The 112,235-nt window shown below is 68.8% G+C and carries 104 protein-coding genes, 1 tRNA gene and 2 riboswitches (2 of these 107 only partly in view); of the genes, 64 read left to right on the top strand and 41 right to left on the bottom strand.

Features of this window, described 5'->3' with window-relative positions; genetic code table 11:
* Positions 1 to 594, top strand: the 3' portion of a protein-coding gene (locus AC0IY1_RS03680) for a helix-turn-helix domain-containing protein (RefSeq protein ID WP_471767807.1). It extends 246 nt beyond the left edge of the window; only the last 594 of its 840 coding nucleotides appear in the window; its start codon lies off the left edge, out of view; its stop codon occupies positions 592 to 594.
* On the opposite strand, the gene AC0IY1_RS03675 is transcribed toward AC0IY1_RS03680, so the two are convergent.
* The 3 genes from AC0IY1_RS03675 to fumC are packed head-to-tail and all read right to left on the bottom strand — an operon-like array spanning position 544 to position 2,439.
* Positions 544 to 762 (bottom strand): ribbon-helix-helix domain-containing protein, encoded by a 219-nt coding sequence (locus tag AC0IY1_RS03675; protein ID WP_471767806.1) that lies wholly within the window; start codon positions 760 to 762, stop codon positions 544 to 546. The two genes, AC0IY1_RS03680 and AC0IY1_RS03675, sit on opposite strands and share 51 nt — an antisense overlap.
* A gap of 58 nt (positions 763 to 820) precedes the next feature.
* Entirely contained in the window at positions 821 to 1,012 is a 192-nt protein-coding gene (locus AC0IY1_RS03670; protein WP_103710419.1) for a DUF4169 family protein, read from the bottom strand.
* 14 nt (positions 1,013 to 1,026) lie between these two features.
* The gene (gene fumC / locus AC0IY1_RS03665) at positions 1,027 to 2,439 is read right to left on the bottom strand and encodes a class II fumarate hydratase (RefSeq protein ID WP_471767805.1); all 1,413 of its coding nucleotides are present in this window, start codon (positions 2,437 to 2,439) and stop codon (positions 1,027 to 1,029) included.
* 190 nt (positions 2,440 to 2,629) lie between these two features.
* Here fumC and AC0IY1_RS03660 point away from each other — a divergent pair, with 190 nt between their 5' ends.
* Positions 2,630 to 4,036 (top strand): cytochrome P450, encoded by a 1,407-nt coding sequence (locus AC0IY1_RS03660; RefSeq protein WP_471767968.1) that lies wholly within the window; start codon positions 2,630 to 2,632, stop codon positions 4,034 to 4,036.
* Between the two features lie 238 nt (positions 4,037 to 4,274).
* On the opposite strand, the gene AC0IY1_RS03655 is transcribed toward AC0IY1_RS03660, so the two are convergent.
* Positions 4,275 to 4,928: an SspB family protein gene (locus AC0IY1_RS03655; protein ID WP_471767803.1), complete on the bottom strand. Its 654-nt coding sequence runs from the start codon at positions 4,926 to 4,928 to the stop codon at positions 4,275 to 4,277.
* Between the two features lie 429 nt (positions 4,929 to 5,357).
* Here AC0IY1_RS03655 and AC0IY1_RS03650 point away from each other — a divergent pair, with 429 nt between their 5' ends.
* Both AC0IY1_RS03650 and AC0IY1_RS03645 read left to right on the top strand, forming a co-directional pair.
* On the top strand, positions 5,358 to 6,185 hold the full coding sequence (locus AC0IY1_RS03650) for a lysostaphin resistance A-like protein (RefSeq protein WP_471767801.1): 828 nt from the start codon (positions 5,358 to 5,360) through the stop codon (positions 6,183 to 6,185).
* Positions 6,186 to 6,293: 108 nt separating this feature from the next.
* Complete coding sequence (locus tag AC0IY1_RS03645; protein ID WP_471767965.1) at positions 6,294 to 7,088, top strand: thymidylate synthase; 795 nt, start codon at positions 6,294 to 6,296, stop codon at positions 7,086 to 7,088.
* Positions 7,089 to 7,097: 9 nt separating this feature from the next.
* Here AC0IY1_RS03645 and AC0IY1_RS03640 read toward each other — a convergent pair whose 3' ends face one another.
* A complete protein-coding gene (locus tag AC0IY1_RS03640; protein WP_471767800.1) occupies positions 7,098 to 7,790 on the bottom strand; it encodes a dihydrofolate reductase in 693 nt (230 codons plus the stop codon).
* A gap of 166 nt (positions 7,791 to 7,956) precedes the next feature.
* Here AC0IY1_RS03640 and AC0IY1_RS03635 point away from each other — a divergent pair, with 166 nt between their 5' ends.
* The 4 genes from AC0IY1_RS03635 (at position 7,957) to AC0IY1_RS03620 (ending at position 12,036) form a co-directional block, all read left to right on the top strand.
* Complete coding sequence (locus tag AC0IY1_RS03635; protein WP_471767799.1) at positions 7,957 to 8,193, top strand: hypothetical protein; 237 nt, start codon at positions 7,957 to 7,959, stop codon at positions 8,191 to 8,193.
* A gap of 75 nt (positions 8,194 to 8,268) precedes the next feature.
* Positions 8,269 to 9,441 (top strand): FtsH protease activity modulator HflK, encoded by a 1,173-nt coding sequence (gene hflK, locus AC0IY1_RS03630; RefSeq protein WP_055956462.1) that lies wholly within the window; start codon positions 8,269 to 8,271, stop codon positions 9,439 to 9,441.
* Entirely contained in the window at positions 9,438 to 10,391 is a 954-nt protein-coding gene (hflC, locus tag AC0IY1_RS03625) for a protease modulator HflC (protein ID WP_055956460.1), read from the top strand. The genes hflK and hflC overlap by 4 nt, the downstream gene beginning before the upstream one ends.
* A 106-nt stretch (positions 10,392 to 10,497) precedes the next feature.
* Positions 10,498 to 12,036 (top strand): DegQ family serine endoprotease, encoded by a 1,539-nt coding sequence (locus AC0IY1_RS03620; protein WP_471767796.1) that lies wholly within the window; start codon positions 10,498 to 10,500, stop codon positions 12,034 to 12,036.
* Positions 12,037 to 12,178: 142 nt separating this feature from the next.
* On the opposite strand, the gene serB is transcribed toward AC0IY1_RS03620, so the two are convergent.
* Entirely contained in the window at positions 12,179 to 13,075 is an 897-nt protein-coding gene (serB, locus tag AC0IY1_RS03615; RefSeq protein ID WP_103710462.1) for a phosphoserine phosphatase SerB, read from the bottom strand.
* Positions 13,076 to 13,094: 19 nt separating this feature from the next.
* Between serB and miaA the strand changes: the two genes are divergently transcribed.
* Positions 13,095 to 14,087: a tRNA (adenosine(37)-N6)-dimethylallyltransferase MiaA gene (miaA, locus tag AC0IY1_RS03610; protein ID WP_471767794.1), complete on the top strand. Its 993-nt coding sequence runs from the start codon at positions 13,095 to 13,097 to the stop codon at positions 14,085 to 14,087.
* Here the strand turns inward: miaA and AC0IY1_RS03605 are convergent.
* Entirely contained in the window at positions 14,065 to 14,931 is an 867-nt protein-coding gene (locus tag AC0IY1_RS03605; RefSeq protein ID WP_471767963.1) for an NAD(P)-dependent oxidoreductase, read from the bottom strand. The genes miaA and AC0IY1_RS03605 overlap by 23 nt on opposite strands.
* Before the next feature lie 76 nt (positions 14,932 to 15,007).
* Positions 15,008 to 16,045 carry a GTP 3',8-cyclase MoaA gene (moaA, locus tag AC0IY1_RS03600; protein ID WP_055956447.1) on the bottom strand — a complete coding sequence of 346 codons (1,038 nt, stop codon included), beginning with the start codon at positions 16,043 to 16,045 and terminating at the stop codon, positions 15,008 to 15,010.
* Positions 16,046 to 16,270: 225 nt separating this feature from the next.
* On the opposite strand from moaA, the gene AC0IY1_RS03595 reads away from it, so the two are divergent.
* From AC0IY1_RS03595 to AC0IY1_RS03560, 8 genes are all read left to right on the top strand, one after another.
* On the top strand, positions 16,271 to 16,744 hold the full coding sequence (locus AC0IY1_RS03595) for a gamma-butyrobetaine hydroxylase family protein (RefSeq protein WP_055956443.1): 474 nt from the start codon (positions 16,271 to 16,273) through the stop codon (positions 16,742 to 16,744).
* A 59-nt stretch (positions 16,745 to 16,803) separates the two neighbouring features.
* The gene (locus AC0IY1_RS03590; protein WP_471767792.1) at positions 16,804 to 18,177 is read left to right on the top strand and encodes an MATE family efflux transporter; all 1,374 of its coding nucleotides are present in this window, start codon (positions 16,804 to 16,806) and stop codon (positions 18,175 to 18,177) included.
* Between the two features lie 186 nt (positions 18,178 to 18,363).
* On the top strand, positions 18,364 to 18,927 hold the full coding sequence (locus tag AC0IY1_RS03585) for an iron transporter (RefSeq protein WP_055956604.1): 564 nt from the start codon (positions 18,364 to 18,366) through the stop codon (positions 18,925 to 18,927).
* Positions 18,928 to 18,932: 5 nt separating this feature from the next.
* Positions 18,933 to 19,274: a cupredoxin domain-containing protein gene (locus AC0IY1_RS03580; RefSeq protein ID WP_103710412.1), complete on the top strand. Its 342-nt coding sequence runs from the start codon at positions 18,933 to 18,935 to the stop codon at positions 19,272 to 19,274.
* 91 nt (positions 19,275 to 19,365) lie between these two features.
* Entirely contained in the window at positions 19,366 to 20,751 is a 1,386-nt protein-coding gene (locus AC0IY1_RS03575) for a 4Fe-4S binding protein (protein ID WP_471767961.1), read from the top strand.
* Between the two features lie 49 nt (positions 20,752 to 20,800).
* Positions 20,801 to 21,625 (top strand): FTR1 family iron permease, encoded by an 825-nt coding sequence (locus tag AC0IY1_RS03570; protein WP_055956433.1) that lies wholly within the window; start codon positions 20,801 to 20,803, stop codon positions 21,623 to 21,625.
* A gap of 6 nt (positions 21,626 to 21,631) precedes the next feature.
* Positions 21,632 to 22,003 (top strand): tRNA-binding protein, encoded by a 372-nt coding sequence (locus AC0IY1_RS03565; protein WP_055956431.1) that lies wholly within the window; start codon positions 21,632 to 21,634, stop codon positions 22,001 to 22,003.
* A 44-nt stretch (positions 22,004 to 22,047) separates the two neighbouring features.
* Entirely contained in the window at positions 22,048 to 22,386 is a 339-nt protein-coding gene (locus AC0IY1_RS03560) for a hypothetical protein (protein WP_471767789.1), read from the top strand.
* Positions 22,387 to 22,412: 26 nt separating this feature from the next.
* Here the strand turns inward: AC0IY1_RS03560 and AC0IY1_RS03555 are convergent, their stop codons facing one another.
* Positions 22,413 to 22,742: a DUF167 domain-containing protein gene (locus AC0IY1_RS03555; protein WP_471767788.1), complete on the bottom strand. Its 330-nt coding sequence runs from the start codon at positions 22,740 to 22,742 to the stop codon at positions 22,413 to 22,415.
* Between the two features lie 206 nt (positions 22,743 to 22,948).
* Between AC0IY1_RS03555 and AC0IY1_RS03550 the strand changes: the two genes are divergently transcribed.
* The 3 genes from AC0IY1_RS03550 to AC0IY1_RS03540 all read left to right on the top strand — a co-directional run bounded on the left by AC0IY1_RS03550 (position 22,949) and on the right by AC0IY1_RS03540 (position 25,769).
* Positions 22,949 to 23,833, top strand: a complete 885-nt coding sequence (locus tag AC0IY1_RS03550; protein ID WP_471767786.1) for an HpcH/HpaI aldolase/citrate lyase family protein — start codon at positions 22,949 to 22,951, stop codon at positions 23,831 to 23,833.
* An 85-nt stretch (positions 23,834 to 23,918) separates the two neighbouring features.
* A complete protein-coding gene (locus AC0IY1_RS03545; protein WP_471767783.1) occupies positions 23,919 to 24,509 on the top strand; it encodes a hypothetical protein in 591 nt (196 codons plus the stop codon).
* A gap of 153 nt (positions 24,510 to 24,662) precedes the next feature.
* Entirely contained in the window at positions 24,663 to 25,769 is a 1,107-nt protein-coding gene (locus AC0IY1_RS03540) for an alkene reductase (protein WP_055956416.1), read from the top strand.
* 343 nt (positions 25,770 to 26,112) lie between these two features.
* Here the strand turns inward: AC0IY1_RS03540 and AC0IY1_RS03535 are convergent, their stop codons facing one another.
* Positions 26,113 to 26,418, bottom strand: coding sequence for a hypothetical protein (locus AC0IY1_RS03535; RefSeq protein ID WP_471767780.1), 306 nt, complete (start codon positions 26,416 to 26,418; stop codon positions 26,113 to 26,115).
* Positions 26,415 to 28,712, bottom strand: coding sequence for an FdhF/YdeP family oxidoreductase (locus AC0IY1_RS03530; protein WP_471767778.1), 2,298 nt, complete (start codon positions 28,710 to 28,712; stop codon positions 26,415 to 26,417). Before AC0IY1_RS03530 ends, AC0IY1_RS03535 begins: the two co-directional genes overlap by 4 nt.
* A gap of 306 nt (positions 28,713 to 29,018) precedes the next feature.
* On the opposite strand from AC0IY1_RS03530, the gene AC0IY1_RS03525 reads away from it, so the two are divergent.
* Positions 29,019 to 29,318, top strand: a complete 300-nt coding sequence (locus AC0IY1_RS03525) for a hypothetical protein (protein WP_471767776.1) — start codon at positions 29,019 to 29,021, stop codon at positions 29,316 to 29,318.
* 88 nt (positions 29,319 to 29,406) lie between these two features.
* Positions 29,407 to 29,607, top strand: a riboswitch (cobalamin riboswitch).
* Between the two features lie 312 nt (positions 29,608 to 29,919).
* Complete coding sequence (locus AC0IY1_RS03520; RefSeq protein ID WP_471767958.1) at positions 29,920 to 31,938, top strand: TonB-dependent receptor; 2,019 nt, start codon at positions 29,920 to 29,922, stop codon at positions 31,936 to 31,938.
* A gap of 14 nt (positions 31,939 to 31,952) precedes the next feature.
* Here AC0IY1_RS03520 and AC0IY1_RS03515 read toward each other — a convergent pair whose 3' ends face one another.
* Positions 31,953 to 33,032 carry a quinone-dependent dihydroorotate dehydrogenase gene (locus AC0IY1_RS03515; RefSeq protein WP_471767774.1) on the bottom strand — a complete coding sequence of 360 codons (1,080 nt, stop codon included), beginning with the start codon at positions 33,030 to 33,032 and terminating at the stop codon, positions 31,953 to 31,955.
* On the bottom strand, positions 33,029 to 33,403 hold the full coding sequence (locus tag AC0IY1_RS03510) for a DUF952 domain-containing protein (RefSeq protein WP_055956405.1): 375 nt from the start codon (positions 33,401 to 33,403) through the stop codon (positions 33,029 to 33,031). The genes AC0IY1_RS03515 and AC0IY1_RS03510 overlap by 4 nt, the downstream gene beginning before the upstream one ends.
* 218 nt (positions 33,404 to 33,621) lie before the next feature.
* On the opposite strand from AC0IY1_RS03510, the gene AC0IY1_RS03505 reads away from it, so the two are divergent.
* From AC0IY1_RS03505 to AC0IY1_RS03495, 3 genes are all read left to right on the top strand, one after another.
* The gene (locus tag AC0IY1_RS03505) at positions 33,622 to 34,254 is read left to right on the top strand and encodes a S24 family peptidase (RefSeq protein ID WP_055956401.1); all 633 of its coding nucleotides are present in this window, start codon (positions 33,622 to 33,624) and stop codon (positions 34,252 to 34,254) included.
* Positions 34,255 to 34,341: 87 nt separating this feature from the next.
* Positions 34,342 to 35,457, top strand: coding sequence for an ATP-binding protein (locus AC0IY1_RS03500; RefSeq protein WP_471767770.1), 1,116 nt, complete (start codon positions 34,342 to 34,344; stop codon positions 35,455 to 35,457).
* Positions 35,458 to 35,572: 115 nt separating this feature from the next.
* Entirely contained in the window at positions 35,573 to 36,583 is a 1,011-nt protein-coding gene (locus tag AC0IY1_RS03495; protein WP_471767769.1) for a TIM44-like domain-containing protein, read from the top strand.
* 98 nt (positions 36,584 to 36,681) lie between these two features.
* Here AC0IY1_RS03495 and rsmA read toward each other — a convergent pair whose 3' ends face one another.
* The 5 genes from rsmA to lptF form a co-directional block, all read right to left on the bottom strand.
* Positions 36,682 to 37,542, bottom strand: coding sequence for a 16S rRNA (adenine(1518)-N(6)/adenine(1519)-N(6))-dimethyltransferase RsmA (rsmA, locus tag AC0IY1_RS03490; RefSeq protein ID WP_055956392.1), 861 nt, complete (start codon positions 37,540 to 37,542; stop codon positions 36,682 to 36,684).
* A complete protein-coding gene (pdxA, locus tag AC0IY1_RS03485; protein WP_471767955.1) occupies positions 37,539 to 38,489 on the bottom strand; it encodes a 4-hydroxythreonine-4-phosphate dehydrogenase PdxA in 951 nt (316 codons plus the stop codon). The genes rsmA and pdxA overlap by 4 nt, the downstream gene beginning before the upstream one ends.
* A 107-nt stretch (positions 38,490 to 38,596) precedes the next feature.
* Positions 38,597 to 41,278, bottom strand: coding sequence for an LPS-assembly protein LptD (locus AC0IY1_RS03480; RefSeq protein ID WP_471767767.1), 2,682 nt, complete (start codon positions 41,276 to 41,278; stop codon positions 38,597 to 38,599).
* Positions 41,278 to 42,366 (bottom strand): LPS export ABC transporter permease LptG, encoded by a 1,089-nt coding sequence (gene lptG / locus AC0IY1_RS03475; RefSeq protein WP_103710400.1) that lies wholly within the window; start codon positions 42,364 to 42,366, stop codon positions 41,278 to 41,280. The genes AC0IY1_RS03480 and lptG overlap by 1 nt, the downstream gene beginning before the upstream one ends.
* Positions 42,367 to 42,381: 15 nt before the next feature.
* The gene (gene lptF, locus AC0IY1_RS03470; protein ID WP_055956380.1) at positions 42,382 to 43,551 is read right to left on the bottom strand and encodes an LPS export ABC transporter permease LptF; all 1,170 of its coding nucleotides are present in this window, start codon (positions 43,549 to 43,551) and stop codon (positions 42,382 to 42,384) included.
* 282 nt (positions 43,552 to 43,833) lie between these two features.
* Between lptF and AC0IY1_RS03465 the strand changes: the two genes are divergently transcribed.
* The 4 genes from AC0IY1_RS03465 to msrP all read left to right on the top strand — a co-directional run bounded on the left by AC0IY1_RS03465 (position 43,834) and on the right by msrP (position 48,903).
* The gene (locus AC0IY1_RS03465) at positions 43,834 to 45,330 is read left to right on the top strand and encodes a leucyl aminopeptidase (RefSeq protein ID WP_471767766.1); all 1,497 of its coding nucleotides are present in this window, start codon (positions 43,834 to 43,836) and stop codon (positions 45,328 to 45,330) included.
* Positions 45,331 to 45,335: 5 nt separating this feature from the next.
* The gene (locus AC0IY1_RS03460) at positions 45,336 to 46,031 is read left to right on the top strand and encodes a hypothetical protein (protein ID WP_471767764.1); all 696 of its coding nucleotides are present in this window, start codon (positions 45,336 to 45,338) and stop codon (positions 46,029 to 46,031) included.
* Positions 46,032 to 46,116: 85 nt separating this feature from the next.
* Positions 46,117 to 47,811: an AMP-binding protein gene (locus AC0IY1_RS03455; RefSeq protein ID WP_471767763.1), complete on the top strand. Its 1,695-nt coding sequence runs from the start codon at positions 46,117 to 46,119 to the stop codon at positions 47,809 to 47,811.
* Positions 47,812 to 47,946: 135 nt separating this feature from the next.
* Positions 47,947 to 48,903 carry a protein-methionine-sulfoxide reductase catalytic subunit MsrP gene (msrP, locus tag AC0IY1_RS03450; RefSeq protein WP_471767761.1) on the top strand — a complete coding sequence of 319 codons (957 nt, stop codon included), beginning with the start codon at positions 47,947 to 47,949 and terminating at the stop codon, positions 48,901 to 48,903.
* Positions 48,904 to 48,961: 58 nt separating this feature from the next.
* On the opposite strand, the gene AC0IY1_RS03445 is transcribed toward msrP, so the two are convergent.
* The 8 genes from AC0IY1_RS03445 to carA form a co-directional block, all read right to left on the bottom strand.
* On the bottom strand, positions 48,962 to 49,852 hold the full coding sequence (locus AC0IY1_RS03445) for a LysR family transcriptional regulator (protein WP_055956592.1): 891 nt from the start codon (positions 49,850 to 49,852) through the stop codon (positions 48,962 to 48,964).
* 251 nt (positions 49,853 to 50,103) lie between these two features.
* Positions 50,104 to 51,078 carry a thioredoxin-disulfide reductase gene (trxB, locus tag AC0IY1_RS03440; protein WP_055956589.1) on the bottom strand — a complete coding sequence of 325 codons (975 nt, stop codon included), beginning with the start codon at positions 51,076 to 51,078 and terminating at the stop codon, positions 50,104 to 50,106.
* A 14-nt stretch (positions 51,079 to 51,092) separates the two neighbouring features.
* On the bottom strand, positions 51,093 to 52,118 hold the full coding sequence (locus AC0IY1_RS03435) for a mitochondrial fission ELM1 family protein (RefSeq protein WP_471767759.1): 1,026 nt from the start codon (positions 52,116 to 52,118) through the stop codon (positions 51,093 to 51,095).
* 50 nt (positions 52,119 to 52,168) lie between these two features.
* Entirely contained in the window at positions 52,169 to 52,717 is a 549-nt protein-coding gene (locus AC0IY1_RS03430; RefSeq protein WP_471767756.1) for a hypothetical protein, read from the bottom strand.
* A 7-nt stretch (positions 52,718 to 52,724) separates the two neighbouring features.
* Positions 52,725 to 53,201: a transcription elongation factor GreA gene (gene greA, locus AC0IY1_RS03425; protein ID WP_181017364.1), complete on the bottom strand. Its 477-nt coding sequence runs from the start codon at positions 53,199 to 53,201 to the stop codon at positions 52,725 to 52,727.
* Between the two features lie 126 nt (positions 53,202 to 53,327).
* Positions 53,328 to 56,813: a carbamoyl-phosphate synthase large subunit gene (carB, locus tag AC0IY1_RS03420; RefSeq protein WP_055956362.1), complete on the bottom strand. Its 3,486-nt coding sequence runs from the start codon at positions 56,811 to 56,813 to the stop codon at positions 53,328 to 53,330.
* Positions 56,814 to 56,976: 163 nt separating this feature from the next.
* Entirely contained in the window at positions 56,977 to 57,354 is a 378-nt protein-coding gene (locus AC0IY1_RS03415; protein WP_471767755.1) for a hypothetical protein, read from the bottom strand.
* A 227-nt stretch (positions 57,355 to 57,581) separates the two neighbouring features.
* A complete protein-coding gene (gene carA, locus AC0IY1_RS03410; RefSeq protein ID WP_471767753.1) occupies positions 57,582 to 58,823 on the bottom strand; it encodes a glutamine-hydrolyzing carbamoyl-phosphate synthase small subunit in 1,242 nt (413 codons plus the stop codon).
* Between the two features lie 225 nt (positions 58,824 to 59,048).
* On the opposite strand from carA, the gene AC0IY1_RS03405 reads away from it, so the two are divergent.
* The 9 genes from AC0IY1_RS03405 to AC0IY1_RS03365 all read left to right on the top strand — a co-directional run bounded on the left by AC0IY1_RS03405 (position 59,049) and on the right by AC0IY1_RS03365 (position 69,499).
* Positions 59,049 to 59,510 (top strand): GatB/YqeY domain-containing protein, encoded by a 462-nt coding sequence (locus AC0IY1_RS03405; protein ID WP_471767750.1) that lies wholly within the window; start codon positions 59,049 to 59,051, stop codon positions 59,508 to 59,510.
* 114 nt (positions 59,511 to 59,624) lie between these two features.
* On the top strand, positions 59,625 to 61,547 hold the full coding sequence (gene dnaG, locus AC0IY1_RS03400; RefSeq protein ID WP_471767749.1) for a DNA primase: 1,923 nt from the start codon (positions 59,625 to 59,627) through the stop codon (positions 61,545 to 61,547).
* A 200-nt stretch (positions 61,548 to 61,747) separates the two neighbouring features.
* Positions 61,748 to 63,742: an RNA polymerase sigma factor RpoD gene (gene rpoD, locus AC0IY1_RS03395; protein WP_055956346.1), complete on the top strand. Its 1,995-nt coding sequence runs from the start codon at positions 61,748 to 61,750 to the stop codon at positions 63,740 to 63,742.
* A gap of 198 nt (positions 63,743 to 63,940) precedes the next feature.
* Positions 63,941 to 65,188, top strand: coding sequence for an adenylate/guanylate cyclase domain-containing protein (locus AC0IY1_RS03390; RefSeq protein ID WP_471767747.1), 1,248 nt, complete (start codon positions 63,941 to 63,943; stop codon positions 65,186 to 65,188).
* A 45-nt stretch (positions 65,189 to 65,233) separates the two neighbouring features.
* Positions 65,234 to 65,362, top strand: a riboswitch (TPP riboswitch).
* Between the two features lie 101 nt (positions 65,363 to 65,463).
* A complete protein-coding gene (thiO, locus tag AC0IY1_RS03385; protein ID WP_471767953.1) occupies positions 65,464 to 66,645 on the top strand; it encodes a glycine oxidase ThiO in 1,182 nt (393 codons plus the stop codon).
* The gene (gene thiS / locus AC0IY1_RS03380; protein ID WP_055956337.1) at positions 66,642 to 66,854 is read left to right on the top strand and encodes a sulfur carrier protein ThiS; all 213 of its coding nucleotides are present in this window, start codon (positions 66,642 to 66,644) and stop codon (positions 66,852 to 66,854) included. Before thiO ends, thiS begins: the two co-directional genes overlap by 4 nt.
* Before the next feature lie 34 nt (positions 66,855 to 66,888).
* Complete coding sequence (thiG, locus tag AC0IY1_RS03375; RefSeq protein ID WP_471767744.1) at positions 66,889 to 67,674, top strand: thiazole synthase; 786 nt, start codon at positions 66,889 to 66,891, stop codon at positions 67,672 to 67,674.
* A 37-nt stretch (positions 67,675 to 67,711) separates the two neighbouring features.
* Positions 67,712 to 68,353, top strand: coding sequence for a thiamine phosphate synthase (locus AC0IY1_RS03370; RefSeq protein ID WP_471767742.1), 642 nt, complete (start codon positions 67,712 to 67,714; stop codon positions 68,351 to 68,353).
* A gap of 72 nt (positions 68,354 to 68,425) precedes the next feature.
* Entirely contained in the window at positions 68,426 to 69,499 is a 1,074-nt protein-coding gene (locus AC0IY1_RS03365; protein WP_471767741.1) for an NAD(P)H-dependent flavin oxidoreductase, read from the top strand.
* Here the strand turns inward: AC0IY1_RS03365 and AC0IY1_RS03360 are convergent, their stop codons facing one another.
* The 6 genes from AC0IY1_RS03360 to map form a co-directional block, all read right to left on the bottom strand.
* Positions 69,500 to 70,252, bottom strand: a complete 753-nt coding sequence (locus AC0IY1_RS03360; protein WP_056218845.1) for a proteasome-type protease — start codon at positions 70,250 to 70,252, stop codon at positions 69,500 to 69,502.
* 31 nt (positions 70,253 to 70,283) lie between these two features.
* Entirely contained in the window at positions 70,284 to 71,111 is an 828-nt protein-coding gene (locus tag AC0IY1_RS03355; RefSeq protein WP_055956319.1) for a transglutaminase family protein, read from the bottom strand.
* A 37-nt stretch (positions 71,112 to 71,148) separates the two neighbouring features.
* Positions 71,149 to 72,093, bottom strand: coding sequence for an alpha-E domain-containing protein (locus AC0IY1_RS03350; RefSeq protein ID WP_055956317.1), 945 nt, complete (start codon positions 72,091 to 72,093; stop codon positions 71,149 to 71,151).
* A 128-nt stretch (positions 72,094 to 72,221) separates the two neighbouring features.
* Positions 72,222 to 73,661 carry a circularly permuted type 2 ATP-grasp protein gene (locus AC0IY1_RS03345; RefSeq protein WP_103710383.1) on the bottom strand — a complete coding sequence of 480 codons (1,440 nt, stop codon included), beginning with the start codon at positions 73,659 to 73,661 and terminating at the stop codon, positions 72,222 to 72,224.
* A 102-nt stretch (positions 73,662 to 73,763) separates the two neighbouring features.
* Positions 73,764 to 74,477 carry a RadC family protein gene (radC, locus tag AC0IY1_RS03340; protein WP_471767737.1) on the bottom strand — a complete coding sequence of 238 codons (714 nt, stop codon included), beginning with the start codon at positions 74,475 to 74,477 and terminating at the stop codon, positions 73,764 to 73,766.
* 9 nt (positions 74,478 to 74,486) lie between these two features.
* Positions 74,487 to 75,317 carry a type I methionyl aminopeptidase gene (map, locus tag AC0IY1_RS03335; protein ID WP_055956307.1) on the bottom strand — a complete coding sequence of 277 codons (831 nt, stop codon included), beginning with the start codon at positions 75,315 to 75,317 and terminating at the stop codon, positions 74,487 to 74,489.
* A gap of 213 nt (positions 75,318 to 75,530) precedes the next feature.
* Between map and AC0IY1_RS03330 the strand changes: the two genes are divergently transcribed.
* The 3 genes from AC0IY1_RS03330 (at position 75,531) to AC0IY1_RS03320 (ending at position 77,110) form a co-directional block, all read left to right on the top strand.
* Positions 75,531 to 75,785 (top strand): zinc-finger domain-containing protein, encoded by a 255-nt coding sequence (locus AC0IY1_RS03330; protein ID WP_055956304.1) that lies wholly within the window; start codon positions 75,531 to 75,533, stop codon positions 75,783 to 75,785.
* A 17-nt stretch (positions 75,786 to 75,802) separates the two neighbouring features.
* Positions 75,803 to 76,987: an FAD-dependent monooxygenase gene (locus AC0IY1_RS03325; protein ID WP_471767734.1), complete on the top strand. Its 1,185-nt coding sequence runs from the start codon at positions 75,803 to 75,805 to the stop codon at positions 76,985 to 76,987.
* 37 nt (positions 76,988 to 77,024) lie between these two features.
* Positions 77,025 to 77,110, top strand: a tRNA-Leu gene (locus tag AC0IY1_RS03320).
* A gap of 44 nt (positions 77,111 to 77,154) precedes the next feature.
* Here the strand turns inward: AC0IY1_RS03320 and AC0IY1_RS03315 are convergent.
* Positions 77,155 to 78,102: a DUF4336 domain-containing protein gene (locus AC0IY1_RS03315; RefSeq protein ID WP_471767732.1), complete on the bottom strand. Its 948-nt coding sequence runs from the start codon at positions 78,100 to 78,102 to the stop codon at positions 77,155 to 77,157.
* Positions 78,103 to 78,682: 580 nt separating this feature from the next.
* Positions 78,683 to 79,285, bottom strand: coding sequence for a hypothetical protein (locus AC0IY1_RS03310; RefSeq protein ID WP_471767731.1), 603 nt, complete (start codon positions 79,283 to 79,285; stop codon positions 78,683 to 78,685).
* 122 nt (positions 79,286 to 79,407) lie between these two features.
* On the opposite strand from AC0IY1_RS03310, the gene AC0IY1_RS03305 reads away from it, so the two are divergent.
* Complete coding sequence (locus AC0IY1_RS03305; protein ID WP_471767729.1) at positions 79,408 to 79,845, top strand: globin family protein; 438 nt, start codon at positions 79,408 to 79,410, stop codon at positions 79,843 to 79,845.
* Between the two features lie 75 nt (positions 79,846 to 79,920).
* Complete coding sequence (locus AC0IY1_RS03300) at positions 79,921 to 80,547, top strand: L,D-transpeptidase (RefSeq protein ID WP_471767727.1); 627 nt, start codon at positions 79,921 to 79,923, stop codon at positions 80,545 to 80,547.
* Between the two features lie 41 nt (positions 80,548 to 80,588).
* On the opposite strand, the gene AC0IY1_RS03295 is transcribed toward AC0IY1_RS03300, so the two are convergent.
* The gene (locus AC0IY1_RS03295; RefSeq protein ID WP_471767725.1) at positions 80,589 to 81,839 is read right to left on the bottom strand and encodes a GGDEF domain-containing protein; all 1,251 of its coding nucleotides are present in this window, start codon (positions 81,837 to 81,839) and stop codon (positions 80,589 to 80,591) included.
* 339 nt (positions 81,840 to 82,178) lie between these two features.
* Here AC0IY1_RS03295 and AC0IY1_RS03290 point away from each other — a divergent pair, with 339 nt between their 5' ends.
* From AC0IY1_RS03290 to AC0IY1_RS03260, 7 genes are all read left to right on the top strand, one after another.
* Positions 82,179 to 83,657 carry a SulP family inorganic anion transporter gene (locus AC0IY1_RS03290; protein ID WP_471767724.1) on the top strand — a complete coding sequence of 493 codons (1,479 nt, stop codon included), beginning with the start codon at positions 82,179 to 82,181 and terminating at the stop codon, positions 83,655 to 83,657.
* Positions 83,658 to 83,858: 201 nt separating this feature from the next.
* Positions 83,859 to 85,682: a phosphogluconate dehydratase gene (gene edd / locus AC0IY1_RS03285; protein WP_471767722.1), complete on the top strand. Its 1,824-nt coding sequence runs from the start codon at positions 83,859 to 83,861 to the stop codon at positions 85,680 to 85,682.
* Positions 85,683 to 85,714: 32 nt separating this feature from the next.
* Positions 85,715 to 86,332 (top strand): bifunctional 4-hydroxy-2-oxoglutarate aldolase/2-dehydro-3-deoxy-phosphogluconate aldolase, encoded by a 618-nt coding sequence (gene eda, locus AC0IY1_RS03280; protein ID WP_471767721.1) that lies wholly within the window; start codon positions 85,715 to 85,717, stop codon positions 86,330 to 86,332.
* Between the two features lie 227 nt (positions 86,333 to 86,559).
* A complete protein-coding gene (locus tag AC0IY1_RS03275; protein WP_471767718.1) occupies positions 86,560 to 87,837 on the top strand; it encodes a dicarboxylate/amino acid:cation symporter in 1,278 nt (425 codons plus the stop codon).
* A gap of 69 nt (positions 87,838 to 87,906) precedes the next feature.
* A complete protein-coding gene (locus AC0IY1_RS03270) occupies positions 87,907 to 88,809 on the top strand; it encodes an amino acid ABC transporter substrate-binding protein (RefSeq protein ID WP_471767716.1) in 903 nt (300 codons plus the stop codon).
* A 577-nt stretch (positions 88,810 to 89,386) separates the two neighbouring features.
* Entirely contained in the window at positions 89,387 to 91,063 is a 1,677-nt protein-coding gene (locus tag AC0IY1_RS03265) for a porin (protein ID WP_471767714.1), read from the top strand.
* Between the two features lie 309 nt (positions 91,064 to 91,372).
* On the top strand, positions 91,373 to 92,302 hold the full coding sequence (locus tag AC0IY1_RS03260; RefSeq protein ID WP_055956274.1) for an amino acid ABC transporter substrate-binding protein: 930 nt from the start codon (positions 91,373 to 91,375) through the stop codon (positions 92,300 to 92,302).
* Positions 92,303 to 92,342: 40 nt separating this feature from the next.
* Here the strand turns inward: AC0IY1_RS03260 and AC0IY1_RS03255 are convergent, their stop codons facing one another.
* Together AC0IY1_RS03255 and AC0IY1_RS03250 are read right to left on the bottom strand one after the other, a co-directional pair.
* Entirely contained in the window at positions 92,343 to 94,616 is a 2,274-nt protein-coding gene (locus AC0IY1_RS03255; RefSeq protein WP_471767711.1) for an ATP-binding protein, read from the bottom strand.
* A complete protein-coding gene (locus tag AC0IY1_RS03250; protein WP_471767709.1) occupies positions 94,613 to 94,885 on the bottom strand; it encodes a hypothetical protein in 273 nt (90 codons plus the stop codon). The genes AC0IY1_RS03255 and AC0IY1_RS03250 overlap by 4 nt, the downstream gene beginning before the upstream one ends.
* 819 nt (positions 94,886 to 95,704) lie before the next feature.
* Here AC0IY1_RS03250 and petA point away from each other — a divergent pair.
* The 11 genes from petA (at position 95,705) to coaA (ending at position 104,409) form a co-directional block, all read left to right on the top strand.
* A complete protein-coding gene (gene petA, locus AC0IY1_RS03245) occupies positions 95,705 to 96,280 on the top strand; it encodes a ubiquinol-cytochrome c reductase iron-sulfur subunit (protein WP_103709775.1) in 576 nt (191 codons plus the stop codon).
* A 33-nt stretch (positions 96,281 to 96,313) separates the two neighbouring features.
* Positions 96,314 to 97,600: a cytochrome b gene (locus AC0IY1_RS03240; RefSeq protein ID WP_055956262.1), complete on the top strand. Its 1,287-nt coding sequence runs from the start codon at positions 96,314 to 96,316 to the stop codon at positions 97,598 to 97,600.
* Between the two features lie 22 nt (positions 97,601 to 97,622).
* A complete protein-coding gene (locus tag AC0IY1_RS03235) occupies positions 97,623 to 98,513 on the top strand; it encodes a cytochrome c1 (protein ID WP_103709776.1) in 891 nt (296 codons plus the stop codon).
* 102 nt (positions 98,514 to 98,615) lie between these two features.
* A complete protein-coding gene (locus AC0IY1_RS03230) occupies positions 98,616 to 99,491 on the top strand; it encodes an S-methyl-5'-thioadenosine phosphorylase (RefSeq protein WP_471767705.1) in 876 nt (291 codons plus the stop codon).
* Positions 99,492 to 99,588: 97 nt separating this feature from the next.
* Positions 99,589 to 100,191 (top strand): imidazoleglycerol-phosphate dehydratase HisB, encoded by a 603-nt coding sequence (gene hisB / locus AC0IY1_RS03225; protein WP_471767703.1) that lies wholly within the window; start codon positions 99,589 to 99,591, stop codon positions 100,189 to 100,191.
* A gap of 37 nt (positions 100,192 to 100,228) precedes the next feature.
* Positions 100,229 to 100,714, top strand: coding sequence for a DUF2628 domain-containing protein (locus AC0IY1_RS03220; RefSeq protein WP_055956250.1), 486 nt, complete (start codon positions 100,229 to 100,231; stop codon positions 100,712 to 100,714).
* Positions 100,711 to 101,373 carry an imidazole glycerol phosphate synthase subunit HisH gene (hisH, locus tag AC0IY1_RS03215; protein WP_471767702.1) on the top strand — a complete coding sequence of 221 codons (663 nt, stop codon included), beginning with the start codon at positions 100,711 to 100,713 and terminating at the stop codon, positions 101,371 to 101,373. Before AC0IY1_RS03220 ends, hisH begins: the two co-directional genes overlap by 4 nt.
* A gap of 48 nt (positions 101,374 to 101,421) precedes the next feature.
* On the top strand, positions 101,422 to 102,180 hold the full coding sequence (hisA, locus tag AC0IY1_RS03210; RefSeq protein ID WP_471767700.1) for a 1-(5-phosphoribosyl)-5-[(5-phosphoribosylamino)methylideneamino]imidazole-4-carboxamide isomerase: 759 nt from the start codon (positions 101,422 to 101,424) through the stop codon (positions 102,178 to 102,180).
* Positions 102,181 to 102,197: 17 nt separating this feature from the next.
* The gene (gene hisF / locus AC0IY1_RS03205) at positions 102,198 to 102,974 is read left to right on the top strand and encodes an imidazole glycerol phosphate synthase subunit HisF (protein WP_471767698.1); all 777 of its coding nucleotides are present in this window, start codon (positions 102,198 to 102,200) and stop codon (positions 102,972 to 102,974) included.
* A 92-nt stretch (positions 102,975 to 103,066) separates the two neighbouring features.
* Entirely contained in the window at positions 103,067 to 103,390 is a 324-nt protein-coding gene (locus AC0IY1_RS03200) for a phosphoribosyl-ATP diphosphatase (RefSeq protein WP_055956239.1), read from the top strand.
* A 20-nt stretch (positions 103,391 to 103,410) separates the two neighbouring features.
* Positions 103,411 to 104,409 carry a type I pantothenate kinase gene (gene coaA / locus AC0IY1_RS03195; protein WP_055956579.1) on the top strand — a complete coding sequence of 333 codons (999 nt, stop codon included), beginning with the start codon at positions 103,411 to 103,413 and terminating at the stop codon, positions 104,407 to 104,409.
* Positions 104,410 to 104,429: 20 nt separating this feature from the next.
* Here coaA and thpR read toward each other — a convergent pair whose 3' ends face one another.
* Together thpR and AC0IY1_RS03185 are read right to left on the bottom strand one after the other, a co-directional pair.
* Entirely contained in the window at positions 104,430 to 104,969 is a 540-nt protein-coding gene (thpR, locus tag AC0IY1_RS03190; protein ID WP_471767696.1) for an RNA 2',3'-cyclic phosphodiesterase, read from the bottom strand.
* A 4-nt stretch (positions 104,970 to 104,973) separates the two neighbouring features.
* Complete coding sequence (locus AC0IY1_RS03185; RefSeq protein ID WP_471767694.1) at positions 104,974 to 105,603, bottom strand: arylesterase; 630 nt, start codon at positions 105,601 to 105,603, stop codon at positions 104,974 to 104,976.
* A 161-nt stretch (positions 105,604 to 105,764) separates the two neighbouring features.
* Here AC0IY1_RS03185 and AC0IY1_RS03180 point away from each other — a divergent pair, with 161 nt between their 5' ends.
* Together AC0IY1_RS03180 and AC0IY1_RS03175 are read left to right on the top strand one after the other, a co-directional pair.
* Positions 105,765 to 106,478, top strand: coding sequence for an ABC transporter ATP-binding protein (locus AC0IY1_RS03180; protein ID WP_471767692.1), 714 nt, complete (start codon positions 105,765 to 105,767; stop codon positions 106,476 to 106,478).
* 4 nt (positions 106,479 to 106,482) lie between these two features.
* A complete protein-coding gene (locus AC0IY1_RS03175; RefSeq protein ID WP_471767690.1) occupies positions 106,483 to 109,059 on the top strand; it encodes an ABC transporter permease in 2,577 nt (858 codons plus the stop codon).
* Between the two features lie 9 nt (positions 109,060 to 109,068).
* On the opposite strand, the gene AC0IY1_RS03170 is transcribed toward AC0IY1_RS03175, so the two are convergent.
* Entirely contained in the window at positions 109,069 to 110,067 is a 999-nt protein-coding gene (locus AC0IY1_RS03170) for an aldo/keto reductase (RefSeq protein WP_471767688.1), read from the bottom strand.
* 100 nt (positions 110,068 to 110,167) lie between these two features.
* Here AC0IY1_RS03170 and AC0IY1_RS03165 point away from each other — a divergent pair, with 100 nt between their 5' ends.
* Positions 110,168 to 111,079 (top strand): LysR family transcriptional regulator, encoded by a 912-nt coding sequence (locus tag AC0IY1_RS03165; protein ID WP_471767687.1) that lies wholly within the window; start codon positions 110,168 to 110,170, stop codon positions 111,077 to 111,079.
* Here AC0IY1_RS03165 and AC0IY1_RS03160 read toward each other — a convergent pair.
* A protein-coding gene (locus tag AC0IY1_RS03160; protein ID WP_471767685.1) for a hypothetical protein crosses the window boundary here: on the bottom strand, positions 111,063 to 112,235 show its 3' portion. The gene runs 12 nt beyond the window's last position; 1,173 of the gene's 1,185 nt are visible here — the last part of the coding sequence; the start codon falls outside the window, past its right edge — the gene reads right to left on this strand; the stop codon is at positions 111,063 to 111,065. The two genes, AC0IY1_RS03165 and AC0IY1_RS03160, sit on opposite strands and share 17 nt — an antisense overlap.

Below are 112,235 nucleotides of genomic sequence, written 5' to 3'. Positions count from 1 at the left end.
GGCGTCCTCTATCGCGAGCCCGATGCCGGAGCCTGGGCCCTGACCGGCTTGATGGGTCCGGCCGAGACGGTCGGCACCGCCCTCGTGAGCATGAGCGGGGAGATCGGCGCCCTGCGTTCGCTGTTCGAGCACCGCGACGCCTGCGATTGGGCCGGCGCGGCCGTCGCCGACCTGTCCGGCTTCGCGGCCCGGCGGGTCGACCGACCGGTCGATCCCCGGATCGCGGACATCCTCGTCGACCTGCGGGCCCGGCCGGAGGCCCGGATGAGCGCGGGACGGCTGGCCATGGCGGCGTCCCTGTCCTCGTCGCGGATGCAGCACCTCTTCAGCGCGACCATGGGCGTCCCCTTCCGGCGCTATCGCGGCTGGCTGCGCATGCGCCGCGCCATCGAGGCCGTCGTGCGCGGTGCCAACTTCACCGGGGCCGCCCATGAGGCGGCGTTCGCCGACCAGGCGCATTTCGCCAACGCCTTCCGCCGGACCTTCGGCGTGCCGGCGTCCTACAGCCTGCAGGACATCCGCCGCCCGATCCCGTCGCGACGCTCAGGCGCGATCGCGCAGGCTGGTCAGGACGAACACCCGCAGGGCCGATGAGAGGTTCTGGCCCTCCCGGCCGGCATCGATGGCGCCGATCAGGGCCTGGACGGACTGGTCGCGACCCGCCGCGATCTCCCGCAGGACCTCCCAGAACGGGTCCTCCAGGGAGACGCTGGTCCGGTGGCCGGCAATCATGACCGAGCGCTTGGTGATGCCGGTGGTCATTCCGATGCCCGACCCTCTCCCGCAGGAGCGAGAGGGAGATGCGCAGCCGCCATCCCCATCACCCCTCGGAATCAGGCCCCACCAGCTTGTGGCCCTCGTGGCGGGCGAACGCGATCGCCTTCTTGGCCTCCGCCAGGGTCCTGGCCTTCTTCGGGCGGCCGAAGGCGATGCGGTTGTCCGCCGCCTGCGCCTCCTTGACGTCGCGGGCCTTGGCCTTGCGGGCCTGACGCAGGTTGATGATCTCCGCCATGCCGGTCGACTCCCTCACTCGGCGCTGGGCGCCAGCATCGTCTCCGGGCGGACCACCCGCTCGAACTCCTCGGCCGTGACGTAGCCGAGGCGCAGGGCCTCCTCCTTGAGGGTGGTGCCGTTCTTGTGCGCCGTCTTGGCGATCTCGGCGGCCTTGTCGTAGCCGATCGAGGGGGCGAGCGCGGTCACCAGCATGAGCGAACGGCTCATCAGGTCGGCGATCTTGTCCTCGTTGGCCTTGATGCCGACGACGCAGTTGTCGGTGAAGCTCACGGCCGCGTCGGCCAGGATGCGGATCGACTGCAGCACCGCGTTGGCGATCACCGGCTTGAACACGTTCAGCTCAAAATTGCCCTGGCTGCCGGCGAAGCTCACGGTGGTGCCGTTGCCGATCACCTGGGCGCAGACCATCGTCAGCGCCTCGCACTGGGTCGGGTTGACCTTGCCGGGCATGATCGACGAACCGGGCTCGTTCTCCGGCAGCGAGAGCTCGCCGAGGCCCGAGCGCGGGCCCGAGCCGAGGAAGCGGATGTCCTGGGCGATCTTGAACAGGCCGGAGGCGAGCGCCGTGAGTGCGCCTTGCGTGAAGACCAGGGCGTCATGGGTGGCCAGGGCCTCGAACTTGTTGGCGGCCGAGGTGAAGGGCAGGCCGGTCAGCTCCGCGACCTTGGCGGCGAACTTCTCCGCGAAGGCGGGATGGGCGTTGAGGCCGGTGCCCACCGCCGTGCCGCCCTGGGCCAGCGCCAGCACGCCCGGCAGGGTCGCCTTCACGCGCTCGGTGCCGAGGGCCACCTGCGCCACGTAGCCGGAGAACTCCTGGCCGAGGGAGACCGGGGTCGCATCCTGCAGGTGGGTGCGGCCGATCTTGACGATGCTGGCGAACGCCTCGGACTTGGCCTGAAGCGCGTCCTGCAGGTGCTGGAGAGCGGGCAGCAGCCGGTCGTTGATCTCGCGCGAGACCGCGATGTGCATCGCGGTCGGGAAGACGTCGTTCGAGGACTGGCCGCGATTGACGTGGTCGTTGGGATGGACCGGGGACTTGCCGCCGCGCTTGCCGCCGAGCAGTTCGTTGGCGAGGCTGGCGATCACCTCGTTGGCGTTCATGTTCGACTGGGTGCCGGAGCCCGTCTGCCAGACCGCCAGGGGAAATTCCTGGTCGTGCTCGCCCGAGACCACCTCGGCCGCGGAGGCCGCGACGGCCTGGGCCACCTTCGGGTCGAGGGCGCCGAGATCCTGGTTCACCAGGGCGGCGGCCTGCTTGACCATGCCGAGGGCGTGGACGAGGGGCGCCGGCATCTTCTCCGTGCCGATCTTGAAGTTCTGGATCGAGCGCTGCGTCTGCGCGCCCCAGTAGCGATGCGCCGGGACCTCGATCGGGCCGAAGGTGTCGGACTCGGTGCGGGTGGCGGGCGTCTCGGTGGGCGACATCGTGGCCTCTTCGTCTGGTTCAAGCGGACCCTACTTAAACCGCACGTGGTCGGAGCGCGATGGCGCAGGTCCAGCGGGCCGTGTGCCCGGCGCCGAATTGTCATGGTTTATCAGCCCGGAGCCCGGGCCCGGAGTGTCGTCGATGTCGAGTGCCGCCGCCCGCGTTGAAGCCCCGATCGACGAAACCCGGATGGGCGACGTCCAGACCGGCCACGCCGGGGTCGACCCGGCCGCGCCGGTCCGGTTCCGGCCCGCGGTCCCGAAGCCCCTGCGCGAGCAGCCGGGCCTGTTCGGCTTCCTCAAGGCGGCCCGCGCCAACCCGCTGACGACCTGGCTCGACGTGCATTTCGAGAAGCCGGTGGTGGCCGCCGACGGCGCCCTCGGGCGCGTCACCGTGGTGAGCGACCCGGCCCTGATCCGCTACCTCTACGTCGAGAACGCCGCCAATTATCGCAAGGACGACCTGCAGCGGCGGGTCCTGGCGCCCGGCCTCGGCAACGGCCTGCTCACCGCCGAGGGCGAGGAGTGGAAGCTGCAGCGCCGGACCCTGGCGCCGATCTTCTCGGCCCGGCACGTGCTCGGTTTCAACGGAGCCATGAACGCCGCCGGTGCCCGCATCGCGCGCCGGCTGGCCCGCCGCGACGGCACCCGCATCGACGTCGCCCTGGAGATGACCCGCGTCACCCTCGACGTGCTGGAGCGGACGATCTTCACCAACGGCCTCGCCAGCGACCCCGACGCCCTGGGCCGCGCGATCACCCGCTTCCTCGAATCGGTCGGTCCGATCGACCCCCTCGACGTGTTCGGGGTGCCGGGCTTCGTGCCGCGCATCGGCCGCCTGCGGGCGCGGCCTGCCCTCCGCTTCTTCGCCGAGGTGGTGGACGAACTGATCGAGCGCCGCCGCGCCCTGATCGCGCAGGGGACCGCGCCCGCCGACCTGCTGACGCTCCTCCTGAAGGCGCAGGACCCCGAAACCGGCAAGGGCCTCACCGACCTCGAGGTGAAGGCCAACATCGTCACCTTCATCGCCGCCGGCCACGAGACCACGGCCAACGCCCTGACCTGGGCGCTCTACTGCCTGTCGCAGGACCCCGCCGCCCAGGCGCGGATCGAGGCGGAGGTCGATGCCGTGCCGGCGGGCCAGGATTTCGACGCGGATGCGCTGCCCTACACCAAGGCCGTGATGGAGGAGACCATGCGGCTGTTCCCGCCGGTGCCCTTCCTGAGCCGGCAGGCCATCGCGGAGGACCGGATCGGCCGCATCAAGATCCCCAAGGGCTCCCTGGTGATGGTGGCGCCCTACGTGCTCCATCGCCACAAGACCCTGTGGCAGGAGCCCGGCGCCTTCATGCCCGAGCGCTTCCTGCCCGAGGCCCGGGCCGCGATCCCGCGCTTCGCCTACCTGCCGTTCGGGGCCGGCCCCCGCGTCTGCATCGGCCAGAGCTTCTCGCTGCAGGAGGCGGTGGTGGTGCTCGCCCACATCGCCCGCGCGGCGCGCTTCACCCTGGCCGACGACCACGCCCCGGTGGTCCCGCTCCACCGCGTCACGCTGCGGCCGGAGCACGGGCTGCACATGACGGTGCATCCGCGGGGGTGAGGGACGCGCTGTCCTGTCCGAAGGGCCGTCGCCTCGATCCAGGCGGTCTCGGGGGCAGTACCCGCGCGCGGCACCGCGTCAGCCCGGGGCCGCACGGCGGCGCCGGGGATCCAGACCCGCACGAGGTGCAGGACTTGAAGCCCTCGGCGGTTCGGGCTTGCATGTCCGGGCCCGCCTGCGGCGACCCGGACCGACGGCTCGGTTTTCCCGGTGAGCGTCCGCGTCGGCGCTGCTTCGGTCAGCTCTTCTTGCGGAAGGCGTCGAGGCTGACGACCTCGGCGCTGGTCTCGCCGCCGTCCTCGGCCTTCTTGGCCGCCGGCTTCGATTCGGACCCGTCCTCCGACTTCGCGGCCTGGGCGGCGGGGGCCGGTGCGGTGCCGGAGCCGATCTTGGGGACGGCGCTGCCGATGGTGGCGAGGCCCGTGCTCTTCGGCTTGATCTCGGTGGGCTCCGAGGCGGCGCCGCGGGGCGGGGTCTTGCCGGCCAGGGCCGGCGCCTCCTCCGAATCCTCCTCGGAGGCGGCCGTCTCCGTGCCCTCGCTGAGGTCGAACTTCAGGCCGAACTGGACGGAGGGGTCGAAGAAGCCCGTCAGGGCGTCGAAGGGCACCAGCAGGCGCTCGGGCACCCCGGAGAAGGACAGCCCGACCTCGAAGGTGTGCTCGTTGACGCCGAGGTCCCAGAACTGGTGCTGGAGCACGATCGTCATGTCCTGCGGGTACTTTTCGCGCAGGCGCTGCGACATGCGCACGCCCGGCGCCTCGGTGCGGAACGAGACGTAGAAGTGGTGCTCGCCCGCGAGCCCCTCGCGGGCCGCGTCGGTCAGCACCTTGCGCACCACGCCGCGCAGCGCGTCCTGCACCAGAAGATCGTAGCGGATCAGGTCGTCTGCCATCTGCGGTCGCTTATGCCCGGTCACTGCCCGCCGTCACACGCCGCGATGGCGCTCCGGGTCGGATGAAAATCGAATGGGAACGCCGATGCCCGGCCCTCCCAGAACCCTGCCTGAACAGCCGTCGCGGCCATCCGGGCTTCCGCCCCATCGGGGACGCCCGCCCCGAACGATCCGCGACGCGGCGGCTGCCCGGCGCGGCACTGACCGAGATCCCTGCAACGGACCGAGCTTCCGCCAAAACCCGGGGCCTGTCGAGCCTCGGACCCTTGCGTCCAAAAGCCCGTGGTCCGGAGAGGGGCTGCCGGGTTACCGTTCGGGTCTCGAAGCCGTTCCGGCACCGCCGGATCCCCGTCCTCGCCGAGCCTTTCGGCCAACGCCTTGATTATAGTGGGAGTGCCGCAGCATTTGAAGCCCGATGATGGGGCGCCGATGCCCGAGGTGCCGGCAGGCGGGTCCGCCCCCGCACGGCCGCGGCCGTCCCGGGTCCGCACCGGCCTCGGCGCCGCGGCGGCGCTGGTCGGGCTGGCCGTCGCGGCGTTCCTAGCGCTCGCGGTGGCGACCCTCCTCGCCCTGGTGATCGTGCGGGTGGGCGGCGACTGGATCGACGGCGTCGCCGTGCTGGGCGGGGACCGTCCGCGCCTGCATCCCCGCCAGCTCGCCCTGCGGGAACTCTCCGTGGACGTGGTGCGGCAGCTGGTCCTCGCCCTCCTGGTCGTGGGGGCGGTGCGCTGGCGCGACGGCGCGGCCTGGCGCCGGACCCTGGCCCTGGTCCCGCCGCTGCCGCCGCCCTGGGGGGCCGGCGCCCCGGGCCTGTCGGTGCGCCGCTTCGCCGTGATCCTGCTGGTCTGGCCCGTGCTCCACATCACCTGGGTGACCGGCAGCGCCGAGCTGTTCCGGATGCCGATCGGCCGGCACACTGCCCTGTCGCCCGGGCTGACCCCGGCCGCGGCGGCCCTGTGGTTCGCCTACGTGCTCGTCCTGGCCCCGGTGGCGGAGGAGCTGCTGATGCGCGGGGCCCTGTTCGCCCGGGCGCGGGAGGCCTTCACGGCGCGGGGGGCGATCCTGGCGACGGCCCTGCTCTTCGCCGGCGCGCACCTCACCCCCGCGGGCTTCGCCCGGCCGGTCTCGCTCATCCCCCTGGCGCTCATCCTCGGCTGGGTGCGCTGGCGCAGCGGCCGGCTCTGGCCGGGCATCCTGCTCCACGCCTGGAGCAACCTCGCGATGATCGCCTACGTGCTGGGGCCGGCCGTCGGCTGAGGCCGGCGCGGAGGCGGGGCGATGGCACGACCTGTTGACGCCCCGGCCCGCCACCTCGCCAGCCCCGGCGCTTCGGGGTATTCCGGGGACCCCCGCCTCGGAGCCGCGATGCACGCCTATCACCAGCTTCTCGAACGCATCCTGCAGGACGGGGTGCGCAAGGACGACCGGACCGGCACCGGCACCCTCTCGGTGTTCGGGCATCAGATGCGCTTCGACCTCGCGGAGGGCTTTCCCCTCGTCACCACGAAGCAGCTGCACCTGCGCTCGATCATCCACGAACTGCTGTGGTTCCTCACGGGCGACACCAACGTGCGCGCCCTCCAGGCCAACGGCGTCAGCATCTGGGACGAGTGGGCGGATGCGAACGGCGACCTCGGGCCGGTCTACGGCCACCAGTGGCGCTCCTGGGCCAAGCCCGACGGCGGCAGCGTCGACCAGATCGCCTGGGTGCTCGACGAGATCCGGCGCAACCCGGATTCCCGGCGCCTCATCGTCTCGGCCTGGAACCCGGCCGACCTCGACCGGATGGCGCTGGCGCCCTGCCACTGCCTGTTCCAGTTCTACGTCGCCGAGGGGCGGCTCTCGTGCCAGCTCTACCAGCGCTCGGCGGACGTCTTCCTCGGCGTGCCCTTCAACATCGCGAGCTACGCCCTCCTGACCGCGATGATCGCCCAGGTGACAGGCCTGAGGCCCGGCGACTTCATCCATACCCTGGGGGACGCCCACCTCTACGTGAACCACCTCGAACAGGCCCGGCTGCAGCTGACGCGGGCGCAGCGTCCGCTGCCGCGCCTCGTGCTCAATCCCGCCGTGACCTCGCTGTTCGACTTTCGGTTCGAGGACGTCGCGATCGAAGGCTACGCCCCCCATCCGGCGATCCGCGCCCCGGTGGCCGTCTGACAAACAATTTCAAGCGACCCTTTTTGCGAAGGGAAGTGAAATCTGTTCCTCTACGCCCAGAGTGTCGCTGCTAAGATTTTTCGTTAATTTCGGTAGATCTTTCTTAATTTGAGGAACTTCGTTATCTACGTAAAATTCAGAGATGTTTCTAACTCTAGTATACTTTCTTTTCTTATCCATGACCAAAATCTGAAAATCAAATTCGTCAAGCTCTGAAGCGGTGTGCTTCTGATTTTGAATAACGTCCCATTCTCGCAAGTCAAATTTTGTATTGAAGTATGCGTCACCATTCGGAAAATGGTGGAATACTTCTGTGAGATAGATTTTAGTGAAAAGTTGATCAAATACTTTATAGATCTGAGCTCCACCGATAACGAATATCTCAGATTTACCGGCAATAATAGAATAAAAGTCTGCAATATATAGTGCCATTTCACGGGTGTTGACCCATATTGTATTTTCGAAATGTGCACCTTTTTCTGTCGAAAGAACAATATTTGTGCGGTTTGGAAGTGGTCGACCGAGAGATTCAAATGTTTTGCGGCCCATGATAACGACATGGCCTTGCGTGACAGACCGGAAGAACTTCATGTCTGTCTTCAGCTTCCAGGGCAACTGATTTTCGCAGCCGATTACACCACCGGGACTGCTCCGAGCCACGATATATGAAATTGACGGCATCAGGCGTTCGATCGGTTTCATTACTCAATTTCGTTTTGAGGCCGAGGCGATTTGAGCTTGCCGGAATTTCGTCGACGATGAGCGCAAGCGGTTAAGTTTGCGTGGAGGTCTCATAGGAGAGGGGGCGGCACGCGGCCCTGACCAACAATCCTGCGGAAGCGCGCTGCGCCTCAGGGGCACGTCAACCATGATTCTGGTGCGTTTGCCAAACCAGGAAGAAAGCGTGTTTTATGATGCTGGCGGCTTTATCCTCCGGCCCGTGACCAAGGTTCAAGCGGAGCGCTATGTCGCTGTTGCGGAATGGCGCCGCGATGCCCAAGTGGCAATCTTGACAGGATCCCGTGCGCCCACGCAGGTGCCAGGGTCGGGTCACGACGAGATCAACACTCTTGTCCACGCGGGGGAGTTCCGGCCCGCCTCCTGAGGAGGCCGGGGCGGAGAGCGCGGGTGGGCTTCGTGCGCGGCGCAGACGCTGCTGGAACAGGAGAGATCGGCGAGCATGCCTTGGAGCAATCAGAGCGGCGGCGGTAGCGGCAACGGGGGAGGGCCCTGGGGCCGAGGCGGCGGCGGCAATGGCGGCGGGGGTGGCCCGTGGGGCGGTGGCGGCGGCGGTGGCGGCAAGACCCCGCCCGACCTCGAGGAACTCCTGCGACGCAGCCAGGACCGCCTGCGCGGCGTGCTCCCGGGCGGCTCCTTCGGCGGCGGCCGCGGCCTCCTGATCGCCGGCGGCATCGTGGTCGCCGTCTGGCTCGCGACCGGCTTCTACACCGTGGCGCCGCAGCAGGTCGGCATCGAGACCGTCTTCGGCCGCTACCTCAGCACCACCGGCCAGGGCCTGAACTACAACTTCCCGGCCCCCATCGGCGCCGTGACCAAGCCGAATGTCGGCCAGGTCAACAGCGTGCAGATCGGCTACCGCGCCGGGCTCGGCAACCAGAGCCGCACCGTCGACAAGCCCGAGGAGAGCCTGATGCTCACGGGCGACGAGAACATCGTCGACCTCGACTTCGAGGTGCAGTGGCGCATCAATCCCCTGAAGGCGTCCGACTTCGTCTTCAACCTCGAGAACCCCGAGGGCACGATCAAGGCCATCGCCGAGAGCGCGATGCGCGAGGTCGTCGGCCGTCGCAACATCCAGCCGATCCTCACCAACGAGCAGTCGAGCGTCGCCCAGGAGGTCCGCGAGATCACCCAGAAGGCCCTCGACGAGTACGGCGCCGGCGTGCGCATCGAGCTGGTCCAGCTCGTCAGCGTGCAGCCTCCGCCGGAGGTGCGGCCCGCCTTCTTCGACGTGAACGCGGCGCAGCAGGATGCCGAGCGCGCCAAGAACGACGCGCGCACCTACGAGAGCCAGAAGGTGCCGCTCGCCAAGGGTGAGGCCCAGAAGATCATTCAGGCGGCGGAAGCCTACAAGACGCAGTCGACGGCCGACGCGACCGGACAGGCCGCCCGCTTCAGCCAGGTCTACGAATCCTACAAGGTCGCCCCGGTCATCAGCCGCGAGCGCATCTTCCTCGAAACGATGGAGCGGGTCCTGGGCTCGGTCAACAAGGTGATCATCGATCAGAACGGAGCCGGTGCCGGCCCGGGCGCCAGCGCGGCCGGCGTGCTGCCGGTGCTGCCGCTGACCGAGTTCGGTCCCCGCAACGCTGCCGGTGGAGTGGCCCGATGAACAACCAAGCCCTCCGCACCGGCCTGATGATCGTGGCCGCCGCCGTGGTCGTCGGCCTCTACGCCTCGGTCTTCACCGTCGGCCAGATGCAGCAGGCCCTGGTGCTCCGCTTCGGCGGCGTCCGCGCCGTCCTGAACCAGACCGGCACCGACAAGCCCGGCCTCTACTTCAAGCTGCCGTTCTTCGAGAACGTCGTCCTGTTCGACAAGCGGGTGCTCGACCTCGACCTGCCGGTCCAGACCCTGCTGACCACCGACCGCCAGAACCTCGAGGTGGATGCCTTCGCGCGCTACCGGATCATCGATCCGCTGAAGTTCTACCAGTCGGCCAACAACATCGCCCGCGCCAACACCCTGCTGGCCAGCTTCACCAACTCGGCCCTGCGCAACCTGCTCGCCCGCTCCACCCGCGACGCCATCGTCCGGACCCAGCGCGCCGAGCTGATGAACCAGATCCAGGCGGACGTGAACCGGCAGGCCAAGGAGCTCGGCGTCGAGATCGTCGACCTGCGCATGACCCGCGTCGACCTGCCGGCCCAGAACAGCTCGGCGGTCTACAAGCGCATGACGACGGAGCGCCAGCGCGAGGCGGCCGACATCCGGGCCACCGGCGAGCAGGCCGCGGTCACGATCAAGGCCAAGGCCGACCGCGACGTCACCGTGCTGCTCTCGGAAGCCAACCAGACGGCCGAGACCCTGCGCGGCCAGGGCGACGCCGACAAGAACCGGATCCTGGCGGAAGCCTACGGCAAGGACGCGGACTTCTTCAGCTTCTACCGCTCCATGCAGGCCTACGAGACCGGGCTGAAGGGCTCCGACACGCGGCTCGTGATCAGCCCGTCCTCGGACTTCTTCCGCTACTTCAGCGATCCGCAGGGCCGGACTCCGGCGACGCCGGCCGCCCGCACCCGGGCTCCGGCCGAGCCCGGGACGACGGGCAGCACCCGCTGACGAGACCCGATGACACGCCGGCGGCGGACCCTGGTTCGCCGCCGGACTCTTGATCGGGGACCGGCGCGGACGATCTAAGACCGTCCAGACACACATGAGGTCGACCATGCTTCCCGTTGCGAGCGCCGTCCGGGCGCCCCGTTCCCGAGCGCTCCAGCGCAGCCTGCGCTCCGCCCTCGCCGCCGCGGCGCTGGCGACCTCCCTCGCGGTGGCGGGCGTCCCGGCTCCGGCCTTCGCCAAGGGCCCGGAATCCCTCGCCGACCTCGCCGATCAGGTCACCGATGCGGTGGTGAACATCTCGGCCTCGACCACCGTCGATGCCCGCCCGAACACGCGCTCCGGCCCGCAGCTGCCGCAGGGGACGCCCTTCGAGGACCTGTTCGAGGAATTCTTCAACAAGCGCGGCCAGCGCGGCGGGGGCGACCGCAGCGAAGCCGACCGGCCGAAGCCGCAGCAGCGCAAGTCGAACTCGCTCGGATCGGGCTTCATCATCGACGCCTCCGGCATCGTGGTGACGAACAACCACGTCATCGGCGACGCCAACGACATCCAGGTCATCCTGCACAACGGAACCAAGCTGAAGGCGGAGATCATCGGCAAGGATGCCAAGATCGATCTCGCGGTGCTGCGGGTGAAGCCCGAGGCGGGCAAGCCCCTGAAGGCCGTGCCGTTCGGCGATTCCGAGAAGATGCGCCCGGGCGACTGGGTCATCGCCATCGGCAACCCGTTCGGCCTCGGCGGCTCGGTCTCGGCCGGCATCGTCTCGGCGCGGGGCCGCAACATCGAGTCCGGTCCGTACGACAACTACATCCAGACCGACGCGGCCATCAACAAGGGCAATTCCGGCGGTCCGCTGTTCAACATGAACGGCGAGGTCATCGGCATCAACACCGCGATCCTGTCGCCCACCGGCGGCTCGGTCGGCATCGGCTTCGCGGTCCCGTCGAACAACGCCTCCCAGGTCATCGACCAGCTGCGCGAGTTCGGTGAGGTCCGCCGCGGCTGGCTCGGCGTGCGCATCCAGAACGTCGACGAGACCACCGCCGAGGCCCTCGACATGAAGGACGGGGTCAAGGGCGCGCTGGTGGCCGGCGTCGACGAGAAGGGCCCGGCCAAGGCCGCCGGCCTCGAGATCGGCGACGTCATCGTCAAGTTCAACGGCACGGCGGTGAAGTCGTCCAGCGACCTGCCCCGGATCGTCGCCTCGACGCCGGTCGGCAAGACGGTGGACGTGCTGGTGATCCGCAAGGGTGCCGAGACCACGAAATCGGTCACCCTCGGCCGCCTCGAGGACACCGAGAAGCCGACGCTCGCCAGCGTCAAGCAGCCGGAGCCCGAGAGCGCCGTGCGCCAGGTGCTCGGCCTCAACCTGTCGGGCATCACCGACGAGGCCCGCAAGCGCTACAGCCTCAAGGACGGCCTCAAGGGCGTCCTCGTCACCCGCGTCGATCCGAACTCCACGGCGGCCGACAAGCAGATCAAGCCGGGCGAGGTCATCGTCGAGGTCGGGCAGGAGGCGGTGAACGCCCCGGCCGATGTCAGCAAGCGCATCGACCAGCTCAAGAAGGACGGCCGCAAGTCGGTCCTGCTCCTCGTCGCCGGCGCCAGCGGCGACGTCCGCTTCGTGGCCCTCGGGATCGACTGATCCTGCCGAGCCGCGAGACGCTCTGAAGCCGCCGCCCGTGAGGGCGGCGGTTTCGTTTCGGCGGGTGGGACGCCGTCCCCCCGCACGCCTGCGCGGCGGGGCGATCCGGCGCGATTGGTCTTCGTGCGTGGCGAGGCGCCGCTCAGCCCACGAATTCGGCCGAGGCATAGCCTTGGAGGTAGAGCAGGGCGGTCAGGTCGCCGTGGTCGATCCGCACCTGTGCGGCCGCCGCCACCTTGGGCTTGGCCCGGAAGGCGACGCCGAGGCCGGCCTCCCCGAGCATGTCGAGGTCGTTGGCGCCGTCGCCCACCGCCAGGGTCTCCGGGGCCTCGAGCCCGAAGCGGCTGCGCAGGGCGATCAGGGTGGCGCGCTTCGTCGCCTTGTCGACGATCGGCTCGATGACCTCGCCGGTGAGGCGGCCGTCCCGGACTCCGAGGGTGGTGGCCTGGGCCTCGTCGAAGCCGATCCGGGCCGAGACCGGCCCGGTGAACAGGGTGAAGCCCCCCGAGATCAGGCAGGTATGGCTGCCGTGCGCCTTCATGGTCTGCACCAGGGTGCGGCCGCCCGGCGTCAGAGTGATCCGCTCGGCGATCAGCGCGTCGATCTTGTCCACCGGCACGTCGCGCAGGAGGGCGACGCGCTCGCGCAGGGCCGGGCCGAAGGCGATCTCGCCCCGCATGGCGCGCTCGGTGATCGCCGCGACGTGGTCCTTCAGGCCGATCGTGTCGGCGAGCTCGTCGATGCATTCCTGCTCGATCATGGTCGAATCCATGTCGGCCAGGAACAGGCGCTTGCGCCGGTGCGGCCCGGCGTCGAGGACGGCCACGTCGATCGGCTCGGAGGCCAGCGCCGCGCGCAGGCGGCGCGCCAGGGACGGCGCATCCGCCTCCGCGCCCGGGACCAGGACTTCGGCCGCGACCTCCCCGTGCAGGATGCGGGGCTGATGCTCGGTGCGCATCACCGCGCGGGTCTCGGCCAGGACCGCATCGGTGATGGCGGGGCGGCTCTCGTTTGCTATCAGGATCGCGACGAGGGTCATCCGGGAGCTTTCCACGCCAGTGCCGCCGGTCACGCAACGCACGCACGCGCCTCTTCTGCCGGCGGGCATCCTCATCGCAGGGCCGACCGCCTCGGGCAAGTCGGGCCTGGCCCTGGCGCTGGCCCGCGCCTTCGGCGGGGTGGTGATCAACACCGACTCGATGCAGGTCTATGCCGACCTGCGCCGGCTCTCCGCCCGGCCGAGCGCGGCCGAGGAGGGGCTCGCGCCCCACCGCCTCTACGGCCATGTCGACGGCGCGGTGAACTACTCCGCCGGGCACTTCGCCCGCGAGGCGGCGCCGCTGATCGCCGCGCTGCGCGACGCCGGCCGCCTGCCGATCTTCGTCGGCGGCACGGGCCTGTACTTCCGGGCCCTGGAGGAGGGGCTCTCCGAGCTGCCGCCGGTGCCGGACGACGTCCGGTCCGCCCTGCGCGCGCGGGCCGAGGGGCGGGCGACAGAGGACCTTCACGCCGACCTGGCCCGACGCGACCCCGCCGGGGCGGCGGCCCTGCGCCCGAGCGACCGGGCGCGGGTGATGCGCGCCCTCGAGGTGTTCGCGGCCACCGGCCGGCCGATCGCGGACTTCCACGGGGCGCGCACGCCCGGGCCTCTGTCCGGCCTGCCGCTCCTGAAGCTGTTCCTGGCGCCCGAGCGGGAGGCCCTGCGCCGGGCCATCGATGCCCGCTTCGAGGCGATGATCGCCGAAGGGGCGCTCGGCGAGGTCGAGACCCTGCGCGACCGGCGCCTCGACCCGCTGCTGCCGATCATGCGCGCCCACGGGGTTCCGGGCCTGATCGCCCATCTCGACGGGACGCTGTCCCGGGCGGAGGCGATCCGGCGCGGGCAGGGCGACACCCGGCGCTACGCCAAGCGCCAGTTCACCTGGTTCCGGCACCAGATGGGCACCGACTGGCTCTGGACGCCGCCCGAGGACGCCCTCGGGCGGGCGCGGGCGGCGCTGACGTCTCCGGGCCTGACGTCCCCGGGCCTTACTTCTCCAGGCGGGCGATGAGGGACGAGGTGTCCCAGCGCTTGCCGCCCATGCCCTGCACGTCGGCGTAGAACTGGTCGACCAGGGCGGTGACGGGGAGCTGGGCGCCGTTGCGCCGGGCCTCGGCGAGCAGGATGCCGAGGTCCTTGCGCATCCAGTCCACGGCGAAGCCGAAGTCGAACCTGCCCGCGTTCATGGTCTTGCCGCGGTTCTCCATCTGCCAGGAGCCGGCGGCCCCCTTGGAGATCACCTCCAGCACGGCCTCGACGTCGAGGTTCGCCCGCTTGGCGAAGTGCACCGCCTCGGACAGGCCCTGGACCAGGCCCGCGATGGCGATCTGGTTGACCATCTTGGTGAGCTGGCCGGAGCCGGCCGGGCCCATCAGGCGGCTGGCGCGGGCAAAGCACAGGATGGCGGGCTCGACGGCCGCGTAGGTCTCGGCCTCGCCGCCGCACATCACGGTGAGCGCCGCGTTCTCGGCGCCCGCCTGTCCGCCGGAGACGGGGGCGTCGATGAAGCCGAGGCCGGCGGTCTTGGCGGCATCGGCGAGTTCGCGGGCGACTTCGGCCGAGGCGGTGGTGTGGTCGACGAAGACCGCGCCCTTCTCCATGCCCGCGAAGGCGCCGTCCGCGCCGAGGGTGACGCTGCGCAGGTCGTCGTCGTTGCCGACGCAGGCGAAGACGATGGCCTGGCCCGTCGCGGCCTCGCGCGGGGTGGCCGCGAAGGCACCGCCATGGGCCGAGACCCAGGCCTCGGCCTTGGCGGTCGTGCGGTTGTAGACCGTGACCTCGTGACCCTTGGCGGCGAGGTGGCGGGCCATCGGGCCGCCCATCACGCCGAGGCCCAGAAACGCGACCTTCGCCATCATCATCTCCGCTCGTATCCTGAATACGAACGGGGTCTAGGAGCGATACTTCCGAGCGTCAAACCGATGCGGAGACTTATCCGCCGGTGACGCTCATGTGGCGCGGCACCGCGGCCGGGCGCGCCCGCTCGATGACGAAGTCGTGGCCCTTGGGCTTGCGCGCGATGGCGTCGATCACCGCCTGGGTCACCAGGGCGTCGTCCGGGGAGGCGCGCAGGGCCGCGCGCAGGTCGGCGGCGTCCTCCTGGCCGAGGCACATGTAGAGCTTGCCCGTGCAGGTCAGGCGCACCCGGTTGCAGCTCTCGCAGAAGTTGTGGGTGAGCGGCGTGATGAAGCCCAGGCGCCCGCCGGTCTCGGCGATGCGGACGTAGCGGGCCGGGCCGCCGGTGCGGTCGGGCAGGGGGGTCATGGTGTAGCGCTGCTCGAGCCGGGCGCGGGCCACCGACAGGGGCAGGAACTGGTCGGTCCGGTCACCCTCAATCTCGCCGAGCGGCATGACCTCGATGAGGGTCATGTCCATCCCGTCGCCGTGGGCCCAGGCGATCATGTCGGCGATCTCGTCCTCGTTGACGCCCTTCAGCGCCACGGCGTTGATCTTGACCTTGATGCCGGCCTTGCGCGCCGTCTCGATGCCGTCGAGCACGACCTTGAGGTCGCCCCGTCGGGTCACCGCGCGGAACTTGTCCGGGTCGAGGGTATCGAGCGAGACGTTGACGCGACGCACGCCGAGTTCGGCCAGCTCCGGTGCGAAGCGGCCGAGCTGGGTGCCGTTGGTGGTCATCGTCAGTTCTTCGAGGGCGCCCGTGTCGAGGTGACGGGACAGGCGCCGGAACAGGTGCATGATGTCGCGGCGGACCAGCGGCTCGCCGCCGGTGATGCGCAGCTTGCGCACGCCGCGCTGGATGAACACGGCGCAGAGCCGGTCCAGTTCTTCTAGGGAGAGCAGGTCGCGCTTGGGCAAGAACTGCATGTCGTCGGACATGCAGTAGACGCAACGCAGGTCGCAGCGATCGGTCACCGAGATGCGCAGATAGGTAATCGCCCGCTGGAACGGGTCGATCAGCGGCGCAGGTGCGACCGGGGCAGCGTCGTTGGTGGCGCGGGGACCCCACATGCGGGATTCTATGCTCTGTTGGGGTGAGGAAACGTTGGCGCGGTCGCGTGACGAACCTAGCATGGCACGTCATATGAGGTCTCGCACCCTCGCGGGCAAGTTTGCGTCGGTCGCAGGGGTCATGCAAGGCCGGTCTCCTGCAAGGTCAGTCTCCTGCAAGGCCGGTGTGCTGCAAGGCCGGTCTCCTGCGATCCACGCGGCCGACGCGGCCGGAAGGAAGCCACCATGACTCAACAGGCTGTCGATCCGCACGCGGCCCCGGCCGCATCCGAGCGCTGGCCCACCGAGATCCGTCTCGCGGGCGACAAGCGCACGCTCAACGTCGCCTTCGAGGATGGCGGCCGCTTCGCCCTGCCGGCGGAGTATCTCCGGGTCTCGAGCCCCTCGGCCGAGGTCCAGGGGCACTCGCCCTCCGAGCGCAAGGTCGTCGGCGGCAAGCGCGACGTGGCGATTCTCAAGGTCGAGCCGATCGGCAACTACGCCGTCAAGCTGACCTTCGACGACATGCACGATACCGGGCTGTTCGGCTGGGGCTACCTCTACGATCTCGGGCGCGAGTACCGGAACCGCTGGGCGACCTACCTGTCCGAACTCGAGGATCGGGGCTTGAGCCGCGATCCCGTCCGCCGCGCCGCGAAGCCGGCCCCCGCCCCGAGCGAGGGCGGCGGAAGCTGCGGCAGCGGCTGCGGCTGCCACTGAACCGATCGAGCGCCGCCCGGAAGGCCGCCGCAGGACCCCTTCGCAATGACGCCTTCGCCATGACGCCCTCGACCAGCCCGGCGACGAGCCGGCACGTCCTCGCGCTCGCGCTGCCGATGACGCTCGCCAACGTGACGACGCCGCTCCTCGGCTTCGTCGGCGCCACCGTGATCGGCCGGCTCGGCGATGCCGCGCTCCTCGGCGCGATGGCGCTGGGTGCGGTGATCTTCGACGCGATCTTCTGGTCGTTCGGCTCGCTGCGCATGGCCACCGCCGGGCTCACCGCGCAGGCGGTGGGCGCCGACGACCCGGCCGAGGTCGACCGGACCCTGGCTCGGGCCCTCGCGGCCGCCGTCGTGGTCGGGCTGGTGATCGTGGGGCTGCAGGGGCCGATCGGCCGGGCGGCCTTCTCCCTCAGCGGCGCGAGCCCCGCGGTGATCGCCGCCCTGGCGGCCTATTTCCACATCCGCATTTTCGCCGCCCCCTTCACCCTGGCGAACTACGCCATCCTCGGCTCGGTGCTGGGGCGCGGGCGCACCGATCTCGGGCTGATCCTGCAGGTCGCCATCAACCTCACCAACATCGTCCTGACCCTGGCCCTGGTCCTCGGGGCGGACATGAGCGTCGCCGGAGCCGGGCTCGCCACCCTGATCGCGGAGGCGGCCGGTGCGGGCCTCGGCCTGGTCCTGTTGGCGCGGCTGGGCTCGCGGCCCTTCGCGGTGCCGTTCCGGGTGGTGCGCGATCCCCTGGCCCTCGCCCGGATGCTCAGCGTCAATGCCGACGTGATGATCCGGACCCTGCTGCTGGTGGGCTGCATCACCCTGTTCTCTGCGCTCGGCGCCCGCTCCGGCGACGTGGTGCTGGCGGCCAACGCCGTCCTGTGGAATCTCTTCATGATCGGCGGGTTCTTCCTCGACGGCTTCGCCACCGCCGCCGAGACCCTGTGCGGTCAGGCGGTGGGGGCCCGGGACGAGGCCCGCTTCCGCCGCGCCGCGCGCCTCAGCCTGCTCTGGTGCCTCGCCTTCGGCGGCGCCATCGCGGGCGGGTTTCTCCTGGCCGGAAACGCCTTCATCGACGCCGTGACCACGAGCCCCGAGGTGCGGGCCATGGCCCGGCTCTACCTGCTGCCGGCGGCCCTGGCGCCCTTCATGGCGGCGCTGCCCTTCGCCTTCGACGGCATCTATATCGGCGCCACCTGGACCCGGGCGATGCGCAACCTGATGCTCGTGGCGAGCGCGGTCTACGGCGTGGCCCTCTTCGCCGCCCACGCGGCCGGCCTCGGCAATGGCGGTCTCTGGCTCTCGTTCCTGATTCTGCTGGCCGGGCGCGGGATCAGCCAGGCCCTGGCCTATCCCGGTCTGACGCGCCGGACCTTCCCGCGAACCGGCCAGATCCCTCTGGATAAGCGTGCGGGCGAATTCACGCCTGCGTGACGCGGCTCCGGCGCGATGCACGCCGGCATTTGGCTTTTCGGAGACGTTTAAGAGCAGCGGCCTGGACCGTGCGGCGGATTTACTTAAGAGGTCAGGTAGAAGCTTAGTTTGGAATTGTTCTGATTAAGGAACGTGACGAAAAAGCCTCTTTGCTTGTTTTATCGTCTGGTCTACGCGCTAGCGACGATGCGCAAGAATCTCCGCTCCTCCCTCGCCCTGGCCCTCCTGTTCGCCGGCGCCGTCTCCCTCGGGAGCGGGGCCCAGGCGAAAGAGACGCCCATCGGCCCGCACGTGACCCAGAACGGGATCGAGGTGGGGGCGGTCTACCTGCAGCCGATCGAGATGGATCCGCCGGACATGATGCGCGCCGCAGCGGCGTCCGACATCCATCTGGAGGCCGACATCCACGCCGCGAAGGACAACCGCAACGGCTTCGCCGAGGGCGACTGGGTGCCGTCCCTGACGGTCAGCTTCGAGATCACCAAGCTGGAGGGCGAGGCGGCCACCGGGCCGAAGGTCACCGGTTCCCTGATGCCGATGGTGGCCAATGACGGCCCGCATTACGGCGACAACGTCAAGCTGTCCGGTCCCGGCCGCTATCGTCTCAAGCTCACCGTCGCACCGCCCGGTCCGCACAGCCATTTCGGCCGCCACGTCGACAAGGAGACCGGCGTCGCCGAGTGGTTCAAGCCCTTCGACCTGATCCAGGACTTCACCTTTGCGGGTATCGGCAAGAAGGGAGCCTACTGAGCCCCATGGCCGTGCTCCGCCGAACCCTGACCGCCGCCCTCGCGGCCGGTCTCCTCGCCGCCACCGGTCCGGCGCGCGCCGAGGATCTGCCGGTCATCAAGGTCGAGATGAAGGACGGGACCATCACCCCGAACGTCATCGAGGTGCCGGCCAACACCCGGTTCAAGCTCGAGATCACCAACACGGGCACCAGCCCGGTGGAGTTCGAGAGCCTGGAACTGAAGCGCGAGAAGGCGCTTGCCGCGGGCGCGACCTCCTCCATCGTGTTCCGCACCGTCGATCCCGGCAGCTACGACGTGTTCGACGATTTCCACCCCAACTCCAAGGCCACCCTGGTGGCGAAGTGAAGCGGCACCCGTAACCCTGGCGAACCCAACCGGAATGGCAGCCTCGACGTCCCTCAAGCCGCACGACGTCCGCCCGCCGCGCGAAACCCGCATGCCGGGTGGCGCCCGGGACGCCTGGATCGACGCGAAGCTCGCGGATCTCGGGCAGTGGATGCAGCGCCATGGCGGTGCGATCCGCACCATCCAGTGGGGCGTGGTCGCCGTGTACCTGGTGCTGGTCGCCGTGCCGGCCTTCCTGCCGCTGCCCGACCGCAGTGCACACCTGTGGAACAACCTGACGGTCTTCGCCCAGTTCGCCTTCTGGGGCATCTGGTGGCCCTTCGTGCTGGTGAGCATGGTGGTGGTCGGCCGGGCCTGGTGCGGCATCCTCTGCCCCGAGGGGGCGCTGACCGAGTTTGCCAGCCGCTGGAGCCTGGGCCGCGCCGTGCCGCGCTGGATCACCTGGGGCGGCTGGCCCTTCGTGGCCTTCGCCGGGACCACGGTCTACGGCCAGATGGTCAGCGTCTACGGCTACCCCAAGCCTGTGCTGGCGGTGCTGGGCGGCTCCACCGTGGCGGCGATCATCGTCGGGCTGCTCTACGGCCGCAACAAGCGGGTCTGGTGCCGCTATCTCTGCCCCGTCAACGGCGTCTTCGCGGTGCTCGCCAAGCTCGCGCCGGTGAGCTTCCAGGTCGATCACGCCGCCTGGGCGACCTCGCCCAAGCCGCGCGGAGACGCCTTCAACTGCGCACCGCTGGTGCCGGTGAAGACCATGAACGGCGCCGGCGCCTGCCACATGTGCGGGCGCTGCTCCGGCTATCGGGGCTCGGTGCGCCTCGCCCGGCGCTCCCCCACCCACGAGATCGTCCACGTGGCCGGCACCGAGCCGAGCCTCGACCAGACCATGCTGATCCTGTTCGGCATGATGGGTCTGGCCGTCGGTGCCTTCCAGTGGTCGTCGAGCCCCTGGTTCATCGACGTCAAGCAGGCCCTGGCCACCTGGCTGATCGAGCGGGGCACGACCTGGCCCCTCGAGACCACGCTGCCCTGGTACATCCTGACGAACTACCCCGAGCACAACGACGTGCTCAGCGTGCTCGATGGCGGACTCCTGCTCGGTTACATCGCCGCCGCCGCGATCGTCCTCGGCCTCTCCCTCTCGGGCCTCGTGGCCCTGGCCACCCTGGCCCTCGGCTGGTCGCGTGGCCGCTTCCACCACCTGACCCAGACCCTGATCCCGGTGGCGGGCTGCGGCGTCTTCCTCGGCCTCTCGGCCCTCACCGTCACCTTCCTGCGCGGCGACGGCATCCTCATTCCCTACGTCTCGGAGATGCGCGCCGCGCTCCTCCTCGGCACCAGCCTGTGGAGCGTCTGGCTCGCCTGGTCGGTGGCCGGCCTCTCGGCGCGGGGCCTGCGCCGCATCGGCGCGACCCTCGGCATCGCCGCCGCCTGCGCCCTCTCGGTCTCCGGCTGGGTGCTGCTGTTCTGGATCTGGTAGGGCGGCTCCCAGGGCCGCGACCGCGAACCCACGAAAAGGAATCCTCCGCATGATCGGAGCCTTCGTCATCGCCTTCCGCGAAGTCATCGAGGCGGGCCTCATCATCGGCATCGTGCTCGCCGCCACCCGCGGCATCGCCGGGCGCGGCCGCTGGATCGCCCTCGGCGTCCTCGGCGGCCTTGCCGGCGCGGCCCTGGTGGCGCTCTTCGCGGAGCGCATCTCCGACGCCTTCGAGGGCGCGGGGCAGGAGATCCTCAACGCCGCCGTGCTCATCGTCGCGGTGCTGATGCTGATCTGGCACAACACCTGGATGGCCAAGCACGGGCGCGAACTCGCGGGCGAATTGCGGGCCGCCGGCGAGGCGGTGCGCACCGGCCAGAGCACGGCCGCCGGCCTCGCGCTGGTGGTCGGCGCCGCGATCCTGCGGGAGGGCGCGGAGCTGGTGCTGTTCCTCTACGGCCTCGTGGCCTCCGGCACGTCCGGGCCGGACATCCAGTTCGGTGCCCTGGCCGGCGTCGCCGTCGGCGCGGCGACCTCCTCGGTCAGCTATTTCGGCCTCGCCGCGATCCCGACCCGCTACGTCTTCTCGGTGACGAGCGGCCTCATCGTCCTGCTGGCGGCGGGCCTGGCGGCGCAGGCTGCTCAGTTCCTCACCAATGCGGGCCTGATCACCGTGCTCGACCGGCCCCTGTGGAACACCTCCGCCGTCCTGCGGGAGGACAGTCTCGTCGGCCGCGTGCTCCACGCCCTGGTGGGGTACACCGACCGCCCCAGCGCCATGCAGGTGCTGGTCTATCTCGGCACCATCCTGGTCATGGTCGCGCTGATGCAGGTCTCGTCGGCCGGCAAGCGCCGCCAGCTCCGCACGGCCTGAGCGCCCATGCACGTCACCCACGCCGCCGACGCGCCGGCCGCCCCGGCCATCACCTTCGACGACTTCCTGGCGGTGGACATCCGCGTCGGGACCGTCGTCTCGGCCGAGCCGTTCCCCGAGGCGCGCAAGCCGGCCCTGAAGCTGGTGATCGATTTCGGGCCGGCGATCGGCACCCGGCGCTCCAGCGCACAGATCACCGAGCATTACCGGGCCGAGGACCTGCCCGGCCGACAGGTCGCCGCCGTGGTGAACTTCCCGCCGCGCCAGATCGGCAAGTTCCTGTCGGAGGTGCTCACCCTGGGATTTGCCGATCCGCAGGGCGCCGTGGTGCTGTTCCGCCCGGATCAGGCCGTGCCGAACGGCAGCCGCCTGTTCTGAGGGGCGGGTTGCCGGACGGTCGGTTTTTCGCCATCCCTGTCCGCATGAGCGACCTCGGACACGACGAATCCGGCATCGAGTGGGACGACGGGTTCGCCGATCAGCTGATCGGCGCGACGCTCTTCGTCGGCATCACCTATCTCGACCATGACGGAACCCTGATCCGTCGCGAGCAGGTCTTCGGCCGGGTCGAGACGGTGGATGCCGATGCCGGGATCACGATCCGGCCGTTCGACGGCGCCGCGCCCTTCACCATGGTGCCGATCCTCGAGGCCATCGAGGCGGCCGATCCCGGATCGTATCAGCTCTCGCCCGACGACCCGGTTGTCGAGAACCCCGACTACACGGTGGTGTTCAGCCTCACCGCCCCGCTCCGCCACTAGGGGCGTCGGGCTCAGCGGCGTCCCGCTCAGCGGCGCAAGGGGGCATCCCGGGTCCAGTCGGCCAGTCGGGCGACCAGAGCCGGGCCGTCGCCGGACAGGGCGACGATCTTGAGGCGGGCGGTCTCGCCGGAGACGATCCGGATCTCGGACCGGCGGAGTTTCAGGGTCTTGGCGAGATAGGCGATCAGCGCCGCGTTGGCGGCGCCCTCGACGGGCGGCGCGGCCACCCGGACCTGCAGGGCGACCCGCCCCTCCGCATCCGCCACCAGACCGTCCAGCCCGTCACGGTTCGCCCGCGGTGTCAGCCGCAGGGCAAGGCGCACGCCGTCCGGGGTCACCTGGTAAGGCGCGCTCATCCGTTTCCCGTCCCCGCGGATCTGATCCGGGATCACGTCCGATCCTCCAGCCCCCAGCCCGAGATCCGCGTCGAGGAACCGGGGCGAGCCGCTTGCGCCGCGTGCGTTGCAACAAAATCACTGGAATGCCACGCCATTCCGACCGTATCGGGGTGTCCCGCCCAACGTGTTGCACTAAGCTTCAGTGAAAATCACGGGAACGCCAGATGTCCGACCTCCGCTTGCGCCGCAGCGTGCTCTATATGCCCGGTTCGAACCAGAGGGCGCTCGACAAAGCCAAGACCCTGGCGGCCGACTCGCTGATCCTCGACCTCGAGGATGCCGTGGCGCCCGACGCCAAGGATGTCGCCCGCGAGCAGGTCTGTGCCGCGGTGAAGGGCGGCGGCTACGGCGAGCGCGAGATCATCATCCGCGTCAACGCCCCCCAGACGCCCTGGGGCGAGGCCGACCTCAAGGCGGCGATCCAGGCCCGCCCCGACGCGATCCTGATGCCCAAGGTGTCCTCGCCGGCCGTGCTGGAGAGCATCGCCAACCACCTCGAAGCCCTCGACGCGCCCGAGAGCATCGCCGTCTGGGCGATGATCGAGACCCCGGCCGCGATCCTCAACATCCAGGACATCGCGAAGGCGCAGCGCGACCGGCGCACTCGCTTGACCTGCTTCGTGCTGGGCACCAACGATCTCGCCAAGGATACCTGGGCCCAGCTCGTGCCCGGCCGCGTGCCGATGCTGCCCTGGATGATGTTCACCCTGGCGGCCGCCCGGGCCGAGGGCCTGACCATCCTCGACGGCGTCTGGAACGACATCGAGGATGTGGCGGGCTGCCGGGCCGAGTGCCAGCAGGCCCGCGACCTCGGCTTCGACGGCAAGACCCTGATCCATCCCAACCAGCTGGAGCCGGCCAACACCTGCTTCGCCCCCTCCGACGAGGAGGTCCGCCGCGCCCGCCTGGTGATCGAGGCCTTCGACCGCGAGGAGAACGCCAAGCGCGGCGCGATCAAGATCGAGGGCCGCATGTACGAGCGCCAGCACATCGGCATGGCCCGCCGGGCGGTGAACTGGCGCGAGGCGATCGCCGCGAAGGGGTATTGAGCGAGCCCGAGTCACCGTGGAGCCCGAGGCACCGGAGAGCCCGGATCGGTCCGGCGGCGCCGCGCCTGCGGGCGGAGGCGGCCCGATGATCGTCGAGATCCCTGGTGAGATCACCTTCTCGCGGACCTACAACATCCCGCCGATCCCGGTGCGGCTCCCCCTGATCGCCCGGGCCCGCACCCTCGGGCAGGCCGCGGTCACCGCCATCGCGTGGGGCCTGATGATGCCCACGCTGGTGCTGTTCGTGATGCTGCTCTGGTACGCCGCAGTCGCGGCCGATTCCGGCGGATCGGCGCTGGTCCTGGGCGCCCTGGCATTCCTGCTGCTCTGTTTCATGCCGCGGGCGCTGTTCGGTCTGGAAGACTTCACCCGCGCCGGGCCGACCCTCGTCGTCGATGCCGACGGCGTCACCGACGGGCGTTCCGGCCAGACGATTCGCTGGACGGACGTGGCGGCGGCGCGCCTCGTCCGGGGCAAGGCCGCGTCCGTTCGCCTGAGCCTGCGGACGCCCCTTCCGCCACGACCCCTGTTCGATCGTGGGGGCACCGGCCTGCTCGGGCGTCGCGCGCCGGACGCATACACCGTCGACATCACCCACCTCGACGTCCGCCAGCACGTGCTCGGCCAGACGATGCTCGCGCGCGTCGTCGCCCATGGCGGGCGGGTGGAGCGCTGAGCGCCCTCCCGGAGCGTTCTCCCGGAGCGACCGGCGCAGCAGGGCAGGGCTGCGTCCGGACCCACGGGCGGAACACCCTCCGGCGCTGCCGCTTGTCCCGGCTGAACCCGGCGCCGCCGCGCGCTGCGCCCCAGCCAGGACATTGACGACCGCATGAGCCCGATCCTCGCGCCCTTCACCCTGGGCGATCTCACCCTGAAGAACCGCGTCGTGATGGCGCCGCTCACCCGCAGCCGCTCCTCCACCGAAGGGGTGCCGCCGGATTTCGCGGTGGACTATTACGCGCAGCGTGCCAATGCCGGCCTCATCATCAGCGAGGCCACCAACATCTCGCCCCAGGCCGTCGGCTACGCCTACACCCCCGGCATCTGGAGCGACGCACAGGTCGAGGCCTGGAAGCCCGTCACCGCCGGCGTCCACGCCAACGGAGGCCTGATCTTCCTGCAGCTCTGGCACACCGGCCGGATCTCGCATCCCGACGTGCAGCCGGACGGACAGCTGCCGGTGGCGCCCTCGGCGCTCAAGCCCGAGGGCACGGCCTTCACGGAATCCGGCATGCAGCCCCACGTCACGCCGCGGGCGCTGGAAACGGACGAGATCCCGGGTATCGTCGAGGATTACCGCCGGGCGGCCGAGAACGCCAAGCGGGCCGGCTTCGACGGCGTCGAGATCCACTCGGCCAACAACTACCTGCTCGAGCAGTTCGTGCGCGATTCCACCAACCACCGCACCGACCCGTACGGCGGCTCGATCGAGAACCGCCTGCGCTTCCCGCTGGCCGTGGTGAAGGCGGTGACGGAGGTCTGGGGCGGCGGTCACCGCGTCGGCATCCGCCTGTCGCCCGCGACCACCGAGCCCGGCAAGACCCCCCTCGACAGCGACCCGAAGGCGACCTTCGGCGCCTACGTGGAGGCCCTGAACGCCTTCGGCCTGCTCTACGTCCACACCATCGAGGGCGTGACGCAGCAGACCCGCGACGTGCCGGACTCGGTCGATTTCGGCCAGATCCGCGAGCGGTTCAAGGGCGCCTATATCGGCAACAACCAGTACACCCTGGAGCTGGCCGAGAAGGACCTCGCGGCCGGCCGCGCCGACCTCTTCAGCTTCGGTCGCCCCTACATCGCCAACCCGGATCTCGTGCAGCGGATGGCGAGCGGAGCGCCCCTGGCCGAGGCGCCCAAGCCCTACTGGTACGGCGGCGGCGCCAACGGCTACTCGGACTGGCCGGGCATGAACGGCCCGGTGGCGATCAAGCGCTGAGCGGGGCGTTCACCGCCCCTCGCGGGGGGAGCCGGGCTGGGCGTGATCGGGTGCCCCTCCGGTCGTGAGACCGGCGGTCGCACCGACAGGCCGCTCTACCCCCGACGCGGTCACGCGCAACGCAGCTGGCGCCACCGCCTCATTCCGCGGCGCCGCCGGCGAGCCTCGACACGAAGGGGCGCGCCCGCGGCGTGCAATCCAGGGCCGCCGGCAGCGCCGGATCTTACCCGGTCGGCGGTTCTGGATTCCGGGCTCCGCTGCGCGGCCCCGGGATGACGGAGGGTTGAGCCGAGCCTTTCGGCAGGCCTCTTGGCGCGTGTCGATACGCCTGGCGCGAGGGCGCTTACCCGTGCAGGTGCGCCAGCACCGCATCCCCGGCCGCACTGGCGGCGTAGCGGGTGCGCTGGGTCCGCGGATTGCGGTCCTGCAGGGCGAGGAGGCCGGCATCGCCCGCCAGCGTCTCGACGGCGCGCAGCACCAGCGCGTGCTCCAGGCCGAAGACGCGGGCGAAGCTGCGGCTGTCGCGGGCGAGGTCGAGGTGGAGGGCGGCGAGGATGCCGGCCTCCAGGGCCGAGAGGCCGGGCTGGAGGGCGGCCACCGAGTCGGTGACGGCCAGGAAGGTCTCCGCGTCGGCCGGCGGTTCGCTCATGCGGCGGCCGGGGCGCGCAGGCGCACCAGCACCGACTTCGAGGTCGGCGTGTCGCTGCCCTCGCCGAAGGTGGACAGCGGCACGAGGACGTTGAGCTCCGGGTAGTAGCCGGCCAGCGATCCGCGCGGCATGTCGAAGGGCACGAGGCGGAAGTCCTCGGCCACCCGGGTCACGCCGTCGGCGTGGGTGCCGACGATATCGACCCGGTCGCCGGTCCGGGCCCGGATCTCGGCCAGATCGTCCGGATGGGCGAACACCACGCGGCGCTCGCCGTAGACGCCCCGGTAGCGGTCGTCGAGGCCGTAGATCGTGGTGTTGTACTGGTCGTGGCTGCGGAAGGTCTGGAGCACGAAGGTGTCCGCCGCGCGCTTCGCCTGCTGGTGCTCCGTCGCCTCCGGAAGCGGATCGGCGGAGAAGTTGGCGCGGCCGGTCGGCGTCTCGAAGCTGCGCTCGGCGGCGAGATTCCGCAGCATGAAGCCGCGCGGGCGCCGGACACGCAGGTTGTAGCCGGTGAAGCCCGGGATGGTGCGCTCGATCAGGTCGCGGATCCGATCATAATCGTCGGAGAGGGCGGCCCAGTCGACCCGCTCGGAGCCGACCGTCGCCGCCGCCATGCCGGCGATGATGCCGATCTCGGAGCGCAGTTCGGCGGAGGCCGGCTTGTTGATGCCGCCCGAGCCGTGGACCATGCTCATGGAATCCTCGACCGTGACGATCTGGGTCTTGCCCTTCGAATTCCGGTCGATCTCGGTGCGGCCGAGGCAGGGCAGCAGGTAGGCCACGCGGCCCGGGACGAGGTGCGAGTGGTTGAGCTTCGTCGCGATGTGGACGGTGAGTTCGCAGGAGGCCAGGGCCTTGGCCACCAGGGTGGTGTCCGGGGTCGCGCGGGCGAAGTTGCCCCCGAGCCCGATGAAGGCCTTCGAAGACCCGTCGAGCATGGCCCGGATGGCGGCGAGCACGTTGTGGCCGTGGGTGCGCGGGGCGGTGAAGCCGAATTCGTGCTCCAGGGCGTCGAGCAGGGCGGCCGGCGGCTTCTCGTTGATGCCGACGGTGCGATCCCCCTGCACGTTGGAATGGCCGCGCACGGGGCACAGGCCGGTGCCGGGGCGGCCGACATGGCCGCGCAGGAGCATGACGTTGGCGAGTTCGCGGATGGTGGCCACCGAGTGGCGGTGCTGGGTCACGCCCATCGCCCAGGTGCAGATCACCTTGTCGGCGGCGAGGTAGACCTCGGCCGCGACCTCGAGATCGGCCCGGGTCAGGCCGGACTGATCCTCGATGGTGTCCCAGCCCGTGGCGTCCACGGCGGCCCGGTAGGCCTCGTAATCCGCGGTGTGGTTGCGCAGGAACGTACGGTCGAGCAGCGACGGCTTTCCGGCCGCGCGCGCCGCATCGTCGGCCGCGAACACCGCCTTGGCGATGCCGCGGAACGCCGCCATGTCGCCGCCGAGGCGCGGCTGGTAGTAGTGGCTCGCCACCGGCGCGCTGGCGCCGCGCAGCATCTCCACGGTATTCTGGGGGTCGGCGAAGCGCTCCAGCCCGCGCTCGCGCACGGGGTTGAACACCACGACCTTCGCGCCGCGCTGGGCCGCGCGCCGCAGGTCACCGAGCATGCGCGGATGGTTGGTGCCGGGGTTCTGCCCGACCACGAAGATCGCGTCGGCCTTCTCGAAATCCTCCAGCAGCACGGTGCCCTTGCCGACGCCGATGGCCGCCTGGAGGGCGATGCCGCTGGCCTCGTGGCACATGTTGGAGCAGTCGGGGAAGTTGTTGGTGCCGTAGTGCCGGGCGAAGAGCTGGTAGAGGTAGGCGGCCTCGTTGGAGGCGCGGCCCGAGGTGTAGAACTCGGCCTGATCCGGGTGATCGAGGCCGCGCAGGGTGGCGCCGATCTCCGCGAAGGCGGCGTCCCAGGTGGTGACGACGTAGCGGTCGCTCGCCGCGTCGTAGCGCATCGGATGCGTGAGGCGGCCCTCGCCCTCCAGGGCGTAGTCGGTCCAGTCGCGCAGCTCGGTCACGGTATGCCTAGCGAAGAATTTCGGCGGGGTGCGCTTGTCCGTGGCTTCCCAGGACACCGCCTTCACGCCGTTCTCGCAGAACTCGAAGGAGGAGCCGTGGGCCGGATCCCCCCAGGCGCAGCCCGGGCAGTCGAAGCCGTCGGGCTGGTTGGCCTTCAGCATGGCACGGGCGCCCGACAGCGGCGCCCGGCTTCCCAGCAGGTGCTTGCCGCAGCTTTTCAGGGCCCCCCAGCCGCCAGCCGCGGAGGAGCGCTTCGGGGACGCGACCGGATGATCCATGAAGGGGTCCTGAGGGGCAGGGCTCGCGTGGCCGACGATCGGTCGCGAAGCGGAGCAGTCTCGCTCCAGCGATATCGCGATGCACCGTGCGCGCTCAATCGCGTGAAAACGCAGGCCAGTCATGCCGTTAGGGGTACCATGCGTTTTTTGCAGAGCCGATGAAGAGTGGGTTAAAACCGTTCCAGGCCGCGATGCGAAACATCAGGTGCTTGATCCCGAGAACCGCACTCTGGCGGAGGGCCGGCCGATCGCCTAACCCTCGCCCCGGATCGCGGCTGGGGCGCGTGGCAGGCGGGAGCGCGGGAGATGAAGACGCCGGTGAGGATCTTCGCGGCGGCGGCCGTCGCCCTCGCGGTCGGCCTCGCGGTGATGGCGCATGATCGGCAGATGGGGGCCGAATGGGCCGTGTCCGCCGAGCAGATCGCCGACGCTCGGGCCTACGGAAAGCCCGGCGTGGAACTACCGCCGGGTTACATGGTGACCGAGCCCCAGCGCAGCGAGGGCGCGGACCGGCTTCCCCTGAAGTGGATCCTCCTCGGCCTGGCGGCCGGCGGCGCCGTGCTGGCCGGGACGGGCCACCGGCGCGAGCCGGCCCGGAAACCGTAGGGACGGCGCTGACGCCCGGCCCCTGTCGCCTGCCGGGCACACCGGCCTGAAAACCCGCCGCGGCCATTGACGCCGCAGCCGCCGATCGGGCCTCCTGACCCCCGACGGTTCCTCAGGATCGAGGATCAAAAGGGAACGCGGTGAGGGCGAGCGCCCGAGGCCGCGGCTGCCCCCGCAACTGTAAGCGGCGAGCTCCTCATCAGCACGTCACTGGGTTCTCGGACCTGGGAAGACGATGGGAGGGCGGTGACCCGCGAGCCAGGAGACCTGCCGTCAGTCGTGGTCACACGCGAAACGCATCGGGCGGGGTGTCCTGATGGGTGTCGGGGTGGATGCCGCGTGGCATCCGCGCCGGCCTCGTTCGCGGTGACGTGCCACAGACGTCGCCCGAGGTCCCATGTCGTCCTCTGATTTTTGTTCGCCCTCTCGTTCTCGTTCGCCCTCTCGTTCTCGTTCGCCCTCTCGTTCTCGATTGTTCCGTCGTTCACGGCTTTCCCGCCGATCCTGGCTCCTCGCCGCCTGCGCCGGTCTCGCCCCCTGCGGCGCCGGGATTCCCGACGCCGTCGCCCAGAGCGCGCAGGCGGATCTCGCTGAGTTGTCCGTGACCGCGGAGGCACCGGCGGGCGGCGGGCGTGGACCGGCCGCCAATGCGGGGTATGTCGGCGGCGTCACCGGCATCGGCGGCGGCCTCCGGACCGTCGATGCGGCGAGCGCCGGCGTGATCTCGGGCGCGGCGCTGAACAGCCGGCCGATCTCACGGCCCGGGGAGGTGCTGGAGAGCGTGCCCGGCCTCATCGTCACCCAGCATTCCGGGGAGGGGAAGGCCAATCAGTTCTTTCTGCGCGGGTTCAACCTCGACCACGGCACCGACATCGCCATCGCGGTGGACGGCATGCCGGTGAACATGCGCACCCACGCCCACGGCCAGGGCTATGCCGACCTCAACTTCCTGATTCCCGAGCTCGTCGGCGCGGTGGCGTTCCACAAGGGGCCGTACTTCGTCCGCGACGGCGACTTCGCCTCGGCCGGCTCGGTGCGGATCGACTATCTCGACACGGTGGAGCGCAACCTCGCGCTGACCTCGCTCGGCAGCTTCGGCTACAAGCGCGCCCTCAGCATCGCCTCCGCGGCCCTCGGCGAAGGCCGCCTCCTCGTGGCCGGCGAGGCCCAGACCTATGACGGCCCCTGGGACGTGCCGGACCGCCTCGCCAAGCTCAACGCCGTCGTCCGCTACAGCCAGGGGACGGCCCTCGACGGCTTCGCGCTGACGGGAATGGCCTACTGGGCCAGGTGGAACGCCACCAACCAGATCCCCGAGCGGGCGGTGGCGGAAGGCCTGATCGGCCGCTTCGGCTCCCTGAATCCCACCGATGGCGGCGACACCGGCCGCTTCTCCCTCTCGGGCCGCTGGAGCCGGACGAGCGACGCCGGGATCACCCGGGCGAGCGCCTACGTCATCCGCTACGGCATGAACCTGTTCAACGACTTCACCTACTTCCTCAACGATCCGGTGAACGGCGATCAGTTCCGCCAGCGCGACAGCCGCGTGCTCGGCGGCGGGGAGGTCAGCCATACTGTCCAGGGCAGCCTGTTCGGCGTGGCCATGGAGAACGAGATCGGCGTTCAGACCCGCACCGACAGCATCCGGGTCGGGTTGTTCAACACCACGAACCGGCAGTACCGCTCGACGGTCCTGGACGACCGGGTGCTGGAGGCAAGTGGAGCGTTCTACTACGAGAACCGCCTGCGCTGGACCGACTGGCTGCGCACCAGCGTCGGTTTCCGCGCCGATACCTATTACGCCGACGTGGTGTCCGATACGGCGGCGAATTCCGGCACGGCGCGCGACAGCATCGTCAACCCGAAGCTCGGCCTCGTGCTGGGCCCGTGGTTCGACACCGAGCTGTTCGTGAACTACGGCGGCGGCTTCCACTCGAACGACGCCCGCGGCGTCACCGCCACGGTGGATCCGACCAGCCCCCTGTTCACCATCAGCCGGTCGCCCTTCCTGGTGCCCTCGACGGGATCGGAGATCGGTCTGCGCAACCGCAGCATCGCCGGGCTGGAGACGGCCGTGACGCTGTTCCAGCTCGATTTCGCGTCCGAGAACCTGTTCCAGGGCGACAGCGGCACCACCGAGCCGAGCCGTCCCACCCGCCGCTTCGGCATCGAGTGGACCAACCGCTACGCGGTGACGCCCTGGCTCTCCCTCGAGGGGGACCTAACCGTGACCCATGCCCGCTTCGCCGACCGCGACCCCGTCGGCGACCGGGTCCCGGAGGCGCCGACCACCATCGCCTCGGCCGGGTTCACCGTCGGCGAGGGGCCGGGCTGGTTCGGATCGATGCGCCTGCGCTACTTCGGGCCGCGGCCGCTGATCGAGGACAATTCCGTGCGCTCGCGCCCGACCGCACTCGTGAACGGCCGGGTTGGCTACAATTTCGACAACGGGGTCAGCCTGTCCCTCGACGTGCTGAACCTGACCAACGCCAAGGCCGACCAGATCACCTACTTCTACGCCTCGCGCCTGCCCGGCGAGGCGGCGGACGGCGTCGCGGACCGGCACATCCACCCCGTCGAGCCGACCGCTGTGCGCCTGACCCTGGCGGGGCGGTTCTAGGCCCCGCGCACCCGTCAGCCCGTCAGCTTCGCCAGCGCGATGGCATCGCGCCCGACCAGGGGCGCGAGCTGTGGCGCGCCCTCGGCCTTCATCCGCTGCACCAGCCCGGCCTTGATCTCGGGGATCAGGCCGGGGCCGGCGTAGACGAGGCTCGAGTAGAGCTGCAGCAGGCTGGCGCCGGCCCGGATCTTGGTCCAGGCGGCCTCCGCCGAGTCGATGCCGCCGACGCCGACCAGGGGGAGCTTTCCGCCGACCCGGAGGTAGGTCTCGGCGAGGAGACGGGTCGCCGCGGCGAAGAGCGGCCGGCCGGAAAGCCCGCCGGTCTCGCGGGCGAGGCTCGCCTCGCGCAGGGTCTCGGGGCGGGCGATGGTGGTGTTGGACACGACCAGACCCTGGACGCCGCGCCGCAGGGCCGTGGCCGTCATCGCGTCGAGGGCGTCGAGGGTGATGTCGGGCGCGATCTTCAGCAGGATGGCGGTGGCCGGATGGGTCGCGTCCCGCGCCTCGACCACACGGGCGAGCAGTTCGTCGAGGAAGGCCTCGCCCTGGAGGTCGCGCAGGCCGGGCGTGTTCGGCGAGGAGACGTTGACGGTGACGAAATCCACAAGCGGCGCCAGGGCACGGGTACAGGTCACGTAGTCGGCGAGGCGGTTGGTCGACTCCTTGTTGGCGCCGATGTTGACGCCGACGCGTCCGGGCCGGCCCTGGCGGGCGGCGAGACGCCCACGCACCACCTCGAGGCCCTCGCTGTTCAGGCCGAAGCGGTTGATGACCGCCCGGTCCTGCGCCAGCCGGAAGACCCGGGGGCGGGGATTGCCCGGCTGGGCCATGGGAACGACGCCGCCGACCTCGACGAAGCCGAAGCCGAGCCCGAGCAGGGCGTCGGGAACCTCGGCGCCCTTGTCGAAGCCCGCCGCCAGGCCGACCGGATTGGGGAAGCGGCGGCCCAGGACATCCACGGCCAGGCGGGCATCGTCGGCCGGCGGATGGCGCGGGGGCAGGGCGGCGAGGCCGCGCAGCGTGAGATTGTGCGCCGTCTCGGCATCGAGGCGATGCAGCAGGGGCTTGGCCAGGGGGAAGAGGGCGCCGATCATGCCGGGCGTCCTTCGACGATCGCTGCTGCGCCGAGATCACCCGGGAAGACGTGGCGTCCGTCGGCCCCGAGGGGCAGGTCGCTGACGGACCGGACGGCCTTCAGGTCCAGGTCGGCGTAGAGATGCGGGAACAGATCGCCCCCTCGCGACGGTTCGTATCGCAGGGCCGGTCCGAGATCGTCGGCCTCCACGGCGACGAGAACGAGGTCCTCGGCACCGGCGAAGTGACGGGCCGCGGTCTCGGCCACCTGGGCGGCGGTGGAGAAATGGATGTAGCCGTCGCTGCGGTCGATCGGGGCGCCCTCGAAGCGGCCGATATCCTCGGCCCTGCGCCAGAGGGCCCGGGGGGAGATCTTGTAGATGAGCGCCATGCCCGCTCCGTACCGGGTTTCGCAGGGCCGATCAAACGCCGCCGGAGCGTCGGAAACCGCAACCTCAGGGACTCAGTTGACGTCATGAGTTGCCAGGACCTCACGATGACCCGGCGGGCCGGATTGGCAGCCTTCGCACCATTGCTATCCGAAAAGAATAGTTCTACTTTCCTAACTCTAGGCTGGACGTCTTAACCGTAATACGCTTTGAGCTTTCGATGCTGTCTCATGAACAGATTTGGACCGCAATCGACCGCCTAGCGGAACGTCATGGATTCTCCGCGTCCGGTCTCGCGCGCCGCGCTGGACTGGATGCGACGAGCTTCAATCGCTCGAAGCGCATCGGCCCCGATGGTCGCAAGCGCTGGCCCTCCACCGAATCAGTCTCCAAGGTGCTCGCCGCCACCGGGGCGAGCCTCGACGAGTTTCTCCGGCTGATCGAGGCGCGCGACGGCCCGCCGCGCACGATGATCCCGCTGATCGGCATGACCCAGGCCGGCGCCGGGCGCCTCTTCACCGACGAGGGCATGCCCACCGGCGGCCCGGGCTGGGAGGAGATCGAGTTTCCGGATCTCGCCGACGATCGCGCCTTCGCCCTGGAGGTGCAGGGCGATTCGATGGCGCCGCTCTACCGCGACGGCGACGTGCTCATCGTCTCGCCGACGGCCGGGGTCCGAAAAGGCGACCGGGTGGTGGTGCGGCTCGTGGCCGGCGAGGTGCTGGCCAAGGAACTCAAGCGCAAGACCGCGCGCACCATCGAACTCGCCTCGCTCAACCCGGAGCACGAGGACCGGGTCGTCAACGTCAGCGATATCGCCTGGATCGGCCGGGTGATGTGGGTGCGCCAGTAGCGCTTCCGGCGCAGCTTTGCCGTTCCCCCGGTTGCGGCTATGCCTTGTGGCCGGAGGGGCCGCGCGCCCCGGATCGGCGGACAGGCCATGGCATTGCCCCGGACGGACGATCACGCTGCGGAAAGTGCACCTGAGGCCGGGCTCGCCCGATTGCTGAGCGCCTCGGCCGTGCCGGCCGCGCTGCTGGCACCGGACGCGCCTGGCGGCCGTCTTCTCCTCGCCAACCGCGCCCTCCGCGCCCTCGTCCGGCGCCCTCCCGATGCGCCCTCCGACGGCGACCTGCACGACTGGCTCGGGCTCGGCGGCGACCGGGATTCCGGCTCCACCTTCGCGGCGGCCCTGGCCGACGGGGCGCCCGAGGGCGTCGAGGTGCTGGCACGTCCGGGCGGCGGCGCGGCCTTCTGGGCGCAGGTCTTCATCGTCCCGGTTCCGGAGACTCCCTACCGGCTCGCGCAGGTCGTGGACGTCACCCGCCGCCACGACGCCGAGGGAGCCCTCGCGCTCTCCCGCCAGCGCGAGGCGCTGGGCCTGCTGACCAACAGCGTGGCGCACGAGTTCAACAACTTCCTCCAGATCCTCATCGGCTACATCGATGGGCTGAAGCGCCGTCTGGGCGACCGCGACGAGCCCTTCATCCAGCGCGCCATCGTCCGCTCCACGGATGCGGCCGAGCGCGCCACCACGCTGACCCGCCAACTCCTCGCCTTCTCGCGCCGCATCGCGCCCGATGTCCGCCCCGTCGACCTGAACCAGCTCATCGAAGCGTTCGGCGCCCGGACCGGCCCGACACTGCCGGCCCGGATCACCCTGGAGACCCGGACCATGCCGGGGCTCGCCTGCGGCCTCAGCAACCCGACGCAGATCGAACTCGCCCTGAATCACATCGTGGCCAATGCCTGCGAGGCCATGCCGGCCCCCGGGCGCATCGTGATCGCGACCTTCGCGGTGCCCCCGGGGGACCGCGCCCTTCAGCGGCCCGGGGACGGCGCCGTCGGCATCACGGTGACCGACGAGGGCCAGGGCATGTCCCCCGAGATGGCGGCCCGCGCCCTGGCGCCCTTCGTCACCAGCCGCGAGGCCGGCCGCGGTGCCGGGCTCGCCATCGTCCACGGCCTGGTGAAGCGCCAGAACGGCACGGTGTCGATCGACTCGAAGCCCGGGGAGGGCGCCACGGTCCGGATGGTCTTCCCCGCGGCGCTTTGAGGAGAATCCAACAGGATTCTGTCAAGAACAGCGGACTAAAACTCCGGCGCGAACGTCACCATATCAGGAGCGGCGTCATCGCCGGACTTCCCAGTTGTTCACCAGAGGCGTTTTCATGCTCACCTCCACCACTCGCCGGAAGCGCGCGGCGTCCATCCTCGCGCTCGCCGCGACGCTGGTTCTCGCCGCGCCCGTCGTCGAGGCGCGTCCCGGTAGCGGCAGCAGCGGTGGCATGGGTTCGCGCGGCTCGCGCACCTACGCGCCGCCCTCGGCCACCACCACGGCGCCCGGCGCCCCGGCCCCGATCCAGCGCTCGCAGACCCAGCCCGGCCCGGCCATGGGCAATCCCGGCATGAACACGGCCGCACAGCCCGGCCGACGCTTCGGCGGCGGCTTCATGGCCGGCCTGCTCGGTGCCGGCCTGCTCGGCGCGCTCCTGGGCGGCGGCTTCTTCGGCGGCCTCGGCGGGATCGCCTCGTTCCTCGGCCTGATCCTGCAGGTCGGCCTCGTCGTTCTGCTGGTATCCTTCGCCGTCCGCTGGTTCCGCCGACGCCAGGGCCAGCCGGCCGCGGCCGGCCTGTCCCGCTCGACCCTCGACGGCGCCGGTGCCAACCCGGGCCCGATGGGTGGCGCGCCGATGGGTGGTGCGCCCGGCGGCGCCCCGATGGGCGGCGGTTACGGCAACGGCCAGCGTGGTCCCGCCCCGGTCCAGCCGGTGCAGGCGCGTCCGGTCCAGATCGGACCGGGCGATTTCCAGAGCTTCGAGATCGCCCTCAACGACGTGCAGGCGGCCTATGGCCGTGAGGACGTCGCGGCGCTGCGCAACCTCGCGACCCCGGAGATGGCCGGCTACTTCATCGAGGAGCTGCGGGCCAACGAGGCACGCGGCGTCGTCAACCGGATCTCTGACGTGAAGCTGCTGCAGGGTGACCTGTCCGAGTCCTGGGGCGAGGGCAATGCCGAGTACGCTACGGTGGCGATGCGCTACGCCATCAAGGACGTGACCCTCGACCGCCGCACCGACCGCGTCGTCGAGACCGGCGAGCCGGAGGCCGTGGAGCTCTGGACCTTCGTGCGGGAGCGCGGCGGCCGCTGGGTCCTCTCGGCGATCCAGCAGGGTCGCTGACGGTCGGCCTCACCCGGTATCGATCGAACAGACAGGGCCGCGCGGAGAGATCCGCGCGGCCCTTTTCACGTCGTGAGAGGCTGAGGCGAGCCGGGGGCTCAGACGGGGCGGTAGGCCTGGGCCATCGCCACGAAGGCGGAGACCGGGACCTCCTCGGCCCGGGCGGTCTCGGGAATGCCGGCGGCCTCCAGGAGCCGGGCCGGATCGGGGACCGCTGCCTTGAGGCTCTGGCGCAGCATCTTGCGGCGCTGCCCGAAGGCCGCCCGGGTGATCGCTTCGAGGGCCTGGACCGAGCAGGGCAGGGGCGCGCGCCGGGGCGTCAATCGGACGACGGAGGACGTCACCTTCGGCGGCGGCACGAAGGCCGAGGGCGCGACGTCGAACAGGATGTGGGCCTCCGTGCGCCAGCCGCAGAGGACGCCGAGGCGGCCGTAATTCGCCCGGTCGTCCTCGTCCGCGACGATGCGCTCGGCGACCTCGCGCTGGAACATCAGCGTCAGGGAATCCCACCAGGGCGGCCAGGCCCCGCCGGTGAGCCAGCCGACGAGGAGGGGCGTGCCGATGTTGTAGGGCAGGTTCGCGACGATCCGCGCCGGTCCCGTGCCGATCAGCGGCACCGGGTCGAAGTTCAGGGCGTCGGCATCGACCACCTCGAGGCGTCCCGGATAATGCGCGGCGATCTCGGCGAGCGCCGGCAGGGCCCGGGGATCGCGCTCGATGGCGATGACCCGTGCGGCGCCCTCGGCCAGCAGCGCGCGGGTCAGGCCGCCGGGGCCCGGTCCGATCTCCACGACGGTGACGCCCGCGAGCGGTCCGGCCGACCGGGCGATCCGCCCCGTCAGGTTGAGGTCGAACAGGAAGTTCTGTCCGAGCGCCTTCTTGGGCTCCAGGCCGTGCCGGCGCACCACCTCCCGCAGGGGCGGCAACCCGTCGATGCTGACGCTCCCGTCCTCGCTCACGCGCCGGCCTTCACGAGACGGGCGGCGAGGCGGAGCGCCGCCATCAGGCTGTCGGGCCGTGCGATGCCCTTGCCGGCGATGTCGAAGGCGGTGCCGTGGTCCGGCGAGGTGCGGATGAAGGGCAACCCGAGGGTGACGTTCACGCCCTCGTCGAAGGCCAGGGTCTTGATCGGGATCAGGGCCTGGTCGTGGGTCGGCGTCAGGGCCACGTCGTAGGTCTCCCGCGCCCGCGCATGGAACAGGGTGTCGGCGGGCAGGGGCCCGCGGATGTCGATGCCCTCGCTCTGCAATCGCAGCACCGCGGGCTCCAGCATGTCGCGATCCTCCGTGCCCATGGTGGCGTTCTCCCCCGCATGCGGGTTGAGGCCGGACAGCACCAGGCGCGGCCGGGCGATGCCGAAGCGCCGGCGCAGGTCCTCGGCCACGATGCGGGCGGTGCGCAGGACGAGATCCTGCGTCAGCAGGTCGGGCACCCGCCGCAGGGCGACGTGGATCGTCACCGGTACCACCGCCAGGGTCTCGCTCCACAGCATCATCACGGGGAGCGGCGGGGTCTCGCCGGGCTCCACCGCGCAGGCGGCCAGGAACTCGGTGTGGCCCGGATGCGCGAAGCCGACCTGCGTCAGGACGTACTTCGCGATCGGGTTGGTGACGAGGGCGGTCGCCGCCCCGGAACGGACGAGGGTCACCGCCGTGGTGATCGATTCCAGCGTCGCACCGGCATTGGCGGAATCGGGCCGACCCGCCACCGCGTGGATCGCGGCGCCGCTCGGCAGGGCCATCACCGGCAGGGCGCGCCCGAAGACTTCGGTGGCGAGGTCCGGGCCGACATCCGCGATGGGAACCTGAAGGTTCAAGTCGCTCGCCCGCCGCTCGATGAAGGCGGGATCGCCGATCAGGAAGAACGGCGGCAGGCCGGGCCCGGCATCCCGCAGGCGCCAGGCCATGAGGGCGAGTTCCGGCCCGATGCCGGCGGGATCTCCGAGCGTGAGGGCGATCGGCCCGTGCAGGCTGCTCACCGCATCACTCCGCGTCGTTCGAGGGGTGGGCCGCCTCAGCGGACCGTCGAGATGCCGTCGGCCGTGATGGCCGTGTTCAGGTTCTGGCGGAAATCCGCCTCGCCCAGGGTCTTCAGTTCGAGCCGGAGCAGGACGGTCCGGTTGCGCTCGCTGGTGCCGAGCGCGGCCGCCACCGGCGAGACGATGTAGTTGACCGACACCGTCGTGCACTCGTCCTGGTAGCCGCCGCCGATGCTCATGCCCGACAGGTAGGCGCGCCCCGGGTTGCGGTAGACGGGGGCGTCCCCGACGGGGTTCGCCAGGTAGGAGGCGTAGGCGGTCTGGAAGTTGTCGCGCACGTCGAGGTAGTGCGACAGGTCCACCAGGGCCGAGCCCGTGACGAACCAGTTCGGGGTCACGTGATAGGTGGCCGAGGCGGTGATGCCCTCGCGGCGGTTGGCGAAGCCGAGGGCCGGCTGGGCCTTGTAGTAGGAGTAGAACGCCGAGAGATCGATCGGCGCGAAGGGGGCGAGGCGGGCGATCACGCCGGTCTCGACCCGGTTCACCCCGAGATCGGCGTGATCGAAGCGTCCGCGGGTGATGAAGGTGATGTGCTGGTTCGGCGAGAGCTGGAACCGGCCGACGAAGTCCGAGGCCCGGGTGTCGAGGCCGGAATCGAGGCCCACATTGGCGATGTCGCCGCGGCGGAACGAGTTCACGCCGGCGATCTGGATCGACTCGCCGAACATGACGTTCGCATACCAGCCGGCCGGGGTCACGACGGAGTACTGCGCGCCGAGATTGGTGCGCACGCCGCCCTCGACCCGGTCGTAGCCCGAGAACTTGTCCCACTCGAACAGCGAGGTGTCGTCGAAGATCAGGCTCTGGGCATCCTCGTTCGGCAGGCGGCCGATATGGGTCTCGCTCGGCCGCGCGATGACCTGCGCGATCGGCTCGATCGTGTGCACGCCCAGCGGTCCGAAATTGCTGACGAACGGGTAGCGGTAGTCGATGCCGACGGCGGGCAGCACCCGGCCGGAGAAATCCGCGTCCTGCGTCGCGATGTTGGCGGACAGGGCGTTCTGGTAGCCGGAGGTGCGCGGGTCGACGAAGAACGCGTCCGTGCGCAGGTAGGCGAAGGGCGTGAAGACCTGGCCGACGTCGTCGATGAAGCTGCGGCGCCAGGAGAGCTGGGCCGAGGCGCGGGTGTTCGTGCCGGCGAGGCCCCGGATCACGCACTGGCCGCGCGAGAAGGACGTGCAGGTCTCGTAGAGGTAGTAGGTCCTGCCGTTGATCGTCGGCGTCTGCAGATAGGCCGTCGGGCTCTGGACCGCCTGGAAATCCGTCGCCTGACGGGTCAGGCTGGTGATGTTGGCCTCGAACCGGACCTCGCCGCCGAGGAAGCCCGGCCCGTTGATGCGCTTGTCGTAGTCGATCACCGGCGCGACGAAGGGCTGCTCCTTCTGCCAGTCGAAGCTCGACAGGCCCTTGAAGTAGTAGCCCCGCGCCTCGAACCACGAGCGATCGCCCTGACCGATCAGGTAGGCCGTCGAGACGGCCTCACGGAAGTAGTCCGTCGTGATGCTCTGGTTGCGGATGCGGTAGTTGTCGAGGAACCACTTGTCGGTGACGCCGACGATGTCCCAGCCCGTGCGCCAGCGGTCGTTGATGTAGAACTGGCCCTTGGACTCCACCGAGCCGCGGAAGTCGCGGTCGCCGGCGCCGAGCGGGCCGGGCAGGAAGGCGCTCGGCGTGGTCTGGAAGATGCCGGAGAGGCGCAGGTTGTAGGAGCCCGTTTCCAGGCGATGGCGGAACTCCGCCTGGCCGAGGACGCCCTGGTTGCTGAGGAAGGCCGGCGACAGCGTCAGGTCGTAGTTCGGCGCCAGGTTGACGAAGAACGGGGTCGCGAGGCCGGAGCCCAGGGCCGTCGAGGTGAGGAAGCGCGGCGTCAGGAAGCCGGTCTTGCGCTTCACCGTCGGGTCGGCGGTCTCGAAATACGGCAGGTAGGCGACCGGGATGCCGCCGATCTCGAGGGTCGATTCCTCGAACGCGACGGTGTGGGTCTGGTTGTTGTGGATGATCTTGGTGGCGCGGATCTGCCAGAGCGGCGGCGTCTCCGGATTGTTCTTGCACGGCTCGCAAGCGGTGTAGGTGCCGTATTCGAAGCTGGTGCTGTCGCCCTCGATCCGCTCGGCGCGGGGCGCCGAGAAGCGGGTGCGGACGGTCTGCCCGTTGAGCTCGACGCTCTGCTGCACCCGGAGCGCGTCGATGAAGCCGTTCTTGAAATCGTCGGTGAGCTCCATCTTGGAGCCGGTGACCACGGCGCCCGACGCCTCCGTCAGGCGGACGTTGCCCTCGGCGAAGACGCGGCTGACCTTGCGGTCGTAGATCACCCGGTCGGCCTGCAGGGTGCGCGGGCCGTAATGCAGCTCGGCATTGCCGCGGGCCGTCACCGTGTTGCGGTCGTTGTCGTAGACGAGCTCGGAGGCTTCCACGAGGAGGCGCTCGGCCGGCTTGGCCGAATCCGGCTTGCCTGAATCCAGCTTGCCTGCCGCCGACTTCGCCGCAGCCGTCTTGGGGACACCCTGGGCGAGCGCCTGCCCGCCGGGCGCCGCGGGGGCGACGGCCGTGAGCAGGACCACGAAACCCGTGGCCAACGTGATGTCGGCGACCTTACGCAACGCCAGTCCCAACTCCTGCCAAGGCTTGCGCCCCTTCGCCACCACCGAGTCCGACATCAGCCGTCCTCCTGATAGAGAAGCGTGAGCGTACCAAGGAGACTCCCTACCACGGCCGGGAACCACGCCGCCACAGCCGGCGTCACGATTCCCGAGGCACCGAGGCCTTCCAGCACCTGTCGGGCGACGTACAGCACGAACCCCGCCGCGACGCCGCCCAGCACCAGTTTGCCGACACCACCAAAGCGGAAGAACCTTAAGGAAACGCTGGCCGCCACCAGCACCATGGCCAGGAACAGGACAGGCCGTGCCAGCAGCACGTCGTATTGCAGGCGGTACCGCGTGGCATCGAGGCCGGCCCGCTCGGAGCGTGAAATGGTCTCCGGCAGTTGCCAGAAAGGCACGGATTCCGGCGGCGTGAAGCGCTGGCGCACCTGGGACGGCACCAGCGTCGAGGCGATCAGGTAGGTGTCGAAGCTCTCGGCCGGCTGGCCCTTGGCCATCACTCGGGCCTGGCTCAATTCCCAGTAGCCGTCGTGGAGGCTGGCCTTGGCCGCCTCGATCTGCGCGGTGAAGATGCCGGCCTCGTCGAAGGTGAAGACCGAGACGCCGGCCAGCGTGGTCGTGCCCTCCACCGCGGTGTCGGCCCGGATGATCGCCTGCCCGTCGAGGCTGCGCTGGCGGATCCAGAGGTCCTTGCCCGAATTGGCCTTGGTCGAGCGCGAGAAGATCTTCGCCTCGATCTCGGTGGAGCGCTGCTTCATCAGCGCCGAAACCGGATTGTAGACCCCCACGGTGAAGGCCCCGATGGCGAGGGCGACGAACACGCCCGGCTGCAGGAACTGCCAGGCCGAGATGCCGGCGGCCCGGGCCACCACCAGTTCGAGCTTGCGTGAGAGCTGGAGCAGGGCGGCCATCGAGCCGAACAGGATGGCGAAGGGCAGCACGCCCTCGGCCACCGCCGGGGTGCGGTAGAGCGAGAGCTGCGCCATCAAACCTGTGGACGCGCCCTCGGCATCGCCGGCGCGACGCAGGAGCTCGACGAAATCCAGGGTGTAGACGAGCGTGAAGACCGTGAGGAACACGCCCAGGATCGTGCGCACGAAGCGCATCGCGAAGTAGCGGCCGAGGGTGGCGCCGATCAGCATGGCGTCAGCTCCGCCTCACTGCACGCCGAGGCGCGGACGCCGGCCGAAGCGGCCGACGAACCCGGTCGCGGCCCGAGCGACCCGGGCGTTCCAGTCCCGCATCGCCCCGCCGTTGAAGATCACCATTGCGGAGATCAGGATGGCGAGGAGGGGTACGGCGTAGACCGCAACGACCGCGCCCTGGCTGCGCGCCGCGGCGCTGGAGGCCGCGAAGCCCCCGATGCGCACCACCACCACCGCGAGGACGGCGCCGGCCACCGCGAGGCCGCGCCCCTGGCGGGTGGTGCGCGGGTCGCCGAGCGCCGCGAAGGCGATGAAGGTGAGCGCCAGCGGGTAGAGCCAGGACGAGAGCCGGTCGTGCAGCTCGGCCCGGAAGCGGCCCTTCTGCTGCTTGTAGTAGGTCTCGCTGGTATCGGGGAACAGCAGCTGCGCCGTGGCGCGCTCGCGCGGCTTGTAGACCAGTTCCGCATCGGGGGGCGTGAAGGCGGCGAGGTCGACGGTGTAGCGCTCGAAGGTGATGATCGAGGCGTCGCGGGACTCCTTCTGCTGCCGGTGGATGCTCCCCTTCTCGAGGGCGAGGTAGCTCTGGCCGCCATATTCCAGCGCCTGCCCGCGCTCGGCGAGGTAGACCACCGACTTGCCGGCCTCGCGCTTGTCCTGGATGAACAGGCCGAGCAGGGCGCCGCCGGGGCCGCGCTCGCGGAAGTGGAAGGTGATGCCGCTGTCGAGGCTGGTGAACTGGCCCTCCTTGACCACGTTCGCGATGAAGTCGCCGCGCACGCGGGTCAGCACGTCGCGCAGTTCCTGGAACGACGACGGCATCACCTGGATCGTCAGGAAGGCCACCGCGAGGCTGACCGCGAGGCCGAGGCTGAGGAAGGGGCGCAGGATCTGCCGCGGCCGCATCCCGGCCGCCGACATCACGATGAGCTCGGAATCCCCGTTGAGCTTGTTCAGCGCGTAGACGACGGCGATGAACAGGGCCACCGGGGCGATCACGGTGATCAGCGTCGGCAGCGACAGGCCGGTGATGAGGAAGAAGATCACCAGGGTCTGGCCCTTGGCGGTGATGAGGTCGAGCTCGCGCAGGGCCTGCGTCACCCAGATCGTGCCGGTCAGGCCGACGAGGCAGGCGAAGAAGGCCCCGAGCGCGATTTTGAAGATGTAGCGCTCGATCTGCGTCATGGGTTCTCGTGGATCGGCGTCTCGCGGATCGCCCCCCGCATCGCCCGGCGAGGCCTCGGCCCCGCCCGTTTCTACCCGTCCCGCCCCCCGGCCGTCGACTCCGATCGGGGCGCGCCGATTCGGGCGCTTTCACGGCCGTCCGGTCGCGTTGCGTTCTGTGCCTCAACAGGTACACAGAAGCGCCGGGGGTGGCACGTCCAATGCCGTGCCGCTCCGCACATCCTGCACGCACCACTTCGAACGCATGGTTCGTTCGAGCCCAATCCTCGGAAAGCTAGCGTCATGGCGGACGGAATCACGATCGCGTTCGGGCCCCTCGGCCCGGTGGGCCAGGGCGACGTCGTCCTCTTCGTCGGCGACGACCTCGCCGTGGCTCCGGCCGTGGCCCAGGCGATCGGCGGCGGCGTGGCCGATCTGGTGGCGCGCGCGGCCGCCAGCGAGCGCTTCAAGGGCAAGTCCCTGTCGGCCCTGGCGCTGCCCGCGCCCGCCGGCCTCGACGCGGACCGCCTCGTGGTGATCGGCCTCGGCTCGGAGAAGGACCGTGCCAAGCTCGATTGGCCGGCGCTCGGCGGCTTCACCGCCAGCAAGGTCTCGGGCCGGAGCGCCCGGGCCGCGCTGATCGTCGCCGGCCTCGACGTCACCGCGGCGAACGCCGCCGACTTCGCCCTCGGGGCCCGCCTGCGCCACTACAGCTTCGACCGCTACAAGACCAAGAAGAAGCCCGAGGGCGAGGAGGCCAAGGGGACCGCGCTGACCCTGATGGTGGCCGATGTCGCCGCCGCCGAGGCCGCCGCGAAGGTTTCGGAGGCAGTCTCCGACGGCGTCATCCTGGCGCGCGAGCTCATCAACGAGCCGCCGAACGTCCTCTACCCGGAGGAGTTCGCCCGGCGCGCCGAGGCCCTGACGCAGCTCGGCGTCGAGGTCGAGGTTCTCGGCCCCGGCAAGCTGGAGGCGCTCGGCATGCGCGCCCTCCTGGCCGTGGCGCAGGGCTCGACGAAGGAGGCCCGCGTCGTGGTGATGCGCTGGAACGGCGCCGCCGACCCGGCCGAGGCACCCCTGGCCTTCATCGGTAAGGGCGTCTGCTTCGATTCCGGCGGCGTCTCAATCAAGTCCGCCGGCGGCATGGAGGACATGAAGGGCGACATGGGCGGCGCCGCCTGTGTCGTCGGCACGATGCACGCGCTCGCCAGCCGCAAGGCGAAGGTGAACGTGGTCGGCGCCATCGGCATCGTCGAGAACATGCCGGACGGCAACGCCATGCGCCCGAGCGACATCATCACCTCGATGTCGGGCCAGACCATCGAGATCATCAACACCGACGCCGAGGGCCGCCTCGTCCTCGCCGACGTGCTCTGGCACATCCAGAGCGCCTACAAGCCGAAGTTCATGATCGACCTCGCGACCCTGACGGGGGCGATCATCGTCGCCCTCGGCCAGGACATCGCCGGGATGTTCTCCAACGACGATGCCCTCTCGGCCAAGATCACCGCGGCCGGCGAGGCGACGGGGGAGGCCGTGTGGCGGATGCCGCTGATCCCGGCCTACGACAAGGCGATCGATTCGAAGTTCGCCGACATGAAGAACTCCGGCGGCCGCCATGGTGGCGCGGCCACGGCGGCGTCCTTCCTGAAGCGCTACGTCAACGACGTGCCGTGGGCGCATCTCGACATCGCCGGCGTGGCGATGTCCTCCTCGGCGAGCGAGATCAACCGGAGCTGGGGTGCGGGCTGGGGCGTGCGCCTGCTCGACCGTCTGGTGCGCGACAACTACGAGGCCTGAGCCGCGTGCTGCCGGCTTTGCTTCCGCTGGCAGCAGCGCTCCTGGCGATCGCGCTCGCCTTCGTCACGGGCTTCGACCAACGGGTGGCCCTGCCGCCCGAACTCGACGCCCGCTTCTACGGCTTCTTCCTCGATCGCTACCCGCTCTTCGCGGTGGCGATCGTCTACGGGCTCGCCTGCCTCGCCCTGCGGATCCTTCGACCGGGTCCCGCCGGCTGGCTCCGCCGGCTCATCGGAGGGGCCCTGGCCCTGGCGCTGTTCCTGGCGGCCTGCCTCTATCCCACCTTCGGCGGCGTGGCCCTGCGCCTCGCCTTCGCCAGCGGTGGTACCGCCTTCATCACGCAGCAGCCGATGCCGGCGGCCTACGCCCTCGGATCAGCACTGGCCGCGACGGTGTTCGGGAGCGTCCTGGCGATCGGCGCCCTGCTCATCGGCAACGGTCCTCCGCGCCGATCCCAGTCCCGGCCCTGGCTGCGGGCCGCTGCCGACGTCCTGGTTCGTTGCCTCGCCCTCTGGTTCGCCCTCGCGGTGCTCGGCCTCGCCCATACGGCGGGTTTCGGCCTCTGGCCGCGGCGATCGATGACGATCGGGGATGCCCTGTTAGCCTGTGCCCTGGCCGGCATCGCGTTTCTGCCGCACCTGAGTTGCAACGGTCTCACGACGGGGCCGGATCGTCGGCGCCCGTCCCGTGCCGCCGCTTGATCCCGCCGCCGGGATGGCCGAGGATGGTTTAGATGTGAACTAAGGAGGCAGGAAGCCGCCGGGTCGCATCGCAGGGAGGATCGACATGCCCGAAACCCGGAGCGCCGCGCGCCCGTGGCTGTCCGCATATCCGCCGGGCATCCCGGCCGAGCTCGACATCGACGGCCTCGGGACGCTGGTCGACCTGTTCGAGGAGTGCATGACGCGCTCGGCCATGCGGCCCGCGCTGGAGAGCTTCGGCGCCCGCATCTCCTACGCGGCGCTCGGGGCGTCGTCGGAGGCGATCGCCGCGTGGCTGGTGGCGCAGGGCCTGACCAAGGGTGACCGCGTCGCGATCATGATGCCGAACGTCGCCGCCTATCCGGCAGCCATCTTCGGCGTGCTGCTCGCCGGCTGCACCGTCGTCAACGTCAACCCGCTCTACACGCCGCGCGAATTGACGGCGCAGCTCAACGACTCGGGCGCGCGCATCCTCTTCGTCCTCGAAAACTTCGCCCACACGGTGGTGCGCGCCCTGCCGGACCTGACCCTCGACCGCGTGGTCCTGGCCGGACCCGGCGACGGCCTCGGACTGAAGGGGCGCCTGATCACCCTGGCGTCGCGCCATCTGAAGAAGGCGGTTCCGGCCTATCGCTTCCCGAACGGAGTCGCGGTCCGCTTCGACGCGGTGATCCGCGCGGGCACCGGCAAGCCCAAGGTCCGGGTTCCCATCGGGCAGGACGACCTGGCCTTCCTGCAATATACCGGCGGGACCACGGGGGTCGCCAAGGCCGCGATGCTGACCCATCGCAACATCATGGCCAATGTCGAGCAGAGCCGGATCTGGTTCCGCGTCTCGGCCGAAGACGGCGCGGCGCGCGTCATGGTCACGGCGCTGCCGCTGTATCACATCTTCGCCCTGACCTGCTGTTTCTTCTTCTTCATGAAGGTCGGGGGCTGCTGCCTGCTGATCGCCAACCCGCGCGACGCGGACGGCTTCATCAAGACCCTCAAGGGCACGCCCTTCACCCACTTCTCGGGGGTGAACACCCTGTTCAACCTGCTCATCAACCATCCGAAGATCCGCGAGGTCGACTTCTCGAAGCTCGACTTCGTCATCGCCGGCGGCATGGCGGTGCAGGCGGCCGTCGCCGAGAAGTGGAAGGCGATCACCGGTCGCGCCATCGTCGAGGGCTACGGCCTGTCCGAGACCTCCCCGGTGGTCTGCGTCAACCCGCCGGACCTCACCGCGTGGAGCGGCACCATCGGCTATCCCTTGCCCTCGACCGACGTCTCGATCCGGGGACTCGACGGCCGCGAGGTCGACACCGGCGAGCCCGGCGAACTCTGCGTCCGCGGCCCCCAGGTCATGGCCGGCTACTGGAAGCGCCCGGACGAGACCGCCCGCGCCACCACCGCCGACGGCTACTTCCGCACCGGCGACGTGGCGGTGCTGAACCCCGACGGGCAGGTCCGCATCGTCGACCGGATGAAGGACATGATCCTGGTCTCGGGCTTCAACGTCTACCCGAACGAGATCGAGGACGTGCTCGCGAGCCATCCGGGCGTGCTCGAATGCGCGGTGGTCGGCGCCGTCAACGACGAGACCGGCGAGATGGTCGTCGCGCACGTGGTGCGCAAGGACGGCGCGATGACCACCGACGCCCTGCGGACCTTCGCCCGTTCGCAGCTCACCGGTTACAAGGTCCCCCGCCGGGTCGTCTTCCACGACACCCTGCCCAAGACCAACGTGGGCAAGGTGCTGCGCCGGGCCCTGCGCGACGATCCGCCCGCTCCGTGATTGCGGTCCCACCGTAACCTGCGGCCGCCCGTCGACGAAGGGTGACATTGAGACGGCTTGCGCGCTCGCCGCGTCCGGCCAATGTCAGGGCAACAGGCCGGCGTGCCGCGATTCGCGCCGAACGGAGGGAACGACATGCACATCAAACGCACCCATTCCTGGGAGATCCCGGAGCATCTCGCGACGCCGGAGGGAATCTTCCTGGATCGTCGGCGCCTGCTCGGGGGCGCCGCGGGCTTGGCGGCCGCCTCGCTGATCGGGACGGAGAGCGCCCGGGCGGCGTCCGACCCCACCGGCGACCTCTATCCGGCCAAGCGCAACGAGGCCTACACCCTCGACCGCCCGCTGACCCCGGAGAAGTTCAGCGCCGACTACAACAACTTCTACGAATACGGCACCTCGAAGTCGGTGCTCCCGGCCGCCAACGCCCTGAAAACGCGGCCCTGGACGGTGGCCATCGACGGCCTCGTCGAGAAGCCGATGACCCTCGGAATCGACGACCTCATCCGCAAGATGCCGCTGGAGGAGCGCCTCTACCGGCACCGTTGCGTCGAGGCCTGGTCGATGTCGGTGCCCTGGACGGGCTTTCCCCTCGCGAAGCTCGTGGCCCTGGCCAAGCCGACCTCGGGCGCGAAGTACATCCAGATGCAGACCTTCCTCGACCGGTCGATGGCACCGGGACAGAAGTCGTTCCTGTATCCCTGGCCCTACACCGAGGGGCTGACCCTCGAGGAGGCGGGCAACGACCTCGCCTTCGTCGCCACCGGTGTCTACGGCAAGCCGCTCGCCAACCAGTTCGGCGCACCGATCCGCCTCGTGGTGCCGTGGAAGTACGGCTTCAAGTCGGTGAAATCGATCACCAAGATCTCGTTCGTGGCCGAGCGTCCGAAGACCTTCTGGGAAGGGCTGCAATCGGCCGAGTACGGCTTCTGGGCCAACGTCAACCCGGCGGTCTCGCATCCGCGCTGGAGCCAGGCCACGGAACGGGTCCTGGGCAGCGAACAGCGCGTGCCGACCCTGATCTACAACGGCTACGGCGAACAGGTGGCCGGCCTCTACAAGGGGCTGGAGAAGGAGCGCCTGTTCGTCTGACGGGACGCGCGACGGGGCAGGAGGCTGCCCCGTCCGCTCCGCGAGGCCGGCGCGGGCCCTAGTAGGTCCAGCGCTGGGCCTTGGCGACGAGGAAGTCGCGAAAGGCCTGCACGCGGGCGACGGAGCGCATCTCCTCGGCATAGACGAGGTAGCTCTCCATGTGCGGCATCTCGGTCTCGCGCATGACCTGCACCAGGCCCGCCTGACCCTCCGCCGCGTAGTCGGGCAGGATGCCGATGCCGGCGCCGGTGTCGATGGCCTGCTGCAGGGCCGTGATGTTGTTGACCGTGAAATGGATCGTCCGCCGCTCCTGGCCTTCGCGGCCGACGGTGGAGAGCCAGTGCGTCGCCAGCAGGTAGGACGGCTCGTTGCCGCCGAACGAGACCAGGCGGTGATTGTCGAGGTCGGCGATGGATTTCGGCTCGCCGAAGCGCTTCACGTAATCCTGCGACGCGAAGGCGTGATAGTGGACCGTGAACAGGCGCCGCTGGATCAGGTCCGGCTGAGCCGGGCGCCGCATCCGGATCGCCACGTCGGCCTCGCGCATCGCCAGGTCGAGTTCCTCGTTGGTGAGGATGAGCTCGACCCGCACGTCCGGATAGAGGTCGAGGAACTCGGCGACGCGCTGGGCGAGCCAGGCCGTGCCGAGGCCGACCGTGGTGGTCACCTTGAGGTCGCCGGTCGGCCGCTCGCTCGTCTCGACGAGGCGGGCCTTGGTGTTCTCCAGGCGCAGCTTCATGTCGCGCGCCGCGCGGAACAGCAGGTCGCCCTGCTCGGTCAGGATCAGGCCGCGGGCGTGGCGGTGGAACAGCGGCGCCTTCAACTCGCGCTCGAGGGCGCTGATCTGACGGCTGACGGCCGATTGGCTCAGGCCGATGTCGTCGCCCGCGCGCGTGAAGCTGCCGGCCTCCGCCACGTTGAGGAAGATGCGGATCTTGTCCCAGTCCAAGGCGTCCACTCCCGTACGCAACCCGACGCCGGTGACCAGGCCTCCCGTCTCGCGGCGTGCGAGGCGGATCTCCGTGCCAGGCCCGATCGACCCGGGCCTTCCGACGCACGCAGCACGTGGAGCGGAGAGATTCGAGTCATGCGGGTGACGCCGACGGCTCATGCCGTCAGCGCTTAGGTTAGTGGGCCGACCTTGCGATTGTCTTGACGCCGTGCGCAAGACGCAGAGCGCCGTCGTCCGCCGGAATCTTCCTATTCTGCGGCGGCTTGCTGGGGTGTTTCGCCGACTTCGAGGGCGGCCAGGTACTTCTCGGCGTCGAGGGCAGCCATGCAGCCCATGCCGGCAGCGGTGATCGCCTGACGGTAGACGTCGTCGGTGACGTCGCCCGCGGCGTAGACGCCGGGGATGGCCGTATGCGTCGTGCCCGGCGCGGTCTCGATGTAGCCGCCGTCGCGCATGGCGAGCTGGCCCTCGAAGATCCCCGTCGCCGGCTGGTGGCCGATGGCGATGAACACGCCATCCGTCCGGCGCTCCGTGATCGCGCCCGTGCGCGTGTCCTTGAGCCGGACATGGGTCACCGACGGCGGCTTCTCGCTGCCGCAGATCTCCTCCACCGCGTGGTGCCAGACGACCTCGACGTTGGGGTGCTTGAACAGGCGCTCCTGCAGGATGCGCTCGGCCCGGAACTCGCCCCGGCGATGAACCACGATGACCTTGGCGGCGAGGTTGGCGAGATAGAGCGCCTCCTCCACGGCGGTGTTGCCGCCGCCCACCACCACGACCTCTTTGCCGCGGAAGAAGAAGCCGTCACAGGTGGCGCAGGCCGAGACGCCGAAGCCCTGGTACTTGGCTTCCGACGGCAGGCCGAGCCACTTGGCCTGGGCCCCGGTGGCGATGATGACCGCGTCGGCCGAGTAGGTCTCGCCGGAATCGGCTTCCAGCCGGAAGGGCCGGACCTGGAAATCGACCTGGGTGATGTACTCGGAGACGATCTTGGTCCCGACATGCTCGGCCTGAGCCCGCATCTGCTCCATCAGCCAGGGACCCTGGATCGCCTCGGCGAAGCCCGGATAGTTCTCGACATCGGTGGTGATCATGAGCTGGCCGCCGGGCTGGAAGCCCGAGATCATCAGCGGCTCGACCATGGCGCGGGCGGCGTAGATCGCGGCGGTGTAGCCGGCCGGACCGGAGCCGATGATGATGAGTTTGGAATGGGTGTGCGCCATCGCTCTCGTCTCCTTCAGGCCCATCGCGCGCGGTGTTCGGCATAGGCCTTGGCCATCGCGCCTGCGATGACGGGGGTCGCATCCAGGGGCCGGTAGTGCAGTTCCTCCAGGCGGCCGACGAAGGGCTTCAGGGCCCCGGCCATCGCGAGTCCCGCGAAGAGCCGCCTGTGACGGATATAGGTCTTGGGCAGGTCGAACAGCAGGACGGGAGCCCCGGTGCTCACGGCCTCGCCGACCATGTTGGCCGAGTCCGATGTGACGACGATCGAATCGGCGATCGCCAGCATCGGAATATAGGGATTCGGGCTGCCGCCGTCCCAGAAGAAACCACCCTTGGTCGCCACCATGGTCCGCAGGGCCTCCCGCAGGTTCTGCGGCGTGCGTCGCGACACGGTGACCATCAGCGAACAGCCGCCGTCGGTCAGCTTGTCGAGGTCGCGCAGGAGCCGGCGCATGTCCGCGGGGCGATAGCTGAGATGCCGGCTGTCGCCGCCGATCAGCACCGCGATACGGGGCCAGGGCAGGGCCGACAGGCGCGGGTCCGGCTGAGCGCGGGCCTCGGCGAGGCGCTCCGGCGTGACCTGATGCGGCGGCGTCAGGGTGGTGAAGACGTTGGGGCCGCGCAGGTCGTCGTAATCCGGGACCCAGACGAAGTTCGCCGCATCGTGTCCGATGCGGGGATCCTTCAGGAAGGCCGTGAAGGTGCGACCCCCGGACGCCGCGCGCACCGCGCGGAGGTACGGGACGGAGCGGCGCCCCGAAGCGATCAGCAGGTCGGGGAGGGGGCCGGACAGGATGCCGCGTGGGTTGCCCGGCTGGTCCCGCGGGTCGGTCGGTCCCCAGGGGGCCATCCAGCCGAAGGGGGGGCGGGGCGCGATCCGACGAACCTCGAATGGCAGGCCGAGGGTCTCGGCCAGGCCGACACACTGGTTCTCGTCGCCTGCCTTACCGTCGGTGACGATCCAGGTCCGGGCCTGCGCGAGTTCGGGAAGCAGCGCAGCGGCGCCGGTGGGGGAGGGCATCGCGGACGCTGCCGACATCAGGTGATCCAGGTCAATCCTCGCGCGGACTCATCCGCCGTGCCGTCCACTCAATCCTGGGGCAGGGCGCGCCGGAGCCAACCCGCGTAGTGCTGGGCGATGGCGGTCACCCGGCGTCGCTCGGAGGCCGGGTCATACCAGGCCCCACCCGAACTCGACGGCACCGCGGAGAGCTGCGGATGGCGGGCGAGGACCTCGCCCCGACGTCCGATGAGCAGGGCCTCGCCGTCGAGATAATCGCTCTGCGTGCCGCCCCCGAGGCGGCCACGTCCGCCATCGCCACCGGCGTAGGGATTGATCGAGAGGCCCTTGATCCGCACCAGCAGCACGGGCCCCCGGCCGCCGAGCCGGTCGGCGAATTCGGCCTTCAGGGCGGCGAGCAGATCTTCACGCAGCGCCAGGGCCGGAACGCCGCCGCCGAGCGGGAGCAGGGGGCGGACATCCACGTCGACGCCGGCGAGGCGCTCGCCTCCGAGGCTCGACAGGTCCTTAAGGCTCGGCAGATCCTTGAGACCCGGCCGATCTTCGGCGCGGGCCGATCCGAGCAGCGCAACGAGGCCGAGCAGCGGAGCCGCTGCCCGGAGGAGGCCCGACCGCATGCGCGGCTCAGCCGCCGTACTGGACGGCAACGACCTCGTAGGACTTTCCGCCGCCCGGCGTCGTCACCTCGACGGTGTCGCCGACGCCCTTGCCGATCAGCGCGCGGGCGATCGGAGAGGTGATGGAGACCAGGCCGGAACGCACGTCCGCCTCGGGCTCGCCGACAAGCTGGTAGGTCTTCTCTTCCTCGGTGTCCTCGTCGAGGAGCTTCACCGTGGCGCCGAACTTGATCTTCGTCCCTGAAAGCTTCGACACGTCGATCACCTCGGCGCGCGAGATCATGCTCTCGAGCTCCAAGACGCGGCCCTCATTGTGGGACTGCGCCTCCTTGGCGGCGTGGTACTCGGCATTCTCCGACAGGTCACCGAGGGCGCGGGCCTCGGCGATGGCCTGGATGATCCGCTGGCGCTCCACCTGCTGGCGGTGCTTCAACTCCTCTTCCAGCGCTGCGTAACCGCGCACCGTCATCGGAACCTTGTCTATCGTCATCGTCTCGCGCCACAATGAATAAGCCCGGCCAGGAGCATGCCGCTCCTTCCGGGCCAGAGTAAGTTACTCCTGAACCGCCAACAACACGGCTTCCGTTAAACACGGAAGCCGCGCGAGAATTCAGGCCGCGAAGTATTCCTGCAAGGCGCGGACCTTGAGATCGCCTCCGAGATAGGCCTTGATCCCTTCGGCCGCCGCCATCGCTCCTGCAAGAGTGGTGTAGTACGGCACTTTATGCAAGAGGGCCGCGCGCCGGAGGGAGCGCGAGTCCGAGAGCGCGCCGGCACCCTCCGTGGTGTTGAAGACGAGCTGGATATCGCCGTTCTTGATCGAGTCGACGACGTGCGGCCGGCCCTCCAGAACCTTGTTCACCCGCTCCGTCGGGACGCCCTCGTCGGCAAGGTAGCGCTGGGTGCCGCCGGTCGCGACGATCGAGAAGCCGAGTTCCGACAGCAGGCGGATCGCCGGCAGGATGCGCTCCTTGTCGGCGTCGCGCACCGAGACGAAGACCGCGCCGCCCTTCGGCACCAGGGTCCCCGAGCCGAGCTGGCTCTTGGCAAAGGCGACGCCGAAGCTCGAATCGAGGCCGATCACCTCGCCCGTGGACCGCATCTCCGGCCCGAGCAGAACATCGACGCCGGGGAAGCGGGCGAAGGGGAACACCGCTTCCTTGACGGCGATGTGATCCAGAACCTTCGGCTTCAGGTCGAAGCTCGCCAGCGACTCGCCGGCCATCACGCGGGCGGCGATCTTGGCGATCGGGTCGCCGATCACCTTGGCGACGAAGGGCACCGTCCGCGAGGCGCGGGGGTTCACTTCGAGCACGTAGATCGTGCCGTCCTTGATGGCGTACTGGACGTTCATCAGGCCACCGACCTTCAGCGCCAGGGCCATGGCCCGGGTCTGCCGCTCCAGTTCGGCGATGATCTCCGGCGAGAGCGAGCGCGAGGGCAGCGAGCAGGCGGAATCGCCCGAGTGGATGCCCGCCTCCTCGATGTGCTCCATGATGCCGGCGATGAAGACGTCCTTGCCGTCGCAGATGGCGTCGACGTCGATCTCGGTGGCATCCGACAGGTAGCGGTCGAACAGGAGCGGGTTCTTGCCCAGCACCGTGTTGATCTGTCCGGTCTTGTCGTTGGGATAGCGCGCCTTGACGTCCGACGGGATCAGGCTCGGCAGGGTGTCGAGGAGGTAGTCGGCGAACTGCGCCTCGTCGCGGATGATCGCCATGGCGCGGCCGCCCAGCACGTAGCTCGGGCGGACCACGAAGGGCAGGCCGAGATCCGAGGCGATGAGCCGGCTCTGCTCCACCGAGTAGGCGATGCCGTTCTTCGGCTGTTTCATGCCGAGCTTGTCGAGGAGCCGCTTGAACTGGTCGCGGTCTTCGGCAAGGTCGATGGCATCGGGCGAGGTGCCGAGGATCGGCACGCCCGCGGCCTCGAGGGCGCGGGCGAGCTTCAGCGGGGTCTGGCCGCCGAACTGGACGATGACGCCGTGCAGCGTTCCGGCCTGGCGCTCGGTCTCGATGATCTCGAGGACGTCCTCCTGGGTGAGCGGCTCGAAATAGAGCCGGTCGGAGGTGTCGTAGTCGGTCGAGACCGTCTCCGGGTTGCAGTTGACCATGATGGTCTCGTAGCCGGCCTCGGAGAGCGCGAAGCAGGCATGGCAGCAGCAATAGTCGAACTCGATGCCCTGTCCGATCCGGTTCGGGCCGCCGCCGAGGATGATGATCTTCCTGGCGTCGGTCGGACGCGCCTCGTCCACCACCGTGCCGGCGAAGGGCGCCACGTAGGTCGAGTACATGTAGGCGGTGGGCGCCTGGAACTCGGCGGCGCAGGTGTCGATGCGCTTGAACACCGGGCGTACGCCCAGGGCCCGGCGCGCCGCCCGCACGCTGTCCTCGTCGGTCTTGGCGAGCACGGCGAGGCGCGCATCGGAGAAGCCGGCGGCCTTGAGCTGGCGCAACGCCCCGGGGGTGTTCGGGATGCCGTGGGCCTTGACCCGATTCTCCAGGTCGATGATCGCCTGGAGCTGCTCCAGGAACCACGGGTCGATCTTGCAGGAGGCATAGACCTCCTCGTGGCTCACGCCGAGGCGCAGGGCCTGACCGACTTTCAGGAGGCGATCCGGCGTCGGGGTGCCGAGGGCGGCCTTGATGGCGTTGTGATCGTCGCCCTTGCCCAGGCCTTCGATCTCGATCTCGTCGAGACCGGTGAGCCCGGTCTCCAGGGAACGCAGGGCCTTCTGAAGCGATTCGGCAAAGCAGCGCCCGATCGCCATCGCTTCCCCCACCGACTTCATGGCGGTGGTGAGGGTCGGCTCGGCGCCGGGGAACTTCTCGAAGGCGAAGCGCGGGATCTTGGTGACGACGTAGTCGATCGAGGGCTCGAACGAGGCCGGGGTCGCACCGCCCGTGATGTCGTTGGCGATCTCGTCGAGGGTGTAGCCGACGGCCAGCTTGGCGGCGACCTTGGCGATCGGGAAGCCGGTGGCCTTCGAGGCGAGCGCCGACGAGCGCGACACCCGCGGATTCATCTCGATGACGATCATCCGGCCCGTGGCCGGGTCGATGGCGAACTGCACGTTCGAGCCGCCCGTCTCGACGCCGATCTCGCGCAGCACCGCCAGGGATGCGTCGCGCATCACCTGGTATTCCTTGTCCGTCAGCGTCAGGGCCGGCGCGACGGTGATGGAATCACCGGTGTGGACGCCCATCGGGTCGATGTTCTCGATGGAGCAGACGATGATGCAGTTGTCGTTCTTATCGCGAACGACCTCCATCTCGTATTCCTTCCAGCCGAGGACGCTCTCCTCGATCAGGACCTCGTTCGTCGGCGAGGCGTCGATGCCGCGCTCGACGATGTCCAGGAATTCCTCGCGATTATAGGCGATGCCGCCGCCGGTCCCGCCCATGGTGAAGGAGGGGCGGATGATCGCCGGCAGGCCGACCTCGGCGAGCGCGATCAGCGCCTGCCCGATGGCGTGCTCGCCGTAGCGCTTGCGGCGCTCGGACTCGCCCCGGTGCCAGGTCTTCTCGAAGGCCGCGAGGGCCGCGGCGCGGGCTTCGCCCTCGTTCGCCGCCTCGATGCGGGCGACCTCGGCGAGGTACTTCTGACGATCGGCCTTCTTGGCCGCGGAGGCATTGGCCAGCGCCGATTTCGGCGTCTCCAGGCCGATCTTGGTCATCGCATCGCGGAAGAGGTGACGGTCCTCCGCCTTGTCAATCGCCTCGGTGGTGGCGCCGATCATCTGGACGTCGAACTTCTCCAGCACGCCCATCTTCTTGAGGGACAGGGCGCAGTTCAGCGCCGTCTGGCCGCCCATCGTCGGGAGAAGAGCGAAGCCGCCCGGGATGGCGTGACGCTCCTTCTCGATGATCTTGGCGACGATCTCGGGCGTGATCGGCTCGACATAGGTCGCATCCGCCATATCCGGGTCGGTCATGATCGTGGCCGGATTCGAATTCACCAGCACGATCCGGTAGCCCTCCTCGCGGAGGGCTTTGCAGGCCTGGGTCCCGGAATAATCGAACTCGCAGGCCTGACCGATGACGATCGGCCCCGCACCGATGATCAGGATCGAGGAAATGTCGGTGCGTTTCGGCATCGGGCGCCTTGGCTGCAGGCACGCGCGCCCGGCCATGCGCGGTGCCGGAAGAACGGCACGGGCCTGGGGGCGCTAGCGGCGTGGATTGTCGTTGATCTTGGCACTTACACGCAGCCCGCCGCCATTGGAAGGGCGCGGGCCGAAGGTGAAGCGCTGAAGCGTCTCAGAAGCCCAGGTAAAGAGCCGAGACCGCGCGGTCGATGGACAGGTAGAACACCCCGAAGGCGACCACGGCAGCGGCGGCGAATTCGAGCGCCGCATTCGACAGGGTCTGGCTCCGGCGCAGCATCTCACGACCGAAATACAATCCGATCCAGGCCAGCGTCATCACCACCGGCATCGCGAACAGGAAGGACCAGGTGCTCTCGACGCGGTCGAGGCTCGCGGAAGGGTCGATCAAGGCGCGGATGTTGCGGACCCACGGCGCGTAGCAGGCCGAGTAGAGGGCGGTCATCCAGGCGAGGCTGACGGCCACGCCGAGATGGAACGTGAAGAGGCGATGCAGGCGCGAGAAGTCGTCGCGCGCGTCGTCGAACGTCATGTGGAAATCCCCGGCAAGCGTCGGAATCGACCCGGCGACGATCTTCGAACGCCGTCCTTAGCGGGTCGTTAACGATGCCGAGATGCCCCGGAATGCCGGATTTTTTGTGACCGGACGGGAACCATTTCGCGGTTCGCATCGCCTGCGTGCAGGGCTGGCCTGCAGCCGCCGCAGCGGCCGGACGGGGCGTCGCCACCATCCGGCCGTTCAGATCCGTCGACCGCAGATCAGTCGACCGAGGTGACCAGCGTCTCGGGCTTGCCCGCCTTCATCAGGGCGACGAAGCGCTCGAACAGGTAGTGGCTGTCGCGCGGGCCGGGCGAGGCCTCCGGGTGGTGCTGGACCGAGAAGGCCGGGCGGTCGGTGAGGGTGAGCCCGCAATTGGAGCCGTCGAACAGCGAGACATGCGTCTCCAGGGCGGTGTCGGGCAAGCTGGCCGGATCCACGGCGAAGCCATGGTTCATCGAGACGATCTCGACCTTGCCGGTGGTCTTGTCCTTCACCGGGTGGTTCGCGCCGTGGTGGCCCTGCGCCATCTTCACGGTGCGCCCGCCGAGCGCGAGCCCCATCAGCTGATGTCCCAGGCAGATGCCGAAGGTCGGCACCTTCTCCTGCAGCAGGGCCCGGATCACCGGAACCGCATACGTGCCGGTGGCGGCCGGATCCCCGGGGCCGTTCGACAGGAACACCCCGTCCGGCTTCATCGCCATGATCTCTTCCGCGGTCGTCGTGGCGGGCACCACGGTCACGTCGCAGCCGGCCTCGGCGAGGAGACGCAGGATGTTGCGCTTCACGCCGTAGTCGATCGCCACCACCTTCAGGCCAGCGCCGGCCTTGCGGTCGCCGTAGCCGGTCTTCACGCCCCAGGTGGTCTGGGACCATTCCGAGCGCTCGCGGCTGGTGACCGGCGGGACCAGGTCGAGGCCTTCCATCGGCGCCAGGGCCGCGGCGCGGGCCTTCAGGGCCTCGCGGTCGAAGCGTCCCTCCGGATCGTTGGCGATGATGGCGTTCGGCATGCCGTTGTCGCGAATCAGCGCGGTGAGCGCGCGGGTGTCGACGCCGGTGATGCCGACGATGCCCCGGGCCTTGAGCCACGCGTCGAGGTGGCTCGACGAGCGCCAGCTCGAGGGCTTGGTCACCGCCGACGCGATGACCGTGCCGCGGACGCCGGAGGCCGGCGCCGCAGCGAGGCTCTCCAGGTCTTCGTCGTTGGTGCCGGTGTTGCCGATATGCGGGAAGGTGAAGGTGACGATCTGGCCGGCATAGGACGGATCCGTCAGGATCTCCTGGTATCCGGTCATGGCGGTGTTGAAGCAGACCTCGCCGTCGGCGATTCCGGTCTGGCCGATGCCGAATCCCTCCAGCACGGTCCCGTCCGCCAGGACCAGGAGAGCGGTGGCCAGGGGCTCGGCCCAGGGAGCGGGGGGCGCGGGCACGGCAGGCGTGTGGACGCCTTCATCTTGCAGCATCGGCGTGATCTCGCTTATGTCCGGCCGATCCCGGCGCCGTGAGCGGCGCATGCGGGCGGCTTGTCGTGCGGCGCTCATAGCGAGCGTGCCGCGTTAGGGTCAATGTGGCCCCGGCGTCGGCACGTCTCAAGAACCCCGGTTCGCGCAGCAATTCGCAGACCACGCCATCGACCCGCCGTCCGAGTCCCGCTCTTTCCGGGGTTCCGCTTTTTCAGGAGTCACACGATGCTGCGCGCCCGTCTCACCACCGAGATGAAGGAGGCCATGAAGGCCGGCGACAAGGCGAAGCTCGCCACCGTCCGGATGATTCAGGCTGCCCTGAAGGACAAGGACATCGAGGCGCGCGGCCTCGGCAAGGAGCCCGCCTCCGAGGAGGAAATCCTCGCGCTGCTCCAGAAGATGATCAAGCAGCGCAACGAATCGGCCGCCGTCTACGACCAGGGTGGCCGGCCCGAGCTCGCCGAGAACGAGCGCAACGAGGTCGCGATCATCGCCGGCTTCCTGCCGCAGCAGATGGACGAGGCCGAGACCCGCGCGGCGATCGACAAGGCCGTGGCCGAGACCGGCGCCGCCGGTCCCAAGGACATGGGCAAGGTGATCGCCGCCCTGAAGGGCGCCTATGCCGGCCGCATGGACTTCGCCAAGGCGAGCGGCCTCGTGAAAGAGGCGCTGAACGGCAAGGGCTGAATGCCGAGCGCTGAACGCCAAGGCATGAGGGCGTCCCCGTGCCCTGCATCGGCGTTGGGGACTCTTTAAGCCCGTGCCGCTAGTATGGGCGGCCGCAGAGGTCCGGTTCTTGCCGTGCGTTACCCGCCCCACATCCTCGAAGAGATCCGTGCGCGCCTGCCCGCCTCCGATATTGTGGGGCGGCGCGTCCGGCTGAAGAAAGCGGGCCGCGAGTGGCGCGGCCTGTCGCCGTTCAACGCCGAGAAGTCACCCTCGTTCTACGTGAACGACCAGAAGCAGTTCTATCACTGCTTCTCCTCGGGCAAGCACGGGGACGTCTTCACCTTCCTGATGGAGACGGAGGGCCTGAGCTTTCCCGAGGCGGTGGAGCGCCTGGCGGCGGAGGCCGGCGTGACCCTGCCCGCGCCGAGCGCCGACGCCCGCGAGCAGGAGACCAAGCGGGCCGGAGCGATCGAGGTCATGGAGATGGCCGCCGCTTTCTTCGAGGAGCAACTGCGGGGCCGCGCCGGCGTGGAGGCCCGCGCCTATCTCGACCGACGCCAACTCGGCCCGGAGATCCGGAGCCGTTTCCGCCTCGGCTACGCCCCGGGCGACCGCTACACCCTGCGCGACCACCTCGCCGCCAAGGATGTCGACCGGGACCTGATGGTCGAGCTCGGCCTCATCGTGGCCGGCGAGGACATCCGTGTCCCCTACGACAAATTCCGGGACCGGGTGATGTTTCCGATCGCCGATTCGCGCGGGCGCGTCATCGCCTTCGGCGGCCGGGCGATGCAGAAGGACGCCAAGGCGAAATACATGAATTCGCCGGAGACGCCGCTCTTCCACAAGGGCCAACTGCTCTACAACCTGCATCAGGCACGCAAGCCGGCGCATGATCGCGGCGTCATCATCGCGGTCGAGGGCTACGTCGACGTCATCGCCATGACCCTGGCGGGCCATCCCAACGCGGTGGCGGGCCTCGGTACGGCACTCACCGAGGAGCAGATCGGCCTCCTCTGGCGCAACGCCGACGAGCCGATCCTGTGCTTCGACGGCGACGGGGCTGGCCAGCGTGCGGCCTTCAAAGCCCTCGATGTGGCACTGCCCGGGCTGACCCCGGGCAAGTCCCTGCGCTTCGCCATGCTGCCCGAGGGGCAGGACCCCGACGATCTCCTGCGCGCCGAGGGCAAGTCCGCCATCGACCGCGTGCTCGACGCGGCCCGCCCCCTCGTCGAGGTTCTGTGGTCGCGGGCCACCGACGGGGCGCCGCTCGATACCCCCGAACGGCGGGCCGGTCTCGCCAAATCGCTGCGCGAGATGGTCGCTTCCATCCGCGACGAGACGGTCCGGGGATTCTACCGGGACGAGATCGAGGGACGCCTGCGCGCCCTGTCCCCGCAGGCCTCCTCGGGGCGCCGTGGACCGTGGGAGCCGAGGGCTGGCTCGGCACGCCCGGCCTTCCAGCGCCATCCCCGGCCCGGCGATCCGCCGCCGTCACCGCGAATCACCACGAAATTCAATCCCCTCTACGCCGGCGAGACCAGCGCCTCCGGCCCGGTGGCCTTTCGCGACCGAGAGGCGATGATCGTCTCCAGCCTCCTCGTCCACCCCGAACTGCTCGGGATCGAGGCGGAGGATCTCGCCGAGCTCGAACTCGGCGATCCGGATGCGCAGGCGTTGCGCTCCCTCCTGCTCGACAGCCATGCCGACGTGGATCAGCCCGGCGTCGAGGTCCTGGAGAACCGTTTGAAGCGCGCCGGGCTCACGGATGCGGCGGCTCGGCTGGCGAGCCATGTGCGTCCGGGCGATCGATGGACACTTGACGCGCATGCCGATCCTGTGCGTCTCGAAGACGCATTGCGTCAGGCCGTGATCTTGCACCGCAAGTCTGGCGCGCTAAATAGCGAACTCCGCTTGGCTGAGCGGGCCCTGGTCGAGGACGAGACGGAGGCGAACTTCGCTTGGCTGTGCGACGTGAAGGCCCGCATGGCCGTCATCGCTGGCGCGGAGGCGGACGAAGCGGTGCCGGATGCGGATGAGGCATCGACACCCTGAAACGCGCGCCGCGAACGAATTCGGCCGCCATTGGCGGCGCATGGTTAACAATCGGTCAAGCGTCTCGCTTGCATACCGGGATCTGACATCGACGCGGCTGTCACTCCGGCGGTCCGCACATCACATGCATTTCAGCGTCGACGACGCGGAGTGAGCGACACGCTTCCGCGCGACGCTGACACGACAACCATAGGCGGACCATGGCGACGAAGGCAACGGAACGGGACGAGACGGATGCTGCTCCGGAGCAACAGACCGACGGGCCGCTCCTCGATCTGACGGATGCCTCCGTCAAGCGGATGGTGAAGCTCGCCAAGAAGCGCGGCTACATCACCTACGAGGAGATCAACGAGGTTCTGCCCGACGGCCAATCCGACCCCGACCAGATCGAGGACGTGCTGTCGCAGCTCTCTGAGATGGGCATCAACGTCGTCGAGGCGGAGGAGACCGAGGAGACGACGGAGGCCAAGGCCAACGGCGAGGCCGACGACGAGGATGGGGCGGAGGGGACCGAGGTCGCCGAGATCGCGCCGACCAAGCCCGTCGCCCTGCGTGCCGAGACGACCAAGGAGCCGACCGACCGCACGGATGACCCCGTGCGCATGTACCTGCGCGAGATGGGCTCCGTGGAACTCCTGTCCCGCGAGGGCGAGATCGCGATCGCCAAGCGCATCGAGGCGGGTCGCGAGGCGATGATCGCCGGGCTGTGCGAGAGCCCGCTGACCTTCCAGGCCATCATCATCTGGCGCGACGAACTCGTCGACGGCCGGGTGCTGCTGCGCGAGATCATCGACCTCGAAGCCACCTATGCGGGCCCCGACGCCAAGAACGCGATGCAGATCGCCGAGGGCGCGGAGGAGAGCGAGGAGAGCGAGGGGGATACGCCGACGCCGCCCGACGGCGACGACGAGGACGACATGGAGAACAACGTCTCCCTGGCGGCCATGGAGACCGAGATCAAGCCGCGCGTCCTCGAGACGTTCGACAACATCGCCAACAACTACCGCAAGCTGCGCAAGCTGCAGATCGAGCATGCCGAGCTCAAGGCCTCCGGCGGCACCCGCACCGATGCCCAGGAGCGCAAGCAGGACGAGCTGAAGGACGCCGTCGTCACCGACGTGAAGTCGCTCTCCCTCAATGCCAATCGCATCGAGGCCCTGGTCGAGCAGCTCTACGACATCAACAAGCGCCTCATCTCCCATGAGGGCCGACTGATGCGCTACGCCGAGAGCCACGGCGTCGCCCGCGACGAGTTCCTGCGCCACTACCAGGGCTGGGAACTCGATCCGAACTGGATGGAGCGCGTCGGCAGCCTCGGCGGCCGTGGCTGGAAGAACCTCGTCGAGAAGGGTTCGAACGAGGTCGCCCGCCTGCGCGAGCAGATCCTGACCCTCGCCTCCGAGACGGGCCTCGAGATCGGCGAGTACCGCAAGATCGTCAACATGGTCCAGAAGGGCGAACGCGAAGCCCGTCAGGCCAAGAAGGAGATGATCGAGGCCAACCTGCGCCTCGTGATCTCGATCGCCAAGAAGTACACCAACCGCGGCCTGCAGTTCCTGGATCTGATCCAGGAGGGCAACATCGGCCTGATGAAGGCTGTCGACAAGTTCGAGTACCGCCGCGGCTACAAGTTCTCGACTTACGCCACGTGGTGGATCCGGCAGGCGATCACCCGCTCGATCGCCGATCAGGCCCGCACGATCCGCATTCCGGTGCACATGATCGAGACGATCAACAAGATCGTTCGGACCTCGCGCCAGATGCTTCACGAGATCGGCCGCGAGCCGACCCCGGAGGAACTGGCCGAGAAGCTGGCCATGCCGCTGGAGAAGGTGCGCAAGGTTCTCAAGATCGCCAAGGAGCCGATCTCGCTCGAAACCCCGATCGGCGACGAGGAGGATTCGCACCTCGGCGACTTCATCGAGGACAAGAACGTCGTCCTGCCCATCGATGCGGCGATCCAGTCGAACCTGCGCGAGACCACGACGCGCGTACTCGCCTCGCTCACGCCCCGCGAGGAGCGGGTGCTCCGCATGCGCTTCGGCATCGGCATGAACACCGACCACACCCTCGAAGAGGTCGGCCAGCAGTTCTCGGTGACGCGCGAGCGTATCCGTCAGATCGAGGCGAAGGCGCTGCGCAAGCTCAAGCACCCGAGCCGGTCGCGTAAGCTGCGCAGCTTCCTCGACAACTGATGCACGCGGTGAGGCCGGCCTTTTCCGGCGGACCTTTCACCTGAAAGAGCCGGCTCCTCACGGGGCCGGCTCTTTCGTTTCGATGGCGCCGAGCCCCTGAAGCGCTCTGCGCTGTTGAAGCGGCGAGGCCCGCACGATACGCACAAAACCCGAGGCGTGGCCGTTGCCGGACGCCGTCTCCCAACCCACCTTGGCCATATGCTCGATCGAGGCCCGCCCCAGCCTTCCCCCACCGCTGAAGCCGACGGCTCGGAGGCGGCCGACGTCCCCTTCGGCGCCCTCCAGCAATGCGTGGCCCTGCGCGACTGGCTGCTGAGCGAGGGCGCGCGCATGCCGAAGGCCGAGGACCTGCTGTCCGGCCTGGCCGAGCGCCTGATCAGGCTCGACGTGCCGGTGGACCGGGCCACCACGGCCATCGATGCCCTGCATTCCGAGTATTCGGGTGTCGGGCGGTTCTGGACCCGCGAGATGGGCTCGACGGTTCGTCTGTTCCCGCACGGGGAAGCATCGGACCGGGCCTATCGCGCGAGCCCGTTCTTCCGCGTTCATGAGACCGGCGAGTGGTTGATCCTCGATCTCGCCGAGACCCCGGATGAGGCGTTCGCGGTCATTCCCGACCTGAAGGCCGAGGGCTACCGGCACTACATCGTCGCGCCGCTGTTCTTCACCAACGGCACGCGCAACGGCATCTCCTTTGCCACCCGGTCCCCGGCGGGGTTCCGCGACGAGGACGTGGCGATCCTGCGCTTCGTCATGCCGACGCTGGCCGCGGTGATGGAGATGCGCAGCATCAACAAGCAGCTCGACCACGTCCTGCGGATCTATGTCGGAGACGAGCCGCACAAGGCGATCCTCGGGGGCTCCATCCGTCGCGGTCACGTTCAGCGCATCCGCTCCGCGATCCTGTTTGCCGACATGCGCGATTATACGCGCATCTCCGCCGACATGACGCCGGAGGAGGCCGTCGACCTCCTGAACATCTTCTTCGACTGCCTGGTGCCAGCCATCGAGCGCGAGGGCGGGGAGGTCCTGAAGTATCTCGGCGACGGGCTGCTGGCGATCTTCCGTGAGCCGGGCGACGACCTGGGCGGTGCCGCCAAGGGGGCGCTCACGGCGTCCCAGAGCGCCATGGCGGCCTTGGCCGAGGCCAATGCCCTGGGCCGGTTCGCCAATCCGGTGGCCGCCGGCATCGCCCTGCATCACGGCGAGGCCGCTTACGGCAATGTCGGCTCCGGCGCGCGGCTGGACTTCACCGTGATCGGGCGCGACGTGAACCTGGCGAGCCGGGTCGCCCGCCTCAACCGGACGCTGGCCGAACCGATCCTGATGACGAAGCCCTTCGTCGACTTCCTCTGGGACATGCCGGAGCCCCTCGGCGAGCACGCGCTCGACGGGTTTGCCGAACCCATGGGCGTCTATCGGCCGGCGCGTCCGTCCGCCGCCTGAGGCCCGCTCGGGGATTGACCCCGGCGCGTGGACGGCCCACATCAGGGGTGTTCCAGGGAGATCCCCGGCAAGGGGCTGAGAAACCGATGGCCGTCCGTTCGCGGATGGCGGCGCGGAAATCCTTCGAACCTGACCCGGTTCATACCGGCGTAGGGATTGGACCGCGGGTTTCTGCTCAAGCCCGGCACGCTTCACCGCTCGAAGCTGCAGCCCCACCAATCTCGACGCCGGTCGCGGAGATTGTGTTGGACGTGATCCCGAACGCCTTCCTCAACCTGCGACGGACGCACGGCGATGCTCCGCCGGCCGTCGTCGCTCCAGCCCGCAGTGACGTCGTCGTCGTCGGGGCTGGCTTGATCGGCCTGTCGGCGGCCTGGCGCCTGGCGCAGGCCGGGCGGTCTGTGACCGTTCTGGAGCGGGACACCGTCGGCGCCGGGGCGAGCCTCGCCGCAACCGGCATGCTGGCCCCTGCCGCCGAGCACGAGCCGGGTTCCGACCCGCTCCTGCCCCTGGCCCTGGAGAGCCTGTCGCGCTGGCCGGCTTTTCGCGATGACCTTCAGGCCGCGGCCGGCCTCGACATCGACTATCGCGAGGAGGGCACCCTGGTGCTCGCCATCGGCCGCGACGAGGTCGAGCGCCTGCGCTTCCGGCACGACCTGCAGAAGCGCTCAGGCCTCGACGCCCGCTGGCTCACCGGCCCCGAGGTTCGGGCCCGCGAGCCGCGCCTGCGTCCCGCCGTCACCGCCGGCCTGTTCTGCCCACACGACCACCAAGTCGATCCGAGCCGGGTGATGGCCGCCCTCGTCCAGGCCTGCCTCGCTGCCGGAGTCGCCATCGTGGAGGGCTGCGGTGTCGAGGCCCTGGACTGGAGCGCCGGCCGGGTCACGGGCGTGCGTACGGCCCAGGGCATCCGTCAGGCCGACACCGTCGTGCTCGCCTCCGGCGCCTGGAGCGGGGAGGCGGGGCTCCTGCCCGACCATCTCGCCCTGCCGGTCCGGCCCCTGCGCGGTCAGTCGCTCGCCCTGCGGACCACCGCCCGCACCGGCACCCTCGCCCACATGGTCTGGACCGAGCAGGTCCACATGGCGCCGAAGAGCGACGGCCATCTCATCGTCGGCGCAACGGTGGAGGATTGCGGCTTCGTTCCCGGCGTCACGGCCGGCGGGCTCTACGCCCTGCTGGAGGGCGCACGTCGCGTCCTGCCCGGCATCGAGGAGATGGCGGTGGAAGCGATCTGGAGCGGCTTCCGGCCGACTTCAGACGACGATGCCCCGATCATCGATGCCCTGGCGCCCGGCCTCGTGGTCGCCACCGGCCATCATCGCAACGGCTACCTGCTGGCCCCGGCCACCGCCGACGCGGTTGCGGCCCTGGTCGCCGCGGGAGCGCTGCCGGATTATGCCCGGGATTTCGGCCGGGCCCGCTTCGCGTCGCCGCCGCGGAGGGCCTTCGCATGAAGCTCCGAGTCAACGGCGAGGTCCGCGAAAGCACGGCCGCCGACCTCGACGCCCTGTTCCGGGAAGAGGCCGAGGAGACCGGCCTTGAGAGCCCGCAGGGTATCGCCATCGCGCTCAACGGCGCCGTGATCCGACGCCGGGACTGGGCTGCCACCGCGCTCAGCGACGGCGACCGCGTCGAGATCGTGCGCGCGATGCAGGGCGGCTGATCGGGAGGGAGAACACCATGGCAGGAGGCCGGGAATGACCGAGATCGCGAACGACACGGACACGCTGGTGATCGGCGGTGTGAGCCTGGGCTCGCGTCTGTTCATCGGAACCGCCGGCTACCCTACGCAGAGCATCCTGTTCGATGCGGTCGCGGCCTCGGGCGCCGAGGTGGTCACGGCTTCGATCCGCCGGGTTTCGCTGCAGGGGCATGGCTCGGATACGCTGCGCCGGCTCAAGGGGCACCGCTTCCTGCCGAACACCGCTGGCTGCGAGACGGCGCGCGACGCGATCATGACGGCCGAACTCGCCCGCGAGGCCCTCGACACGAACTGGATCAAGGTCGAGGTCATCGGCGACCGCGAAACGCTGTACCCCGACGTCGCCGAGCTGCGGGAGGCCTGTCGCCACCTCGTCGACGACGGCTTCACCGTGCTGCCCTATTGCAACGACGATCCGGTGGTCTGCCAGCGCCTCGCCGATCTCGGCTGCGCTGCCGTGATGCCCATGGGCTCGCTGATCGGCTCCGGCATGGGTGTCGCCAACCCGGCCAACCTGGAGCTGATCTGTCGGCGCTCGCCCGTGCCGGTCATCGTCGATGCCGGCATCGGCACCGCCTCCGACGCGGTCATCGCCATGGAGCTCGGCGCCGCCGGCTGCCTGCTGAACACGGCGGTCGCCAAGGCCGACGATCCGGTGCGGATGGCCCGCGCCATGCGCAACGCGGTCCAGGCAGGTCGCGACGCGTATCTCGCCGGACGGATCCCGAAGCGGGGCCGGGCCGAACCGTCGAGCCCGCAACTGGGCCTCGTGGGCTCGTGAGCCGGGTTTCGACCGACGCGCCGGCCGGCGCGCGACGATGAGCGGCCTGCCCGCGCGGCTGCTGGTGGTGACGGACAGGTCGGCGACCGATGCGCCGGCGGTCGCCGCTCGGCACCTCTGCGCCACGCTCGAACGCCTCCTGCGGGCCGGCGCCCGCTGGGTCTGGTTTCGCGAGCGCGACCTGGCACCGGAGGCGCGGCGCGCACTCGCCCGGGACATCGCCCGCCTCGTGCAGGCCGAGGGCGGTTCGCTGACCATCGGTGCGGATGCGGCGCTCGCCGCTGAACTCGGCGCCGACGGTGTCCATCTGCCCGGCGGGAGTACCGCGACCGGGATCGCCGAAGCCCGCCGGCGCCTGCCCGGTGGCCGTATCGGCGTGTCCGCGCATACGCCGGATGAGGTTGCGGTCGCCGCCCGAGCCGGCGCCGACTACGCCACCCTGAGCCCGATCTTTCCGACGCCGAGCAAGCCGGGCTACGGTCCCGCCCTCGGAGCAGAGGCGCTGAGAACCGCGGCTGGGTTCGGCATGCCGGTGATTGCCCTCGGGGGAATGACAGTTGATCGCGTGGACCTATGCCGCGCGGCCGGCGCTGCGGGCGTCGCGGTGATGGGCGCGCTGATGCGCAGCGTGGATCCGGCCGCCGAGGTGCGTGCCTATCGTGCCCGCCTCAAGACGTGATCTGATTGGCGATTCAGACCTGCGATCCAGACTTGCGATTCAAACTTGCGATGATGGGCAAGGAGCCGGCGCATGTGGGGCAAGAACCGATTTCTCGACCGCGTGCCGGTGCAGCACCCGATCGTCCAGGCGCCGATGATCGGGCCGAAGCCGGCCCTTGCCGCCAGCGTCAGCGCCGCTGGCGGCCTCGGCTCCCTCGCCTGCGCGGCGATGAACCCGGACGCGGTGCGCAGCGAGGCCGCGGCGATCCGGGCGCGGACGGACGCGCCGTTCAACCTGAACTTCTTCTGCCACGTGCCGGAAACGCCGGATGACGAGCGCGAGGCCGCCTGGCGCAGCCGGCTCGCACCCTACTACGCGGAACTCTGCCTCGATCCGGCGGCTCCCATCGCCATGGCGCAACGGTCTCCGTTCGATGACGCGATGCTCGCGGTCGTCGCCGAGGTCCGGCCGGCGGTGGTAAGCTTCCATTTCGGCCTGCCGGAGGCGTCGCTTCTCGACCGCGTCCGGGCGCTCGGCTGCACCATTCTCTCGTCCGCCACCACCGTGCGCGAAGCGCGCTGGCTCGCCGAGCGCGGGGTCGACGCGATCATCGCGCAGGGGGCCGAAGCCGGCGGGCATCGTGGACTGTTCCTCGGCAGCGATCCCGCGACACAGGTCGGCACGATGGCGCTGGTGCCCCAGGTGGTCGACGCGGTGGACGTGCCCGTGATCGCAGCCGGGGGGATCGCCGATGCCCGCGGGATCGCCGCCGCCTTCATGCTCGGTGCCTCGGCCGTTCAGCTGGGAACGGCCTACCTGCGCTGCACGGAAGCCGGTCTCTCGGGTCCGCACCGCGAGGCCCTGCGCCGGGCGCGCGACGAGGACACGACGATCACCAACGTGCTCACGGGTAAGCCCGCCCGGGGACTCGTGAATCGCGTCATCCGCGAACTCGGGCCGCTGTGCGCAGATGCGCCGGTGTTCCCCACGGCCGCCATCGGCCTTCAACCCTTGCGGATCGAGGCCGAGCGGCGCGGCTCGGGCGATTTCTCGCCCCTCTGGGCCGGGCAGGGGGCACCCCTTGCCCGCGAGACGGAGGCGGGTCGTCTGACCGTCGAGCTCGCCGAGGGCGCGCTCAGGCTCCTGGGTGGCCCAAGGGCCTGATCACTTCGCCGTCGCCGGGCCGTAGGGCGGCCGGGGGATCGCCCGGTGGGCGGCGCGCAAAGCCGCCGACCAGCGCTCACGCAGATCATGGAAGTAGCTCTCACCGGCTTCGATCCGGTGATTCACCTCGAGGTCGAGGGCGTTGCGGCGGGCGACCGCGATGTCGATGGGCAAGCCGACGCCGAGATTCGAGCGCATCGTCGAATCCATCGAGACGAGGCCGACCTTGAGGGCGTCGTAGAGGTCGGTCTCGTACTTCACCGCCCGGTCGAGGATCGGTTTGCCGTACTTGTGCTCCCCGATCTGCAGGAAGGGCGCGTCGCCGCTGCACTCGATGAAGTTACCGGCCGAGTAGATCAGGTAGAGCTTCATCGGGTCGGAGCCGATCTGTCCGCCGAACAGCAGCGAGACCGAGAAGCGCAGGTTGGCCGCCTCGAATCCCGCCTTCTCGATCTCGCGGACACGCCGGATGGCGCGGCCGACGAGCTGGGCCGCCTGGAACATCGTCGGCGCCTCGACGAGCTTCATCTTCGGCTCGCCGGCATCGCCCTCCACGCCCTCGGCCAGAAGGCTGAGGACCGACTGGGTGATCGAGAGGTTGCCGGCGGAGGCCAGCATCATCACGCGCTCGCCCGGCACGTTGAAGTGGTGGAGCTTGCGGTAGGTCGAGATGTCGTCGAGCCCGGCATTGGTCCGGGTGTCGGCGATCATCACCAGCCCCTCCTCGACGAGGACACCGACGCAGTAGGTCATGGTGCGGTCTTTCTCGCGCGTCCGTCCGCGATCAGGACTGGACGGAAGCCTGTGCCTGCTCGACGCGAAGCGTCACGTCGAGTGTTTCTGTCCCGCCGCCCATGCGGCTGCCGCGAATTGGCGCCGCCCCGAGATAGTCGAGGGCAACGGCCACACGGATATGGGCCTCGGTGGTGGCGATGCCGTGGGCGGCGTCGAAGCCGATCCAGCCGAGCCCCGGCACCAGCGCTTCGGCCCAGGCATGGCCGGAGCCCTGATCCGCGTCCCGGTCGGCGTGGTGGTAGTACCCTGAGACGTAGCGCGTGGGAATCTCAAGGTGGCGGGCCGCCGCGATGAAGAGATGGGTGATGTCCTGGCAGACGCCCTTTTCCTGGGTGAAGGCCTGCGCGGCGTTCGTGCTGGCGCTGGCCGGGCCGGGAACGAAGGCGACCCGCTGGTGCACGGCGGCGAGCAGCCGGTGCAGGCAGGGCAGGGGCGCCGGGTCGCCGGCCGCCGCGACCTCCTGGGCGAAGGCCTGGATGGCGTCGTTGGCAAGGGCGAGGTCCGAATCCCGCAGATAGAACACGTCCGGCAGGCGCTCGATCGTGCCGCGCACGATGCCGTGCATCTCCAGGGTGTCGACCTCTCCGGTGACCCGGATCGACAGGGCCTCGGCCGGCTCGTCCGCGGTGAACCAGTGCACGACGTTGCCGAAGCCGTCCTCGCGCTCGCTGACGCGGCCGTCGACGGAGGGCTCGATGCGCCAGCGCCGGACATACTGGCCGTCATGGTCGCGCGGACGCAGACGCAGGACCTGGATCAGCCCGCGCGCAGGCTGCTCGTAGGTGTAGTTGGTCTCGTGGAAGACGCGGATTCGCATGCGGCGACCTTTGCGCGGCGTCGGGCCGGGGCCGGCCCTATACCAGATATTGCTCGATGACCGCTGCGCCGAGGCGATTGTTCTCGACGATGAACTCCGTCACGAACTCATGCAGGCCGGATGAGAAGATGCGATTGATGTTCTCGCCCTCGAGCCGCGCGAGGGTGTTGCTGGCCAGGCGCTGGCTCGCGCCGCGCCGCCCGTAGGCGTCGGCGATGAGGTCGAGGTGCTCCACCAGCATGCCGTAGCAGTTGCTGAAGGAGCGCGGCATCTGCCGGTTCAGGATGAGGAGATCGGCCACCAGGAGCGGCTTCACGCTCTCGCGGTAGACCCAGTGATAGGCGTTGAAGGCCGAGACCTCACGCAGGATCGTGGTCCACTGGAAATAGTCGAGGCTGCCGCCGACCTTCTCCGAGGCGGGCAGCAGGATGCGGTATTTCACGTCGAGGATGCGGGCCGTGTTGTCCGCCCGCTCGATGGCCGTGCCGAGGCGCGTGAACCAGTAGGCGTCGTTGCGCAGCATGGTGCGGTAGGCCGAGCCGTCGAAGGCGAGGGAGACGCCCTTCACCCAGTCGAGGAAGCGGGTGAACTCGTCGCGGTTGAGGTCGCGTCCCTCGTAGTTGCGCAGTTCGAGCCAGGCGCCGTTGATGGCATCCCACATCTCGGTGGTCAGCGCCGTGCGGACGCTGCGGGCGTTCTCGCGCGCGGTCTCGATGCAGGAGCGGATCGACGAGGGGTTGTGGGGGCTGAAGGCGAGGAAGTCGCAGACGGTGGCTTCGGTGACGCTGTCGTAGAGCGGCTTGAACACCTCCGGATCGCCCGCCGAGGCCAGGGCGGAGGCCCACTCGTTGGTCTCGCCGCCGCCGTAGCTCGACGGCAGGGCGGCCAGGCGCAGGGCGGCATCGAGGATGCGGGCGACGAACTCCGCTCGCTCGGCGTAGCGCGAGAGCCAATACAGGTTGTCGGCGGTCCGGGACAGCATGGGGTTCCATCGGGACGTCGGCCGGCATCGGGCATGCAGGCCGCAGGGCGGAAAGGACTATGCCGGAGCCGGCACGGGCTTGGAAAGGCACCCGGCACGGAACGCCGGGCCGGATGCCGCGCGATGTCTCAGGCGTCGAGGACCCAGGTGTCCTTGGTGCCGCCGCCCTGGCTCGAGTTCACGACGAGCGACCCTTCCTTCAGGGCGACCCGGGTCAGGCCGCCGGGGACGATGCGGATCTCGTCCGAGCCGCACAGCACGAACGGGCGCAGGTCCACGTGCCGGGGGGCGACGCCGGATGCGACGAAGGTCGGGCAGGTGGAGAGCGCCAGGGTCGGCTGGGCGATGAACCCGTCCGGCGCGTGCTTCAGCTTGCGTCCGAACTCCTCGATCTCGCGCTTGGTGGCGTGCGGGCCGACCAGCATGCCGTAGCCGCCGGAGCCATTGACCTCCTTCACCACGAGCTCGCCGAGATTGTCCATGACGTAGGCGAAGGCCTCCTTCTCGCGGCAGCGATAGGTCGGCACGTTGTGCAGGATCGGCTCCTCGCCGGTGAAGAATTTCACGATCTCCGGCATGTAGCTGTAGACCGCCTTGTCGTCGGCGATGCCGGTGCCGACCGCGTTGGCCAGGGTCACGGTCCCGCGCTCGTAGGCGTTCATGATGCCGGGGACGCCGAGCACGGAGTCCGGGCGGAAGACCAGCGGATCGAGGAAATCGTCGTCGAGGCGGCGGTACAGCACGTCGACCCGGCGCGGCCCCTCGGTCGTCCGCATGTAGACGACATCGTCCTTGGTGAAGAGGTCGGAGGCCTCAACGAGGTCGACCCCGAGCTTGTCGGCCAGGAACGAGTGCTCGTAAAAGGCCGAGTTGTAGCGGCCCGGCGTAAGCAGCGCGACGGTGGGGTCGCGCGTCGCCGTGGACGGCGCGAGGCTGCGCAGGGTCGCCAGCAAGGCGTCGGGATAATTCTCGACCGGCGCGACGCGGTGGCGGGAGAACAGCTCCGGGAACAGCCGCAGCATGACCTCGCGGTTCTCCAGCATGTAGGAGACGCCCGACGGGGTCCGGGCATTGTCCTCGAGCACGAAGAAGTCGTTCTCACCGGTGCGGACAATATCGATGCCGGCAATGTGGACGTAGAGGTCGTGCGGCACCCGGAAAGCCCGCATCTCCATCCGGTAATGCGGGTTGCGGTAGACGAGGTCGGCCGGGATCACGCCGGCCTTGATGCATTCCTGCGCCCCGTAGATGTCCTTCAGGAACGCGTTGATGGCGGTGACGCGCTGCTTGAGACCCCGCTCCAGGAACCCCCATTCGGGCTTGGTGATGACCCGCGGGATGATGTCGAAGGGGATCAGCCGCTCGGTGGACTCGTTCGCGCCGTAAACCGCGAAGGTGATGCCGATGCGCCGGAAGAGCATCTCGGCCTGGCTGCGGCGGGTGTTGAAATGCTCGGGCGGCGTGGTGTCGAGCCAGTGCTTCAGGCTGTCGTAGGCTTCGCGCACGGCGGGGTTGCTCAGCGCCCCATCGGGCAGCCCGGTCATCTCGTCGAATGCAGCGAGCGCCATTCGCGTCTCCCCCTTGAACACCGTTCTTGTCTAGGCAAGAGGCGCGCCAGCGACCTGAGATCGGAGTCCGCGCCCACCGCCCTTGCGTGTACGGTAGCACGTTCAGATCAACTTCAAGCCCTTGAAGCTGGCGTGACCCTCCCGACCCAGGATGATGTGATCGTGGATCAGGATGCCGAGGGGGTCCAGGACGCCGATGAGCTCGCGGGTCATCCGGATATCGGTGGCCGAAGGGGTCGGGTCGCCCGAGGGATGATTGTGAGCCAGGATGATGGCGGTGGCCGAGAGCTCGAGGGCGCGGCGCGCCACCTCGCGCGGATAGACCGGCGTGTGGTCGACGGTTCCCCGCCCCTGGACCTCGTCGGCGATGAGGTGGTTGCGCCGGTCGAGGAACAGCACGCGAAACTGCTCGCGCGCCGCGAAGGCCATGGTGGCGCGGCAATATTCGAGCACGGCGCTCCAGGAGGAGAGCAGGGGCCGACCGGCGATCGCCCCGCGCGCCAGCCGATGTCCTGCCGCTTCAATGAGCTTCAGGTCGGCGATGACCCCGGGGCCAATGCCTTCAATTTCAGCAAGGCGCGCGGGCTCGGCGCTTACCACCTCGGCAAAGCTGCCGAAGCGCCGGATCAGGGCCTTGGCCAGGGGCTTCACGTCCCGGCGGGGAATGGCCCGGAAGAGGGCGAGTTCGAGCAGTTCGTAGTCCGGAAGCGCATCGGCTCCGCCCTGGGCGAACCGGGCGCGCAGGCGATCACGATGGCCGAGGTAATGCGGCTCGCCGTCCGACGGGTCAGGCGTGGACGGCGGCCGCGTGGTCATGGTTCGACGTCAGCCGGCCGTCGGCGCGGGCTGGTGCAAACCCTTCGGCGAGAGGGTGAAGATCTCCGCCCCCGTCTCCGTCACCGCCACAGTGTGCTCGAACTGCGCCGAGAGCGAGCGGTCACGGGTCACCGCGGTCCAGCCGTCAGAGAGGACCTTCACCGCCGGACGGCCGAGATTGATCATGGGCTCCACGGTGAAGAACTGGCCGGGTTGGAACTTCACGTCGTAACTCGGCTCGACGTAGTGCAGGATGGTCGGGGCATCGTGGTAGGTGCGCCCGAGGCCGTGGCCGCAGAAGTCGCGCACGACCGAGCAGCGTTCCGCCTCGGCATAGGCCTGGATGGCGCGGCCGATATCCGTGGTGGAGCCGCCCGGCTTGATCGCCGCGATGCCGCGCATCAAGCACTCGTGGGTGATCTCGCACAGGCGCTGGGCCTTGCGCGGCACCTCGCCGACATAGGCCATCCGGCTCGAATCGCCGTGCCAGCCGTCGACGATGAGGCAGATGTCGAGGTTGACGATGTCACCGTCCCGCAGGGGCTTGTCGTTCGGGATGCCGTGGCAGACCACGTGGTTGATCGAGGTGCAGATCGACTTCGGGTAGCCGCGGTAGAGCAGCGAGGCCGGGTAGGCGCCGTGGTCCATCGCGAAGGTGTAGGCGAGCTTGTCGAGATGGTCCGTCGTGACGCCGGGGGCGGTGGCCTCCATCAGCAGATCCAGGGCCTCCGCGGTCAGACGGCCGGCCTTGCGCATGCCCTCGAAGGCCTCCGGTCCATGGATCGGCGGTTGGGGTGCGCGGCGTCCGCTCTCGGAGACGGCCTGTTCGTTCTGGGTCATGGGGACGTTTCGCGGAAGGGAACCGGGGCAGGGCCTGACCCTATGTACGGTGACGTGCGCGCGAGGCCAACCCTTCGCGCGCACTGCACTAGGCTTGCGCCGGGGGAGAGGCTAGAGACGGGTCCCGGCAGACCCCGACAACACGGATGCCCGCACGAGGACGATCCTTCCATGAGGACGGGTCTCCGGCGGGCCGGCAAGCAGGACAAGGCGATGGCTGACAAGGCGGTCCCGCATTTCCACAACGAGCCCGGCGTGGCGGTGATTCACGTCGGCTCAAAAGAGTTCATGTGCATCGGGGCGAAGCCGCCCTTCGATCATCCGCACATCTTCCTCGATATGGGCACGGACGACGAGACCATCTGCCAGTATTGCTCGACGCTGTTCCGCTATCGCCCGACCCTGGCTGCTGGAAACGCCGACCCGGCGATCTGTGTCTGGGACGACCGGACTTCGGCCGCCGCCTGATTCGGCGAAGCGGCTCCGTGCCGGCCCTGAACATCGCCATCGTCGGCGCGGGCATCGGCGGCCTCACGGCCGCGCTCACCCTCGATGCCGCCGGCCATGCCGTCACCCTCATCGAGCGCCGCACAGGCTTCAGCGAAGTCGGTGCCGGGATCCAGCTCTCCCCGAATGCCAGCCGGGTATTGATCGGCCTCGGGCTCGGCGCCGCCCTGCGCCGCGCGGCGAGCGAGCCGCCGGCGGTGGTGGTGCGGGCCCTGACGAGCGGCGCTGTCATCGGCGGCGTCGCGCTCGGAGCCAATCTGCGCGAGCGCTTCGGCGCCCCCTACTACGTCATCCACCGGGCCGACCTTCAGACCCTGCTCCTCGACGCGGTGCGCGGCCGGCCCGGGATCCGCCTCCTGGTGGGACGGGACGTGACCGGTCTGGCGGAGCGCCCGGACGGGATCGACCTGACGCTGGAGAGCGGGACGGGCACGCGGACCGATCGGTTTTCCGCCGACCTCGTCATCGGAGCCGACGGCGTACGCTCCCGCCTGCGCAGCCACCTCGACGGGAAGGAGCTGCGGTCCGGCCGTGCCGCGGCGTGGCGGGCCATCGTTCCGCGGGAAGCCCTGCCGCCCGAACTCTCCGGTGAGACCACGGGCCTGTGGCTCGGACCGGCGCGCCACGTGGTGCATTACCCGATCCGCGGGGGGCAACACGTCAACGTCGTCGCGGTCATCCCGGAGCGGAAAGGCAGCGAGGGATGGGGTCAGCTCGGTGAGCCCGCCGTGCTGCGCGCCCGCTTCCGCGATGCGGCCGCGCCCCTCGCGGCCCTCCTGGCCGTGCCGGATTCCTGGCTGGTCTGGTCGCTGGAGGATCGGGGTGCCGCGCGTCCGATGGCGCGCGGACGCCTCGCCCTGATCGGGGACGCCGCCCACCCGATCCTGCCTTTCCTGGCACAGGGAGCCGCCCTTGCGATCGAGGATGCGGCGATCCTCGCCAGGGAACTGGGCGCGGACGGTACCGACCTCGGTGCTGCCCTGGACCGATACGATGCGGTGCGACGCGCGCGGGTGCGCCGCGTGCGCCGGGCTGCCCGCGCCAATGGCCGCACCTATCATGCGGGTCCCCTCGTGGGGACAATCCGCAACGCCGTCATGCGCCGCCTCGGTCCGGACGGGATGAACCGCCGCTACGCCTGGCTCTACGGCTGGACGCCTTGATCTGCGGAGGCCGCCCCGCTACCGCTGATGTCGGCATGCGGACGTGGCGAAACCGGTAGACGCACGAGACTTAAAATCTTGCGGCCTTTGGCTGTGCGGGTTCGAGTCCCGCCGTCCGCACCAATCCTGTCGCTCGCGTCCCGCCCCCTGTCGGATCGCCGCGCCGATCAGCGCCGCGACCGGCGGAGATAGGTGAACAGCCCCCAGACACCCACGAGGGCCAGGCCCGCCAGCGCCGTCGAACGCAGTGGCGCTCGGGTGGTCGTTGCGCTGGCCGTAGACAGCCGGGGCGAGGCGCTTTGTCCGTCCAGGATCCAGGCGAGCGAGCGCCGGAGTTCGCCGGCGGCATCGCGGTCGAACCAATGGCCGTGGGCGAAGATCACCCGGTCCGGATTGAAAGCGACGAGGCGCTGTGCAGCCCGGACCGTGTCCCGATGGTTCAGGCGCAGGAGAAGCCGCATATAAAGGGGCGCCCGACCCTCGGGCGCAACGATGCCGAGCAGGCGGGCCAGGGGGCGCGCGAAGACCGGCAGGAGGTCGCCCTCGAGGTTGATGATCAGGTCCGTGAGCAGAAGCGTCCGACTCGGACGATGGAACAGGCAGATTTCCTTGAACACGGGGCCAGCGACGAGGACCTGATCGATCTCGTTCGCCCAGACGCGGGGTGGCCGGTCCGACAATTCCGCATCGATCGCGAGGCCTGATCGGCGCACCTGGCTCCGGTCTTCCAGGCCGGGCACGGCCCAGGTGATCGCGTTGGGGCAGGCGGCTTGCCAGTCCTTCAGGAACAGCCAATGACCGATGCTCGGCGCCACGAGGTGCCCGATGCGCCCAAGGCTTTCCACGGCGCGCTGAAGGCCCGGGTGGTACGGAACGGGCGAATGGAGCAGCAGCTCGCCGCCGCTCAGTCGCAGCACCGTCATTCGGAGGGGAAGGGGAATGCCGCCCGCGTGGATTGGCGCCGCGTCGACGATCCAGACGCCGTCCGCCACCTCCTTGGGCTGATTGAGGGGCGGGTAGCTCAGGTCATGCGCCAAAATCCGGTACTCCGCATCGACGACGAACACCCGGGAGAACGCCGGGGCGGAACCCGAAGGTCCGTCCGTCGTGCACAATCACGGCGGTCGTTTGCGGACGGCGGGATGCAATGTCGTCGCGCCACCTGCCAGCCAGCCGCGGTATGAAGGACACGGCTCCCCAAACTTGCCGACAGGTCTGGTGATTCGAAGGGGCGGGCACCGTACCGTGGCACGGTCTCTCATCTGCGGCAGGCGGCCGTGATGAGCGTCACCGCGCATGGCGGCAAGCCGTCGGCGTCGCCCGAACGCTAATTCGGTCGCGATCGGCTGCCCGCATCGTGCGGATGCCGGAGGACCGCAATCAGTGCTTCCAGGGCGTCCGCCAGTCGATCAGGAAGGTCTTCGTCGATCTGGGGCGGAAACGAGAGGGCCAATGCGCGATCGACGCCGACACGAAAAGGTGTTCGGTTGCAATTGTCAGGACGAGGAAAGCAGAAATATGGGTAGTCGAAATGCATCTCAACAGTCGGCTACGGCGCCGTTCGCTGACGGATAGTCGATCTACCCGCGAATAGTGCTAACGCGAGTCGGCAGAGACGGTTGCGCCGGCTTGTGTGATGACGGATTAAGGAAGAGGCCGTCCAGCCTGCCCGGCCGGCCTCGGTGAGGGATCCGACTACCAGCCGCGAGGGCCGTAGGGACGGTCGCAATCCGGCCGATACCCGTACCCGGCGCGGCGATAGGCGTATCCGCCGAATCCCTCACCATAGGGTCGGATTACCGCCCGCGGGCTGCGATAGACCGAGACGGCGTCGTACGCGGACTCGCCGACCACCGGTGCCCGGCGGTAGGGCAGGACGGGACCCGCATCGTCGTCGACATAGCGGGATTCGGGACGTCCATAGCCGTCGCCGTAGGCAGGAGCGTCGCGAGCCTCAGAGATGGCGCCTCCCAGAAGCGCGCCGGCCGCGAGCCCCCCAATGACACCGGCCAAGAGAGCGCCACCCTGACCGCGGGCCTGCGCCTCGGGTGCTCCGAATGTTCCCATCGCCACGAGCGCAACGGCCGTCAAAGCTGCCAACGTCTTCATCGCCCATCCCCTGTGTTCATCGAGGAGGCCGGCATCGTGCGCGGTCTCGGCAGCCCATCCGGTCTTGTCCCGGTTGCCGAGAAGGAGAATGCCGAAGCGGCGCTGCACCCAAGCTGAAGCGTGTCGGCAGCCGCCGTTCAGATGCTCTTGGGGGCGTCGCTTGGTATCCCGCCGGACGAATCGCGCCATTCGAACGCTCGGATAGGATTCCCTCTTGTGGGATATCGCTGCCAGGGCAAAAACGGTGGGCGCATTCGCGCGTCACGCACGCCGTTCGCGCCGCAGTCCCTTCCTCCTGCTCAGAGCCCCGCATGACCCCGGAACAAGTTGTCCTCGTCCAGGACAGTTTCGCCAAGGTTCGGCCGATCGCTGACACTGCGGCAGATCTCTTCTACGGACGTCTGTTCGAAATCGCCCCGCAGGTTCGGACGATGTTTCCGGATGACATGCGTGAACAGAAGAAAAAACTCATGGCGATGCTGGGTCTTGCGGTCACCAACCTGCACAAGCCCGAGATGGTGGTGCCGGCGCTGCAGACGCTGGGCCGACAGCACGTCTCGTTCGGAACGCAGGCCGCGCATTACGAACCCGTGGGCGCCGCCCTGCTCTGGACGCTGGAGCAGGGCCTGGGCCCAGATTTCACGCCCGCGGTGCGGGAGGCCTGGGTGGAAACCTATACGCTCGTGGCAAACGTGATGAAGTCGGCCGCTGCCGAGGTTCGGCGGCCCGATCCCACCGCGGACGCTTGATCTGCGCGGCGCTGGAACCAACGCGCGCGGCAAGCGTAGGCGTTCCAGATTCGTTCGTGTTTTCCGAGGACCCCGATGCGTGCCCGCCTGACGTCCCTTGTCTCCGGATTGACCCTGGCGACGGTTTTGGTCTGTCCCGCCTGGGCCGAGGTCTTGATCGCCGTCGACAAGGACGCGCAACGCATGACCGTCACCGTCGACGGCCAGCCCCGCTACGACTGGCCGGTCTCGACGGGCGCGGACGGTTACGACACACCCGGCGGAGCCCATCGGCCGTTCCGGATGGAGCGCACGCACTTTTCGCGCGAGTTTGACGACGCACCGATGCCGAACGCAATCTTCTTCACCGGGCAGGGCCACGCAATTCACGGGACCAATCACACCCGTCGCCTCGGCAGCGCGGCGTCCCATGGCTGTGTTCGGCTCGCCCCGAAGAATGCAGCGACCCTGTTCAGCCTGGTCAAGGCTCAGGGCATGGGTAAGACCCGGGTGGTCATCGAGGGCAGTTCCGTGATGGCCTCGCGGCGGCGTCGCGGCGACGACGTCGGCGTGATGTCGGCCGGCATGCAGATGGGACGCGAGCCGTACGGGGCCTATCGGGCGGCCGCGGTGCGATCGGTCCCGCGTCGGGCCCCCGTCTACGAAGTTCGGGATCCGGCCGGCGACGGTGACGCCTATTTCGTGGGTGACGATTTCTATTAGGCGGATCGAAGCCGGCGCCGTCCTCCGCCGCAGCGGAGCGGTTAGCCGAATGCGCTGGCCCGCACCCCGTCGAAATTGGCCGATTCAGGTGCCAGGGTCGCGGACTCGACCCGATTCCGGCCGCCGTGCTTGGCCCGGTAGAGAGCATCGTCCGCCGCCTTGAGGAGATCGGCGGAAGCGATCGCAAGGGATCCGAGGCTTCCATGCGCCGTGGCCACGCCGATGCTGACGGTGACGTGAGCCCCGTCGCAGAGGCCCGGATGGGGATAGGCCAGGGCCTGGACCGCCAGGCGCAAGCTCTCGCCGATCCGCCCGGCGGCCGAAGGGTCTGCCCCCGCGAGGAAAACGATGAACTCCTCGCCGCCGTAGCGCGCCACTTGCCCGCCGTGGCGATCCGCCGTCGCAGCGAGCGCCTGGGCGACCTGTCTCAGGCAGCGGTCGCCTTCGGGATGGCCTGCGGTATCGTTCAGGCGCTTGAAGGCATCGATATCGATCAGCATCAGCACGGCCCAGGTGCTGCCCGCGCAGGCCTCGGCCCAGAGGGTTTGCAATTGCGTCGCGGCGCTGCGCCGATTGCGAAGTCCGGTCAGGCTGTCGGTCTCCGACAGGATCGTCAGCCGCGCATTGGCATCTGCAAGGTCCCTGTCGCGCGCCGATTTCTCCAACGTCAGCAGAAAGGCCTCCCTGCAGGTCCACTCGCGCGAATAAGCGAGCTTGAGCGGCACGAGGGTGAGGCTGGCGATCAACAGCGGCAGCCCGATCGCTTCGCTGCGCGGAAGAACAAATCCGACGATGTAGACCGCGTAGAGACCGAATGCGCTTCCGCAGAGGACGAGGCTGTGCCGGAAGGAGAGCGGCGCGATCATGCCCACCACCATTGGGACGATCACCGCGAGGATGAGGTAGGTACCCGCATGGGGCTGCGGTGCGATCCGGGCGCTGTTCAGGACGATCACCATGTCCAGCAGCGCGATCCCGGTGACGATCCCGGCTTGGCGCCGGGCTGTGGTGATGCCGTGCAGGCCGGCAATCGCCATCAGCCCCGCCGGCAGGAACACGCCCAAGGTCAGGAAAGCCGGAACCGTGAACTGCTCGGGACCGAACAGGTCGAAATCCATCTTCAGCGACAGAACATTGAAGACGATGAAGATCAGGATCCAAGACTGGAGGTAAGTCGCCCGAGAGCAGCGGATCGTCTCGGAGAACTGTGCTTCGAGGTCTTCAGGCAGGCGCAGGCGATACCAGGGCCTGTGGCGTGCAGCCTCGATCAGGCTGGGTTTCGATTCGGGCATGGGGCTCGTTCACCAGCGATCCCGGGAGTTTATACGCGTCCTGCTTGCACGCGCGTAAACGACTTCCACGGGCCGCTCGCAGCCCCGGTCCTCCGCATCGCCGCCACGGGTCGCATTGCATCGCGGCCTGATCCTGTTAAGACCCAGCGCATGCTGAAGGATCGAGCCAGATTGTACGCACGGCCCACGCCGCCGTAGCTCCGCTCTCCTCGGCGCCTGCCTTCCGTTCAGGCTCCATCGTGGCCATTCCTCGACGCGTGTCGGGAGGCCTGTGTCGAATTCCCTGTCTCGCTTCCCGGCCGCCGACCGCGCGCGGGAACGATTGGATCTCCCGTTTCCATGACCCTGACCAACCTGCGGAGCCAGTGGGCTCCCAATATCACGCGTGAAATCCTGGCCGGCACCGTGGTTGCCCTGGCCCTGATCCCGGAGGCGATCGCCTTCTCGCTCATCGCCGGTGTGGACCCGAAGGTCGGCCTCTACGCGTCGTTCTGCATCGCGGTCATCACCGCCTTTGCGGGGGGACGGCCGGCGATGATCTCAGCCGCGACCGGGGCTATGGCCCTGGTGATGGTGACGCTGGTGAAGGAGCATGGCGTTGGCTACCTCTTCGCCGCGACGATCCTGACCGGGCTGCTGCAGATCGCGGCCGGTCTCCTGCGTCTTGGAAATCTCATGCGCTTCGTCTCGCGCTCCGTGGTGACCGGATTCGTGAATGCGCTGGCGATCCTGATCTTCCTTGCGCAGATGCCCGAGCTGATCGGGCAGGGGACCAGCGTCTACCTGATGACGGCGGTCGGCCTCGGCCTGATCTACGGGTTGCCCTACCTGACCAAGGCGGTGCCATCGCCGCTCATCACGATCCTCGTCCTGACGGCGTTCTCGATGGTCATGGGCCTGCCGATTCACAAGGTCGGCGATATGGGGGCTCTCCCCACCGAGTTGCCGGTCTTCGCCCTGCCGCAGGTCCCCTTCACCTGGGAGACCCTGCGGATCATCCTGCCCTACGCGCTGACGCTGACCATGGTCGGCCTGCTGGAGAGCCTGATGACGGCGGCGATCCTCGACGAGATGACCGATACGGGGTCCGAGAAGAACCGTGAATGTGCCGGCCAGGGGTTTGCCAATATCGGCGCCGGCCTGTTCGGCGGGATGGCGGGCTGCGCCATGATCGGACAATCGGTGATCAACGTCTCGTCCGGCGGCCGGGGCCGGCTCTCCACGCTCTGGGCCGGGGTATTCCTGCTCTTCCTCATCGTCGTCCTCGGCCCCTACGTGGCACAGATTCCCATGGCGGCTTTGGTGGCGGTGATGATCATGGTGTCGATCAACACCTTCCAATGGGGCTCCCTGCGAACGCTCGTGACGCATCCGAAAAGTTCGAGCGTCGTGATGGTGGGGACCGTGGCCGTGGTTGTGGCAACGCACGACCTCGCCAAGGGCGTGCTGTTCGGGGTGGTTCTCAGCGGCCTGTTCTTCGCTCACAAGGTGACGCGCTACTTCTCCGTGGCTTCCGAGCGGACCGGCGCGGTGCGGACTTATCGGGTGACCGGGCAGATCTTCTTTGCGACGGCGGAAGCCTTCCACGGCGCGTTCGATTTTCGCGAGGCCGGTCTGGCGGGGATCGTTCTCGACCTCACAGCGGCCCACTTCTGGGATATCAGCGGGGTCAACGCCCTCGACCGCGTGGTGCTCAAGTACCGCCACCACGGTGTGGCGGTGGAGATCGTCGGCATGAACGCCGCGACCGCCACGATGGTCGAGCGCCTGGGCACCCACCAGAAGCCCGGCGCAGCCCTCGCGGCAGGCAGTCATTGACGGACGGCCTGGCCCGCAACCTGCAGGCGGAACTGGCCAGGCCGGAGCCCGGATGCCATTGACGGCGCGTGGGTCGGATTGCGATCAGGCCCCGCTATCGCTCGGCTGTCGCGCCGGCGCGTTAGGTTGATACTGGCGCCGGGCGCCGCAGCCGGCGCGAGCCGGCAGCAGGCATCGCCCGGATTCGAGGAGGAACTGGCCATGAGCGCGCTTCACCCGGAAATCGCTGCCGTCACGGCGCGCGTGGTCGAACGCTCCGGACCGACCCGCAAGGCTTATCTCGACCTCATCGCCCGCGAGCGCGACTCGGGCGTTCAGCGCCCGATGCTGAATTGCGGCAACCTGGCCCACGGCTTCGCGGCGTCCGGCGAGGACAAGGCCGTCATCAAGTCCGGTCGAGCGATGAACATCGCCATCGTTACCGCCTACAACGACATGCTCTCGGCGCATCAGCCCTACGGCCGCTATCCGGAGCAGATGAAGCTGTTCGCCCGTGAGGTCGGCGCAACCGCGCAGGTCGCGGGCGGCGTGCCGGCGATGTGTGATGGGGTCACCCAGGGCCAGCGCGGCATGGAGTTGTCGCTGTTCTCGCGTGACACCATCGCGCTCTCCACTGCGGTGGCCCTGAGCCACGGCATGTTCGACGGCGCGGCCCTGCTGGGCATCTGCGACAAGATCGTGCCCGGCCTCCTCCTCGGCGCGCTCCGCTTCGGCCACCTGCCCATGATCCTGATCCCGGCCGGCCCGATGCCATCGGGCCTGGCCAACAAGGAGAAGCAGCGCATCCGCCAGCTCTACGCCGAGGGCAAGGTCGGCCGCGACGAACTGCTGGAAAGCGAGTCGGCGTCCTATCACGGGGCCGGCACCTGCACCTTCTACGGCACCGCCAATTCGAACCAGATGATGATGGACGTGATGGGCCTGCACATTCCCGGCGCCTCCTTCATCAACCCCGGCACGAAGCTGCGGCAGGCCGTGACCCGGGCGGCGGTACACCGCCTCTCCGAGATCGGCGCCTCGGGGAACGATTACCGGCCTCTTGGGCGCTGCATCGACGAGAAGGCCATCGTGAATGCGGTCGTCGGTCTGCTCGCCACGGGCGGTTCGACCAATCACGCCATCCACCTGCCGGCGATCGCGCGGGCAGCCGGCATCATCCTGGACTGGGCGGATTTCGATCGTCTCTCGGCCGTGGTGCCGCAGGTGGCCAAGGTCTACCCGAACGGCTCGGGCGACGTGAACCACTTCCATGCCGCCGGTGGCATGTCCTACGTCATCGCCAGCCTGATCGATGCCGGGCTCCTGCACGACGACATCCTCACCGTGGCCGGCACGCGTCTGCGCGACCATGCCCGCGACCCGAAGCTGATCGACGACGAGCTCGTCTTCGAGGATGCCCCGGAGCGCTCGCATGACGAGAGTATCCTGCGCAGCCCGGCCAAGGCCTTCCAGCCCGACGGCGGCATGCGTCTGGTGAAGGGCAATCTCGGCCGGGCCACCTTCAAGACCAGCGCGGTCGACCCGGCACGCTGGACGATCGAAGCGCCGGCCCGCGTCTTCGACGATCAGGACGACGTCATGGCCGCGTTCAAGGCCGGCGAGCTCGACCGGGACGTGGTGGTGGTGGTGCGATTCCAGGGTCCCCGGGCCAACGGCATGCCCGAATTGCACAAGCTGACTCCGCAGCTCGGCGTTCTGCAGGATCGGGGTTTGCGCGTGGCCCTCGTCACCGACGGACGGATGTCGGGCGCTTCCGGCAAGGTTCCGGCGGCCATCCATCTCAGCCCCGAAGCGCTCGGGGGCGGTCCGCTGGCCAGGATTCGCGATGGCGATGTCGTACGCCTGAGCGCGGAGGACGGCGCCCTGGAGGTCCTCGTCGACCCGGCCGAGTGGGAGGCTCGGGAAGAGGCCTCCGCGCCGCCACCGGCCTTCGGCACGGGGCGTGAGCTCTTCGCCTTCATGCGACACGGAGCCGACGGGGCCGAGCAGGGCGCCTCCGCCATGCTCGCCGCTGCCGGCCTCTGAACTCTCCGCCCTCGCTGCCAAGGACGTTGCCCATGACCACCATCGATGCCCTGATGCGCTCCGTTCCCGTCATCCCGGTGCTGGTGGTGGAGGAGCTCGCTCAGGCCGAACCGATTGCCCGGGCCCTGGTGGCCGGCGGCCTGACCGCCTTGGAGGTCACCCTGCGCACGCCCGCGGCCCTCGATGTGATCCGCGCCATGTCGCGGGTGGAGGGCGTCGTGGTGGGAGCCGGGACGGTCCTGAACGCGCGCGACCTCGACGCGGCGATGGAGGCGGGTGCACAGTTCATCGTGAGTCCCGGCCTGACCGATCCACTGACCCGCGCCGCCCTCGCGCGTGGGGTGCCCTACCTGCCGGGTGTCGCCAATGCGGCGGACATCATGCGCGGGCTCGATCACGGCCTCGACCGGTTCAAGTTCTTCCCGGCCGAGGCCGCGGGCGGCATCAAGGCACTCAAGGCGCTGGCTGGTCCCTTTGGGCAGGTCCGATTCTGCCCGACCGGCGGCATCTCCGAAGCAACCGCCCCGGACTGGCTCGCCCTGAAGCCTGTGCTCTGCGTCGGTGGAAGCTGGGTCGTTCCGCCGGGCGCTCCGGAGCCGGATCTCATCCGGCGCTCGGCCGAAGCGGCCCGTCGCCTGCGGGCCGCCTGACGATTTCCCGGCCGGTCGACACTCCCGAAGGCCGTGCTTGATTGCGGCCGGAAAAAGGCTAGCCTGACTGGACGAGCGCTTGGAGGGGGACGTTCCGGCCCAGAGTTTCAGCCTCCGGCCGATACGCGACCTCAAGCCTGGCATGCCTCGTGCAGACCTGTTCCAGGTGAACCAAAAGCTTGGTTCCCGGTGCAGAGCGCCGTCAGGCGCGGCGGTGGGGGAGAGCGATGCAGTCCAGGCTCACCACGTACATCTTCATCGGGATGCTGCTCGGGATTGCCGTTGGCTACCTGTGCAACATCACCTGGCCTGACCCGCAGACCTCCAAGGAGATCTCTGGATACATCGCCCTGATCAGCGACGTCTTCCTGCGTCTGATCAAGATGATCATCGCGCCGCTCGTCTTCTCGACCCTCGTCGTGGGCATCGCACATATGGGCGATACGGCCTCGGTGGGACGCGTCGGCGGCAAGGCGATGCTCTGGTTCGTGGGCGCCTCGCTCTGCTCGCTTCTCCTTGGCCTGGTGATGGTCAACATCCTGCGGCCCGGCGACAACCTGAACCTACCGCTGCCCGATGCCGGCACCACCACCAATCTCAAGGCCGCCTCACTCTCCCTCAAGGAGTTCGTCACCCATCTCGTGCCCAAGAGCCCAGTGGAGGCGATGGCCAACAACGAGATCCTTCAGATCGTGGTCTTCTCGATCTTCTTCGGCGTCGCGCTTGCAGCCCTCGGTACGAAGGGCAAGCTGCTCGCACAGGGGATCGAGGGGCTCGCCGATGTGATGCTGAAGATCACCGGCTACGTGATGGGCTTCGCCCCGATCGCCGTCTTCGCCGCCATCGCCGCCACGATCACAACCCAGGGCATCGGCGTGCTCGTGACTTACGGCAAGTTCATGCTGGAGTTCTACTTCAGCCTGGCGATGCTGTGGTGTCTCCTCGCCCTGGCCGGTTTCGCCCTCGTCGGATCGGCGATGAAGCGCCTGCTCGACCTGATCAAAGAGCCCTTCCTCCTGGCCTTCTCCACCGCCTCCAGCGAGGCGGCCTATCCGAAGACTTTGACCAATCTCGAGCGCTTCGGCGTGCCGAACAAGATCACCTCGTTCGTGCTCCCCATGGGCTATTCCTTCAATCTCGATGGGTCGATGATGTACTGCACGTTCGCAGTGATGTTCATCGCTCAGGCCTACAACATCCCCCTGACGCTCGGGCAGCAGCTCACCATGCTCCTGCTCCTGATGGTGACCTCGAAGGGCATGGCGGGCGTGCCCCGCGCCTCCCTCGTGGTCATCTCGGCGACGCTGACCACCTTCCAGATTCCGGAAGCGGGGCTGCTCCTCATCATCGGGATCGACCAGTTCCTCGATATGGGCCGCTCGGCCACCAATGTGCTGGGCAACAGCGTGGCGACCGTGGCGGTGGCCAAGTGGGAGGGTCAGCTGACGCTCACCGACCAACGCCTGGACCGTGACGTCAGCCCGCTGCCGGAGCCGGCCGAGTAGCAAGCGGCCGCGCGGGCGTCGTGCGGCGACGTTCGGTGCCCCGGGTACTGCTTCGTGGCGAGGTCTCATATGTCAGCACGTCGCGCCATCATCGGGGCCTTGGCCAGTATCGGATTGCTGGCGAGCGGCGGATCGGCATGGGCGATCGACATTCTCTCCGGTACCCTGAAGACGATCGGCGAGACCGGCATCGTCCGTCTCGGCTACCGAGAGAATTCCCTGCCATTCTCCTTCAAGGACCCCTCCGGCCAGCCCGTCGGCTACGCCCTCGACCTCTGCCTGGAGGTCGTCGATGACATCGGCAAGGAACTCGGGCGCAAGGATCTGAAAGTCGTGTACGAGCCGGTGACGTCGGAGACGCGCATCGCGGGGTTGACCTCCGGCCGGATTGACCTCGAGTGCGGCTCGACCACGGCGAATGCCGAGCGGCGGAAGCTGGTGGCCTTCTCGCCCGTCACTTTTTTCAGCGCAACCAAGCTCCTGGTCAAGCGTGGTGCTCCGGTCGGTTCGTTCCGCGATCTGGCCGGCCGGACGGTGGCGGTCACCGCGGGCACCACCAACGAGGGTGTCCTGCGTGCGCTTTTCGCCCGTCTCAGCATCCCCGCCACCGTGGTCACCGGGCGCGACCACGCCGAATCTTTCGCGATGGTCCGGGACGGACGGGCCGATGCCCTCGGTCTCGACGACGTCCTGCTCTATGGGCTGATCGCCGCGGCGGGGCCGGACGGCTCCGCCTACACGGTCCTGCCGGACAAGCTGTCGTTCGAGCCCTACGGGCTGATGTTCCGCAAGGATGATCCGCAACTCGCCGGCCTCGTCGCCGCGACCTTCCAGCGCCTCGCCGAGTCCCGTGAGCTGCGCTGGCTCTATGAGCGCTGGTTTCTCAAGCGCCTGCCGACCGGCATCCGCCTCAACGTGCCGATGTCGGATGAGCTTCACACCAATTTCCAGGTGATCGGCCTGCAGGATTGACGGTCCGATCAGTCTCGAGCGGCGGCCGCGCACGTCCTTCGTCGCTCAGCCCGATTCGGTGCGCGTCGTGAGAACGCGTCCGCTGCGTGTCGCAGCAGTCGGGCCGTCCCAGGCAGGGATCCGCAGCATTCCGGGCAAGATGACTCGCAGAATGGCGCGAGGCGAAGGATTTTGGAAAAATTCTCCTCGAGTTCCCCGCTGTCTAAATGTGTCAAAGGTCACGGATTATTCCGTATTTTCGAGCACTTGCCCCTGTCTTACTCCGTCGGGTCCGACCTCAGATGGACCTTGGGAAGGCTGAAAACCTGCCCTCGAAACAGTCACTTAGCCGTCTGCGGAGCGTTGCAACGCCGCAACAGCGTCTTGGAACCGCCACGCCGATCACGATTCCGAGTTGCCGCCGGGAACCGCCTCGCACAGAGTGATCCTGCGCTGGGGGCAACGCCAGGGCAGCAAGACAATTTCCAGCGGTCAACGCTTGGTCATTTAAAAACAAAGGGCCACGCGACACCGGGATCCACTGAGATCTCGGGCGCAGTAAGCCTTCCCTCGGGTCTCGAAGCTTTTGGAGATATCAATGAAGCTCTTGAAGAGCTCGCTTCTCGCCTCAGCGGCAGGTTTTGCTGCGGTCGCCGGAGCACAGGCAGCCGACCTCCCGGTCAAGAAGGCTGTCCCGATCGAATACGTCCGCGTCTGCTCCGCTTACGGCGCCGGCTTCTTCTACATCCCGGGCACCGACACCTGCATCCGTCTCTCGGGTCGCGCCCGCCTCGACGTCGGCTACCAGCCGACCGGTAGCCGTTCTGGTACGAACGGTGACACCACCGGCTACATCGGATTGGCCCGCATCAACGTCGATGCCCGCACGCAGACGGCCTACGGCACCCTGCGCGCCTTCGTGCGTCTCCAGTTCGCCTCGCGCACCGGCGCCACCGGCGGCCTCCGCTCCGGAACCCAGGAGCGCATCGGCAACGCCTTCGGCGCTACTGGTCAGGATCAGAGCGGCCGCGCCCAGCAGTTCGTGAACACCGACAAGGCGTTCATCCAGTTCGCCGGCCTCACCGCCGGTCGCGCTTCCTCGTTCTTCGACTTCTACGCCCACGACTTCGAGTTCGCCGGCGCGACGGCCAACTCGGACCTGCAGTCCACCAACCTGCTCGCCTACACGAGCAAGCTCGGCGACAGCGGTCTCTCGGCCACCATCTCGCTGGAAGATCCGACCTTCCGCCGCAACACCATCTACTCGCAGCAGTTCGGCACGAACAACAACTTCGCTCCGGCGGGTTCGCAGGCTCAGAACGTTGCAGTTTCTGGTGCGCCGTCGCCGGTTCTGATCGGCTTCAACAACGTGACCGGTGTCGGCACCTACGGCAACGTCGATGTCGCGCAGCGTAACCGCATGCCTGATTTCGTCGGCGTGCTTCGTTACGATGCCGCCTGGGGCTCCCTGCAGCTTTCAGGTGCCGTCAAGGAGCTGAACACCGGTAACACCATCGCCGGCACCGCGACCAACGCCAGCGGCGGCATCCTCACTGCTCCGTTCATCCCGGGTGTCAGCGGTGCTGCCCCCGTAACGCAGCGTACCGCCAGCGAGTATGGCTGGGCCGTCCAGGCTGGTGCCAAGATCAACCTGCCCTTCATCGCCCCGGGCGACACCCTCTACCTGCAGGGCGCCTACGGCGAGGGCGCGACCCTCTACACCGGTTACTCCTCGTACAACGGCAGCTACGCCTCCCGCGCCAGCACCATCAACGGCGCTGCGTTCGACCCCTACATGTCCGACGCCACGCTCAACCCCTTCACGGGCAAGATCGAGCTGTCCACCAGCTTCACGGTTGTCGGTTCGCTGCTGCACTACTGGTCGCCTGAGTGGCGCTCGGCCGTGTTCGCCAGCTACGGTGAGCTGAACTTCGCTCGCGGTGCTCGCGCTGCCAACGCCGCCGTCTTCCAGACGCTCGGTTCGACCGGCCAGTTCACGGGTGTTCCGGGACAGGCGTCCTTCGCCGTCAGCCCCGTGCTGCGTGACAACTACCAGATTGTCGCGGGCGCCAGCATCATCTGGTCGCCGGTGAAGGATCTCGATATCGGTCTGGAGGGCTTCTACACCAAGGTTGGCGTCCAGAACGGCCGCGTGGTTGATATGACGCGCTCCAACGGCAACGTGACTGCCGCTAGCCTCGCCAGCGGCGCTGTCCGGACTGTGACGGCTGACGACACCTTCCAGATCCGCGGCCGCGTCCAGCGCGACTTCTAAGTCGACGGAACGGCTTGATCCGGGCTCCGTGCGAGCCCGGGTCTTCACGACTTCGAACCTTCGAGACATGCGAACTGGCCCGGCTGAAAAGTCGGGCCTTTTTGCGTGTCGTGTACCGATGGTCGTAAGCGAAAGTGAGTGACACCTCCGCAGCTGAGCCGTTCGGCACGAGCTTTGCCAGGGGCGGGAGCGATGTCAGGTTGGACAGCGCGAAATCAACGATTGCGGCGGCTCGTCCCGCTGCTACGTTGCCCAGGTCAGTCCCGTCGATCGCCGAAGCGTGATCGACCTCCCGGAGTCAGCCCGCAGATGCGTTCGTGTCACCAGAGATCCACCCTGTCAGCTGTCGCCGTCAGCTTTGCGCTGTCGGTGCTCGCAGCAGGGAGCGCCCAGGCGCAAGAGCTCACCGGAACCCTGAAGAAGATCAAGGAAACGAATACGATCACCATCGGCTACCGGGATGCGTCGGTTCCGTTCTCCTACCTCGACGGCGACCAGAAGCCCGTCGGTTACGCCCTCGAGATCTGCCAAAAGATCGCCGAGGCCGTGAAGACGAACCTCAAGCTTCCGAACCTCGAGGTGAAGCTGAACCCCGTGACCTCGGCGACCCGGATTCCGCTGATCGCCAACGGCACGATCGACCTCGAGTGTGGTTCGACGACGAACAACGCCGATCGTCAGAAGCAGGCCACCTTCACCAACACCCACTTCCTGACCGCCACCCGCTTCGTCGCGAAGAAGTCGGCGCATCTCGACAAGATTGAGGATCTGAAGGGCAAGACCGTGGTCTCGACCTCGGGCACCACCAACATCCGTCAGATCAACGAAGCGAACACCGCGCGCAACCTTGGCCTGACCATCCTGCCGGCCAAGGATCATGCCGAGGCCTTCCTGATGGTCGAGACCGGCCGCGCGGTCGCCTTCGTCATGGATGACGTGCTGCTGGCCTCCCTGGCCGCCAGCTCGAAGGACCCCGGTGCTTACGCGATCTCCAGCGAAGCACTGTCGAAGCCCGAGCCGTACGGCATCATGCTGCGCAAGGATGACGCGCCCTTCAAGGCCGTCGCCGACGAAGCCACCGCTAAGCTCTACAAGAGCCCGGAGGGCAAGGCGCTCTACGACAAGTGGTTCACGAAGCCGATCCCGCCGCGCGGCATCAACCTGAACCTGCCGATGAGCGAGGCCATGGTGAAGGCATTCGCCTCGCCGAGCGACAGCGCGGACCCGGCCGCGTACTAGACTCGACGCACCATCGTCGCGCGTTCGGACGCCTCGCCCCTCACGGGGCGGGGCGTTCCTCCGTGGAGGAGGGCCTCTCCTCACCGTCGGCTGGTCCGATCCGCACGGCGAGGCGCTCCAGGGTGGCAAACAGCACTGGCCACTCGATCGGCTTCGCGACATGCGCGTCCATGCCGGCGGCGCGGCACCGCTCCATCTCCTCGGGCATCGCATTGGCGGTCAGCGCAATGATCGGCATGGGATAAGACCCATGCAGCCGCTCCCGGGCCCGGATCACCTGAGTCGCCGCGAGACCATCCAGTCCCGGCATCTGCACGTCCATCAGGATGAGGTCGGGGTGTTCCGCGGCGAAGGCCGCTGTCACCGCCTGCTCTCCGTCATCCACCACCGTAACGGTGTGACCCTTGTGGCGCAGCACCGTCCCGATGATCTCCTGGTTGATCGAATTGTCTTCCGCCAGCAGGATGCGCCAGCGCTGCGGCGATGGTCGGCCGAGGGTGGCGAGCCGCGCGCGTTCGGTCTCGTTCTCCGTCTCAGCGAGCCGCAGCGGCACCTCGAACCAGAAGGTGGAGCCCTCGCCGACCTGGCTCCGGGCGCCGATCTCACCGCCCATCAGGTGCACAAGCCGCTTGCAGATGGTGAGACCGAGACCGGTTCCGCCGTAACGGCGCGAGATCGATCCGTCCGCTTGCGCAAAGCGCTCGAACAGGTGGGGCAGGGCATCCTCCGGAATGCCGATCCCCGTATCCACGAGTTCGATCCGCAAGGCCGAACGGCGCCGCGAACCGATATCCGGAACCGGCTTCCAGGCTGCCCGCATGGTGACGGAGCCGTGCGGCGTGAACTTGATGGCGTTGGTGGTCAGATTGAGGATGACCTGGCGCAATCGGGTCGGATCGCCCAGGACCCAGTCCGGGACGTCCGGTCCGATCTCGGTCACGATGCGAACCTCGCGGCCCTGTGCGATCTCGACACTGAGTTCCCGACAGCCCTCGATCAGCCGGATCAGGCTGAAGGGGAGCGACTCGATCACGAGGCGGCCTGCTTCCATCTTCGAAACATCGAGGATGTCGTTCACGATGGTCAGGAGCGAGCGCCCGGCTTCCTGTGCGAGACCGACGAGGCGTGCCTGATTCTGGTTGAGGCTGGCATCGCCCTGAAGAAGATCGTGCACACCAAGGATGCCCGCCAGCGGCGTCCGCAGCTCGTGGCTCATGGTGGCCAGGAATTCCGCCTTCGCGCGCACGGCGGCCTCGGCTTCGATACGGGCGCTGTGCAGGTCGGCTTCCTGTCTCTGCCGCTGCGTCACGTCGCGGATCGCCTGGATGACCTGGGTCTCGCCCTGGGCCTGAATTCTCCGAAAGGCGGCCTCGACCCAAAGGTCCTGCCCGGAACGGTGCCGCATCCGGTAGATCACCGATCCGGTCGGCTGCTCGGGACCGAGCGCGTGCAGAATGGCCGTGAGGTTTGCGATGTCCTCCCGGTGCACGAGGGTCCGCAGACCCATGCGATTGGCCTCTTCCACCGTGTAGCCGAGCATGCTCGTCACCGCTGGCGAGATGTAGAGGTGGCGCCCGTTGGCATCGTCGAGGACGATGAGGTCCGAGGTGTAATCGGCCAGCAGGCGATAGCGCGCTTCGCTTTCCCGCAGGCGCTCGTCCGCGGCACGCTGCGAGTTGGAATTCGCCTGAACCGGGGCCAAGGACGCCTCAGCTGGCCCGTCATCTGATCGGACTCGTCTTGAGACGAGTTCGACAGAGGGCTGGTCGGGATCGGTGTCGATCTCCTCCGGTCCCTGAGGGACCGCCGATCCGGCTTCGGTGGTGAGATGGTCGGGCCTCGGCGGCGCAACGTCCTCTACCCTCGAAGGCCCGAGGTCGCGCAGGCTGACCAGAACGCGTCGGATCGCGTTTGTGCCCCTCGCCCGTAGCGGGATGAAGGTCGCTTCGTACGCGTTTTCCACGCCCGTGCGCGCGGACTTAACCTGGATCCGGAGGCTCGCACCCGCCGCGGCTGCCTGCTCGACGCCGCGCTGCAACAGAGCCACTTCGCTTGCAGGCAGCAGATCGCCGAATGGGCCACCGAGCGCGCCGGCACTGCCGTGGTGACTACGCGCTGCCGCGTTCCAGGCCGCGAGCCGCATCTCTCCACCGGGTCCGACCGCGACGATGAACTGCGGGTCTGGAGCCGCTTCGAACATGTCGCGCAGCAGATCGGCGTCGATCAGCCCTCGCTCCACAGTGTCACGTCCTCCGCGCAGGAGCGCCCGTGTTAAGTGTGCGATCGTCCGAAGCCCTAGGAGGGCTGCCTTCACGCCGCATCTCCCACTTGCGCCGTTCGATGCCGCGAACGGGCCCGGCTTACATCGTCTGCCAAACGCATGCCTGCGGCTTCTGCCAAGATCATTGCCTGGCCGGCTGTCGTGATCAAACCTGTGGCACGCGGATCAGCGGCGATCGAAACCGGCCTCGTGGCTTCCGACACGGTGAAGAAAAACGGACGCACGGGGCTGAGGAGGAACAGGGCGATCCGCATCGCAGGTGTCGCGATCATCGCGTCGTTGTGCTCGAGGGGCTTCCTCATATCAGTCCTGGCGGTGGTTCGGACCCTGTACCGGCGGATCGGGCTCGCTGGTACGGTCAATTTCGGCTCGTCCGGGCTCGCTTCGCGTTTGATCGCGATCCTGCTCGGGCCGGGCCCGCCGCCGACCCGCAAACGTGGCATGGGCCGCAAGGATGGGAGTGCCGGGGCGAAGACGATGCGAAGCCAGCACGGCCGGTCGGAGCTGCGCATCGGGGGGCATCGGACCTTTCGGCTCTTCTGCCATGACCGAACATCGTGACAAAGCGGTCGAGCGAGTCTGGCCGCGATACTCTATCCAATCGATTACGCCCAGGCAGCAAAAGGTAGGGGATCGGCGGACGTCATGCAACCAAAGCGGGTATGGCCGCAAGTGACGTTAGATCCGGGGCCGGCTCTGGCTGTCCTGAACGTCTTGTGGTCGAAATGTCGCCGCGCTTGATCCCGGATCAGGCGAGACCCGCCATCCGCGCGATCGGCAATATCTTTCGAACCAAACCCCGCGGGATCCTGATGTCGATTCCCCCGGCATGCGCATGGCCCCAGGCAAGTTTCGACCCCGTCTGCCCGTGTGCGCATGTCTTCTGTGGTCTTCCTGCGCCACCCCCGCGACGGGGTCGTTCCACGGATAGAAACCGCACGTTCTGAAAGGCTTCGCGCCTTGACTTCGGGTGACGCGGGGTCGCATTGCACAATCATGTGGGATGGTGCTTCCGTCCCGCCGGGATGACATTCCTTTGAAAGCCTCTAAGGTCCCGGCCGGCCCTGACCGTAGGGTTGGGATCAGGGTCGCCCGGCGCAATCATGCTTGGAGTTTGACACTTGGCGAACACGGCAGCCGATCCCGACAGCTCCCACGGCGCGCCGGACGGCACGCGTCGCGACTTCATGTTCCTCGCGACGGGTGCGGGACTGGCCGTCGGAGCCGGTGCCCTGGCCTGGCCCTTCGTTGCCTCAATGGCGCCGGATGCCGAGACCATCGCGGCCGGGGCACCCCTGGAAGTCGACCTGACGCCAATCCAGGAAGGCCAGATCGTCAATGTGTTCTGGCGCGGCAAGCTGATCTTCGTGCGCAGTCGCTCTGAGAAGGAGATCAAGGAAGCGTCCGAGGTGAAGCTTTCCGATCTCATCGATCCGCAGCCCGACTCGGCGCGCGTCAAGCAGGGCCATGCCAAGTGGCTCGTCGTCTACGGTAACTGCACGCATCTCGGCTGCGTGCCGATCGGCCATCAGGGACAGTACGAGGGCTGGTCTTGCCCCTGTCACGGCTCCCTCTACGACACGTCGGGCCGGGTGCGCCGGGGTCCCGCCCCGACGAATCTGCCGATCCCCCCTTACGTCTTCGAGTCGGACTCCAAGATCCGGATCGGCGAGGAGGGCGGCAAGGCCGTCGCCTGACACCTTGAAACAGGATTTGGAGCGGGTCGCCCCATGAGCGGACACGGCAATACCTACGTTCCCAAGAGCGCCTTGGCGAAGTGGTTCGAATCGCGCCTGCCCCTGATCGGGCTGGTGCATTCGTCCTTCGTTTCTTTCCCGGTGCCCCGGAACCTCAACTACTTCTGGACCTTTGGCGCGATTCTCATCGCCATGCTGGTGTCGCAGATCGTCACCGGCATCTGGCTGGCGATGCACTACGACCCGTCCGCCGCCAACGCGTTCAACTCCGTCGAACACATCATGCGCGACGTGAACTACGGCTGGCTGCTGCGCTACATGCACGCCAACGGCGCATCGATGTTCTTCGTAGCGGTCTACGTCCACATCTTCCGGGCGCTGTACTACGGATCGTACAAGGCTCCGCGCGAGGTGCTCTACATTCTCGGCGTGATCATCTACCTCTTGATGATGGCGACCGCTTTTCTCGGTTACACCCTGCCGTGGGGCCAGATGAGCTTCTGGGGTGCCACCGTGATCACCAACATCCTGGCCGCGATCCCCGTGGTCGGTGACACGATCCAGAGCCTGCTCTGGGGCGGCTACTCGGTCGGTAATCCGACCCTGAACCGCTTCTTCTCGCTGCACTACCTCCTGCCGTTCATGATCACGGGCGTCGTGGTCCTGCACGTCTGGGCGCTGCATGTGACGGGCCAGAACAACCCGGCCGGGATCCCGATCAAGTCGGGGAAGGACGCGGTCGCCTTCACGCCCTACGCAACGATCAAGGACGTCTTCGCCTCGGTCGTGTTCTTCGCCTTCTTCGCCTACTGGATCTTCTACCAGCCGAATTATCTGGGTCATGCGGACAACTATGTGCCAGCCAACCCGGCAGTGACGCCCGCCCACATCGTTCCGGAATGGTACTTCCTGCCGTTCTACGCGATCCTGCGTGCGGTGCCCGACAAGCTCGGCGGCGTCATCCTGATGTTCAGCGCGGTGCTGATCCTGGCGCTGGCGCCCTGGCTCGATACGTCCCGGGTTCGTTCATGCAACTACCGTCCGATCTACCGCCAGTTCTTCTGGCTCTTCGTGGTGGTGTGCATCGTACTCGGCTGGCTCGGTGCTAAGCCGCCGGAGGGTGGCTACGTCATCGCCGCTCGGATCTGCACGGCCTACTACTTCCTGCACTTCCTTCTCGTGATGCCGCTCGTCGGGCTGTTCGAGACGCCGAAGGCTCTTCCGGGCTCGATCCTCGAGACGGTGACGGGTCCGGGCAAGCAGGTGGGCGGGTCAGGGATGCCGGTTGGCGCTGCGGCCGCACCATCGTCCAAGGGTTGAGGGCAGGGGACTTTTGAGAACCATGAAAACGACCCGCGTCCTCGCCGCGTCCCTGCTCGCGGCTGTCATGAGCGTCACCGTCGCGTCGGCGGATGAAGGCACGCCCCATCCGCCCCAAGAAAAGTGGAGCTTCGCCGGCACCTTCGGCCGCTTCGACCAGGCCCAGCTCCAGCGCGGCTTCCAGGTCTACAAGGAGGTCTGCTCGAGCTGCCACAGCATGAGCTTGGTGCGCTTCCGCAATCTCTCGGAGGAGGGTGGCCCCGGCTTCACCACCGGCCAGGTGAAGGAGCTCGCCGCCCAGTACAAGGTGAAGGAGCAGAACGATGCCGGCGAGGACGTCGACCGTCCCGCCCGTGCCGCCGATGCCTTCCCGTCGCCCTTCCCGAATGAGAAGGCGGCCGCTGCCGCCAACGGCGGCAAGGCCCCGCCGGACTTCTCGGTGCTCGCGAAGGCCCGAACCTACGAGCGCGGCTTCCCGTGGTTCGTGTTCGACGCGATGCCGTTCATCGGCTTCTCCGAGCAGGGCGTCGACTACATCCACGCCCTCCTGAACGGCTACGAGGATGCACCGGACGGCAAGGAGATCCCGGCCGGGACCTACTACAACAAGTACTATGCCGGGCACCTGATCGCGATGCCGAAGCCCATCAGCGATGGTCAGGTCACTTACGCCAAGAACGACAAGGGTGAGCCGGTCGTACCCGAGACGGTGGACCAGTATTCCCGGGACGTGGCGGCGTTCATGGCGTGGGCGGCCGAGCCGCACATGATGGCACGCAAGGCCCTCGGCCTGCGGGTCATCCTGTTCCTGCTCGTGCTGTCCGGGCTGCTCTACTATGTGAAGAAGAAGATCTGGGCGAAGGTCGGCGGCGAGGTGCATGGCCTCCAGCCCGAGCTTCACAAGACCTACTGAGTCGGTTCGGGCGGTCCCCATCGGACCGCCCGCCCTTCGTTGACACGATCCGCGCCGGCGTCCCAATGAGGGGCGACCGGCGCGAATGTTATGGAGACAACGATGACGGCAGCGGTGCTCGGCGTGATGGGCGGGTCTGGGGTCTACGACCTTCCCGGACTGGAGGATGTCCGCGAGGAGCGGATCGCGTCCCCCTGGGGTGAGCCCTCCGACGCCCTCCGCATCGGCCGGATCGGTGACACCAAAGTCGTGTTCCTGGCCCGCCACGGCCGCGGGCACCGCTTCTCGCCGTCGGGCATCAATTACCGCGCGAATATCGACGCGCTGAAGCGGGCCGGTGTCACCGACCTCGTCTCGCTCTCGGCCTGCGGTTCGTTCAAGGCCGAGCTGCATCCCGGGCTCTTCGTGCTCGTCGATCAGTTCGTCGACCGTACCCACGGCCGCGCCGGTTCGTTCTTCGGCAATGGCTGCGTGGCGCACGTCTCCCTGGCGCATCCTGTTGGTCCGGCGCTGCAAGCGCGCATCGCGGCGGCGGCGCAGGCGGAGGATATCGCGATTCATCGCGACGGAACCTACGTCTGCATGGAGGGACCGCAATTCTCCAGCTACGCCGAGTCCACCACCTACAAGGCGTTGGGCTACGACGTGATCGGGATGACCAACATGCCCGAGGCCAAGCTCGCCCGCGAAGCCGAGATCACCTATGCGACGATTGCGATGGTGACCGACTTCGACTGTTGGCACCCGACTCACGATGCCGTCGACGTGGCGGCCGTGGTGGCGGTGGCGCGTGCCAATGCCGATAAGGCCGCGCGCCTCGTTGCTCGCCTCGCCCGCGATTTCCCGGCCGAGCGCGAGTCGTGCCCCGTCGGTACGGAACGCGCCCTCGACGGCGCCATCATGACCGCTCCGGCACAGCGCGACCCGGCTCTGCTCGCCAAGCTCGACGCGGTGGCGGGCCGGGTCCTGAACCGCTGAGTCGCCGGGAGCGCCGGTGAATTCGGCGCCATCCGCCCTTTCCGCGACCCGGTCTTCCCTCTAGAAGGCGGGCTCGTCCCCGAACCGGAACCGAACCGTGACCCAAGAGGCCAAGCGCGCCGCCCGCATCAGCCGCAAGACGGCGGAGACCGACGTGCAGGTCGCCCTCGACCTCGACGGGACGGGTCGGGCTAAGGTCTCGACGGGTGTCGGCTTTTTCGACCACATGCTCGAGCTGTTCGCGCGTCACGCGCTGTTCGACCTCGACGTGGCGGTGACGGGTGATCTTCATGTCGATCACCATCATACGGTGGAAGATACGGGCATCGCGCTGGGACAAGCCTTCGCCCAGGCTCTGGCGGACAAGCGCGGCATCGGCCGCTATGCCGACATCAACCTGCCGATGGATGAGACCCTGACGCGAGTCGCGATCGACATCTCGGGTCGGCCGTTCCTCGTGTTCCGGACCCAGTTTCGGGTCGAAAAGATCGGACAGTTCGATACGGAACTGGTTCGCGAGTGGTTCCAGGCCTTCGCCATGAACGCCGGCATCACGCTGCATGTCGAGACGCTCTACGGTGAGAATGCTCACCATATTGCGGAGAGCTGCTTCAAGGGCCTGGCCCGCGCCTTGCGGCGGGCGGTGTCGATCGATCCCCGCGAGGGAGGCCGCGTTCCCTCGACCAAGGGATCGCTCTGATCCGCCCGTCGGATCGACTGGGAGGATGCGAGACGTGATGCGCACCTATACCTTGCACCCCGCGCGCGGCGCCCATGTCGGCGAGGCTCACGGTCTCGAGCGGGCACACCTCGTGCCGGACGCCTTCTCCTGGGCGGCCTTCGCGTTCGGACCGCTCTGGTTCTTCTTCCACCGACTTTGGCTCGCCGGCCTTGGGGTCCTGGCCCTGCTGGCCGTGGTGGCGTTCGGGGGGCGGTTCCTCGGGCTGACGCCGATTGCCGGTTTCGTCATCACCCTTCTCGTGTCGCTCCTGATCGGCCTGGAGGCTTCGTCCCTCCGCCGATGGACCTATGCCCGGGCGGGGAGTCCGGTGCGGGACGCCGTGACGGCTGGAAACGCCGAGGAAGCCGAAATGAAGGCGGCAGCGCGCTGGCTGGATGGCGCCCCCATGGGGCGCAGCGGACCGGCACTCCATGCCGGTCTGTCGGTGCCACCGAGTGACCTTGCCATCGGCATGTTCCCGTTCAGCGAGGGTCGGCGGTGAGCGCTGAGACCGTCGCGATCATCGATTACGGCTCGGGCAATCTGCATTCCGCCGCCAAGGCGTTCGAGCGGGCGGCGCGGGAGGCAGGGCTCGACGAGACCCGCATCGTGCTGACGAGCGAGGCCGACACGGTGGCCCAGGCCGACCGGGTGGTTCTGCCCGGGGTCGGCGCCTACGCCGATTGTCGGCGCGGCCTCGACGCCGTACCTGGCATGGTCGAGGCGATGACCCACGCGGCGCACGTGCGCGGTCGTCCTTTCCTGGGAATTTGCGTCGGCATGCAGCTCCTGGCGACGCGTGGCCTCGAGCACGAGACCACGGCCGGCCTTGGCTGGATTCCGGGCGATGTCGGTCCGATCCAACCGACCGATCCCGGCCTCAAGGTGCCCCACATGGGTTGGAATACGCTCGCGATCGACCGGCCGCACGCTTTGCTGGGTGACATTCCGACGGGCGATGGCGGCCTGCACGCCTACTTCGTGCACAGTTACGCACTGTCGCCGGAGCGAATGGAGGATCGCGTCGCTCACAGCGACTACGGCGGAGCGGTCACCGCGATGGTGGCGCGCGACAACGTTGCCGGCACCCAGTTCCATCCGGAGAAGAGCCAGCGGCTCGGGCTCGCACTGCTCGCGAACTTCCTGCGCTGGCGTCCCTGAGGCGCAGTCCCCACCTTCGAACCGTCCCACCCGAAAGCGAACCCGCGCGTGATCCTGTTTCCGGCCATCGATCTCAAGGAAGGACGCTGTGTCCGCCTCGTTCAGGGCGACATGGCCCAGGCCATCGTGTTCAGCGACGATCCTGCCGCCCAGGCCGCGGTCTTCGAGGAGCAGGGGTTTTCCTGGTTGCACGTGGTCGATCTCGATGGCGCCTTCGCGGGCGCGCCGAGGAATGCCGACGCCGTCGATGCGATCTTGGCGCGGACCAAGCTCCCGGTGCAGCTCGGCGGCGGCATCCGTGAGATGCGAACCCTGGAAGCCTGGCTCGCCAAGGGCGTCAGCCGCGTGATCATCGGGACCGCCGCCGTTCGCGACCCGGCCTTCGTGCGGGAGGCGGCCCGCCTCTACCCCGGCAAGATCGCCGTCGGCATCGACGCCAAGGACGGGCGGGTCGCGGTCGAGGGCTGGGCCACCACATCCAGCATGACGGCCGAGGAACTCGGCCGCCGGTTCGAGGATGCCGGAGTCGCGGCCATCATCTACACCGACATCGCCCGGGACGGCATCCTGAAGGGTCTCAACATCGAGATGACCCTGGGTCTCGCGCGCGCCGTGACGATTCCCGTGATCGCCTCCGGCGGTCTCGCCTCGATCGAGGACGTTCACCGCATCCTGGAGCCGGATTGCGCGCTCCTGGCCGGCGCCATCACGGGCCGGGCCCTCTACGACGGGCGGATCGACCCGCGCGAGGCCCTGGCGGCCATCCGGCGCGCCACCGGTACACCCGACGCCGCGCCGGCGGCCTGACAAATCCGAGGCCGCGCGTGCTCAAGACCCGCATCATCCCCTGTCTCGACGTCAAGGACGGTCGCGTCGTGAAGGGCGTCCAGTTCCTGGAGCTGCGCGATGCCGGCGATCCCGTGGAGGCGGCCAAAGCCTACGATGCGGCTGGTGCCGACGAGCTCTGCTTCCTCGACATCACCGCGAGCCACGAAGATCGCGGCACGCTCCTCGATGTGGTCAGCCGCACGGCGGAAGCCTGCTTCATGCCGCTCACCGTCGGCGGTGGCCTCCGCACGGTGGCGGACATCCGCACCCTCCTGTTGGCCGGCGCCGACAAGGTCTCCATCAACACCGCGGCCGTCAACGATCCCGATTTCGTTGCTCGCGGCGCGGAGAAGTTCGGCAGTCAGTGCATCGTCGTCGCCATCGACGCCAAGCGGACCTCCGGTCCCGGCGAGGCGCCTGAATGGCAGATCTTCACCCATGGCGGGCGCAAGCCCACCGGCATCGACGCCATCGCCTTCGCCCGCACCGTCACGGCCCGCGGCGCCGGCGAGTTGCTCGTGACGTCGATGGATCGGGACGGGATGCGCTCCGGCTACGATATCGGCCTGACGCGGGCCATCTCAGATGCCGTCTCGGTGCCGGTCATCGCTTCGGGCGGTGTCGGCGGCCTGGACGACCTTGTAGCGGGAGTTCGCGAAGGCGGTGCCAGCGCGGTTCTGGCAGCCTCGATCTTCCATTTCGGGCAGCACACGGTATCCGAGGCCAAGGCCCACATGGCCGCGGCCGGTCTCTCGATGCGCCTCGATCTCTGAGGCCGACCTTCGCAGCCCTTGCGTCATGATCCATCGTGCCGCACGCTTGGTTGCACGGCATGATAAGCCCGGTTCGCCGGGACCAGGATTGTATGACTCAGTTCACCCTCAGCGATCTCGAAGCCCTTGTCGCGGATCGTGCGGCAGCGTCTCCCGAGACCTCCTACACCGCAAAGCTCCTGGCCGGCGGCCCGGCTAGACCCGCCAAGAAGCTCGGTGAGGAAGCCGTCGAGGCGGCGATCGCCGCCGTGCAAGGCGACCGGGCAGGCCTCATCGGTGAAGCGGCAGACGTGCTGTACCATCTCATGGTCGTGCTGCGGGGCGGCGGTGTGACCCTGCACGAGGTGATGGCGGAGCTCGAGCGGCGCACGGTGCAGAGCGGGATCGCCGAGAAGGCCTCTCGGAGCCCCGCGTGAACGCCGAATCGCCCTTCACGATGCCGCCCGTGGGATCCGTACGCCCGACCGGCCAGGATCCGGTCACCGGCCAGGGCTCCGAGCGACTCTCGCCCTACCGCTTGTTCACCCGCGAGGAATGGGCTCAGCTGCGGGCCGATACGCCCCTGACCCTGGCGGCGGAGGAGGTGGCACGCCTGCAATCCCTCAACGATCCGATCTCTGTCGAAGAGGTGGAGGCGATCTACCTGCCGCTCTCGCGGCTGCTCTCCCTCTACGTCGCGGCGACCCAAGGGCTGTTCAAGGCAACGCAACGCTTCCTTCTCGCCGAGCACGAGACCAAGGTGCCCTACATCATCGGCCTTGCCGGATCGGTGGCCGTTGGCAAATCGACCTCCGCCCGCGTGCTCGCCGCTCTGCTGGCGCGCTGGCCCAACACCCCGAAGGTCGACCTGATCACCACCGATGGCTTTCTGCTGCCCAATGCCGAGCTCAAGCGGATGGGCGCGATGGAGCGCAAGGGCTTTCCCGAGAGCTACGACACCGCCGCGCTGTTGCGTTTCCTCACCGACATCAAGGCCGGCAAGAAGCGTGTCGCGGCACCGCTCTACTCCCACCTCGTCTATGATGTGGTGCAGGGTGAGGAGCGGATCATCGAATCGCCCGATATCCTCATCGTCGAAGGCTTGAACGTCCTGCAGCCGGCGCGCCTGCCGCGCGACGGCACCGCGATTCCGTTCGTCTCGGACTTCTTCGATTTCTCGATCTACCTCGACGGTCACGAGGACGACCTGCACCGCTGGTACGTCAATCGTTTCCTGCGCCTGCGCCAGACCGCCTTCCGCGATCCGCTGTCCTACTTCCGCAAGTATGCCGAAGTGACGGAATCCGAGGCGATCGAGATCGCCGATACGCTCTGGACGACCATTAACCTGCCGAACCTGCGCGACAACATTCTGCCGACCCGGCAGCGGGCCAGCCTGATCCTCGCCAAGGGCGCGAGCCACCGCATCGAGTCAGTGGCATTGCGCCGCCTCTGACCGCTCCGCGGGTCCAGCTTTTACCCGAGCGGGTAGGCTGCCTCGATGACGTAGGGACCGCCACCCTTCGATTCCCGTGCCGAGAACAGCGCCACACGCTCGGCCATGAAGGTGAGCGGTTCGAACAGACCGCGCTCGCCCAGATAGGCGGCCACGTCCTCCGATCTGGCCTCGCGTCGCAGGCGTGCGAGCGTGACGTGTGGCGTGAATTTACGACGTTCTGGCTCCGCACCCGCTTGCCGGGCCAGGCGCTCCTGCTCCGCTTGTAGGTCGACCAGTTCCGGAGCCGGGATCACCGTGGCCAGGATCGTGCGCGGCTTGTCGCCACCGAAGCTCGCCAAGCCGTCGAGGGTTACGGGAAAGGCGGTTCGCGCGCGCGCCTCGATCAGCCGCTCATGCAGCGCCTCAGCGACTTCGATCTCGACATCCCCGAGGAAACGCAGGGTGATGTGATAGTCCGAAGGCTCGATCCAGCGGCTCCCGCGCAGGGCTCCGCGCTTCAGGGCCAGCGCCTGCGCGATGTCGGGGGGAATCTCGATGCCGGTGAATAGGCGCGGCACGGGTTCAGCGCGCCTGCGGCTTGATGCGGTCGAGGAAGGTCTCGACGGTCGGCAAGATGCCGGCCACGATGGTCTCCACGCCGCGGGTGTTCGGATGCAAACCGTCGTCCAGGTGTGCCTGCCGGTCGCCGATGATGCCGTCGAGGAAGAATGGGTAGAGGACGAGATCGTAGCGCTTGGCCAGATCCGGGTAGATCGCGTCGAAGCGCGTTGCGTAGTCCGATCCCAGGTTGGGAGGAGCCTTCATCCCCGCGAGAAGCACCGGGATGCCGCGTGCCTTGAGGCGCGCAATCATCGCGTCGAGAGCCTTGCGAGTCACAGACGGGTCGGTGCCGCGCAGCATGTCGTTGGCGCCGAGTTCGAGGATGACGCCGTCTGTTCCGTCCGGGACCGACCAGTCGAGGCGATCGAGGCCGCCCGTGGTGGTGTCGCCCGAGACCCCGGCATTCGCCACCGTAACCGCGCGTCCACGTGCCTTCAGGGCCCGTTCCAGCACCGTCGGGAAGGCCGCATTCGTGGGGAGGCGATAGCCAGCGGTCAGGCTGTCGCCGAAGGCGACCAGCTTCACCGGCGACGCGTCCGGTGTCGCGTTCGACGGAAGGGTGCCGAGGCCGAGTGCGGCAAAGAGTGTCATCAGAGCGACGAGGCCGAGACCGGCATGGTGCACTGCCCTCTTGCGGACCATATCGGTGAGGCGTGAGACTCCACACAGACCCATTCGATCACAACCCCGACCCTTGCATCCGCCTTGCTGGCGGTCACGCTGACGCCACCTGCTCACAGATCGGTCGCCCGTTGAAGTCCGACAACCCCTCCGCGCCGACGGCGCAGACCATCGCTCTCTCTGATATCGACCTCAGCCTCGGTCGCGGGGCCGCTCGCGTCCATGTCCTGCGCGGTATTTCTCTCGATGTGGCGCCGGGCGAGGCGGTGGGGCTTGTCGGTCCCTCCGGCTCCGGCAAATCGACGCTGCTGATGGTCATGGCCGGCCTGGAGCGGCCCGATTCCGGGCGCATCTTCGTCGAGGGCACCGATCTCGGAAGTCTCGACGAGGATGCCTTGGCGCGCTTCCGCGGGCGCCGCATCGGTATCGTGTTCCAGGCTTTTCATCTCGTCCCGACGATGACCGCCCTGGAGAACGTGGCGCTGCCCCTCGAACTCGCCGACCAGCCCGATGCGCACCGCCGGGCACAGGTCGAGCTGGAGGCGGTCGGCCTCGGCCACCGCCTGCATCACTATCCGGCCCAGCTCTCGGGCGGCGAGCAGCAGCGCGTCGCCATTGCGCGGGCTATCGCACCGGACCCCGCAATTCTGGTGGCCGACGAGCCGACGGGCAACTTGGATGAGGCGACGGGCCGTCAGATCGTCGACCTGCTCTTCGCCCTGAAGCGCGACCGCGGCGCGACCCTCGTCCTCGTCACGCACGACCCCGGGCTCGCACGCCTCTGCGATCGCACGGTTCGGCTCCGCTCCGGCCGGGTGGAAGCACCGGTGCCGGTCCAGGCCTGATCCGATGCATGGCACCCTTCCCAAGCCGAGCGCACGTTCCTTACGTCGGCGTGTTCCGCTCACCCTGCGCCTCGCGCTTCGCGAATTGCGCGGCGGCCTGGCGGGCTTCACCGTGTTCCTCGCCTGTATCGCCCTCGGCGTCGCGGCCATCGCCGGCGTCGCCTCGATCTCGCGCTCGCTCACCGATGGTCTCGGGCGGGAGGGCGCGCGCATCCTCGGCGGCGATCTCACCTACAGCCTGATCAACCGGGAGGCGACGCCCCAGGAGCGCGCGGCCCTCGACGCCCAAGGGCGCGTCTCAGTGGTGACCACGCTCCGTGCGATGGCCGTGGCCGGCGAGACCGGTGCGGCCCTGGTCGAGCTGAAGGCGGTGGGCGCCGACTACCCCACCACCGGCGAACTCGTCACCGATCCGGCCGAATCCCTAGGCGATCTCCTGTCCGAACGCGGAGGCACTGCCGGCGCGGTGGCGGATCCGGCCCTGCTCACCCGCCTCGATCTGAAGGTCGGGGACCGGATCACCATTGCGGGCAAGCCGTTCGTCATCCGCGCCACCCTGGTGTCGGAGCCCGATCGCATCGCCAACGGCATCGGCTTCGGCCCTCGGGTGCTGATCACGCACGAGGCGCTGGCCGCCTCGGGCCTGATCCGGCCGGGCAGCCTCAACCGCTGGAGCTACCGCCTGCAGATCCCCGGTGCCGGAGATGCCGACCTCGAGACGCGCGCCGCCGCCATCGCCAAGGCCGCGCCGGATGCAGGCTGGGAGATGCGGGCGCGCACCAACGCCGATCCGCGCTTCGCCAAGAGCATCCAGCGCTTCACGCAGTTCCTGACCCTCGTCGGCCTCACAGCATTGATCGTCGGCGGCGTCGGGGTCGCCAACGCGGTAGCCGCCTTCGTCGAGCGAAAGCGCGGCTCCATCGCCACCCTGAAGAGTGTCGGCGCGCCGGGTGGGCAGGTGGTGGTCCTCTATCTCACCCAGGTCCTCCTGATCGCAGGCCTCGGGATCGCGATCGGCCTCGCAGTGGGGGCGCTCCTGCCCTTCGGCCTCGACGCCCTGTTCCACGATGCCCTGCCGCTGCCGCTGAATCCGACCATCGCGCCCGGCGAGCTGGCCCTTGCAGCGGCTTACGGCTTCCTGACGGCGCTCGCCTTCGCCATCCTGCCCCTGGGGCGCGCCCATGACATTCCCGTCTCGGGCCTGTTCCGAGACGTGGTCGATCCGGGCTCCGCCCGCACCCGTCTGCGTTATCGCCTGATCCTGGCGGCCGCCCTCGCGGGATTGGTCGGGCTGGCGCTGGTCACCGCCTTCGACCGGCGCCTGGCGCTCATCTTCATCGTCGCCGCCGGACTCGCCTTCGGGCTGCTGCGCCTCGTCGCCCTCGGCCTCATGGCGGTGGCGCGACGTCTCCCGCGTCCACGCATGGCGGCCCCCCGCATGGCCCTGGCGAACCTGCATCGGCCAGGGGCGCTCACCCCCGCGATCGTGCTCTCTCTCGGCCTGGGCGTGACCTTGCTCGTCACGCTGAGCCTCATCGACGCCAATGTGCGGCGAACCTTGACGAATTCCCTGCCCGCCAAGGCGCCGAACCTGTTCTTCCTCGACATCCCCTCGAGCGACGCGGACGCTTTCCACGCCTTCCTCGGCGGGCTGTCGCCGGGCGCAAAAATCGAGCGCGTTCCGATGATGCGCGGGCGGATCACGGCCCTGAACGGCGTTCCGGCCGGCGAGATCAAGGCGCCCGAGGACGCCGCCTGGGTGCTCGATGGCGACCGCGGCATCACCTATGCCGACGACCTCCCGGAAGGCTCATCGCTGGTTTCCGGTCAGTGGTGGAGCGCCGAGGAAGCACGGACGCCGCTCGTGTCCTTCGATGCCGAACTGGCGGGTAAGCTGAACCTCGCCGTCGGCAGCAGCGTGAGCGTCAATGTCCTGGGGCGGACGCTGACGGCCAGGATCGCCAACCTGCGCAAGGTCGAGTGGCGCTCACTCGGCATCAACTTCGTCATGGTGTTCTCGCCCGGGACCTTCCGGGGGGCGCCGCATTCCGATCTGGCGACCCTGACCCTGCCGAACGGCCCCGACGCCAGGGCCGAAGCCGCGATCCTTCGGGACGTGGCCCGGACCTACCCGTCGGTCACCAGCGTGCGGGTGAAGGAGGCGCTCGAGGCCGTGAGCGACATCGTCGCCAAGCTGGTCCTGGCCATTCGGGGCGCCAGCGGCATCGCCGTGGTGGCGAGCCTGTTCGTGCTGGCCGGAGCCCTCGCCGCCGGTCACCGCGCCCGGCTCTACGACGCGGTCGTGCTCAAGACCCTGGGCGCGACGCGGGGTCGGCTGCTGGCCGCCTACACCCTGGAATACGGCGCCCTCGGCCTCGCCACGGCGATCTTCGGGCTCGCCGCCGGGAACCTCGCGGCCTGGGTCATCGTCACCCGGGTGATGAAGCTCGACTTCACCCTCGACCTGTCGGGGGCGATCCTGGCGGCGGGCCTCGCGGTCGCCTTCGCCATCATCCTGGGCCTCGCCGGAACCTGGCGCATCCTCGGCCAGAAGCCGGCGCCGTATCTGCGGCAGTTCTGAGCGAGGGCGTCACAGCGTCTCGATGCCGGCGGTTCCCCCTTCCGCATAGCGGGCGCCCGCGACGGCGCCCGGGCGGAACAGTCCATCGAGCTCGGCGATCTCGCCGGGGGTGAGGGCGAGGTCCATGGCCGCGGCGTTCTCGGCGAGGCGTGCCACCCGCCGCGTGCCCGGGATCGGCACCACGTTCGGTGCCTTGTCGACGAGCCAGGCGAGGGCGATCTGGCCCGGACTGGCACCGCGCGCCGAAGCGATGGCGCCGAGACCGTCGAGCAGGCGCTGGTTCCGCGCGAGGGCATCGGCCTGGAAGCGCGGGTTGCCCCGGCGGAAATCGTCGGCGGCGAGCTGCGCCGGATCGAGGCCCCCGGTGAGGAAGCCGCGTCCGAGCGGTGCGTATGCCACGAAGGTGACGTCGAGGTCGCGGCAGGTCTGCAGCATCGCGTCCTCGGGCGTCCGGCTCCAGAGGGAATACTCGCTCTGGACCGCCGCGATCGGGTGAATCGCATGGGCGGCCCGCAGGGTTTCCGGCGAGACCTCGGACAGGCCGAGCGCACGGACCTTGCCCTGGTCCACCAGGCGCGCCATCGCGCCGATCATCTCGGCGAGCGGGGTCTCCGGGTTGCGGCGGTGGCAGTAGTAGAGATCGATGGTCTCGACCCCGAGCCGGGTCAGCGAGGCCTCGCAGGCCGCGGTCAGATAGGCCGGCGTGTTGTCGATCCGCCGCTTCGCGCTGTCGTCCGGGCTGTTGGAGGGGCGGACGATGCCGAACTTGGTGGCGAGCACGACCCGGTCGCGGCGGCCCTTGAGGAAGCGGCCGAGCAGGGTCTCGTTGTGGCCGAGGCCGTAGGTGTCGGCGGTGTCGAGGAAGTCGTAGCCGAGGTCGAGGGCCGCCGCGAGGGTGTCGAGGGACTCCGCCTCGTCGGACGGTCCGTAGAATTCGGACATTCCCATGCAGCCGAGGCCGGGGACGGAGACGGTGAGGCCGGTCTGGCCGAGGGGCTGCTGTCGCATCGCGCTGCCTGGGTTCGGGGTTCGCCGCCCCGGTGTGCCACGGCGCCGGATCGGCGATAAGGTCAACACTCCGGGACGAACCGTTGAGCGAGGCGCATCAATGCGGCGTGGCGATCTGGCGGATCTGGCGGCGTTCGCGGCCATTGCCCGGAACGGCAGCTTTCGCCGGGCCGCGCGCGATCTCGGGGTGTCCACCTCCGCGCTGAGCCATGCCCTGCGGGGCCTGGAGACCCGGATGGGGGTGCGTCTGCTCCACCGCACCACCCGCAGCGTCGCGCCGACGGAGGCGGGCGCGGCCCTGCTCGCCCGGATCGCGCCGGCCCTCACCGAGATCGCCGCGGCGGTCGGAGCCGCGGGCGCGTTCCGCGCCACCCTCGGGGGCGCCCTGCGCATCAACGCGCCGCGCTCGGCTTGCCGCCTCGTCCTGATGCCGCTGGTGGCGCGCTACCTCGCCCGATATCCCGGGGTCCGCGTCGAGGTGGTGGCGGACGATGCGCTGACCGACGTGGTGGCCGCCGGCTTCGATGCGGGCGTCCGATTCGGCGAGCACCTCGCCGGCGACATGATCGCGGTGCCGCTCGGGGGGCCCCAGCGCTTCGCCCTGGTGGGCGCCCCCGCCTACCTGGCCGGGCGGCCGCGGCCCGAGAGCCCGGCCGATCTCGTGGAGCACCTCTGCATCCGGCAGCGCTTTCCCGGCGGTGCGGTGTATCGCTGGGAACTCGAGAAGGACGGACGGGCGGTGGCGGTGTCCGTCGACGGCCCGCTCACCGTCAACGACCAGGAGATGATCGTCGAGGCGGCCCTGGCGGGCCTCGGCCTCGGCCTGGTCTTCGAGGACAGCGTCGGCGATCATCTGGTGTCCGGCCGGCTCATCCGCCTGATGCCCGAGTGGTGCCCGAGCTTTCCCGGGCTGTTCCTGTACTACGCCGGCCGGCGCCAGATTCCCCCGCCGTTGCAGGCCTTCATCGACCTCGTGCGGCGGCCGGAGACCGGGCTCACGGCCACACCTTGATCGCGAGATTGCGCCGGAGGAGGTCGCGGTCGGAGGTGATGCGGCAGCCCTCGGTGCGCAGGGTCACGTAGGTGAGGAAGGCCGTGTCGCCGGTGTCGTCGAAGTTGCGGCCCCGGGCGTCGGGATCGAGCAGGGACGGATAGGCGATCAGCCCGTCGGGCGCGTGGCAGGGATCGTCGTACAGGGTGGCGCCGGCCAGGAGGAGGCGCGGGCTGTCCCAGGCCAGGAGGTCGCGGGAGGTGGTCCAGTAGAAGCCGGATTGCGGAAAGCCCGCGCCCGCCTTCGCCATGAAGACCGCGATCCAGGCGCCGCTGCCCCGGTGGCGCACGACGGCGCCGACGGGGGTCGGGAACGGTGCCACGGGCGTACAGGTCGCCGCGGCCTTCAGGGGCTTCGCGTACGGATCCGGGAAGGCCGCCGTGTAGCCGGTGCCGGTCCAGGCGCGCCAGCTCGTCGGGTCGGCGGGATCGCGGGTGCGGAACAGGCAGACACCCGCGGCTTGATCGCTGCCCGGCAGGGTCCAGCCCGTGGTGGAAGCGAGAAAGTAGCGCCAGGTCCCGTCCGAGACGATGTTGGACGGATTGAAGAACCCGCGATGGCTGCCCTGCCCGACCTCCTGGCGGAAGGGCGCGCCGGCCACGACCACCGGCGGCACCGCGCGGTGGAAGCTGCGTCCGCCATCGGTCGAGGCGGCCGCCACCACGCTGTTGTACCAGCAGGCCATGTAGTCCTTGGCACGGCAGCGGCCCGGGTGCTCGTTGGCCCGGTACTCGTGGTGGACCAGGGCGGCGACGGCACGGCCGTCCTCGGTCCAGGTCGCGGTGATCCACGAGGCGTCGTCGTAGGCGGCCGGATCGGCCTTGCCGCCGGATTCGAGCACCACCGCGCAGTCCAGTTTCAGGGCGTCGAGGCGGGGACCGCGAAAGGCGCGGTTCCGGTAATGCATGCCGAACAGGGCGACGGACCCGGAGGCCTCACGGAAGGCCCGGGCCGAGGCGTCGGGGACGTCGACCCCGTCGCAGGCGTCGCGCCCCGCCTTGAACATCACCACCGGGGGGCCGACCAGGGTCAGGGCGGAGAGCGGCGGCTCGGGCGCCGCCCGGGCCGGGCCGGCGAGGCCGACGAGACCGAGCAGGAGCCGGGCCGCGAGGTGAAG

The sequence above is a fragment of the Methylobacterium sp. AC690 genome (assembly GCF_979256535.1).
Note: the sequence above shows the minus strand (reverse complement) of the source record. Positions and strands in the feature narration are given on the sequence as shown.

Bases quoted from the DNA above. Each gene is read 5' to 3' on its own strand.
- AC0IY1_RS03675 (WP_471767806.1), bottom strand. From the start codon at position 762: ATGACCACCGGCATCACCAAGCGCTCGGTCATGATTGCCGGCCACCGG.
- AC0IY1_RS03670 (WP_103710419.1), bottom strand. From the start codon at position 1,012: ATGGCGGAGATCATCAACCTGCGTCAGGCCCGCAAGGCCAAGGCCCGC.
- fumC (WP_471767805.1), bottom strand. From the start codon at position 2,439: ATGTCGCCCACCGAGACGCCCGCCACCCGCACCGAGTCCGACACCTTC.
- AC0IY1_RS03660 (WP_471767968.1), top strand. From the start codon at position 2,630: ATGGGCGACGTCCAGACCGGCCACGCCGGGGTCGACCCGGCCGCGCCG.
- AC0IY1_RS03655 (WP_471767803.1), bottom strand. From the start codon at position 4,928: ATGGCAGACGACCTGATCCGCTACGATCTTCTGGTGCAGGACGCGCTG.
- AC0IY1_RS03650 (WP_471767801.1), top strand. From the start codon at position 5,358: ATGCCCGAGGTGCCGGCAGGCGGGTCCGCCCCCGCACGGCCGCGGCCG.
- AC0IY1_RS03645 (WP_471767965.1), top strand. From the start codon at position 6,294: ATGCACGCCTATCACCAGCTTCTCGAACGCATCCTGCAGGACGGGGTG.
- AC0IY1_RS03640 (WP_471767800.1), bottom strand. From the start codon at position 7,790: ATGAAACCGATCGAACGCCTGATGCCGTCAATTTCATATATCGTGGCT.
- AC0IY1_RS03635 (WP_471767799.1), top strand. From the start codon at position 7,957: ATGATTCTGGTGCGTTTGCCAAACCAGGAAGAAAGCGTGTTTTATGAT.
- hflK (WP_055956462.1), top strand. From the start codon at position 8,269: ATGCCTTGGAGCAATCAGAGCGGCGGCGGTAGCGGCAACGGGGGAGGG.
- hflC (WP_055956460.1), top strand. From the start codon at position 9,438: ATGAACAACCAAGCCCTCCGCACCGGCCTGATGATCGTGGCCGCCGCC.
- AC0IY1_RS03620 (WP_471767796.1), top strand. From the start codon at position 10,498: ATGCTTCCCGTTGCGAGCGCCGTCCGGGCGCCCCGTTCCCGAGCGCTC.
- serB (WP_103710462.1), bottom strand. From the start codon at position 13,075: ATGACCCTCGTCGCGATCCTGATAGCAAACGAGAGCCGCCCCGCCATC.
- AC0IY1_RS03605 (WP_471767963.1), bottom strand. From the start codon at position 14,931: ATGGCGAAGGTCGCGTTTCTGGGCCTCGGCGTGATGGGCGGCCCGATG.
- moaA (WP_055956447.1), bottom strand. From the start codon at position 16,045: ATGTGGGGTCCCCGCGCCACCAACGACGCTGCCCCGGTCGCACCTGCG.
- AC0IY1_RS03595 (WP_055956443.1), top strand. From the start codon at position 16,271: ATGACTCAACAGGCTGTCGATCCGCACGCGGCCCCGGCCGCATCCGAG.
- AC0IY1_RS03590 (WP_471767792.1), top strand. From the start codon at position 16,804: ATGACGCCCTCGACCAGCCCGGCGACGAGCCGGCACGTCCTCGCGCTC.
- AC0IY1_RS03585 (WP_055956604.1), top strand. From the start codon at position 18,364: ATGCGCAAGAATCTCCGCTCCTCCCTCGCCCTGGCCCTCCTGTTCGCC.
- AC0IY1_RS03580 (WP_103710412.1), top strand. From the start codon at position 18,933: ATGGCCGTGCTCCGCCGAACCCTGACCGCCGCCCTCGCGGCCGGTCTC.
- AC0IY1_RS03575 (WP_471767961.1), top strand. From the start codon at position 19,366: ATGCCGGGTGGCGCCCGGGACGCCTGGATCGACGCGAAGCTCGCGGAT.
- AC0IY1_RS03570 (WP_055956433.1), top strand. From the start codon at position 20,801: ATGATCGGAGCCTTCGTCATCGCCTTCCGCGAAGTCATCGAGGCGGGC.
- AC0IY1_RS03565 (WP_055956431.1), top strand. From the start codon at position 21,632: ATGCACGTCACCCACGCCGCCGACGCGCCGGCCGCCCCGGCCATCACC.
- AC0IY1_RS03560 (WP_471767789.1), top strand. From the start codon at position 22,048: ATGAGCGACCTCGGACACGACGAATCCGGCATCGAGTGGGACGACGGG.
- AC0IY1_RS03555 (WP_471767788.1), bottom strand. From the start codon at position 22,742: ATGAGCGCGCCTTACCAGGTGACCCCGGACGGCGTGCGCCTTGCCCTG.
- AC0IY1_RS03550 (WP_471767786.1), top strand. From the start codon at position 22,949: ATGTCCGACCTCCGCTTGCGCCGCAGCGTGCTCTATATGCCCGGTTCG.
- AC0IY1_RS03545 (WP_471767783.1), top strand. From the start codon at position 23,919: ATGATCGTCGAGATCCCTGGTGAGATCACCTTCTCGCGGACCTACAAC.
- AC0IY1_RS03540 (WP_055956416.1), top strand. From the start codon at position 24,663: ATGAGCCCGATCCTCGCGCCCTTCACCCTGGGCGATCTCACCCTGAAG.
- AC0IY1_RS03535 (WP_471767780.1), bottom strand. From the start codon at position 26,418: ATGAGCGAACCGCCGGCCGACGCGGAGACCTTCCTGGCCGTCACCGAC.
- AC0IY1_RS03530 (WP_471767778.1), bottom strand. From the start codon at position 28,712: ATGGATCATCCGGTCGCGTCCCCGAAGCGCTCCTCCGCGGCTGGCGGC.
- AC0IY1_RS03525 (WP_471767776.1), top strand. From the start codon at position 29,019: ATGAAGACGCCGGTGAGGATCTTCGCGGCGGCGGCCGTCGCCCTCGCG.
- AC0IY1_RS03515 (WP_471767774.1), bottom strand. From the start codon at position 33,032: ATGATCGGCGCCCTCTTCCCCCTGGCCAAGCCCCTGCTGCATCGCCTC.
- AC0IY1_RS03510 (WP_055956405.1), bottom strand. From the start codon at position 33,403: ATGGCGCTCATCTACAAGATCTCCCCCCGGGCCCTCTGGCGCAGGGCC.
- AC0IY1_RS03505 (WP_055956401.1), top strand. From the start codon at position 33,622: ATGCTGTCTCATGAACAGATTTGGACCGCAATCGACCGCCTAGCGGAA.
- AC0IY1_RS03500 (WP_471767770.1), top strand. From the start codon at position 34,342: ATGGCATTGCCCCGGACGGACGATCACGCTGCGGAAAGTGCACCTGAG.
- AC0IY1_RS03495 (WP_471767769.1), top strand. From the start codon at position 35,573: ATGCTCACCTCCACCACTCGCCGGAAGCGCGCGGCGTCCATCCTCGCG.
- pdxA (WP_471767955.1), bottom strand. From the start codon at position 38,489: ATGGCCTGGCGCCTGCGGGATGCCGGGCCCGGCCTGCCGCCGTTCTTC.
- AC0IY1_RS03480 (WP_471767767.1), bottom strand. From the start codon at position 41,278: ATGTCGGACTCGGTGGTGGCGAAGGGGCGCAAGCCTTGGCAGGAGTTG.
- lptG (WP_103710400.1), bottom strand. From the start codon at position 42,366: ATGCTGATCGGCGCCACCCTCGGCCGCTACTTCGCGATGCGCTTCGTG.
- lptF (WP_055956380.1), bottom strand. From the start codon at position 43,551: ATGACGCAGATCGAGCGCTACATCTTCAAAATCGCGCTCGGGGCCTTC.
- AC0IY1_RS03465 (WP_471767766.1), top strand. From the start codon at position 43,834: ATGGCGGACGGAATCACGATCGCGTTCGGGCCCCTCGGCCCGGTGGGC.
- AC0IY1_RS03455 (WP_471767763.1), top strand. From the start codon at position 46,117: ATGCCCGAAACCCGGAGCGCCGCGCGCCCGTGGCTGTCCGCATATCCG.
- msrP (WP_471767761.1), top strand. From the start codon at position 47,947: ATGCACATCAAACGCACCCATTCCTGGGAGATCCCGGAGCATCTCGCG.
- trxB (WP_055956589.1), bottom strand. From the start codon at position 51,078: ATGGCGCACACCCATTCCAAACTCATCATCATCGGCTCCGGTCCGGCC.
- AC0IY1_RS03435 (WP_471767759.1), bottom strand. From the start codon at position 52,118: ATGTCGGCAGCGTCCGCGATGCCCTCCCCCACCGGCGCCGCTGCGCTG.
- AC0IY1_RS03430 (WP_471767756.1), bottom strand. From the start codon at position 52,717: ATGCGGTCGGGCCTCCTCCGGGCAGCGGCTCCGCTGCTCGGCCTCGTT.
- carB (WP_055956362.1), bottom strand. From the start codon at position 56,813: ATGCCGAAACGCACCGACATTTCCTCGATCCTGATCATCGGTGCGGGG.
- AC0IY1_RS03415 (WP_471767755.1), bottom strand. From the start codon at position 57,354: ATGACGTTCGACGACGCGCGCGACGACTTCTCGCGCCTGCATCGCCTC.
- carA (WP_471767753.1), bottom strand. From the start codon at position 58,823: ATGCTGCAAGATGAAGGCGTCCACACGCCTGCCGTGCCCGCGCCCCCC.
- AC0IY1_RS03405 (WP_471767750.1), top strand. From the start codon at position 59,049: ATGCTGCGCGCCCGTCTCACCACCGAGATGAAGGAGGCCATGAAGGCC.
- rpoD (WP_055956346.1), top strand. From the start codon at position 61,748: ATGGCGACGAAGGCAACGGAACGGGACGAGACGGATGCTGCTCCGGAG.
- AC0IY1_RS03390 (WP_471767747.1), top strand. From the start codon at position 63,941: ATGCTCGATCGAGGCCCGCCCCAGCCTTCCCCCACCGCTGAAGCCGAC.
- thiS (WP_055956337.1), top strand. From the start codon at position 66,642: ATGAAGCTCCGAGTCAACGGCGAGGTCCGCGAAAGCACGGCCGCCGAC.
- thiG (WP_471767744.1), top strand. From the start codon at position 66,889: ATGACCGAGATCGCGAACGACACGGACACGCTGGTGATCGGCGGTGTG.
- AC0IY1_RS03370 (WP_471767742.1), top strand. From the start codon at position 67,712: ATGAGCGGCCTGCCCGCGCGGCTGCTGGTGGTGACGGACAGGTCGGCG.
- AC0IY1_RS03365 (WP_471767741.1), top strand. From the start codon at position 68,426: ATGTGGGGCAAGAACCGATTTCTCGACCGCGTGCCGGTGCAGCACCCG.
- AC0IY1_RS03360 (WP_056218845.1), bottom strand. From the start codon at position 70,252: ATGACCTACTGCGTCGGTGTCCTCGTCGAGGAGGGGCTGGTGATGATC.
- AC0IY1_RS03355 (WP_055956319.1), bottom strand. From the start codon at position 71,111: ATGCGAATCCGCGTCTTCCACGAGACCAACTACACCTACGAGCAGCCT.
- AC0IY1_RS03350 (WP_055956317.1), bottom strand. From the start codon at position 72,093: ATGCTGTCCCGGACCGCCGACAACCTGTATTGGCTCTCGCGCTACGCC.
- AC0IY1_RS03345 (WP_103710383.1), bottom strand. From the start codon at position 73,661: ATGGCGCTCGCTGCATTCGACGAGATGACCGGGCTGCCCGATGGGGCG.
- radC (WP_471767737.1), bottom strand. From the start codon at position 74,477: ATGACCACGCGGCCGCCGTCCACGCCTGACCCGTCGGACGGCGAGCCG.
- map (WP_055956307.1), bottom strand. From the start codon at position 75,317: ATGACCCAGAACGAACAGGCCGTCTCCGAGAGCGGACGCCGCGCACCC.
- AC0IY1_RS03330 (WP_055956304.1), top strand. From the start codon at position 75,531: ATGGCTGACAAGGCGGTCCCGCATTTCCACAACGAGCCCGGCGTGGCG.
- AC0IY1_RS03310 (WP_471767731.1), bottom strand. From the start codon at position 79,285: ATGGCGCGATTCGTCCGGCGGGATACCAAGCGACGCCCCCAAGAGCAT.
- AC0IY1_RS03305 (WP_471767729.1), top strand. From the start codon at position 79,408: ATGACCCCGGAACAAGTTGTCCTCGTCCAGGACAGTTTCGCCAAGGTT.
- AC0IY1_RS03300 (WP_471767727.1), top strand. From the start codon at position 79,921: ATGCGTGCCCGCCTGACGTCCCTTGTCTCCGGATTGACCCTGGCGACG.
- AC0IY1_RS03295 (WP_471767725.1), bottom strand. From the start codon at position 81,839: ATGCCCGAATCGAAACCCAGCCTGATCGAGGCTGCACGCCACAGGCCC.
- AC0IY1_RS03290 (WP_471767724.1), top strand. From the start codon at position 82,179: ATGACCCTGACCAACCTGCGGAGCCAGTGGGCTCCCAATATCACGCGT.
- edd (WP_471767722.1), top strand. From the start codon at position 83,859: ATGAGCGCGCTTCACCCGGAAATCGCTGCCGTCACGGCGCGCGTGGTC.
- eda (WP_471767721.1), top strand. From the start codon at position 85,715: ATGACCACCATCGATGCCCTGATGCGCTCCGTTCCCGTCATCCCGGTG.
- AC0IY1_RS03275 (WP_471767718.1), top strand. From the start codon at position 86,560: ATGCAGTCCAGGCTCACCACGTACATCTTCATCGGGATGCTGCTCGGG.
- AC0IY1_RS03270 (WP_471767716.1), top strand. From the start codon at position 87,907: ATGTCAGCACGTCGCGCCATCATCGGGGCCTTGGCCAGTATCGGATTG.
- AC0IY1_RS03265 (WP_471767714.1), top strand. From the start codon at position 89,387: ATGAAGCTCTTGAAGAGCTCGCTTCTCGCCTCAGCGGCAGGTTTTGCT.
- AC0IY1_RS03260 (WP_055956274.1), top strand. From the start codon at position 91,373: ATGCGTTCGTGTCACCAGAGATCCACCCTGTCAGCTGTCGCCGTCAGC.
- AC0IY1_RS03250 (WP_471767709.1), bottom strand. From the start codon at position 94,885: ATGAGGAAGCCCCTCGAGCACAACGACGCGATGATCGCGACACCTGCG.
- AC0IY1_RS03240 (WP_055956262.1), top strand. From the start codon at position 96,314: ATGAGCGGACACGGCAATACCTACGTTCCCAAGAGCGCCTTGGCGAAG.
- AC0IY1_RS03235 (WP_103709776.1), top strand. From the start codon at position 97,623: ATGAAAACGACCCGCGTCCTCGCCGCGTCCCTGCTCGCGGCTGTCATG.
- AC0IY1_RS03230 (WP_471767705.1), top strand. From the start codon at position 98,616: ATGACGGCAGCGGTGCTCGGCGTGATGGGCGGGTCTGGGGTCTACGAC.
- AC0IY1_RS03220 (WP_055956250.1), top strand. From the start codon at position 100,229: ATGCGCACCTATACCTTGCACCCCGCGCGCGGCGCCCATGTCGGCGAG.
- AC0IY1_RS03200 (WP_055956239.1), top strand. From the start codon at position 103,067: ATGACTCAGTTCACCCTCAGCGATCTCGAAGCCCTTGTCGCGGATCGT.
- coaA (WP_055956579.1), top strand. From the start codon at position 103,411: ATGCCGCCCGTGGGATCCGTACGCCCGACCGGCCAGGATCCGGTCACC.
- AC0IY1_RS03185 (WP_471767694.1), bottom strand. From the start codon at position 105,603: ATGACACTCTTTGCCGCACTCGGCCTCGGCACCCTTCCGTCGAACGCG.
- AC0IY1_RS03175 (WP_471767690.1), top strand. From the start codon at position 106,483: ATGCATGGCACCCTTCCCAAGCCGAGCGCACGTTCCTTACGTCGGCGT.
- AC0IY1_RS03170 (WP_471767688.1), bottom strand. From the start codon at position 110,067: ATGCGACAGCAGCCCCTCGGCCAGACCGGCCTCACCGTCTCCGTCCCC.
- AC0IY1_RS03165 (WP_471767687.1), top strand. From the start codon at position 110,168: ATGCGGCGTGGCGATCTGGCGGATCTGGCGGCGTTCGCGGCCATTGCC.